Consider the following 91,023-nt stretch of genomic DNA (forward strand, 5'->3'; position numbering starts at 1 on the left):
CCCGCGCTGGCCGCCCTGACCGGCCTGGCCGCGCTGACCGCCGCCCTGCCGGTTGCCGCCGCCGCGCCGCTGGCCGCCGCCCTGGCGTCCCTCGGGACGGCCGCCGCCGCGCGGCTCGCGGTCGGCGCCGCGCGCCTCGTCGGTGAGGCGGAGCGTCAGCGAGATGCGCTTGCGGGGCAGATCGACGTCGAGGACCTTCACCCGGACGATGTCGCCGGGCTTGACGACCTCGCGCGGGTCCGCAACGTACTTGTCCGACATGGCGGAGATGTGGACGAGGCCGTCCTGGTGCACGCCCACGTCCACGAACGCACCGAACGCCGCCACGTTCGTGACGACGCCCTCCAGCAGCATGCCCTTCTCCAGGTCGCCGAGCTTGTCGACGCCCTCCTTGAACACCGCCGTCCGGAACGCCGGACGCGGGTCGCGTCCGGGCTTCTCCAGTTCCGCGATGATGTCGGTGACGGTCGGCAGGCCGAACGCGCCGTCGACGAACTCGGCCGGGCGCAGCCCGCGCAGCACGGCGGTGTTGCCGATGAGGCCGCGCACGTCCGACCCGGCCGCCGCGAGGATGCGGTGCACCACCGGATACGCCTCGGGGTGGACGCTGGACGAGTCGAGCGGGTCGTCGCCGCCCGGAATGCGCAGGAAGCCCGCGCACTGCTCGAACGCCTTCGGCCCGAGCCGCGCCACCTCCTTCAGCCCCGTGCGGGACCGGAACGGGCCGTGCGCGTCGCGGTGGGCGACGATGTTGTCCGCCAGTCCCCCGCTGATGCCCGACACGCGGGTCAGCAGCGGCGCCGACGCGGTGTTGACGTCCACGCCGACCGCGTTCACGCAGTCCTCGACGACGGCGTCCAGCGACCGCGACAGCTTCACCTCGGAGATGTCGTGCTGGTACTGGCCGACGCCGATCGACTTGGGGTCGATCTTGACCAGCTCGGCGAGCGGGTCCTGGAGGCGGCGGGCGATGGACACCGCGCCGCGCAGCGAGACGTCCAGCTCGGGCAGCTCGCGGCTGGCGAACTCCGACGCCGAGTACACCGACGCGCCCGCCTCCGACACCATGATCTTGGTGACGCCGGGGACGCGGGCGGCCAGCTCGGCGGCGAGCTTGTCGGTCTCGCGGGAGGCGGTGCCGTTGCCGATGGCGACCAGGTCGACCTTGTGCGCGCGGGCCAGCTTCTCCAGCGTCGCCAGGGACTCGTCCCAGCGGCGGCGCGGCTCGTGCGGGTAGATCGTGTCGGTGGCGACGACCTTGCCGGTGCCGTCCACGACGGCGACCTTCACGCCGGTGCGCAGGCCCGGGTCGAGACCCATGGTGGCGCGGGTTCCGGCGGGCGCGGCGAGCAGCAGGTCGCGCAGGTTGGCGGCGAAGACGCGGACGGCCTCGTCCTCGGCCTCCTGCCGCAGCCGGGTGCGCAGGTCGATGCCCAGGTGGACGAGGATGCGCGTGCGCCACGCCCAGCGGACGGCGTCGTTCAGCCAGCCGTCGGCCGGGCGGCCCTGGTCGGTGATGCCGAAGCGGCGGGCGATCTCGTCCTCGAAGGTGGTGCGGCGGGCGCCCTCGGGCAGTTCCTCCGGCTCCAGGTCGAGTTCGAGCACCTCTTCCTTCTCGCCCCGGAACAGGGCGAGGATGCGGTGCGAGGGCAGCTTGGTGAACGGCTCGGAGAACGCGAAGTAGTCGGCGAACTTGGCGCCCGCCTCCTCCTTGCCCTCGCGGACCTTGGCCGAGACGCGGCCGCGCGTCCACATGCGCTCGCGCAGCGACCCGATGAGGTCGGCGTCCTCGGCGAACCGCTCGACGAGGATCGCGCGGGCGCCCTCCAGCGCGGCGGTGGCGTCCGCGACGCCCTTCTCGGCGTCGACGTGGCCGGCGGCAGCGGACTGCGGGTCCTGGCCGGGGTCGCCGATCAGCAGGTCGGCCAGCGGCTCCAGCCCCGCCTCGCGGGCGATCTGCGCCTTGGTGCGCCGCTTGGGCTTGTACGGGAGGTAGATGTCCTCCAGCCGCGCCTTGGAGTCGGCCGCCATGATCTGCGCGCGCAGCTCGTCGGTGAGCTTGTCCTGGCCGTGGACCGATTCCAGGATCGCGTCCCGGCGCTCGTCCAGTTCGCGCAGGTAGCGCAGGCGCTCCTCCAGCGCGCGGAGCTGCGCGTCGTCGAGGGCGCCGGTGGCCTCCTTGCGGTAGCGGGCGATGAACGGGACGGTCGAGCCGCCGTCGAGCAGGTCGACCGCGACCCGCACCTGGTTCTCGCGGACGCCGAGTTCGGTGGCGATCCGCTCGGTGACCGGCGGCGGCGCCTGTCCGGCGTTCTGGCTGATGGTCGCTGTCACGATGTCGATTCGCTTTCTCCCCTGGATGTCGCCCGTGCATTGTTCCGCCTGCCGGGGCCGGTTGTCGCCTCGGCGCGGGAGGGGCGCCGTCCGGAAGTGGAGTTAGGCCCCCTGCGCGACCTGCGCGCGGCGTCCAGAATGGGACGCGGGAGGCAGAAAGGGCGTCATGATCGAATACTTCCGCCGCGGGGCGCGTGCCGGGCTCGTCGCGGTGCTGCGGGGCCTGGTGCAGGCGGTGCTGTCGCAGGCGGTGAACATCGCCCTGTTCGTCCTGGTGGTGGTGTCGCTGGCGCTGGTGCCGATCGGCGTGGGCGTGCTGCTGGCCCCGGCTCCGCTGCTGGCGATCCGGGCGCTGGCCGAGCGGCAGCGGGCCTGGGCGGCGGAGTGGTCCGGGGTGGAGATCCCGGCGCCTTACCGGGCGGCGCCGCGGAGCCGGTCGCCGCTGGCGCTGTTCGGCTGGCTCGTCCGCGATCCGGCGACGTGGCGCGACCTGCTGTGGACGTTCCTCAACATCCCGCTCGGCCTGCTGCTGGGACTGCTGCCCGGCGCCCTCGTCGTCTACGGGCTGGAGGGCGTGCTCGTGGCGTGGTGGGTCGGGCTGGTCACCGACTACGGGTGGGGTCCGTTCTGGATGCTCGGCGACTGGGGCGCGCTCGGCGTCGCCGGGCCGATCGTGCTGGGCGCGCTGCTGACCGTCGTCGCCCTGCCCGCCGCGCCGTCCCTGCTGTGGGCGCACGCGGTGTTCACCCGGTCGCTGCTGGCGCCGACGCGGGCGGCGCTGGCCGACCGCGTCCGGCACCTCACCGCGACCCGCGCCGAGACCGTGGACGCCTCGGCCGCCGAGCTGCGCCGGATCGAGCGGGACCTGCACGACGGCGCGCAGGCGCGGCTGGTGGCGCTGAGCATGAACATCGGGCTGGCCGAGGAGATGATCGGGCGCGACCCGCAGATGGCGGCCCGGCTGCTCGCCGAGGCGCGCTCGGCCAGCGGCACGGCGCTGACCGAGCTGCGCGACCTGGTGCGCGGCATCCACCCGCCGGTGCTGGCCGAACGCGGGCTGGACGGCGGCGTGCGGGCGCTGGCGATGGCGCTGCCCGTCCCGGTGGACGTGGTGGTGGACCTGCCGGGACGGGCGGCGGCGCCGGTGGAGTCGGCGGCGTACTTCGCGGTCGCGGAGATGCTGGCGAACGTCGTCAAGCACAGCGGGGCGGCGCGGGCGTGGGTGCAGGTCGAGCACGACGGGCGGCGGCTGCTGGTGATCGTCGGGGACGACGGGCGCGGCGGCGCCGATCCCGCCGCCGGGTCCGGCATGTCGGGCATCGAACGCCGGTTGGCGGCGTTCGATGGGACGATGGCCGTGACGAGCCCGCCCGGCGGGCCGACCGTCGTGACCCTGGAGCTGCCGTGCGCGTTGTCCTCGCCGAAGACCTCGCCCTCCTCCGGGACGGGCTGATCCGGCTGCTGGAGGCGTTCGGGTTCGAGATCGTCGCCGCCGTGGACAACGGCCCGTCGCTGCGGCGGGCGCTCTCCGAGCACCGTCCCGACGTCGCCGTGGTGGACGTCCGGCTCCCGCCGACGTTCACCGACGAGGGGCTGCGCGCCGCGCTGGACGCCCGCAGGGAGCACCCGGGGCTGCCGGTGCTGGTGCTGTCGCAGCACGTCGAGCAGCTCTACGCGCGCGAGCTGCTGTCGGACCGTTCCGGCGGCATCGGCTACCTCCTCAAGGACCGGGTGTCCGACGTCGCGCAGTTCGTCGACGCGGTGCAGCGCGTCGCGGCGGGCGGCACGGCGCTCGATCCCGACGTCGTCGCGCAGCTCCTCACCCGGCACGCGCGCGAGGAGCCGCTGCAACGGCTCACCGCGCGCGAGCGCGAGGTGCTGGGGCTGATGGCGGAGGGCCGGTCGAACGCCGCCATCGCGGCCCGGCTCTTCGTCACCGAGAAGGCGATCAGCAAGCACACCAACAGCATCTTCGGCAAGCTCGACCTGACCCGGTCCGAGGACGACAACCGCCGCGTCCTCGCCGTGCTGGCCTACCTCGGAGGATGACCGCGTGGCGCAGGTGAAGGTGTACGGGCGGCGGGACCGCTGGTCGGACCGGCGGCGGGAGGTCTCCGACGCCGTCCAGGACTGCCTGGTGCGGGCGTGGCGGCTGCCGCCGGACAAGCGGTTCCACCGGTTCCTGCTGCTGGACGCCGACGACTGGGTCTGCCCCGGCCGCTCGGACGACTACCTGATCCTGGAGATCGTCTGCTTCTCCGGCCGGGGCGACGACGCCAAGCGCGCCCTGATCCGCGCCCTCTACGAGCGCTTCGCGGCGCTCGGCCTGGCTCGGGACGACCTGGAGCTGACGATCGTCGAGTCGCCGCCGGTCAATTGGGGCATCCGGGGCGTGTCCGCCGACGAGCTGACCCTGTCGTATCCGGTCGTGCTGCCCTAGACGGCCCACGGCGGGACCAGACGCTCGCCCGGCTTGGGCGCGATGTCGCAGTCGTCGCGGGTCTCGGTGGCGTCGTAGACGCGGGTTCCGGCCGGGGCGGTGACGACGGCGGTGAAGCCGCCGGGACCGGCGGTGACGCGGCGCGGGACGTCGGCGGGCAGCACGGCGGTGTCGCCCGCGCCGGCCTCGGCGGGGACGCCGTCCAGGTCGACGACGGCGGAGCCGGTGAGGAACGTCCAGACCTGCTCGGTGTCGAAGGCGTGCCGGGGCCCGGCGGCGCGCGGTGGCATCTCGACGTGCCAGACGGCCCAGGCGGCGCCGCCCTGCGCGGGCGAGGCCAGCGTGGTCATGGTGCCGTTGTGAGTGGTGGTGCGGCGGGCGTCGGCGCGGCGGATGACGGTCACGGGTACTCCTCGTAGGATGGACAACCAGGTTGCCTAAATAGTCAACGAGGTTGTCTTTCATGTCAAGCGATCCGCCCGGCTTCGAGCTGCCGCTGCGCCTGTTCCTGGCGTTCCGCACCATCGTCGACGAGGTCCACGCCGAACTCGCCGCCGCCGGACACGACCGGCTGCGCCCCACGCACGGCTTCGTCTTCCAGGCGATCGGCCCGCACGGCGCCACCGCCGCCGACCTCGGCCGCCGCCTCGGCGTCTCCAAGCAGGCCGCCGGGAAGACGATCGACGCCCTGGTCCGCGACGGCTACCTCGAACGCGCCGCCGACCCCGCCGACGCGCGCCGCAAGACCGTCCGGCTGACCCCCCGCGCCCACGACGCCCTCGCCCGCTCCGAGGCCGGATTCGCCCGCGCCCGGGACCGCTGGACGACCGAACTCGGCACCGCCCGCGTCCGCGACCTGGAGGACGCCCTGCGCACGATGACGACCGAGGACCCCTGGCGCCTGGACCTCCCCGGCTGGTTCGGCGGCCCCTAGAATCGGCGGCGTGCTGAACGTGGACGCGGTGCTGTTCGACCTCGACGGAACGCTGCTCGACCACGCCCATTCGTCCACGGCGGCGATCGCCGCGACGCTCCCCGACGCCGACCCGGACGTCCTCGCACCACGCTGGGCCGCGCTCACCGACCAGGGCATGGACCGCTTCCTGTCCGGCGAATGGACGTTCCCGCAGCAGCGCCGCTGGCGCATCACGACCCTGCGCGCCGAACTCGGCCTGCCCCCGCTCGACGACACCGCCTACGACACGTGGCTCGCCGCCTACGTCCACGCCTACGAGGCCGCCTGGCGCGCCTTCCCCGACGTCACCCCCGCACTGGCCGCCCTGTCGGGCGCACGGCTCGGCGTCATCACCAACGGCGACACCTTCCAGCAACGCGCCAAGCTCGCCGCACTCGGCCTGACACCCGCCCTCCCCTACGTCCTGACCTCGCACGAGTTCGGCCGAGCCAAACCCGACCCCGCGATCTTCCACGCGGCCTGCGACGCACTCGCCCTCCCCCCGCACCGCGTCGCCTACGTCGGCGACCGCCTCGACACCGACGCCCGCGGCGCCACCGCAGCGGGCCTCCACGGCATCTGGCTGGACCGCCCCGCCCTCGGCCAGGAAGCCGACGACGTCCCCCGCATCACCGACCTCCGCGCCCTGCTCACCCTGCTCTCTGCAACGCCGCCTGAATCTCCAGCGTGACCTGCACCTTCTGACCGAGGAACAGACCCCCCGCCGGCCCCTTGGCGCTGTCACCGACGCCGAACTCCAACCGGTCCACCTCACCGGTCGCGGTGAACCCCGCGCGGGCGCCCTGCGACGGGTCGGGCAGGAACGCGTCGGGGCCGATGCCGTCCAGCTCCAGCCGGAGCGTCACCGGGCGGGTCACGTCGCGCACCGTCAGGTCGCCGTCGAGCGCGAACGCGTCGCCGTCGGCGCGCAGTCCGGTGGACGCGAACGTGATCGCCGGGTGGCGCGCGGCGTCGAAGAAGTCGGGACTGCGTAGATGCGCGTCCCGCTGCGCGGTGCCGGTGTCGACGGACGCCACGTCGATCGTCGCCGTCACCGACGACTCCAGCGGATCGGCAGCGGTGACGATCGTCCCGTCCACCGCCCCGAACCGCCCGCGCACCTTGCTGATCCCGAGGTGCCGGACGGTGAACCCGACGGTGCTGTGGGCCGGGTCGATGACCCACGTTCCCGCGACATAGCCGGGGATCTCGACAATTCCAGTCGTCATGGTGTCTCCTTTGAATTGCCACCATCCTGCGAGCACGCCGCAGGACCCGACAAGAAGGCACTTTCACCTGCCGTGGTGACCCGGAGGTAACCATGCACGCCGGCGCGTCCCCGCCTGCCGCGCACGCCTGCGACGCGCCCGCGGCCCGGAACGTCCGCCAGATCCTCGACCGCATCGCGGACAAGTGGTCGCTTCAGGTCATCGCGTGCCTGGCCGAAGGCCCGCTCCGCTTCGGCGAGCTCCGCCGCCGTGTCGAGGGCGTCAGCCAGCGCATGCTGACCGTCACCCTCCGGGCCCTGGAACGCGACGGCATCGCCACCCGCACCGTCCTCCCGACGGCCCCGCCGAGCGTCGAGTACGCCCTGACACCCCTGGGCACGACCCTCCTCGACCTGGCGGCCTCCTTCGTCACCTGGGCCGACACGCACTTCCCCGACGTCGAGGCCGCCCGCGCCGCCTACGACACCCGCGCGGCGGCCTCCGTCACGCGTTCGGGAGGATGACGGCGCGGCCGGTGACCCTTCCGGTGTGGAGGCGGTCGTAGGCTTCGAGGGCGGCGGACATGGGGTAGGTCTCGACGTGGACGTCGATGACGCCCGAGCGGGCCAGGTCGAGGACCTCGATGAGTTCGTCGCGGGAGCCCCAGTACGGGGCGCGGACGGAGGCGTCGTAGGCGAGGCGGCCGAAGCCGACCTCGGCGGCGCCGCCGCCGATGCCGACGATGGAGACGTGCGCCTCGACCGACGCGCACGCCGTCGCCGTCGCGACGGTCGGCGGGGCGCCGACGAAGTCGAACACGCCCTGCGCGCCGACACCGCCGGTGAGGTCGAGGATGTTCTTCGCCGCGTCCTCGTCGGACAGGACGGTCTCGTGGGCGCCGACCGTGCGGGCGAGGGCCAGCTTGTCCTCCGACACGTCGAGCGCGACGACGCGGGCGGGCGTCAGCTCGCGGAGGATCTGGATCGCGACGTGGCCCAGTCCGCCGGTGCCGATGACGACGGCAGTGGAACCCGGCACGAGCACCGGCAGCGCCGACTTGACCGCGTGGTACGGCGTGAGGCCCGCGTCGGTGAGCGGGACGGCGGCCACCGGGTCCAGGTCGCCGAGCGGGACGAGGTGGCGGGCGTCGTCCACGAGCATGTACTCGGCGATGGCGCCGGGGGCGCCCAGGCCGGGCGGGTGGATGCCGAGTTCGGTGGCGCGGCGGCAGTAGTTCTCGGCGCCGCGCGAGCACGGCAGGCAGCGTCCGCAGCCCCAGGGTCCGTAGACGGCGACGGACGCGCCGAGCTCGACGCCCTCGACGCCTTCGCCCACCGCCTCGATCGTGCCCGCGCCCTCGTGGCCGAGGGTGAGCGGCAGCGGGAAGGTGATCTCGTCGCGCGAGAAGCCCATGACGACGAAGTCGGAGTGGCACACCCCGGCGGCGGAGACTTTGAGCAGGACCTGACCGGGACCGGGCTCCGGCTCGGGAACGTCGACGATCTCGGGCTTGCCCCCGACCTCGCGGTACTGCACGGCCTTCATCGCACTCCCCTTCCGGACGCGTCCACCGCCGCCCTACCCGGCCGCCCGGGGAGTCAAGACGGGCGACCGTTTTCTTGACCTTGCCCCGGTACGTCCGTGGGCAGGTCAGGGGACATGGCCGACTGGTTCACCCGCGAGATCACCGACGCCGGACGCCTGCGGCTGTTCCTCTTCTTCGCCGCGTTCATCGTCACGTGGCTGTTCATCCGGTTCAGCGTCCGGATGATCCGCGCGCGGATCCGCTGGTGGCCGGGGAACGTCACCCCCGGCGGGCGGCATATCCACCATGTCGTGTTCGGCCTGGTGTTCATGTGCGTCGGCGGCGTCGGCGGGCTGGCCGTGGCGGACGAGACGTCCGGCTGGGCGGGCTTCTTCGCGGCGGTGCTGGGCGCGGGCACGGCGCTGGTGCTGGACGAGTTCGCCCTGGTGCTGAACCTCCAGGACGTCTACTGGTCGCCGCGCGGACGCCTGTCGGTGCAGGTCGTCTTCGTGGCGATCGCGATCGTCGGCCTGCTCCTGGTCGGGCTGCGCCCGCTCGGGCTGGACGAGCTGGGCGCCGGCGGCGAGGCCGTCGCGAACGTCACCGTCGTCCTGCTGGTCAACCTGACCCTGTCGGTGGTCACGCTGCTCAAGGGGAAGGTGTGGACGGGCCTGCTCGGCCTGTTCATCGGCCTCTTCTCGATCGTCGGCGCGATCCGCCTGGCCCGTCCCGGTTCGCCGTGGGCGCTGCGCCGTTATCCGGAGGACTCGCGCAAGCTCGCCCGCGCGCAGCGCCGCGAACGTCGCCTGCGCGGTCCGATCGGCCGCTTCGGCACCCACCTCGGTGACCTGATCGCGGGCCGTCCGACACCGGGCGAGTGATGCTCAGATGCCGAGGATCGCCTTCGCGGTGACGAAGTAGAGGATCAGTCCGGTGGCGTCCACGAGCGTCGTGACCATGGGCGCGGAGACGACGGCGGGGTCGATGCCGAGCCGTTTGGCGAGCAGCGGCATGGTGCCGCCGATCGTCGCCGCCCAGCCGCAGATGAGGACGAGCGTGATGCCGACGACGACGGCGATGCGGACGTCGGTGAACAGGCTGCCGACGATGACGCCGAGGACGGCCAGCAGCGAGCCCAGCACCAGACCGACCCGGCATTCCCGCCAGATCACCCGGAACAGGTCGCTGCCGCGCACCTCACCGACCGCCAGCGCGCGGACGCAGGCCGTCGCGGCCTGGGCGCCCGCGTTGCCGCCCGCGCCGATGAGCATCGGGATGAAGACCGCGAGCTGGGCGACCTGCTCCAGCGTGCCCTCGAAGACCTGCGTCACCGTCACCGTGAGCGTCGCCGCGACCAGCAACAGGCTCAGCCACAGCGCCCGGTAGCGGGCGAGCTGCCAGACCGTCGCCGCCATGTAGTGGCCCGCCCACGGCCGCGTTCCGGCCTGGCGGGCGGCGTCCTCGGTGTCGGCCGCCTCGATGATCTCCAGGGCGTCATCGCTGGTGAGGAGGCCGACGACACGGCGGTCGGCGTCCACGACGGGCAGGTTGACGTCGTTGGTCTCGCGCATGAGGCGGGCCGCGTGCTCGGCGGAGTCCGTCGCGTAGGCGTGCGCGGGGGCGCTGACGACGAGGTCGGTGACCGGCGCGTCCGGCGGGTTCAGGACGAGTTCGCGCAGCTCGACCACGCCGGTGAGGCGCCGGTCGCCGTCCACGACGGGCAGCGTGTAGACGGTCTCGGCGTCGGTGCCCTCGCGCCGGACGACGTCGAGCGCCTCCCCGACCGTGAGGTGCTGCCGCAGCGTCACGACCTCCGGCGACGCGAAGCGTCCGACCGAGCCCTCGGGCCAGGCGAGCAGCGCCGCCGTCATCCGCCGCTCGTCCGGGCTCAGCGCGGCCAGCACGCGTTCCACGACGGCGTCGGGCGCCTCGCGGAGCATGCGGGCGCGGTCGTCCGGGTCGAGGTCCTCGATGACGCGGTGGAACAGCGGTTCGCGCAGGCCGAGCAGCACGTCCCGCTGGTCGACGGGCTCCAGTTCCTCGAACACGGTGAGCGCGCGGTCGGGGTCGAGCAGGCGGAACGCGACGCGCGCGCCGGCGGCGTCCATCCGGGCCAGCTCGTCGGCGATCACGTGCGGCGCCCGCGCCTCCAGCCACTCCAGCGCGCCGACGGTGTCCCGGTCTCCGACCAGTTCCCCCAGCGTCCGCGCGTCTGCCTGCCCCATGCCGCGCAGGCTACCGTCAGGCGGGTCCGGCGAAGGGATCGTGCTCGGCCAGCAGCTTGTCCAGGCGGGCCTGGTCGACGCGGCGGCTGACGCTCTCGATCTCCTGACGGTCGCGCACGCACTTGGCGAGCGTGAAGGTCGACGTGACGACGTACAACATGCCGAGCGCCAGGAACGCCCGCACCCAGCCGCCGACCGGGAGGTAGGCGACGCCGAGGCCGACCGCGGCCGCCGACACCGCGAAGGAGATCGCGGCCTGGAGGAAGAACGCTGCGCTGGTACCGGCCTTTACCGAAGAACCACTCATGTCTCCGAGCGTGCCCCGGTCCGTCCGCCGTGTCCTGAGTACGACGACTCAGTTCGGGGTGCGCGACCGACCCGGTGTCAGGACGTGCCCAGGAGACGGCGCCGGGTGCGGGCCGGGGCCGTCGGGGGGATCTGGGTGAGGATGTCGGCGAGGGTGACGGCGGCGAGACTGTCCTGCCAGGCGCGGTGGGCGTCGGCCATCTTCACGGCGAGGACGCAGGTGCGGCGGCACTCGTCGGCGGGCAGTGCGCCCTTGCCCTGCTGGCGGATCTCGCGGCACTCGTACGGCGCGGAGGTGCCGTCCACGGCCTCGACGATCTCCAGCAGGGTGATCCCCGCCGGGGGCCGGGCGAGCCGGAAGCCGCCCCCCGGGCCCGGTGCGGCGGCGAGCAGACCGGCCCTGACCAGCGCCTTGAGCTGCTTGGCCAGGTAGGGCGCGGGGAGGTCGTAGTACTCCGCGAGCTGGGCCGTGGACGCCGACTCACCGGCGTCGAGCTGGGCCAGCGTCGTCGCGCAGTGCAGCATCCACTCGGTGCTTCCGGGCAGTTTCACCCGAGGATCATATCGCAGACATCATGGACCTATTTAGTCCATGATACGGTCGGCGCGTCCACCGAGAAGGAGAGACCACCATGCGGATCGCCGTTGCCGGTGCCACCGGGAACATCGGAACCCTCACCGTCGCCGCCCTCGAACGCGACGGCCACGACGTCGTGCGCATCAGCCGCTCGCACGGCGTGGACCTGCTCACGGGGAGCGGCCTGGACGACGCCCTCACCGGCGTCGACGCGGTCGTCGACGTCATCAGCAGCCCCGCCGCCGACCCGTCCGAGACGGTGCCCTTCTTCGGCACCTGCACCCGCAACCTGCTCGACGCCGAGCGGCGCGCGGGCGTCCGCCACCACGTCCTGCTCTCGATCGCGGGCGTCCACCGCGTCGAGGGCAACGCCCACTACGCCGGAAAGCGGGAACAGGAACGCCTCGTCATCAACGACACCGTCCCCTGGACTATCGTCCCGGCGACCCAGTTCCACGACTTCCCCGCCATGGTCACGAGCTGGACGGAGAAGAACGGCGCGGCCACCCTGGCCCCCCTCCTGATCCAGCCCATCGCCCCAGCAGACGTAGCCGACATCCTCGCCGAACTAGCCACAGGAACCCCCCAAGGCCGCTACACCGACATAGCGGGCCCAGACCCCGAGGACTTCGTAGACATGGCCCGCCGCCTGAACGAGGCCAGAGGCCACAAGCTCAAACTGATCCCCACCTGGTCCACCGCCTTCGGCCTGGAGATGTCCGGCAACACCATGCTCCCCTCCCCCAACGCCCGCCTGACCCCAACCACCTTCGACACCTGGCTCACCCAGCAGAAGAAGCCCTGACGACGACGCCCCACCTCCGAGCCAGGCCCGGCCACACGGCTACAGGCCCAGGGCGTACCCCTCGATGAAGTAGGACCTGCCAGCCTCCGGAGGCTGGCACCCCAGCACGGCGACGAGCGCCCCCCAGTGCTCGTCCGCGACCTCGTACGACCCCGCCGCGAACCACTCGTCATCACCGCGATCAAAGACGCAAAGCCCACGAATCATGACGATTTGCTCCCGACTGACCGGAAAGACTCCCCGAACCCGCTCGTCACCATCATCGAACGAAACAAGCCGCCACCCCATGTTCCGACCGCTGTCATAACGCGCCGAGCCCCCAGCCATGGCTCGATTCTGACAGCGCACCAACCGACGACACGACCCCACCGACACCGACCACGCCCCACCCGCGAACCTGAGCAGAGACAAGACCACCCCGAAAACAGCGAAGGCCCAGGCCAGAGAATGTCTCTGACCTGGGCCTTCGGGATGGTGGAGCGGGTGACGGGAATCGAACCCGCGTAGCCAGTTTGGAAGACTGGGGCTCTACCATTGAGCTACACCCGCGTGCGCGCGGTGGGGCGCGCGGTTCATAGGATAGCGCCTTGGTGGGGGTTCTGGTTCAGGCGCGCGTCTGCTCCCGGGGGCGGAGTTCGCCGGAGCCCGGGTTCGTGACCACGGGGAGCGGTCGGGCTGGCGGGATTTGAACCCACGACCCCCGGCACCCAAAGCCGGTGCGCTACCAAACTGCGCTACAGCCCGCACACCGACAGGCGGCGTAGCGAGCAGTGTAGTCCCGATCGTCGCGCCCCGCTGCGCCCACCGCTCGGTGGGGTGTGAACCGGTTGGCGTCCGTTTCTTCCCCTGCTCGGCCGTGTGCGGCTGGACAGCTTGTTTGTCCCTGGGGTCCTGGTCTTGGGGGGTGGGGGTGATGTGCCGGGGTCTTGGGGTTACGCGGGTTGGGGTGGGGAAATGCCATGATCATCAAAGGGGATGTGTCGTGGCATGTGCGACCCGGGGGTTGGTGCCGGTCGTCCGGGGGTTTCGCCTGTCATGGCCGGGGGCCGGCGGGTGGGGTGTGCGATGGTGCGCAGGGTTTCTGCCGTTGTTTCCGTGGTCGTCGCCGGGGTGGCGGTCGGGGCCGTGCCCGCGGGGGCGGCGGCCGTCAAGGCGCGGGTGAGCGCCGCGCCGGAGACGGTGCGGCTCGTGGCGGCGGCGACGGCGCCGCTCACGGTGCAGGCCGACTACGGGACGTGCATGGAGCACGCGCTGGTCGAGATCGAGTCGGCCGGGGGCGAGGGGTACGACTACCAGGATCTGCCGGGCAACGCCGAGGGGCGGTTCACCGCGACGTTCGCGCTGACCAACGACGAGGTGCGCGGCGTCTGGGACGTCACCGTGAGCGGGTCCGACTGCGCGACGGGGCGGCTCGTCACGCAGCGCAAGGCGGCGACGGTCCAGGTCAAGCGGGACACGAGGATCACGGGCTTCGACGCGTCGCCCGAGCCCGCCGCCAAGGGGACGCCGGTCGCGCTGAAGGGCGTCCTCACCCGCCTCGACCCGTGGGCGAACACCTACGTGCCGTACCAGAACGCGAAGGTGCGGTTCGAGTTCCGCGGCACCGGCGGCGCCTGGACGCCGATGGGGACGGCGGTCACCGCCAAGGACGGGACGTTCGCCGGCAGCGTCCCGGCGGAGGGCGCCGGTGTCTGGCGGGCCGTGTTCCCCGGCACCGCCGCGCACGCGCCCGCCACGGCCCCGGGCGACACCGTCGCGCTCGGCTGAGACGCGGGACGTCACGAGCAGCGCGGCGCGCAGAGACGGCGCGAGATCGTCGTGTGGACGATCTCGCGCATCTCGGCGGGGGTGCGGGCGACGACCGCCCGCCCCCGCACGACGGACGCGATCTCGCGCAGCTCCGCGATCTCGACGTCCGGCCCGATGCCGACCATGAGGAACTGGACGGGCCGCCGTTCGTCCACCTCCGCGCGCAGCGCCTCGACGGTCTCGGCGAGCGACGGCCCGCCGGGGTCCTCGTTGCGGCCGTCGGTCCAGAAGACGATCGTGTTGACGAAGTCGGGCTTGTAGGTGCGCTTCATCTCGCGGTAGGCGGCGAGGGCGGTGGCGAACAGGGCGGTGTCGCCGTCGCGCTCGGCCTTCAGCGCGCTCGTGCCCGACAGGATGAGCTGGCGGCGCGTCGCCGAGCCGAAGCGTTCGCCGAGCGGGCCGAGCGGCACCAGCTCCGTCCAGTCCTGCTTGCCGTCGAGGTCGGTGGAGAACGCCCACTGGCCGAGCTCGGAGTCGTCGGGGAGCAGCGTCATGCCGAGGTGGCCGCTGCGGACGGCGGCCTGCAACCGGGTCTGGCCGGGTTCGATCTCCTCGGCCATGGAGCCGGAGACGTCGACGACGCTGAGCAGCCGGATGCCGAGCGACAGCCGCGCCCACGACTGGAGGACGCGCGCGGCGGCGCCGGGGTCGGGGTCGGGGAGCGGCTGCGGCCGCTGCGGGCTGATGCCCATGATCGCGTCGAAGGTGTCGGGGGCGCGGCCGTCGGCGGTGCGGAAGCCCTGGCCGAGCGCGTCGGCGCGGGTGGCGGGACCGCCCAGGGCGCGGGCGAGGACGTCGGCGGACGGCCGGGCGGACGCGTCGGTGAGCAGCAGCGGATAGTCCAGCGACAGCGTGCCTTCGAGCGGTTGCAGCGCGACGACCGGCACGGCGGGCGCCTCCCGGTTGTGCGCGAAGACGGCCTGCTCGGGCGCCGCCGCGACGTGTCCGCCGCGCAGCGCCTCGGGGACCGAGCCGGTGACGCGTTCGCGCAGGCCCCGGGCGACGCCGGTGAACGCGGCCTGGGACGGGGCGAGCGCGGACGCGACGAGCAGCGCGGTGAGCCCGGCGCCGTCCCGGTCGGGGTCGGGGATGCGCAGGCGCGGTTCGGCGTCGCGCAGCAGGGCGTTCCAGGTGGGTTCGGACAGCAGGCCGCGTCCGGCGCTGCGTCCGGCGATCGGGCGGGGCAGCGCCGCGACGAGCGGGCTGGTGGCGAACCGGACGCCGCTGTCGCGGACGCCCGCGCCGGGCGGGACCGTCCCGGCCCACAGCCGGGTGTCGGGAATCCAGACGTGCGGACGGCGGGTGCCGGGCAGCGGGAGTTCGCGTCCGGCGAGGACGCCCGCGACGGCGGCGGGCCGGGCGGCGCGGACGTCCACGTGCAGGCACCGCCCGCCGATCCGGCGCCGCCGTTCGTTGACGCGTCCGGCCGCGCGGGTGACGACGGGTTCGATCTCGGGGGCGGCGGCGACGCGCAGGGTGGTGCGGTGGGCGGTCGAGCAGGCGAGGGTGGCGCGGATGTGGTGGACGCCGAGCCCGGCGGTGACGGTGAGGGCGGCGGCGAGCACGAGCGGCACGGCGAGGATGCGCGGGCGGCGCCGCGCGGTGGTCGGTCCTGGCACTGGCACCTCGCTTGGCAGGAGAAGGCCCCGGCGGATCGCCCCCTGCCGTCACACCGCCTCCGTAATGTAGGTGAAACCGTCCGGCCGGGCCGGAGAACCTCGAATTCGGCGGGCCGTATGCGCGCTTGCGGGCCGGTCGATTCGTCGGTGACGCAGCATTCCCCGGCGTCACTTCGTCCCCACGCGCATGGTTCAGGCGTACGCGAGCCCGGACAGCCGGGTGGCCAGACGGCGGGCACGCAGGCGCTCGGCTTCGTGCTCTGCCGCCATCTGCTCCGGATGCCGCCGGTCGCGGCGCTCTCCCCCGCCGAGGCCGTCGCCTGGCTCGCGCCGACGTTCCAGCGCTACCTGACGGGTGCTCAGTAGCGCAGGAACGTCACCCGGTCGGCGGTCTCGATCATCTGGCGGGCGAAGACGGCGGCGTCCACCGCCGTCGGGCCCACGCCGAGCGCCGTCGCCATCGCGGCCGCCAGGCTCCCCACCGGCACCGTCCCGGACGGGCCGAACGCCAGCGGCTCCAGCGCGGCGCCCGGCCCGCCGGAGGCGGTGCGGAGCGTCTTGCGGAAGCGTCCCGCGCCGGTCGGCTCGATGCCGAAGTGCTGCTCCTGCGGCGGCTGGCGCAGGTCCAGACGGCCGAGGACGCCCCGGAACAGGCACAGCAGCACCGTGGGCGACAGCGTCTCGCGGCGGAGCGGGTCCAGCGGTTCGGTGTCGCCGGTGGTGGCGTAGCCGTCCACGATCAGGTTCGGATAGCCGGGGACCAGGTCGGAGCGGATCAGCACGCCGGTCACCGGGGCGGTGTCGACGGGGACGGGACGCCGCCGGTCGCGGTCGGCGTCGGCGCGGGTGACGCGGCCGACGCTGGTGGCGCCGTCGAGCAGGTGCGCCGTCCACTGCGGGTCCAGGCGCAGGAACCGGACGGACTCGGGCGGCAGCAGCCGCTCGTCCGGGACCAGGTACCGGTACGGGACGCCGCGCAGCGCGGCGAGCCCGGCGAGGAAGTCGGCGACGTCGGCGGGCATCGCGGTGTCGAGGGCGGGGACGTCGAGCGGATGGCCGGCGGGGTCGTCGCGGCCCTCGTCCATGGCGCGCCGCCGCTTCCACGCGGCGACGCTCCGGGCGACGGTGGGGTGCTGGAGGGTGAGGAGGCGGCCGAGCTGCCAGGCCGCCGCGTACGACAGGTCGAGCATCCCGGCGGCCGGGTGGTAGCGCAGGAGTTCGTCGGCGGTGCGGACGCCGAAGCGCGCGTCGCTGCCGGTGGCGCCGGTGGCGAACGGCCCCCGGTACCAGGACGCGGTCGTGCCGCCCTGCCGCAGGAGGTGCGGGACGGCCACGTAGCCCTGCCGCAGGAACGCGTCGGCGGCGGGCTCGCCGCTGTCGGGCAGCGTGAACGGGCGGCCGTCGTGGGCGAGGGACCGCGCCAGGTAGGGGAACGTGTGCTCGGCCGACAGGCAGGAGAACCGCCAGCTCGCGAGCGTGACGAGACGGACGAGCGCGCCGGGGGCGTCGGGGCCGAGGCCGAAGCCGTCCGCGCCGTAGCGTCCCTCGACCGACACCAGGTGCGCGGTGGACGACACGCCGGGCGCGGGCGGCCGGGACGCGATGACGACCGCCGTGTCGTCGGCGCCGCGCCGGACGTGCGCGAGCCGGGCCAGGTCGGCGGCGGACGGCAGGATCGAGGCGAGCAGGGCGCGCGGCACGTCGATGACCTGGACGGGGTCGTCGGCGTGCTGGGCGCGTTCGGGGCCGGGCGCGGGGATGTGCGCGCCGCCGGTGGCGAGCGTGCCGACGGTGACGGTGGCGGGGCGCGGCTGCTCGTCGCCGCTGAACACCAGCAGCGCCAGCCACGGCGGCGCCCCCTCGCCGGGCGACGCGGCCCGCTCCCAGGGCAGCGTCGCCCGCGACAGCACCGCGTGCGGCAGCACGGCGGAGTGCTCGCCGAGGCCGCCGTCGGGCGGGAACACCGAGCGGACGGTGCCGGGCGGCAGCGTGAACCGGTCGGACGCGACGCTGAACGTCCGCGTCGCGGTGTACCGCGTGGCGGGGACGGCGGTGGCGGGCGCGACGCTCGAGAGGTCCTGCGCGACGGTCACGCTGTAGTCGCCGGTCGGCAGCGCGGGCCGCCGGTACGCGAGGAACGTCAGGTCGTCCATGCGCCTGCCTCCGGGGTGGCGAGGAAGTCGGCGGCGGTGAGGCCGGCGGGGTCGGGGTCGAGTCCGGGCAGCAGCTTGGCCGCGATGGCGTCGCGGGTCGCGGCTCCGGCGGCGGGGTCGAAGGGCCGTCCGGTCGCCGGGACGAACCGGGCGGGCGCCGTCCAGGAGAAGGCGGGTTCGCTGGACATGGCCTCGGCGGCCTTCAGCGCGGACAGCGGCAGCGTCTGGGCGGCGGCCGGTTCGGCGGGCGGCCGGGGGCGCACGACGTATCCGGTGTGCAGGTTCGCGCGCAGCGCCGGGGCGCCGAGCGACGGGCGCAGTTCCTCGCCCCACAGCGCGGCGGGCAGGTCTTTGCCGACCGGCTCGAAGCGGAACGCGGAGTTCACCACCTGGTCGCCGCGCCTGACGGTGACGGTGTGCACGGAGGTGAACGTGCCGGGCGCGGCGCCGACCGGCGCGATGCCGAAGGACGCGGCGCCGGTGCCCGCCGCCGACCCCGCCGTGGCGGGGACGATCGAGTCGGTCAGCAGTTCCAGGTCGGCCGCGTTGACGCTGCCGAGGTGGGCGCCGTCGGGGTTCTTGGGGGCGCCGCCGCGCAGCACGACGGTGACCGCGTCGCCGGGGGCGGGGAGCTGCGCGGCGGCGAACCGGTCCCACGGGACGGGCTTGGGGTCGGCGCCGCCGCCGGAGCCGAACGAGATCGTGAAGGAGATGACGTCGAGGTCGATGTGGGCGGTGCCGCCGAACTCCGGGCCCCAGAAGCGCACGTCGGTGCCGACGTGGACGGAGATGGTGTGCGTGCCGAAGAAGTCGAAGGTGTAGGAGGCGCCGACGCTGATCCGCAGCCCGGCCTCGTAGTGGTAGGGCTGCCAGGCGATGAGGAAGTCCATCGCGGCGTCGAACCAGGCGCGCAGCGACCCGTCTTCGTAGACGGCGCTGAGCGCGGCCCCGGCCATGAGCGCGCCGGGCGTCAGCGCGTAGTAGGCCGAGCCGGTGAGGCTGAGCTGGCGCGAGACCTGCCAGTCGAAGCCGAGCCGGGGCACCACCGGGTAGTGGCCGGGCCGGTCGAAGTGCGGGTGGTAGCCGCCGACGGTGAGGACGAAGTCGCCCGTGTGCTCGTCGCCGAACCAGGTGGTGAAGGCGAATCCGCCGCGCAGCCGGCAGGCGCGCGACAGCAGGTAGGAGTCGGCGGTGAGCTGGGCGGTGAGCGCGAAGTAGCCGTCGTCGGGCGCGAACGTGGCCTTGAGGGCGAGCTGGATCTCGGCGACGGGCGTGACGTTCGCCCGGTCGCGCACCGGGACGACGAGCGTGGACAGCCCGAGGACGTCCAGCTCGAACCGGTGCCCGGCCTGCACGGTCACCAGCAGGAACGAGTCGATCATCTTGAACGAGGTGAAGTGGACGCCCGCCGCGAAGAACAGGTCGCCGGGCGAGGGCGGCAGCACCTCCTCCAGCCGGGCCATCTCGTCCTGGAGCGTGGTGGCGGGCGCGACGGTGTGCAGGGCCTCTGCGACGAGCGGGAACGCGGCGATCCGGTCGACCGCCGGGGCGACGACGCGCCGGTTGTAGCCGAACCCGGCGGCGATCCCCTCGACGAAGAAGAACGCGGGCCCGCCGATCGGGTAGTCCAGGAACGCGTAGACGAACAGCGACGGCCCTTCGGGCAGCTCGGTGTAGGAGCCGAGCGCGCCGACGGTGAACGCGTCGGTGCCGATGACGGCCTTGCCGCTGTAGGCGGTGAGCTGCCGCCCGCCGTAGGTGACGTGCCCCTTGAGGAACGCCCCGGCGACGTGGACGGGCCCGCCGCTGTAGTCGACGCCGAGCCCGGCGAGGTCGAACGACGGGAGCGCGACGGGGTCGGCGAGCGACACGGCCGCCTCCAGCCCGTCGCACGACAGCGTCAGCCCGCCCACGGTGATCGAGGCGTCCACCAGCACGGCCAGCCGCGCGGGCCGGTTCGCGGGGTGCTGGTATGCGAGGCCGACGCGTTCGACGTGCAGCGGCCCGAAGTCGGCCTGCGCCCGGTACCAGACGACGTCGTCGGCGGTCTTGGCCTGGGCGGCGGCGGTCTGCGGCGGCGTGCCGACCGGCAGCGTGACAGGTTGGTCGAGCGGTCCGAGCCGCAGGTGCCCGCCGAAGGAGAAGCCCGCCGGGTACTCGGCGGCGTCCAGTCCGGTGAGGACGGGCAGCGCGGCCTTGAGCGCGGTGACCTGCTCGGCCGTCAGCGCTCCGGTGGCCGCGACGACGCGCAGCGGGTCGAACCCGACCGTCCCGTCCCCGCCGAGGTGGGGGCCGACGATGGGCAGCGACGTCAGGTCCACCGTCGCGGTCAGGTCCACCTCGAACACGTGGGTGTCGCCCTCGACGGCCAGCAGCGCGTCGTCGATGCCGACGACCAGGCTCGCCGGGATCGCCTCGGCGGCCGACGGCACCAGCGCGGCGACGAGTTCCCGCACGGTGGGGGCGGCGCCGCGCCGCACGTACGCCACGGCGTACCGGTTCCCGGCCGACGCGAACCGGACGGCGAAGTCCAGCTCCAGCCCCGGCCGGACGACGACGGCGACGGCGCCGCCGTACGTCCCGGCGCCGGTGTCGATCGCGACGGACAGGTCCACCTCGGTCGTGTCGACGGGGAACCGGACGGCGGCGGTGAACAGGAACCGCCCGTCGCCGGTGGAGAAGGCGACGTCGAGGTCGTGCACGGTCAGTCCGGCCAGCGGCGCGGGCAGCGCGGGCATCCCCCAGCGGGCCGCGAGCGACGCGGCCAGCTCCCCGGCGGGCAGCAGCGTGCCGGGCGGGGTGGAGCCCTCGAACGTCCAGCCGCGCGCGGTGCCGTAGGTGGCGCCGACGTGCACGGCGGCGGTGGCGACGAGCAGCGCGGCGTCGGCGGTGAACGTGACGTCGTCGGCGTAGGCGAACGCGAAGCGCAGGTCCTCCAGGACGACGCCGTCCAGCACGGGCCAGGTCCCCGCGGCCTCCAGCACGCCGGTCGCCTCGGGCGGCGCGCCGCCGGGCGGCAGCGCGACGGACAGGTCGAAGTGCCGTACCTCCACGTCGGGCAGGTGGGCGGTGGCGTCCTCGCCGGTGAAGCCCGTCCAGATCTCGCGGACGGTGAGCGGGGCGTGGTCGTGGCGGAGCCCGCCGCCGATGCCGGTCTCGTCGCCGAATCCGGCCGAGACCTCCAGGGTGGCGTGCTCGCCGAGGCCGACGAGCCCGTCGAGCGCCACGCTGACGGCGGGCGCGGACAGCGGCGTGTCCACCCGGACGGTCAGGTCCACGGCCTGCACGGTGAACAGCGGGGTGTCCCATTCGTGCGCGGTCTCCAGCGTCAGCGCGACGTACGAGACGGGTTCGGCCGCGCCGGGCTGGACGAGCGCCTTCAGGGTGCGCGGCACGACGGGCGCGGTGATCTCCAGGTCGAACGGCGCGTCGATGGAGTCCCGGCCGAGGAACGCGGCGATCTCGGCGAAGGCGGCCTCGCCCAGGTCGGACAGGTCGGCGGTGAACAGCGCGCTCTCGCCCCAGCCGACGATGTCGGCGCCGAGCAGGATCTCGCGGTCGGTCCCCCCGGCGGTGAACGGGATCGCGCCGGTCAGCTCCAGCCGGACGTCGGTGGTGAGGTCGCCGGTGGCGTAGTCGGCGCGGGGGTCGGCGAAGATCTCGTAGCGCAGGCCGGTGAGCCGGAACAGGCCGAGGTCGTACGACGCGCCCTCCGGACCGAACAGCAGGATGTCCGGGACGGGCGTGAGGTCCGCGTCCACGCCGGGGATGGCCCGCAGCATCCCGACCGTGCCGTGGACGGCGTGGTCGGTGCCGGGCATGAGCAGGTCGAGCAGCGCGTGCCGGGCCGTGATGACGGGTTCGCCGGTGAACGCGGCGGTCTGCGCGCCCGGTTCGAGGGTGAGCGCGGCGTCCTGGAACGTCAGGCTCTCCAGGACGGTGCCGCGCAGCACCGGGAACGGCGTGGCGAGCGACCACGGCCGCGCCGAGCGGCCGGTGATCGCGGCGGTGACGGCGGTGCCGTCGGTGGTGAACCGCGCGGTGACGTCCAGCCCGGTGAAGGGGGCGCTCGCGCCGGTTCCGGTGACGGTGAAGCCGGTCGCGTCCGGTACGGCGTCGTCCGCGCCGGTGAGCGCGAACGACGGGCCGAGCAGGTGCGCGAGCGGCGCGGAGCCGAGCGCGGCGACGTCCAGGGAGGCGTTCCCGCGCGTGTTGACGAGCGCCGCCCGCAGTTCGCCGGGCGTCATCCCTCGGTCCCGTTCTTGAAGAAGGTGCGCTGGACGGTGCCGCGCGACCCGGTGATGTAGATCGGCTTGCGCGTCACCCGGTAGGAGGCCAGGTAGCTGCCCATGCCGCCGGGCGCCCAGTAGTAGAGGGTGTGGTCGGGGATGTCGACGGCGGCGGGCATGGCCGCCAGGTAGCGGTCGATCACCGCCTGGGACGGCAGGTGGTGCATCGTGATCTCCTTCCCGGCGCTGATCACGAGCTGTTTCGGGTGGACGGCGGTGACGTAGGCGTCCAGCGACGAGGTGTTGACGCTGCCGTGGTGGCTGGCGCTGGCCAGGTCGACGCCGCCGATCCGCCCGGCGTGCCGGTCCACGACGTACCGCTCGGTGTTGAGGGTGGCGTCGCCCGACAGCAGCAGCCGTTTGCCGTGCACCTCGATGAGCACGACGATGCTCGACCGGTTGTTGGGCGTGCTGCTGTCGGGGAGCGTGCTCGTCTCGACGCCGCCCGCCAGCAGGGTGATCTTGCAGTCGGGTTCGGTGAGGACCCGGATGCCTCCCGCGCCGTCCAGGAACGCGTCGGCCTCGCCGCCGGTCGTCGCCGTGACGTCCTGGTCGTTGAGCCGGAACACCTGGACGCCGCCGTTGCGGTGGTTCTCGACCTGGCTGATGCGGCGGGAGCGCACCTCCTCGGTGCCGCCGACGACGTGGCCGAGGAGCCAGCTGCTCGTCTGGCCGATGGCGTACTCGCGCCGCGCCCGGCTGTGGTAGACGCGGTGGATCTGGGTGGTCGGCTTCAGGATCTGGGCGAGCTGGTTGTAGTGGTCGCCGTCGGGGTGGGTGAGGATCAGCAGGTCCACGACGTCGGTGCCGAGCATGAACTTGGAGTCGTTGTAGATGGTGTCGCGCACCCGCGCGGTGAACGCCAGCTGGTCGGCGGCGGTCGACGGGGCGTCCGGGGCGCGGCCGATGACCTCGCCGTAGGAGTCGGTACCGCAGTCGATCATGACGATGCGGCGGCCGGGCGTGCTGAAGATCGCGCAGTCGCCCATGCCCATCCGGATGAAGGCGGCGTGGAAGTGCTCGTCGCCGCGGTTGCCGTCCGGCGGGCGCGGAATGTTGCGCAGTTGCTCCGCGCGCGCGTCGGCGAGGGCCTGCGCCGCCTCTTCGTCCGCGAGGAGGCGGGCGGCGAGCGCGGCGTCGCGGCCCGGTTTGGTCTGGCTGCGGGTGGACCGCTTGGTGATCCCCGTCGGCCCCTTCAGCCGGTCGCGGGGCTCCTTCTCGACCTTCTCCTTCTTCACCATGGCCGCTCAGCTCGGGTCGGTGAGGCGCCAGCGGCCCTCGGCGACGCGGTTCCGGCGCCGCCACGTGTAGACGTAGCGGCGGTCGTTGTCGCGCGGCTCGTAGTTGGCGGCGTACATGTACTCCCCCTGGTAGGTGTTGAGGAGGTCGAACTCCAGTTGCCCGTCGGCGAGGCGCTGGAGGACGCGGGCCTCGCGCTGGCCGATGGTGACGCCGTCGATCACGACCTGGGTCGCGGTGACCTTGCGGGCGAACACGTCGATGAGCGTGTTGGACGGGATGTTGCCGTCCTTGAAGAAGAAGCCCTCGGGGCGGCCCTCGATGCGGTGCCAGAACTTGGACGCGTGGTGGAACCGCAGCGACGGGTAGGTGACCTCGCTGCCCGCCGTGTTCTCCTGGTACAGCTCCAGGTAGAGGATCTCGCCCGCCGCGCCGAACGCGGTGTCGCGGCGCAGTTGCAGGTGCCCGTCGCGCTCCCGGTAGCCGATGGTGACCTTGGCGCCGAGCGGGCCGGGCGTGCCGATGCCGACCCGGTCGACGCCGAGCGGGTTGATGAGCAGCGGTTTCGCGCCGCCGGACTGGATCCAGGAGTAGTCGCGGTGGTGCCCGAACCGGAGGTGGGCGCCGTCGGCGGGGCCGACCCACAGCGCGCCGCCGAGCGAGTCGGACTCGGTGCCGAGGACGTGCAGCTTCCCTTTCGGCGACGGCACCGGGCCGATGCCGACGTTCTCGGCGCGCGGGTTGACCAGCAGGGGCCCCGAGCCGGACTGGAGCCAGCCGTAGTCGCGGTGGTAGCCCGCCCGCAGGTGCGTCCGGCCGGTCGGGCCGAGGATGAGCGTGTTGCCGGTGGCGTCCTGCTGGTCGTTGAGGATGTGCAGGCGCCCCTCGGGCGCGGTGCCGCCGATCGCGACGTGGTTGCCCATCGGGTTGATCGCCAGCGGGCTCGACCCGTGCGACTGGATCCACGTGTAGGTCGTGTCGTAGCCGAGCCGCAGGTTCGGGGCGCTCTTGCGGCCGAGGACGAGCGCGTCGCCGTTGGCGTTCTGCGGCGTGTGGACGACCTGGAAGCGGGCCTCCAGCGCGGACGCGGCGATGCCGACCCCGGCCGACGACTGCGTGAACAGCAGCGGCGTCCGGTCCACCATGGCGGTCTGCGAGCCGTCGGCGTAGCCGGGGATGTTGACGTACTCCACCAGCACGGGCGCGTGCCCGGCGCGCGGCAGCGCCACGATGCCGGTGAGCGTCAGTTCGATGACCTCGCCGGGCGCCAGCACGGTGTCCGCCGCCGGGACGATCTCCCAGGTGCGGACCCGGTCGGACGCGCGGCGCGCCAGCCAGCGCGTCCCGGTCGCGTTGATCGCGACGCCTCCGGCCGCGCCGACCTTGGTCAGCGCCCACGGGGTCTTGTCGTCGGCGTCGGCCTCGGCGTCGAAGGAGACGCGGAACGTCGAGGCGACGGCGCCGGTCCGCAGCGGGATGCCCGCCCCGGTGCGCATCGTGTTGGCGATGTGCAGGACCAGCCGGTTGGGGGTGACGCCGTCGCTGAGGACGCGGTCGCCGTTGACGAACCGGATGTCGAGCGGGATGTCGTACCGGCCCCGGTGGTTGACGACGTCGAGGTACTGGACGCGGGAGCCCTCCAGCGGCGCGGACTGCCCCGCGTACCGGACGTTGCGGTGCTCCAGCTCCACCTGCGTGCCGTGGGTGCCCTCGGTGCCGTCGGCGTTGAGCCCGGCGAGGTCGATCGCGATGGCGGCGCCCGCCGGGAGGGGCTTCGGGTCCTTCCACTGGAGGTACAGCGCGGTGCCGTCGGGTGCGGCGGCGAGCGCCCATCCGGCGGTGGTGACGGTGGGGGTGAGCCCGGCGGCGAGCGTGCCGGGCCGCAGCCGCAGCGCGAAGTGGTAGGTGCTGGACGACACCCCGGTCAGCGGCACGGCCTCGACGGTGGCGCGCGAGCTGTTGGTGAGCCGGAGCGTCAGCGTCTGGGGGCGCAGGTCGTCGATGTACAGGACCGGCTGAGCGTCGACGTTGAGCAGCGCGAAGTCGAGCGGGTGGCTGCGGACGAACTGCTCCAGCGGCGGTTCGTCGTCGGCCATGTCGCGCTGGACCTCGGCCGGGGACAGCGCCCGGTCGTACACGCGGAACTGCGCGAGCAGCCCCTCGAAGTTCGAGCAGCCGTTGCCGCCCGCGGCCCAGAACTCCTCGGTGTCGGTGGCGTGGCCGCGCGCGGCCCGCTCGGCGACGACCTCGCCGTCGATCAGGATGCGGGCGCGCGACCCGTCGTGGGTGATCGCCAGGTGCCGCCACACGTCCGGGGCCAGGGCGCCGGTGCCGGTGGAGACGCTGTCCAGCTCGCCGGAGGCGCCGCGCCACAGGTGCTCCAGGCGGCCCGAGGGCTCCACCCGCAGCCGCAGGTTCGGCGACTGCTTGCCGAACACGCCGTAGGTGCCGTTGCCGCCCGGCCACCGCACCCACGCCGACACCGTGTAGGTGCCCAGCGCCAGCTTCGGGTGCCCGGCCGGGACGATGAGGTACTGCCGCCCGGTGAAGCGCAGGCAGGCGAACTTGGGGTCGGTGACGACGGCCGGGACGCCCCGGCAGGCGCCCTTGACGTCGTTCGGGCCGCTGTCGAGGATCGCGTCCTGCGGCGCGACGGCGTCCAGGGGCCAGTGCAGGACCAGCGCGTCGCTCATCCGTGGCGTTCCTCGGGCACGGAGCCGAGCACGCCGAGCTGGGTCTGCGCCTGGCTCTGGACGGCGGCGACCAGCTCGTAGACCTGCGCGTAGGGCAGCGTGCCGAGGGCGTCGAGGATCTGGTTGATCTCGGGCAGGGTCAGGGTGAGCGTGATCTTCTGTTGCATGGCGTTCCTCGGGGGGTCGGGATCAGGCGTCGTCGGGCAGGAGGGTCAGCCAGCCCTCGCGGGCGACGAGCCGGGCGGGGGCGCCGGCGTCGTCGTGGACGGGGTCGGGGGGACGGTCCGTCCACCCGGCCGGGTTGCGTTCGCGCCAGCTCCACCGGTGCCCGGCGACGTCCGGCAGCGGCAGCGCGAGGCTTTCGCCGTCCAGCAGGACGGGCGCGGTGAACGCGGTGACGCGCAGCGCGTCGAGCGCGGTGCGGTACTGGGCGGGCGGGACGCTCACGGCCTGGCCGGGCAGCACGCCGGAGGTGACGTGGATCGGCGCGCGCGGGTCGGCCAGGAGCGTGAGGACGACGGGCGGCAGGTCCGCCGCGACGGTGAGCGGCGGCGCGGTGGTGACGGGCCGGAACGCGCCCGTGGCGTCGTCCTCGCGCCAGTAGCCGGCCAGGCCGTCGCCGAGCCGGTCGGCGGCGCCGACGCGGACGGGCAGCGCGACGGCGGGGAAGCCGGTGGTGTCGCGGGTGCTGCGCCGCATGTCCTGCCGGAACACGTTCCAGTCCTGGTGGACGGCGGGCAGCCCCATCAGCTCCAGGTCGAGCCGGGCGCGCAGCACCGCCAGGGGCCGGACGGTGAACGCGCCGAGGTCGTGGTCCTCGGGTTCGACGCCGGCGGTGAGGTCGTCGAGGGCGGCGACGAACGCGGCGAGGGCGTCGGGGCCGCCCGCGCGGACGCGGGCGGCGACGGCGCGCAGGTGCGGGTTGGGGATGGCTTCGGCGGTGGGGACGCCGCCGCCGGGGGCGGGCCGCCAGCGGGCGAGCGCGGGGGCGTCCGGGTCGGGGACGGCGGTGAGCAGGCCGAGCGGGGTGCCGTCGTCGGCGTGGAAGGCGAGGCCGTCGTCCAGGTCGTCGGGGACGACCCAGCCGCAGACGGGCGAGGTGACGGGGACGTCGTTCATCTCCCGTTCGCCGTGGTCGGAGTCGAGCCAGCGGAACGTGAGCCGGGACGGCTGCGCCAGCCGGGGCGGCATGGCGGCCCAGCCGGGGCGGCCCTCGACGCGGGTGCGGGCGGTGGTGGCGACGTCGGAGGCGTCCAGGTCGCAGGCGACGCCGAAGTTGTCCACGATCCGCAGCCGGGTGAGCCGCATCGCACCCGCCCGCACCGGGTGGAAGCCGGAGAGGGGGTCGGGGGCGTGCCGGGTGTCGTCTCCGGTGGCGCGGGCGACGTCGCGGGCGAAGTCGCGGTAGTCGGGGAAGGCGTGCGGGTCCTGCACGGGGAGCTGGCGGACGAGGCGGCGCATGACCAGCGCGTCGTTGAACCCGCCGAGCACTTGGGCGAGGGTGGCGTTCTCGTGCTCGGCCAGGTGCCGGTAGAGGGCGACGAGCGTCCGCAGCCGGGCGTCGGCGCCGTGCTCGGCGTACCAGGTGAGCAGCGCGTCGGGGTCCTTCTGGACGTCGGCGGGGTCGAGGGCGGTGCCGGTCGCCTTCGTGTACTCGGGCGGCAGCGCGCCCGCCAGGTAGCGCAGGACGCGCGCGGCCAGCACCGGGCCGGCGCTCTGCGACAGGACGGTGGTGCCGGTGTAGACGCTGGCCGGGCGCGTCGGCGCCTCGTAGCCGGGGCGGGCGCGCAGGTCGGCGGCACCGGGCGGCAGCTCGTAGGCGTCGGTGACGAACGTGGGCGCGTAGGCGGCGTCGTCGTTGTCGCCGGGCCCGCCGAGGGCCAGGAACTCGGCCTCCCAGTGCAGCAGGACGGGGTGCCACGGGTTGTGCGCCCACACGTCCGGGGCGGGCGCTCCCGCCGTGACGGCGGTGCCGAGCGCCGCGGGGTCGCGGGGGTCGGCGGCGGTGACGACGCGGCAGGGCAGCAGCCCGTCCGGCCGCCCGGCGCCGTCGCGGCCGTGCCGGTCGGACGGGGTGGCCGGGTCGCCGGTGAGCAGGACGACCGGTTCGGCGGGCAGGTGGAACACCGGCGCCGGGACGGGCTGCACGACGAACGCGGCCCCGGCGGGCGCGGCGGCGTCCCGGTCGAACGCGGCGAGGGCGCTGTCGAGCGCGGCGCGGGCGGCGGTGACGGCGTCGTCCAGGCCGCGCAGCAGCCCGGCGCGGTCGTCGAGGTGGTCGATCTGCCATTCCAGGTAGGCGCGGACCTCGTCGGGATCGGGGTAGCTCTCGCGCAGCCCGGCGCCCGGGTGGGCGCTCTGCTGGTAGCGGTGCCAGTCGGCGAACAGCCGCTCGCGCAGGCTGACCGACTCCTCCCCGGCACGGTCCAGGGCCTCCTGGGCGACGTTGAGGCGGTTGAGCAGGTCACCGATCGAGCGGGGCAGCGTGAGGGCTTCGCGGAGCTGCCGGGTGGCGGGGTCGGCGCCGGGGCGGTCCTCGCGGCGGATCGTCCACGCCTGCCCGGACGGGACCGGGCGGAACCCGTCGGCGTGCCGTTCGGCGGCCAGGCGCACGGCGGCGTCGAGCGGCCTGGTCTCCAGCTCGTCGGCGTGCGCGAGGGCTTCCAGGAGGTTCTCGGCCTCGTCGGGTGAGACGCCGGGCAGGACCGCGCCGAGGTGCGCGGCCAGGGCCTCGGTCGCGGTGGCGCCGACGAAGACGCCCGCGTCGTCGGGGCGCAGCAGCGGGCTGACGGTGCGACCGTCGGGGCGGAACACGAGCGCGGCGTGGCAGACGGCCGAGCCGGGGCGGGCGCTGCCGTCCGGGACGCCCCAGCCCCGGCCGTCGGCGAGGGCGGCGCGCCAGCCGTCGCCGGTGGCGAGGCGGGCGAGGGCGTCGCGGTCGGGGTCGGTGAACCAGCCGACGATGTCGTAGCGGGTGCCGCTGGGCGGGCGCGCGGTGGCGTGGTCGGGGTCGTGCAGGCCGAAGACGCTGTGGCAGCCGGGGTAGAACGCGGCGAAGGCGGGGTCGCCGTGGCCGATGGCGGTGAGCGGGGCGAGCCGGTCGCCGGGGGCGTCGCGGCGCCACTGTTCCAGCGGCACGGCGCGGCCGAGCCTGCGGTAGGGGACGTCGCCGGGCACGGGGAACGCGACGCCGGTCGCGGCGGCGTCGCCGGGCGCGGCCAGGAAGTCGCTCTCCACGACCCAGGAACGTTCCGATCTGCCGTCCCGGCTGCGCGTCACGAGCCACCGGTCCGGCACGGCGGGGACGTCGGTGGCGCCGTCGCGCTGCGTCAGCCGGGTGAGCGCGTCGGGCAGCGACCAGTGCAGGTGGACGCCGGGCCGCAGCAGGAAGTCCTGGTCGGTGAACGCGTCCGGCAGGACCTGGTCGCTGAGGTAGGGCACGCCCGGCCGGACGTCGCGCCCGGTGACGGGGTCCACGTACGGGAGGCGGCTGAAGTCGACCGGCTCCACCACCCCGACCGCCGTGTCGAGGTGCAGCGCCGCCAGCCGTACCGGCACCACGAGTACTTCGGCCATCCGCGCTCCCTGCATCCGACCCGTCCGGCGCCGCAGATTACCGACGCGCGAAATATGTCGGATAGGCCGCGCAGAGGGCCGTTAGCACGGCCGGTGACTTCCTGCCCTCCCACCGAAGACTCATTTACCTATCCACCGAGCACTTCCGCCGCACACCCCGCTGACCTGCGAGAATCTGGACCGGTCGCCGCGCGGCGACCGTCCGGCCCGCCACCGCCGGAACGCCACGCGGCCAGGTGTGGACGCGAAAGGAGAACGCCCCCCGCCGCGTTTCCCCCGCCTTACTTCTCCCTTTACGCGAGGCAGGTCAGACCGAAACCGTCAGAGGTAGGCCGCGACGCGGGCGGCGAACTCTTCCGGGGTGACGATCTCGACGTCGAGGGACTCGGCCTTGGTGCGCTTGGAACCCGCTTTCTCACCCGCGACGAGCAGGGAGGTGCGGGCGGAGACCGAGGACGCGGCGCGGCCTCCCGCGCGTTCGACCAGTTCGTTGACCTCGTTGCGGGTGAGGGCCGCTAGAGGGCCCGTCATGGAGCCGGTGACGACGACGGACAGGCCCGCCAGCGGCAGGTCGGCGTCCGCTTCGGCGGGGGTCGCCTCGCCCGGTTCGGCGGCGGCTTCGGCGGCCTCGGCCTCGGCGGCCAGGCGGGCGGAGCGCGGGACGGTGCCCGGTTCGGTCATCGTCAGCCCCGCGGCGGCGAGCCTGCCGATGAGGGCGTCCAGGTCGGCGATCTCGGCGGTGAGGAGCGCGGCGCGCTCGGGGCCGACGCCCTCGACCTCCTGGAACGCGTCGGCGTCGGCGGCGCGGATCTCGTCCATGGTGCCGAAGTGGCGGGCGATGCGGCGGGACATGGACCGCCCGGTGCCCCGGATGCCGAGCGCGCAGAAGACCTTGTTCAGCGGCTTGCGGCGTGCGGCGTCGAAGGCGGCGAGAAGGTTGTCGGTGCTGGTCTCGCCCATGCGGTCGAGGGTGAGCAGGTCGTCGCGGGTGAGGGTGAACAGGTCGGCGAAGTCGGTGATGAGCCCGGCCGCGACGAGCTGGTCGATGATCTTCTCACCGAGGCCCTCGATGTCGAGCTGGTCGCGGCCGACCGCGTATCGGACGGACGCGACCGCGTGGCACCCGCGCCCGCGCACGCACCGCCACCGCTGCTGGGAGTCGTCGATGGCGTCGCCGCAGCGCGGGCAGCACTCCGGCGCGGGAATGGGCTGCTCGTCGCCGGTGCGCAGGTGCACGACGGGCGCCTCCACGCGCGGGATCACGTCGCCGGCCTTGTACACGGTGACGTGGTCGCCGACGCGCAGGTCGCGGCGGGCGATGTCGGCGGCGTTGTGCAGCGTGGCGTAGGTGATGACCGAGCCGTCGACCTCGACGGGCTCCAGCACGGCGCGCGGCGCGATGACGCCGGTGCGCCCGACGTTCCACTCCACCCCGACCAGCTTGGTGATCTTCTCGGTGGCGGGGAGCTTGTAGGCGACGGCCCAGCGCGGCGCGCGCGAGGACAGCCCGGCGTCGCGCTGGTCGGCGGAGTGGTCGGCCTTGACGACGATGCCGTCGATGCCGAACGCCAGCTCGGCGCGCAGCGCGGCGATCGCGTCGACGCGGGCCTGGATCTCCCGCACCGACGCGCAGGTGGTGCCCGCGACGGGCGTGGAGTCGGTGGTGGCGGCGCCGAGCGCGGCGACCCACGTCATGATCTCGCTGTGCGGGAGGTCGTGCGCGGGCAGCGCCTCGCCCAGCGGCAGCGCACCGTAGGCGAAGAACGTCATCTCGACCGCGTACGTGCGCTCGCGCGTGCGCAGCGACCCGGCCGCCGCGCTGCGCGGGTTGGCGAACGGGGTGCCGCCCGCCTCGGTGCGCGCGGTGGTGGCCGCCTCGAACTGCGCGTGCGTCATCAGCACCTCGCCGCGCAGCTCGACCGTGACGGGTTCGGTGAGCCGGTCGGGCAGGCCGCGCACGAGCCCGATGGCGTGCGAGACGTCCTCACCGGCGGTGCCGTCGCCGCGCGTGACGAGCTGGACGAGCCGCCCGCCCCGGTACCGCGCGGAGATCGCCAGCCCGTCGAGCTTGGGTTCGACGCTCCACCGCGCGACCGGCCGCCCGATCCGCCGTTCCAGGCCCGCCGCCCACGACACCAGGTCGTCGGGCGAGAACACGTTGTCGAGCGAGAGCATCGGCACCGTGTGCGGGACGTCCCCGACGACCGCTCCCCCGGCCACCTTCCCGACCGGCGACTCGGCCAGCACGTGCCCGGGGTGCGCCTCCTCGTAGGCGGCGATGCCCCGGACGAGCCGGTCGAAGGCGTCGTCGTCGAGGGTGGAGTCGCCCGCGCCGTAGTAGGCGGCGGACGCGGCGACGGCGGTCTGGACGGCGGCGGCGTACGCGGCCTGGTCGGCGATCTCGGCCGCGGCGGCGGGTGTCTCGGTCATGGCTCCATTCTCGCGCGAACCTCTGACATTCCCGCGCTCCGATGACCGGCCGGAAACCGTCCCATCACCGGCTTCGCACCTGACCCGCGCCATGACGGACGCCAGGTCACGGCACCAGTTCCTCGATGAGGTCGGCCGCGCGCCGGGTGCCGCCCTCCGCGCGCGTCTCCTCCCGGAGCGCGGCGAGCCGGGCGGCGACGGCCGGGTCGGCGGTGAGGTCGGTGAGCGCGGCGCGCAGCTCGTCCGGCGTGGCCGTCGCGGAGTCGAGCCGCCGCGCGACGCCCAGTTCCACGAGCCGGTCGGCGTTCATGAACTGGTCGACGGCCTGCGGCACCGCGATCATCGGGACGCCCGAGACCAGCCCCTCGTTGCAGCCGCCGCTGCCCGCGTGCGTGACGAACGCGTCGGCCTGGCGCAGGATGTCGCGCTGCGGCACCCAGCGGTGCACCTCGACGTTCGCCGGGATCGGCCCGAGCGCGGCCTCGTCCACGCGGCCGCCGATCTGGAGGACGACGTGCCATCCGGGCAGGTCGCCGTAGGCGGCCAGGCAGGCGCGGTAGAAGTCGGGCACGTCGGTGTAGGACGAACCGAGCGAGACGAGCAGGACGTTCCCGGCGTCGGCGGGCCGCGTCCACGTCTCGGTCTCGCGCACGGGCAGGCACGGCCCGACGAACGTGAACCGCCCGGTGTCGACGCGGTCGGCGTTGGGCTGCATGGCGCGCGGGATGAGGACCAGGCCCCGGTCGGGCAGGCCGCCGAACTCCAGGAAGTCGTCCATGACGATGCCGTTGTCGGCCAGCCAGCCGGTGAACTTGGCCTGGAACGCGTGGCCCTGCGGCGTCTCGTGCATGTCCTTGAGCGCGTCGGCCATGTCGTCGGCGTAGCCGTCCCAGGCGACGGCCGACGGGGAGAGCTGCACGGACGGCACGCCGAGGTTCAGCGCGAGGGCGCGGGCGGCGTAGCCGGTGATGTCGTAGAGGAAGACGTCGGGGCGGTCGTTCGCGTACAGCTCGCGCAGGCGCGGCAGCATCGCGATCGCGTCGGTGAGGAAGACGTCCATCGCGCCCACCGCGTCGTCGGGCCACTCCTCCTTGCCGAGGATCGTGGAGGGGACGGGGAGCGGTTCGGCGCCGGTGGCGGCGATGCGCTCGGCGTAGGCGGGGTCGTTGGCGTACGTCACCCGGTGTCCGCGCGCCGCCAGCTCGCGCACGACCTCCAGACCGGGGTTGACGTGCCCGGGGAACGGCGTGCTGACCATGGCGATGTGGGAGCGAGTCATGCGGCCCACCATAACGAGACGATCCGTCTCGTTCAACTCATTTTCGCGGGCATCGCTCCTCGACCGTTACATGTTGGTGGAGACTTCGCCAACGCGACACCCCCGGGCACTCGGTGCGGCTTACCCTCCTGATCATGCAGCTCAGAGCCGTAGTGATCGCCGGGGCGCTGGCGGCGGGTCTCGCCGCCGGAGCCGTCCCCGCCCAGGCGGCCCCCGCCGCGTGCGGCGACCCCGTCACGCACCAGATCGCCGACGTCCAGGGCGCCGGCGCCGCGACGCCGCTCGCCGGGCAGACCGTCCGCGTCGAGGGCGTCGTCACCGGCGACTTCCAGAACGCCGACCAGCTCAAGGGTTTCTTCGTCCAGGACCCGACCCCCGACCGCGACCCCGCCACCTCCGACGGGATCTTCGTCTACGGCACGCAGCCGGTCGCCCCCGGCGACCGCGTCCGCGTCACCGGCCGCGTGTCGGAGTACAGCGGCGCCACGCAGATCACGCCGACCGCCGTCGACGCGTGCGGGCGGGGCTCGATCCGGCCCGCGCCCGTCCGCCTGCCGCTGCCGCCCGGCGTGACGCTGGAGCGGTACGAGGGCGTCCTGACCACGTTCCTCCAGCCGCTCACCGCCACCGAGACCTACCAGCTCGGCCGCTACGGCGAAGTGACGCTCGCGGCGGGCGGACGGCTCTACCAGCCGACCGACGGCCGGCCGGGCGTGACGCAGGCCGCCAACAACGCGCGCCGGCTGCTGCTCGACGACGGCTCCACCGTGCAGAACCCCGCGTCCGTGCCGTTCACCGCGCCGCGCGCGGTGCGGATCGGGGACGTGACCGCCGGGGTCACCGGCGTCGTCAGCGAGGCGTTCGGCCTGCACCGGCTCCAGCCGACCCGCAAGGTCACGTTCGCCCCGCTGAACGCGCGTCCGGCCCGGCCCGCCGCCGTGCGCGGCAACGTGAAGGTCGCGAGCTTCAACACGCTCAACTGGTTCACGACGCTGCGCTCGCGCGGCGCGACGACCGAGGCCGAGCGCGACCGGCAGCTCGCCAAGCTCGTCGCGGCCCTGCGCGGGCTGGACGCCGACGTCGTCGGCCTCATGGAGGTCGAGAACAACGGCGACACGGCGATCGGCGCGCTGGTGGAGGCGCTGAACGCGGCGGTCGGCGCGGGCACGTACGCGTGGGTGCGGCACCCGTATCCGGGTGACGACCAGATCCACGTCGCGGCGATCTACAAGACCGCGAAGGTGCGCCCGCAGGGCGACGCGATCTCGTCGGACGACCCGGTGTACGACCGTCCGCCGCTGGTGCAGACGTTCGCGCCCGTCGCGGGCGGGACGCCGTTCACGCTGCTGGTCAACCACCTGAAGTCCAAGGGCTGCACGGACGCCACCGGCGGCGACGCCGACCAGGGCGACGGGCAGGGCTGCTACAACGCGCGCCGCGTCGCGCAGGCCACGGCGCTGCGCGACCTCGCGGCGTCGGTCCCGAACCCGCTGGTCCTCGGTGACCTCAACGCCTACGCCGCCGAGGACCCGGTGAAGATCCTCAAGGCGGCCGGGTTCGTCTCGCAGACCGAGCGGTACGTCCGTCCGGCCGACCGGTACAGCTACGTCTTCGACGGGCAGTCCGGCGAACTCGACCACGTCCTGGCGGGCGGCGGCCTCACCCGGAAGGTCTCCGGCGCGACGATCTGGCACATCAACGCCGACGAACCGCTGATCCTCGACTACAACACCGAGTACAACCCGCCGGGCCTCTACCGCCCCGACGCCTACCGCTCGTCCGACCACGACCCGGTCCTGGTGGGACTCGACCTGCGCTGATCCGGCCCTGGCCCGCCTCGCGCGAGGCGGGCCAGGGTGCGGTCGACGTCGTGGCGTTCCGCCGGGGGCAGCGGCGCCCCGGACGCGGCGCGGGCGCGGGCGGCGGCGGCCAGGAGGCGGCGGGCCTCTTCGGGATGGCCGGTGCGTGCGGCGACGGCGGCCAGACCCTCCCGGGCGAGCGCGACGGCGCGCGGGTTGCCGGTGGCGCGGGCGGTCGCCAGGCCCTCCCGGTGCAGGTCGCCCGCGCGGTCGGTGTCGCCGCGCTGTTCCGCGACGTAGCCGAGTTCCGCGAGCAGCAGGGCGAGGCCGTGGCGGCCGTCGATGGCGCGGCACCAGGGCAGCCAGCGGGTCAGGATCGTCTCGGCGGTGTCCAGGTCGCCGCGGCGGCGGGCGGCCAGGGCCAGGCCGACGTCTGCGAAGTGTTCGCGCCGGACGTCGCCGTGCGCGGCGGCCAGGGCGGCGGCGCGGCGGTGCAGGTCGTCGGCGCGGGCGCCGTCGCCGGTGAGCAGCGCGACGCGGCCGAGCCGGGCCAGCCGGTCGGCGCGCTCCAGCGGCAGGTCCAGGTCCCCGGCGATGGTCACGGCCTCCTCGTGGAGGCGGGCGGCGCGCGGGTAGTCGCCGGTCGTCTCGGCCAGGGCGGCCAGCGTCTCGGTCGCCTGCATGCGGCCCCAGCCGTCCCCGACGTCGGCGAACAGCGCCGCGCCCTGCTCCCCGTGCCGGGCGGCCTCGGCCAGTTCGCCGGACATGTGCGCCTGCGCGGCGAGCAGCGTGTGCGCGGCGGCCGTCCCCCATCGGTCGCCCGACGCGGTGAACGCCTCCAGCGCCCGCCCGGCGTCCTCGGCCACCGCGCCGGTGTCACCGTAGGCGCTGCGCACCGACGCCAGCAGCCACAGCGCCCACGCCCGGTCGGCGTCCGCGACCCCCGCCAGCGCCGCCGCGACCCGCCCCGCCCGACGTCCGGCCGCGCCCCCGCGCTCAACCCCCCGCCCCGGCGACGTCCGGTCGCCGTGCGCGTCCTCTGCGTCGGCGTCCAGGAGGGCGAAGGCCAGTGCCCAGACCACTTGGCGGGCGGTCTTCGGTTCGGTGAGGGCGGTGCGGGCCGCGCGGACGCGTCCGCGCAGGAACCAGTACCAGCAGAGCGGTTCCACGTCGCGCAGGGCCGCGAGGTTGCCCGCCTCGGCGTCGAGGCGGCGGAGCCAGCGGCCCTGGCCGGGGCCGCGCAGGCCCCGGTCGGCCTGTGCGGCGAGATCCGCGTAGTACGCGCGGTGGCGGGCGCGGGTGGCGTCCTCCTCGCCCGCCTCGCGCAGGCGCTCCAGCGCGTACGCGGCGACCGACTCCAGCAGCCGGTACCGCCCGTCGGCGTGCACGACGAGCGAGCGGTCCACGAGGCGCGCCAGAACGTCCGCCGTGGCGCCGCCGACCCGTTCGGCGGCGTCCAGCGTGCAGCCGCCCGCGTGCACGGCCAGCCGCCGCAGCGCCGCGCGTTCCGGCTCGGGCAGCGGCTCCCAGCTCCAGTCCAGGACGGCGCGCAGCGTGCGCTGCCGGGCGGGCGCGTCGCGGCGGCCCGCCGACAGCAGCGCGAACCGGTCGTCCAGGCGGGCCGCGAGATCCTCCGCCGACAGGCCCCGGACGCGCGACGCGGCGAGTTCGAGCGCGAGCGGCAGCCCGTCCAGGCGGCGGCAGATCAGCGCGACGACGCCGGGTTCGGCGTCGAAGCCCGGTGCCGCGGCGGCGGCGCGCTCGCGGAACAGCGCACCCGCGTCGTCCGGCGCGAGCGGCGGGACGGGACGCACCCGCTCGCCCTCGACGCCGAGCGGTTCCCGCGACGTGGCGAGCACGGTGACGCCGCCGCGCAGCAGCCCCGGGACGACCGCCGCGACGGCGTCGAGCACGTGCTCGCAGTTGTCCAGCACCAGGACCCGTCCGCGCAGCGCCGCCGCCACGGCGTCCCGCCCGGGTTCGTCACGCAGCCCGAGTGTGCGCGCGAGCAGCGTCCGCAGGTCCCCGCCCGAGGCGCCCGCCGACAGCGGCACGAGATCGGCCCAGTGCGCCCCCACCGCCCCGGCGACGGCCATCGCCACCCGCGTCTTGCCGACCCCGCCCGCCCCGGCGAGGGTCACCAGCGGTCCGGCGTCCACCATCGCGCGCACCTCGGCGACGAGCCCGTCCCGCCCCACCAGCGAGCTGACCGCCACCGGCGCTCCCCGTACGGCCGCCGCCTCGTCTTGGCGCAGGAGGGCGGCGTGCAGTGCCCGGAGCGGCGGGCTCGGGTCGACGCCCAGGGTGTCGCGCAGGTGGCGGCGCAGCGTCTCGTAGGCGGTGAGGGCGTCGGCGCGGCGGCCGGACGCGGCGAGGGCGCGGAGGTGCGCGGCGGCGAGGCTCTCGCGGAGCGGATGCGCGGCGACGAGCGGTGCCAGGTCCAGGGAGGGGTGCCGTTCGGCGGCGGTCAGGTACAGGTCGGTCAGACGGGCGCGCTCGGCGGCCGTGAAGGGCTCGTCGGCGAACTCCTCGTACGGTTCGCCGCGCCACAGCGCCAGCGCCTCGGCGTGCGCGCCGCGCGCGACCAGGTCGGTGAAGGCGGCGGCGTCGGTGCGGGCCGCGAGGGCGTAGCCGGGCGGGCGGGACGCGACGAGGGCGCGGGCGCCGGGCTCGGCGTCGTCCAGGGCGCGGCGGAGCTGGGAGACGCGGGCCTGGAGCGTCGCGGCGGGGTCGGCGGGGAGAGCGGCGCCCCACAGGTCGTCGATGAGGCGGGCGGCGGGGACGGTCGCGCCGCCGTGCGCGAGCAGGTCGGCCAGCAGCGCGCGGACCTTGCGGTCGCGGACGCGGACCGGCTTCCCGGCGTCCGTCCGGACCTCCAGCGGGCCGAGCACCCCGAAACGCATGGTCACACCGTAAGCGCACCCGAAGGAGACCCGAACCCCCGCGCCGCAGAGTGGGGGCACCGTCCACCGAAGGAGAACGATCATGACACCCGTCACCGTCATCGGCCTCGGCAACATGGGCGCGGCCCTCGCCGCCGCCCTCGTCCGCGCCGGACACCCCACGACCGTGTGGAACCGCTCGGACCGCCCCGTTCCGGACGGCGCGCACCGCGCCGCGACGGTCACCGAGGCCGTCACGGCGAGCCCGCTCGTGCTCATCTGCGTGTCGGTGTACGCGAACGTCGACGACGTCCTGGACGCGGCGGGCGACGCCCTCGCCGCCCGCACGGTCGTCAACCTCACCAACGGCACGCCGCGTCAGGCGCGGGCGATGGCCGACGCCGTCCGGGCGCGCGGCGCCGCCTACCTGGACGGCGGCATCATGGCCGTCCCGCCGATGATCGGCACCGAGGGCTCGCTGGTCCTCTACAGCGGCGCGCGGGAGGCGTTCGACGGGCACGCCGGCACGCTCGGCGTCCTCGGCGCCGCCCGGTACCTCGGCACCGACCCCGGCCGCGCGTCGCTGTACGACGTCGCCCTGCTCAGCGCGATGTACGGCATGTTCGGCGGCGTCTTCCAGGCGTTCGCGCTGCTGCGCACCGAGGGCGTCCCGGCCGCCGAGTCGGCGCCGCTCGTCCGGGACTGGCTGGCCGCGATGCTCGCCTCCGTGGACCAGGACGCCGCCGCGCTCGACCGGGACGAGCACGCCACCGACGTCTCCACCCTCGCCACCAACCTCGCCGCCCTGCCCAACCTGCTCGGCACCGCCCGCGACGCGGGGGTCTCCACCGCTCTCCTCGATCCCCACGCCGAGCTCCTGCGCCGCGCCGTCAAGGCGGGCCACGGCGGCGACGGCCTGTCCCGGCTGGTCGACTTCCTCTAACGAGCCAAGACGCGATACATCTTGACTTTACCGAGACGCGACATATCGTGTTCCCGGTAGGCTTTCCCTGACGGAGGTGGGTCGCGTGGGCCGATGGACGGTGGACGAACCGGGCAGTCTGGAGTTCGACGGCGTGGTGTCGCTACGGGTGACGCTCATCGCCGGGACCGTCTCGGTGCTCGTCGCCGACGGCGCGGCCGCGCCGTCCGTCGTCGTGCACGAGCTGAGCGGGCCGCCGCTGATCGTCACGCACGAGGCGGGCCTGCTCAGCGTGTCCCACGAGAAGATGATCGAGGGCGTGTTCGGCTGGCTGCGGCAGCAGAAGGTCCGCGCGGACGTCACCGTCACCGTGCCGCGCGAGTGCCCCGTCTCGCTCACCCTGGTGTCGGCCGAGGCCGTCGTCGCGGGGCTCGGCGCGCGCGCCTCGATCCGCACCGCGTCCGGCACGGTCACGCTCGACGGCATCGACGGCGACGTGGACGTCAACACCGTGTCCGGCGCGGTCGAGGCGCTGGCCGTCGACGGCGCCGTGTCGTTCACGTCCGTCTCGGGCGACCTGGCGCTCGCCGGGGGCACCGTGCAGCGGCTCGCGGCCCGCACCGTCAGCGGCCGCGTCGCCGCCGACGTCGACCTCGCCGGTCCGGCCGCCGTCGACGTCCACGCCGTCTCCGGCGAGATCGCGCTGCGCGTCCCGGAGAGCACCGGCGCGACCGTCGCGCTGAACTCGGCCGCCGGGTCGCTCAGCACCTCGTTCGCGGAACTGCACCGGCAGAACGTCGGCATGATGAAGAACATCAGCGGCACGATCGGCGACGGTTCCGGCCGGCTGTCGGTCACGACCGTGTCCGGCGCCGTCGCGCTGCTGGGCCGCCCCGACGAACCGCAGATCACCGTCCCCGGATCGGAGAGCCCCCGTTGAGTCCCGTCTTCGGCCACGGCCGCCTGCGCCTGTACCTGCTGAAGCTCCTGGAGGAGAGCCCCCGCCACGGCTACGAGGTGATCCGGCTCCTCCAGGACCGCTTCATGGGCGTCTACTCGCCCTCCCCCGGCACGATCTACCCCCGCCTGTCACGGCTGGAGTCCGAGGGCCTCGTCACGCACGAGATCGCGGCGGGCAAGAAGATCTACTCGATCACCGACGCGGGCCGCGCCGAACTCGCGCGCCGCGAGGAGGAGCTGGCCGACCTGGAGGACGAGCTGACGGCGTCGGCGCAGCAGATCGCCCGCGATGTCCAGCAGGACGTGCGGCAGACGGTGCGTTCGCTGCGGGAGGAGCTGTCGCAGGCGGCGCGGACCGTCCGCAAGCAGGGACGCGCGGCGTCGTCGGAGGCGTGGCGCGGGTCGAGCGAGTCGGCCAAGGGTGCCTGGAGCGACAGCACCGACGCCGGGAAGGACGCCTGGCAGGACGCCACCACCGCCGGGCGCGACGCCTGGCACGACACCGCCGAGGCCACCCGCGAGGCCCTGCGCGGCACCGCCCGCACCGGCCGCGAGGCGTTCCAGGACACCGCCGGGACCGCCAAGGACGCCTGGCGCGACGCCACCGACACCACCAAGGACGAGTTCCGCCGCCAGCGCGACCACTGGCGCGACCAGGCGTCGGTGTGGAAGGACGAGTGGCGCCGCAACTGGGACGAGGCGTGGCGCACCGCCACCGGCGCCCGTCCCGACCCCACCCGCCTCCACCTGGAACGCCTGCTGAGCACGTTCCTCGACGACGTCCGCACGACCGTCACCGACGCGGGCCTCACCGACGCCGCCCTGGCCCGCCTCGAACACCACCTCGACGAGACCCGCAGCCGCCTGCACGACGACCTGTCCCAGGGCGGCTGAGCCGTCAGGGCGTGAAGACGATCTTGCCGAACAGGTCGCCCTCCCGCATCGCCGCGAAACCCTCCCGGGCCTCGCGGAGCGGGAGGACGCGGTCGATCTGCGGCCGGACGCCCGTGGTGACCAGGAAGCGGGCGAGACGGTCGAGTTCGTCGCGGGTGCCCATCGTGGAGCCGATGACCGAGAGCTGGAGGAAGAACATCCGCTGGAGTTCGGCCGACGGCGCCTGACCGCTGGTCGAGCCGACGACGACCACGCGCCCGCCGGGGCGCAGCGACTTCAGCGAGTGCGACCAGGTCGCCTCACCGACCGTCTCGATGACGGCGTCCACCCGCTCGGGCAGGCGGGCGCCGGACTCCAGCGCGGCGTGCGCGCCGAGTTCGAGGGCGCGGTCGCGCTTGTCCTGGGAACGGCTGGTGGCGTAGACGCGCAGGCCCGCCGCCGCGCCGAGCGCGATGGCGGCGGTGGCGACGCCGCCGCCCGCGCCCTGCACGAGTACGGTCCCGCCCGGCGCCACGTCCGCCTTGGTGAACAGCATCCGGTAGGCGGTCAGCCACGCCGTCGGCAGGCAGGCGGCCTCCTCGAACGACAGCTCGGCGGGCTTTGGCACCAGGTTGCGGCGCGGCACCGCGACCTTCTCCGCGAGCGTGCCGTCGTGCTTCTCCGACAGCAGCGTGCGCTTGGGGTCGAGGGTCTCGTCGCCGAACCCGGCCCCGGGATCACCGATGACGGCGTGCACGATGACCTCGTTGCCGTCCTCGTCGACGCCCGCGGCGTCGCAGCCGAGGACCATCGGAAGCTGCTCCTCCCGCAGCCCCACGCCCTGGAGCGACCACAGGTCGTGGTGGTTGAGCGCGGCGGCCTTCACCGTGACGGTGGTCCACCCCTCGGGCGGGGCCGGGTCGGGCCGCTCGCCCAGCGTGAGACCGGACAGGGGGTCGGCTGCGTCGAATCGCGACGCCGTGACAGCGAACATGGGGCTACGGTCTCACAGCACCTTGGACAGGAAGCTCCGCGTGCGCTCGTGCTTCGGGTCCGCGATGACGTCGCGCGGGACGCCCTTCTCCACGACGACGCCGCCGTCCATGAAGACCAGCGAGTCACCGACCTCGCGGGCGAAGCCGATCTCGTGGGTGACGACGATCATCGTCATGCCGTCGAGCGCGAGCCGCTTCATGACGTCCAGCACCTCACCGACCAGCTCGGGGTCGAGCGCGGACGTCGGCTCGTCGAACAGCATCAGCGACGGCTCCATCGCCAGCGCGCGGGCGATGGCGACGCGCTGCTGCTGCCCGCCCGACAGCGCCGAGGGGTACGTGCGCACCTTGTCCCCGAGCCCGACGCTCTCCAGCAGCGCCCCGGCCCGCTCGCGCGCCCGCGCCTTCGGCGTCCGCTTGACCCGGACGGGCGCCTCCATGACGTTCTCCAGCGCCGTCATGTGCGGGAACAGGTTGAACCGCTGGAACACCATGCCGATCTCGCGGCGCTGCGCGGACACCTCGCGGTCCCGCAGCTCGTACAGCTTGTCGCCCTTCTGGCGGTAGCCGACGAGATGCCCGTTCACCCAGAGCCGCCCGGCGTCGATCTTCTCCAGGTGGTTGATGCACCGCAGGAACGTCGACTTGCCCGAACCGGACGGCCCGATCAGGCACATCACCTCGCCCTGCGCGACCTCCAGGTCGATGCCCTTCAGCACCTCCAGCCGCCCGAAGCTCTTGTGCACCTGCTCGGACCGCACCATCGGCCCCGCGGTCTCGCTCATCGCCCGCTCCCCGCCGTGAAGATCCTCGGCCGCGTCCGCCCGGAGACGGCGACGCCGCGTCCGAACCGCCGCTCCAGGAAGTACTGCCCCACCATGAGCACGCTGGTCAGCGCCAGGTACCACAGGCAGGCCGAGACGTACATCGGGAACACCTGGAACGTCCGCTTCCCGACCGCTTCTAGCTGGAAGAACAGCTCGACGCTGAGCGGGACGAACGCGACCAGCGCCGTGTCCTTGAGCAGCGCGATCGTCTCGTTGCCGGTCGGCGGGATGATGACCCGCATCGCCTGCGGCAGCACGACGCGGCGCATGATCTGCGTCCGCGACATGCCGAGCGCCTGCGCCGCCTCGGACTGGCCCGGATCGACGGACTGGATGCCCGCCCGCACGATCTCCGCCATGTACGCCGACTCCGACAGCGCCAGCCCGAGCAGCGCCGCGATGAACGGCGTCAGCAGCGACCGCGCCTCGACCTCCAGGAAGCGGCCGTCGAACGAGACGCCGAACAGGTCCGCGATCTGCTCGTCGAACGGGATTCCGAGCCCGTACGACTGGTACAGGATGCCGAGGTTCCCGAACAGGACCAGCAGCACGATGCGCGGCACGGCGCGGAAGAACCACGTGTACAGCCACGCCGTGCCGGACAGCACCGGGTTCGGCGACAGCCGCATGACCGCGACGACGACGCCCAGCGACACGCCGATGACCATGCCGAGGACCGTGAGCAGGATCGTGCCGCGCAGCAGCCCCTCGATGACCGGGGGCCGGAACATGTTGTCCACCATGAACGCCCAGCCGAACTTGTCGTTCGTGAGCAGCATGTGGACGAACATGGCCGCGAGCACGGCCAGGACCGCCACCGAGATCCAGCGGCCCGGGTGCCGGACCGGCACGGCCTTGATGGGTGCGGGCCGTGCCGGACCGGCGTCCGGCGTCTTGTCGGGTTCGGTCATCGGGTCAGGGGTTCACGGCCGGGTCGGTGATGGCGCCCGCCTGGACGTTCCACTTCTCCAGGACCTTCTTGTACGTGCCGTCGTCCAGGAGGGCCTTGGTCGCGCCCTGGACGGCCTCGGCGAACTTGGCCTGGTCCTTGCCGAGGATGAAGCCGTACGGGGCGGCGTCGTAGATCGAGCCGAGCGTCGCGAGCTGGTCGCCGGTCTCCTTGACGGCGTACGCGGTGATCGGGGAGTCGGCGAGCATCGCGTCCTCCTTGCCCGACACGACCGCGTTGGTCGCCTGGTCCTGGCCCTGGTACGGGGAGACCTTGATCTCGGGCTTGCCCGCGTCCTTGCACTTCTTCTGGCGGGCGGGCAGGTCCTCGTCGGCCTGCACGGTGCCCTTCTGCACGGCGATGCTCTTGCCGCAGGCGTCGTCGGGGTCGATCCCCGCCGGGTTGCCCTTCTTGGTCGCCCACTGGGTGCCGGCGTTGAAGTAGCTGATCATGGCGACGGCCTTCTTGCGGTCGTCGTTGATCGTGAAGGACGAGACGCCGACCTCGTACTTGCCGCTCTGCACGCCGGGGACGATGTCGTCGAACTTGCTCGGCACCCACTCGGTCTTGAGGCCGAGCTTGGCGGCGACCGCGTCGAACAGCTCGCGCTCCCAGCCGATGACGGTCTTGCCGTCGGTGTCGAGGAACTCGTTGGGCGCGTACGTCGCGTCGACGCCGATGACGATCTTGCCGTCGCTCTTGACGGCGTCCGGGACGAGCCCGGCCAGCCGCGCGTCGGGGCCGCCGGCGGGGGTGATCGCGTCACCCGCGCCCGATTCCTTCTCACCACAGGCCGACAGGGCGAGGGCGCCCGTCAGCACGAGCGCCGCGGCGGAGATGGCGCGGCGGCGCAGAGAACCAGTCAGCACAGGTCCCCCTCCAGATCGGTCCAAGGGATCGCGGGGATCGATCCTCACGTCCCGCCACATGATTCCGGCGTGTAGGTGCAACTCGGATTAAGGGTGCGAAACGATTCGGACACCAAACCAGCGCTTGACCGCGCCCGGCCACCTGCGCAATCCCGGTCCGCGAGACGGCCACGTGACCGCCGCCACCCCGGAGTTCCCCGGGACCTCCGGGCTCGCTGTGGCACAATCGGACAACGGGTGACCCCCGTACGTCGCGAGATGTCCACCCGGTGAGCAGGCACACCAGTCCTCCACCACGCGGCGGCATCGCCCGGAAACCATTTCACTGACAGGGGTCGCTGTGGCTGCTGAGCCCATTCCCACCGAACCGCACTCACTCGACGACGATCCGGCGTTCCGCCTGCACCGCGGCGGCAAGCTGGAGATGCGGTCGACCATCCCGGTCCGCAACGCCGACGACCTCTCCCTGGCCTACACGCCCGGGGTCGCCCGCGTCTGCACCGCGATCGCCGACCAGCCCGAGCTGGCCTACGACTACACCTGGACGTCCAAGGTCGTCGCCGTCGTGACCGACGGCACCGCCGTGCTCGGCCTCGGCGACATCGGCCCGGCCGCCTCCATGCCGGTCATGGAGGGCAAGTCGCTGCTCTTCAAGGAGTTCGCCGGCGTCGACTCGGTGCCGATCGCGCTCGCCACCACCGACACCGACGAGATCATCGAGACCGTCATCCGGCTGGCCCCGAGCTTCGGCGGCATCAACCTGGAGGACATCAGCGCCCCCCGTTGCTTCGAGATCGAGGACCGGCTCCGCGCCGCCCTCGACATCCCCGTCTTCCACGACGACCAGCACGGCACCGCCATCGTGGCGCTGGCCGCGCTGAAGAACGCCGCGCGGTTCGTCGGCAAGCCCCTGTCCGAGCTGCGCGCGGTCGTGGCGGGCGCGGGCGCGTCCGGCATCGCGGTCTCGCAGATCCTCATCGAGGCGGGCATCGGCGACATCGCTCTGTCCGACAGCAAGGGCCTCATCTACGAGGGCCGCGACGGCCTCAACCCCGTCAAGCAGCGCATCGCCGCGATCACCAACCGCTCGCTGCGCTCGGGCTCCACCGAGGAGGCGCTGCGCGGCGCCGACGTGTTCATCGGCCTGTCCGGCAGCACCGTCCACGAGGACTGCATCGCGACGATGAGCGAGAACGCCATCGTGTTCGCGCTGTCGAACCCGACGCCCGAGGTCCACCCCGAGGTGGCGCGGCGGCACGCCCGCGTCGTCGCGACGGGCCGCAGCGACTTCCCCAACCAGATCAACAACGTGCTGGCGTTCCCGGGCATCTTCCGGGGCGCGCTGGACGTCCGCGCCCACACGATCACCGAGGGCATGAAGCTCGCGGCGGCGACGGCGCTGGCCGACATCGTCGGCGACGACCTGTCCGCCGACTACGTCATCCCGAACCCGTTCGACGAGCGGGTCGCCCCGGCGGTCACCGCAGCGGTCGCCGCGCAGGCGCGGCGGGAGGGCGTGAGCCGGATCTGATCCCGGTGTGACTCGGCCCGCGTCCCGGTTCCCGGGACGCGGGCCTTTTTTCTCCCATTGCCGACAGAACCTCTAAATTGCCCGCGAAACCGATGTACGGCCGCATGATCTCCCGAGTGGGACTCCCAGGAAACGACGTTCTTGCGGCACAACAGGTGTCATACTCGCCACGGGGGAATGGGATGAGCGCAGACCGGGACGAACGGCGCGCCGAGACGAACTCGCGGGAGTGATCGTGGACCTCTCCTCCTACGCCGACCTCGCGCTGGGTCTCGTCAACACCGGCGCCGGCGGGCACGACGCCCTGCGCGACCTCGACGGGCTGCGCGCCGTCCTCGCGCTGCACCCGCACTTCGGCGGGCGCGTCCTGCAACGCGACCTCGGCACCATGCGCGAGCTGCGCGACCAGATCCGGGAGATCTTCGCCGCCGCCGCGCGCGGCGACGACGAACGCGCCGTCGACCGGCTCAACGCGATGCTCATCCAGCACCCCGTCCACCCGCAGATCAGCGGGCACGACGGGCAGAACTGGCACCTGCACCTCAACGAGAGCGGCTCGGCGCCCGACATGTACGCGGCGCGCGCCGCGATGGGCCTCGCCGTCAAGATCAACCAGACGGGTCTGCACTGCTTCGGCCTCTGCACCGCCGACGGCTGCGACCGCGCCTACTTCGGCACCGGCGACGACCACCGCCGTGACCACTGCCCGTCGCACGTCACGGTGGCGTGACGTCGGCGCGCAGCCGGAGCGGCCACACGACGCGCCCGACGACGCGGTCATCGGGGACGGCGCCGTAGTCCCACGAGTCGCGGCGGCCCGGGGCCGCCTGGTTGTCGCTCTCCAGCCACCAGCCGCCGCCGTCGCGGAACGCGGCCCGCTTCACGATCAGCAGCTCCGCCTCGCCCGGGGGCCGCGCGACGACGACGTCACCGGCCGCGACGCGCCCGCCGTACAGCACCAGCAGCCACGTCCCCGGCCGCAGCGCGGGCAGCATCGACTCCCCCCGCACCCGCGCCGGCCCGACGGCCCGGCGCGGCTTCGGCCAGTTCATCGCCCCACTCTCGCATGATCCGCGTCCCAGCGGTCACAGGAACCCCAGGGGCTTAGGACGGAAGACCGAGTGCCCTGGCCGGACCGGCCGGGGTTGATCAGAGTAGTGTCGGAGCCCTGAGCATGATCCGTGACAAGGGAAGGGATTCTCAGGTGTTCGTCAACCTTCTGCGCCGCGCGACCACGGTCTCCGCGCACTGCGACCTGCCGTGCGGCGTCTACGACCCGGCGCAGGCCCGGATCGAGGCCGAGTCGGTCAAGGCGATCCTGGAGAAGTACGCGGCCAACGACGATCCGGCCTTCCGCGAGAGGGCCATCGTCATCAAGGAGCAGCGCTCCGACCTGGTCAAGCACCACCTGTGGGTGCTCTGGACGGACTACTTCAAGCCGCCGCACTTCGAGAAGTACCCGCAGCTCCACCAGCTCTTCAACGAGGCCACCAAGCTCGCGGGCGGCGGAGGCGGCACCAAGTCCAGCCTCGACGTCAAGGTCGCCGACGACCTCCTGGCCAAGATCCAGGAGATCTCGGACATCTTCTGGGAGACCAAGAAGGCCGCCTGACCCATCGCGCCACCAGGCCCGTCCCGCACCAGGGGCGGGCTTTCGGCTCTCCGGGAGCGTTTAGCCTGGCGGGCATGATCCGTACCGCCGCCCCCGACGACGTTCCGACGATCCACCGGCTCATCCGTGACCTCGCCGCCTACGAGCGGGTGCCGCACGAGGTCGTCGCCACCGAGGACGACCTGCGCGCGCACCTGTTCGGGCCCGCGCCCGCGCTGTTCGGGCTCATCGCCGAGCAGGACGGCGAGACCGTCGGTTTCGCCCTCTGGTTCCTGACCTATTCGACGTGGCTGGGGCGGCACGGCATCCACCTGGAGGACCTGTACGTGCGGCCCGAGGCGCGCGGCGGCGGGCACGGCCGGGCGCTGCTGGCCGAGCTGGCGCGGATCGCCGACGAGCGCGGCTACGGGCGCGTCGAATGGGCCGTGCTGAACTGGAACGATCCCGCCATCGGCTTCTACGAGGCGCTCGGCGCCACCCGTCAGGACGAGTGGTCCGTCTACCGGCTGACCGGCGAGACGCTTCGGCGCGTCGCCAAGGAGGCGTGACGTTTTTCTCGTCTCACGGAGGTTTACGTCCGGACGATTCACCCCGTCGCGGACATCGCCCCGAAAGCCGTGCGCGCCGCAGGCTCGTTCGGGGCCCCGGGCGCGGTAGTTTCGATGGCAGCGGGACCATCCCACGAGGAGTGACGTGACCGAGGAAACCGCCGCCATGGCGGCCAGTACGAAGGTGTCCGTGCGTGACGTCGTGACGGTGAAGCTGCCGGCCGCCGGGGCGTACCTGTCGGTGCTGCGCACGGCGACGGCGGGGCTCGCCGCCCGGCTCGACTTCACGCTGGACGAGATCGAGGACCTGCGCATCGCCGTCGACGAGGCGTGCGCGATGCTGCTTCCCCAGGCCGTGCCCGGCACGGACCTCACCTGCGAGTTCGAACTGCACGACGAGGCGATGAGCATCGCCGTGTCTGTCCTCACGGTCGACGGCGGCGAGCCCAGCCGCGACACGTTCGCCTGGACCGTCCTGTCGTCGCTCGCCGGCGAGGTCGACGCCAAGGCAGGGCCGGACGACAGGGTGACCGTGACGCTGCAGAAGCGCCGCGGCGGCGCGGCGGGGGCCCCGTGACGGAGAAGACGACGGTGGCCGGCACCAGCACCGGCAGCGAGCGCAACGACAGCGCGGTCCCCGACCGCGCCCGGGCCCGAGGGCTGTTCGAGCGCCTCGCCGAACTGCCCGAGGGCGATCCCGAACGCCAGCGCATCCGCGACGAGCTCGTCGAGCTGCACCTGCCGCTCGTCGAGTACCTGGCGCGCCGGTTCCGCAACCGCGGCGAGTGGCTCGACGACCTCATCCAGGTCGCCACGATCGGGCTGATCAAGTCGATCGACCGGTTCGACCTCGGCCGCGGCGTGGAGTTCTCCACCTACGCCACGCCCACGATCGTCGGCGAGATCAAGCGGCACTTCCGCGACAAGGGCTGGGCGGTCCGCGTGCCGCGCCGCCTCCAGGAGCTGAAGCTGTCGCTCACCAAGGCGATCAGCGACCTCGCGCAGCGCGAGGGCCGGGCGCCCACGGTCAGCGAGCTGGCCAAGCACCTCCAGATGACCGAGGAGGAGGTGCTGGAGGGCCTGGAGTCCGCCAACGCCTACTCGACGGTCTCGCTGGACGCGCCCGACTCCGGCGACGAGGACGCGCCCGCCGTGGCCGACTCGCTCGGCATGATCGACGAGTCGCTGGAGGGCGTCGAGTACCGCGAGTCGCTGAAGCCGCTGCTGGAGAAGCTTCCGGCCCGCGAGAAGAAGATCCTGCTGCTGCGCTTCTTCGGCAACATGACGCAGTCGCAGATCGCCGCCGAGCTCGGCATCTCCCAGATGCACGTGTCCCGGCTACTGGCCCGCACGCTCGCGCAACTCCGCGACGGTCTCACCGCCGACGAGTAGACGACGCGACGGCCCCCCGGACGATCCCGGGGGGCCGTTTCGCGTGTGGGGTCAGGCGTCCTCGCGCTCGAAGTCGCGGGCGAGCCACGCCGTGCTGGGCGGGCTCAGCACCAGGACGAGCGCGGCGACCGCGACGACGCCGAGCGGCACGGCGATCAGCGGCTGCTCGCTCTGCCACAGCGACCACGCGACCGGCAGGCAGAAGAGCTGCGTGAGGACGGCGGGCGCGCGGCTGCGCGCGTCGCCGAGCAGCAGCCCGCGCGCGACCACGAGCATGCCGGCGCCGCCCGCGAGGGCCAGCACGGTGACGCCGATCGCGCTGACCGGGTCGACGGCGAGGCCGAGCGCGGTCTCGACGCCGACGAAGACCCCGCCGCCCACGGCGACGAGCCCCTGGAGCCCGACGAGCACGGCGGCGGCGAGCACGGTGGCGGGACGCTTGGACACGGTCCCGACCCTACTGCGTCGCCCCACCTGCCGTTCCCCGGCTCCCACCCCGGCATGGGGTTGGCCTGTCCAACGGTGGATACGCTGACGCCGTGCGCGCCATGCTGATCGCCAACCCCAAGGCGACCTCCACCTCCCGGCGGGCCCGGGACACGCTCGTCCGGGCCTTCGCGGGCGATCTCGACCTCGTGCTGGCCGAGACCGGGCACCGGGGGCACGCCACCGAGCTGGCGCGCGAGGCGGTGCGGCGCGGTTTCGACGTCGTCATCGCGCTGGGCGGCGACGGCACCGTCAACGAGGCCGTCAACGGGCTGCTCGCCGACGGCCCCGGGGACGGGCTGCCCGCGCTGGCGGTGCTCCCGTCGGGCAGCGCGAACGTGTTCGCGCGGGCGCTCGGCCTGCCCGGCGACGCGCTGGGCGCGACGCGGGCGGTGCTGGAGGCGCTGCGCGCGGGCCGGTACCGCACGGTGGGGCTCGGCACCGCGTCCCTTCCCGACGGCGGCGAACGGTACTTCACCTTCTGCGCGGGCGTCGGCGTGGACGCCGAAGTGGTGCGCGAGGTCGAACGGCGGCGGCGGGCCGGACTGCGCGCCGATCCGTCGCTCTATGTGCGCACGGCGCTGCGCCATTTGGCGACCGGAACGGATCGGCGCCGTCCGGCGCTCACGATCGAGACGCCGGGCCGTCCGCCGATTCCGGGAGTGTTCTTCGCTTTCGTCTCCAACACCACGCCGTGGACGTTCCTCGGTCCCCTTCCGCTGAATCCGAGCCCGCGCGCGTCGTTCACGCTCGGCCTCGACGTGTTCGGGATGCGGTCGATGGCACTGCGTCCGTTCGCGTTCGCGGCGGCGCAGATGCTCGCGCCGCGCGACCGGCCGGTGCGGGGATCGCGCGTGGTGGACGTGCACGACGCGGCGGAGGTCACGGTGCGTGCGGAACGGCCGATGGCGTTCCAGCTCGACGGCGACTACCTGGGCGAACAGTCCGCGATCACGTTCCGTTCGGTTCCGAAGGCGATACGCATCGTCATATGACGCACGTCACGGTATGTGTTTACGGGAAAGCAACACCCCGGACCCGCCACTGTGACACATGCGACACCCAACCCTTGAGAAACACTTCTCCGAGGTCTTGCGTCCCTCTCGGTGCCCCTGACAGGCTCAAAGAGCGTCGGCCGAACGGGATTCAACGCCGCTGTCCCGGGAACGGAACCGTCGCCGCCGAACAATCCACCTGACCAAATCTTTTGCGTCTCGGGGTGTTCGCGACATGTGAAACCGTTCACAAGTTGAGTGTCTTGCACCACCGCGACGAAGGAGTGGACCGCATGGACTGGCGCCACCGCGCTGCCTGCCGTGACGTGGACCCCGAGCTTTTCTTCCCCATCGGAAACACCGGGCCCGCGCTGTTGCAGATCGAAGAGGCCAAGCAGGTGTGCCGTCGCTGCACCGTCACCGACGCGTGCCTGCGCTGGGCGCTGGAGTCCGGCCAGGACTCGGGCGTCTGGGGCGGCATGGGCGAGGACGAGCGCCGCGCCGTCAAGCGCCGCGCCGCCCGCGCCCGCTCCCGGGCCGCCGCCGGGCTCTGACCGGCGGGGCACCGCCTCCGAACCTCCCCGGCCGGAGAGCACGCCCCGCCGCACCGTTCCGAGCGCCTCCCCCGCGGGAGGCGCTCGCGGCGTCTCCGGCTAGCGGAGCGGCGGGCGGTGATGGTCGAGGGGGACGTCCACCACGACCTCGGTGCCGCCGCCGTCACGGCGGCGGAACTCCAGGCGCCCGCCCAGCTCTCCGACGATGAGCGTGCGGACGATCTGGAGACCGAGACTGTCGCTGCTCTCGACGTCGAAGTCCTCCGGGAGGCCGACGCCGTCGTCCAGCACGACGACGACGAGACGGCGTTCGTCGGCCTCCGGGCCGGGATGCGGCGAGGCGTCCGCGCCGCCCGGCCAGTCGCCCCAGACCTGCACACCCCCGGCGATCCGGTCGGGCGGGCCCTCGCCGTAGCGGACGGCGACGACCTCCAGCGTCCCGTACCGGTCGGCCAGGCCGTGCTCCAGCGCGTTCTGCAACAGCTCCGTCAGCGCCATCGCCAGCGGCGTCGCGATCTCGGCGGGCAGCACCCCGAAACTGCCGGTGCGCTTCGGTTCCACCTGCGTCTCCGCCGCCGACACCTCCCCCGCCATCATGATCACCCGGTCGGCGATGTCGTCGAAGTCGATCAACTCGTCCGGGGTGTGCGACAGCGTCTCGTGCACGATCGCGATCGACCCGACGCGGCGGACGGCCTCGTCCAGCGCCGCCCGTCCCTCCGGGACCTGCAACCGCCGCGCCTGGAGCCGCAGCAGCGCCGCGACCGTCTGGAGATTGTTCTTGACGCGGTGGTGGATCTCGCGGATCGTCGCATCCTTGGTCATCAGCTCGCGGTCGCGCCAGCGCAGCTCGGTGACGTCCCGGCAGAGCACGATCGCGGCGATGCGGTTGCCGCCCACCACCAGCGGGATCGTGCGCAGTTGCAGGATCGTCCCGTGCGCCTCGACCTCCACCTCGCGCGGCGCCCGGCCGCTCAGCACGACGCTCAGCGCCTCCTCCTGCGGCTCCCCGGTGTCGGTGACCGCCGCCGTGATCTCGCCCAGCGGCTCCCCCACCAGGTCGGCGGCGAACCCCAGCCGCCGGTACGCCGACTGCGCGTTCGGGCTCGCGTAGGTGACGCGCCCGGCCCGGTCGAGCCGGACCAGGCCGTCACCGACGCGCGGCGACCGCACCAGGTTCGGTTCCTCGCCCGGCACCGGGAACCGGCCGTCGGAGATCATCTGCGCGAGGTCGCTCGCGCTCTGCAAGTACGTCAGCTCCAGGCGGCTCGGCGTGCGGGCCGAGCTGAGGTTCGTGCTGCGCTGGATGACGCCGAGCATCTTGCTGCCGCGCCGCACCGGGATCGACTCCTCCCGGACCGGGATGCCGCTGCCCCACTCCGGATCGCCCTCGCGCACGATGCGCTTCTCCCGCCACGCCACGTCGATGAGGCCCCGGCGGCCGGTGCGGACGACCCGTCCGACGAGATCCTTCGGATAGGCGGTCGGGCCCGTCGTCGGGCGCATCTGCGCGATCGCCACCCAGCCCGGCACCGCGCCCTTCGCCGGAGCGGGGCGGGGACGGCCGGGATCGTCGGGCGGCGCGCCGCCGGACGCCAGCGGCACCCACAGCAGCAGGTCGGCGAACGACAGGTCGGCCAGGAGCTGCCAGTCCGAGACGAGGGCGTGCAGCCACTCCAGGTCTTCGTCGGTCAGGTCGGTGTGGTCGCGGACCAGGTCGCTCAACGTCGGCACGACCCCATCATCACCCATGGCCGGGGCCGCCCCGCGCACCCGGGCCTGGCAGGATGCGCCCATGACCGCGCCGTCCTTCCCACCCGACCCCCTCGCCCGGCTCCGCACCGCCGCGTCCCGCCGGGAGGACGCCGGGCTGCGGCGGACGCTGCGGCCCCGCACCGCCGACCACGACGGCCTGCTCGACCTGGCGTCCAACGACTACCTCGGGCTGTCGCGCGACCCCCGGCTCGTCGCCGGGGCCGTCGCCGCCGCGCGGGCCTGGGGCGCGGGCTCGACCGGGTCGCGGCTCGTCACCGGGACGACCGCGCTGCACACCGAGCTGGACCGGCGTCTCGCCGCGTTCACCGGCAGCGCCGCCGGGCTCGTGTTCTCGTCCGGGTTCCTGGCCAACCTCGGCGCCGTCGCCGGGCTCGGCGGACCCGGCGTCCTCGTCGTGTCCGACCAGGTCAACCACGCCTCGATCGTGGACGCGTGCCGGTTGTCGCGCTCACGCGTCGTCGTCACGCCGCACCGCGACGTCGGCGCCGTCGCCGCCGCGCTCGCCGGACGGGACGAGGAGCACGCGATCGTCGTCACCGACGCCGTCTTCTCCGTCGACGGCGACGTCGCGCCGCTCGCCGCGCTGCACGCCGTCGTCCGCGCGCACGGCGCGCTGCTGGTGATCGACGAGGCGCACGCGCTCGGCGTCGTCGGCCCAGGTGGGAGGGGCGCCGCGCATGAGGCGGGGCTCGCGGGGCATCCTGACGTCGTGCTCACGCTCACGCTGTCCAAGTCGCTGGCCGCCCAGGGCGGCGCGGTGCTGGGCGCGCCGGAGGTGATCGAGCACCTGGTCGACACCGGGCGGGCGTTCATCTTCGACACCGGCCTCAACCCGGCCGCCGCCGGAGCCGCGCTCGCCGCACTGGACGTCCTCGACGCCGAACCCGACCTGCCCGGACGGGCGCGCGCGGCGGCGCGGCGCGTCCGCGACCTGGCGCGCGGCGTCGGACTGGAGACCGCCGACCCGGCGGCGGCCGTCGTCCCCGTCTACGTCGGCGAACCGCACGCCGCCGTCGCCGCGCAGCGCGTCTGCCGCGACCACGGCGCCCGCGTCGGCTGCTTCCGCCCGCCGTCGGTGCCCAAGGGCCGCGCCTGCCTGCGCATCACCGCCCGCGCCACCCTCGAAGAGTCGGAATTCACGGTATTGGCGGAGGCGCTGACCGCCGTGGCACGTTCTACGGAACGTAGTCTTGCGCCATAACATCGGGGAAACCGGTGATGAACGTGAGGAGAGACCGTGACGGAGGTCAGGGGCGGGCCCCGGCACGGGCGGGCCTACGAACGCGTCCCGCTCACCGAGCTGGGCAAACACCACTCCGCGCAGGCGCCGCGCATCCCCAAGTACTACAAGCTCAAGGAACTGCTGGTCGAACTGATCCAGTCGCTCCCCGCCGGCAGCCCGCTGCCGCCCGAGCGGGCGCTGGCCGAGAAGTACGAGACGTCCCGGACGACCGTCCGGCAGGCGCTCGCCGAACTCGTCGTCGAGGGCCGCCTGCAACGCATCCAGGGCAAGGGCACGTTCGTCGCCAAGCCGAAGGTCGCGCAGGAACTCCAGCTCGTCTCCTATACCGAGGACATGAAGCACCACGGCCTCCGCCCGGAGACCCGCATCCTCGACATCGGCTACGTCAGCGCCGACGAACGCCTCGCCGCCCTCCTCGGCATCCGCCCCGGCGGCCGCGTCCTGCGCATCCACCGCCTCCGCCTGGCCGACGGCGAGGCCATGTCCATCGACACCTCGCACCTGCCCGCCCGCCGCTTCCCCGGCCTGCGCCGCGAACTGCCCCGCCACCACTCCCTCTACGAGACCCTCGCCACGGCCTACGACGTCCACCTCACCGAGGCCGAGGAGACCATCGAGACCGTCCTCGCCACCCCCCACGACGCCCAGCTCCTCGGCGTCGACGTCGGCCTCCCCCTCCTCCTCCTCTCCCGCCACGCCCTGGACTCCACCGGCCAGCCCGTCGAATGGGCCCAGTCCCTCTACCGAGGCGACCGCTACAAATTCACCACCCGCCTCCGCCGCCACTAGAACCTCCCCGATTCTGGGTACGCTCCGACCACGTGTTCCCTACGATGACCGGAGCAGATCGTGAGGGAGGAGACACCCGACGTGACGACGACGGTGGAATGGTCGATGCCGCAGGAGCTGACGGACACCCCGTGGGCGCTGTGGACCGACGGCACGCTGGGCGACTCCCTCCAGGTCCCGGAAGGCTCTCGGGTCGAGGTCATCGGAGGCAAGGTCGTCGTGTCACCCCCGCCACTCCCGACGCACGGATTCATCGTGCACGAGGTATCCAAGGCGTTCGTGCGAGCGCAGAGCCGCGAGTTCCGCTGGGAGGCTCTACAGAACTCGAACGTGGCGCTCAGTGAGCGCGCCAACGGCTTCGTTCCCGACCTTGTGATCGTCGACCACGAGGTGTACCAGGCGACGAACGATCCGGCCGCCCGCCACTATCTGCCGGACGAGATCGAGATGGTCGTGGAGGTCACGTCGTACGGCAACGCCCGGAACGATCGCTGCCCTCCCAGGGACAAGCCGCGGACCAAGTGGAACGCCTACGCCGCCACGGAGATCCCCTTCTATCTCCTCGTCGACCGCGACCCGAAGATCTCCCGCACCTTCCTCTTCACGATCCCGGACGGCGCCACCGCCGCCTACCTTCACGAGGAGTCCTGGCCCTTCGGCGAGACCATCTCCCTCCCCGAGCCCTTCAACATCGAGATCGAGACCGAGTCCTGGCGCACCTGGTGATCCCGCCGACCGGCGACTCACGACCGGCGCGGAACTGAGAGCTACGGCCCTCCTCGTTCTGGGTACGCTCCGACCACGTGTTCCCTACGATGACCGGAGCAGATCGTGAGGGAGGAGACACCCGACGTGACCAACATCGTCGAAGACCCGGCCCATCCCGTGGTGCTGCCGCGTCCGCTGGAAGAGCTCTGGGCGGGCGGCGAGCTGCACGACTTCCTCCATCTGCCTCACGACGGCACGCGTGTCGAGGTCATTGGAGGACGGATCGTCGTGTCACCCCCGCCCATGTTCCGTCACAATCTGATGGTCAGCAACATCGCGGACGCCTTCGCTCAGGCGCGCGTCCACGACCCGGCGAACCCGTGGGTCACCGTGCAGGGGTCCGCGCTGCAATGGCTCGGCAGCGGAAGCGGGTGCATTCCCGACCTGATCGTGCTCGATCAGACCGCGTGCCTGGAGACCTACGACGCCGACGCCGCCATCGTCCTGCCGGAGAACATCGAGATCGTCGTGGAGATCACCTCCAAGAGCAACGCCGCCGACGACCGCCCCGCCGACCCGCCGCAGTCGCGCCGGACGAAGTGGTCCGAGTACGCCCACGCGGGCATCCCCTACTACCTGCTCGTCGACCGCTCCCCCAAGGCCGCCACGACGACCCTCTACTCCATCCCCGACGGCGGCTCCCGCGCCTACCTGAACAACGAATCCTGGCTCTTCGGCGAAACCATCCGCCTCCCCGACCCCTTCAACGTAGAAATCGACACCGCACCCTGGCGCACCTGGTGACGTGATGGGAAAGGCCGGGCCCGGGTGGGCCCGGCCTTTCGGGTGTCAGAGGGTCTTTGTCAGGGCCTTGATGGGCATCTGGAGTTCGGTGAGGAGGTCCAGGTCCTTTTCGGCGGGGCGGCCCAGGGTGGTGAGGTAGTTGCCGACGATGATGGCGTTGATGCCGCCGAGCATGCCTTCGCGGGTGCCGAGGTCACCGAGGGTGAGTTCGCGGCCGCCCGCGTAGCGGAGGATGGTGCGGGGCAGGGTGAGGCGGAAGGTCGCGATGGTCTTCAGGGCCTCGGCGCCCTCGACCAGGGGCAGGTCGGCGAACGGGGTGCCGGGGCGGGGGGCGAGGAAGTTCAGCGGGACCTCGTCGGGCTCCAGTTCGGCGAGCTGCGCCGCGAACTCGGCGCGCTGCTCCACCGACTCGCCCATGCCGATGATGCCGCCGCAGCACACCTCCATGCCGGCCTCCTTCACCATGCGGAGCGTGTCCCAGCGCTCCTCCCACGAGTGGGTGGTGACGACGCTGCCGAAGTGCGAGCGGGCCGTCTCCAGGTTGTGGTTGTAGCGGTGGACGCCCATCGCCGCCAGCTCGTCCACCTGCTCCTGGGTGAGCATGCCGAGCGAGCACGCGATGTTGATCTCGACGGCGGCGTTGATCGCCTCGACGCCCGCGCGGACCTGCTTCATCAGCCGCTCGTCCGGGCCGCGCACGGCCGCGACGATGCAGAACTCCGTCGCGCCCGTCTTGGCGGTCTCCTTGGCGGCCTCGACGAGGTCGGGGATGTTCAGCCACACCGACCGCACCGGTGACTCGAACGTGCCCGACTGGGAGCAGAAGTGGCAGTCCTCCGGGCAGCCGCCCGTCTTCAGCGAGACGATGCCCTCCACCTCGACCTCGGGGCCGCACCAGCGCATCCGCACGTCGTGGGCGAGGGCCAGCAGCTCCTCCAGCCGGGAGTCGGGCAGCGTCAGGCACTCCAGTGCCTGCGCGGTGGTCAGGCCCCGGCCCTCCTCCAGAACCTGGCGGCGGGCGACGTCGAGGATGTCGGTCACGGATGTTCTCCTTCAGGGCAGGCCGTGGACGGCACGGAACGCGGCCGGGTCGAAGACGCCGCCGAACGCGGGCGCGAGCCCCGCGCTGGCGACGGCGAGGAACTCGGCCGGGTCGAGGGCCGCGGCGCCCGCCGGGAGGACCCCGGCGAGCGGGCGGGCCGCGATCGTCTCCAGATCGCGCAGGTTGCTGCGCATGGCGAGGTCGGGTTCGGCGGGCCAGGAGCCGACGACGACGCCGGCGAGCTGGACGCCCCGGTGCGCCATGGCCTCCAGGGTGAGCGCGGTGTGGTTGAGCGTGCCGAGGTCGGGGCGGGTCACCACGACGACGGCGGCGCCGAGCCAGCGGGCGAGGTCGGCGACGGTGCCGCCCTCGTCGTCGTAGCGGACGAGGAGCCCGCCCGCGCCCTCCACCAGGACGAGCCCCCGCACGTCGGCGAGGGCGCGGACGCGGCCCGCCGCGTCCGCGAGCCGCACCGGCGGCAGCCCGGCGGCGCGGGCCGCGGCGGCGGGCGCCAGCGGGTCGGGGAACCGGGCGTACTCGTGCAGGTCGGTGACGCCGGCGAGCCGCGCGACCTCGTCGAGGTCGGCGGCCTCCCCCGGCGCGACGCCGGTCTGTCCCGGTTTGACGACGGCGACGCCGGTGCCGCGCGCCGCCGCCAGCGCCGCCAGCGCGGCGGTGACGACGGTCTTGCCGACGCCGGTACACGTCCCGGTCACCACGAGCACACTCACGTGCGGCACACTAGCGCGCGCCCCGCCCCCGGTTCTGCGCAGGAACCCACAGTCTTGACCGGACCCGGTTTGTACGACGGCCGCTCACCGCGACCGCCGGGCGGACGCCCCTGCTCGTGAGGGTCGGCCGGGACGTCCCGTCAGGGCCGGTCAGTGGATCGCCGGAGTGTCGAGATCGTCTGCGACCTGGTGGGTGACGGCGACGAGGTCGGGGGGCAGGGTGTCGAGGCGTGTGTCGAGGTCGTCGCGGAAGCGGAGGCGTTCCAGGGACGGGTCGGCGGGGCGCGCGTCGGGCGTCCAGGCGGCGTGGATGAGGTAGGGCAGGGTCGTGCCCGGCGCGGCGGCCAGGACGGCGACGGGGCCGCGGGTGACGGCGGCGGCGTCGAAGAGTTCGAGGCGGAAGCGGTCGTCGTTGTGGACGGCGACGAGCAGGTACCCGTCGTGGCCGCCGGGGTCGGTGTGCGCGCCGCGCGGGACGAAGACGGGCGCGGTCGGGTAGTCGTCGAGGGCGAACGTCCACTCCGAGAGGGGCCGCAGGTCCTCGCGGTCGTGGGTGACGAGCGTCGCGGGCGTCTCCTCGGCCGGGAACACCGCCGGGTCGACGCGCCCCGCGTAGTTCTTCAGCACCCGCCGGCTGATCGCCTCGGGGTGGAAGCCGAGGTAGATCAGGTGGTGGCGGGTCGGCCGGGCCAGGCCCGCGTCGCTCCAGTCCACGGCGGACAGTTCGGCCTGCCACCAGCGGCCGGGTTCGGTGGCGCGGGCGCGCTCGCGGACGGTGCCCTTCTCGGGGTCGAACACCAGGACGGTGGTGAGCGCGGGCGTCATCCCGTGGCAGTACATCCCGCGCAGCGCCGGATCGACCGGTTCGCCGCGCACGTCCATGTCGTCCTCGCGCAGGTACATGCCGATGTCGACGCCCTCGGAGTGTTCCAGGACGAGGTCGATCCCGTCGCGGTCGTCGTAGCGGGCGTAGAAGTGGTTGACCTCGGGTGCGATGCGGAACTCGCGGCACGGCACGCTCGCCCGCGCGGGGTGGAGGTCGTCCTTGCGGATGAGCAGGAACGGCCCGTCGGGGTTGTTGGCGACGGTCCGGTCCCCGCCGAAGATCTCGTCGGGGTCGAGCTTGTAGGCGGTGTCGGCGAGGATCAGCCAGTTCCGCGTCTGCGCGATGGTGTGGCTGGCCTGCGGCAGGACTGCGCCGTCGACGTCCCAGCGGTGCACGCGGGTGCCGGTGCCGTCGTAGCGGACGACGGCGACGGCGCCGGTCAGCGCGTCGCGGCTGATGCTCCACAGGCAGTCGCGCTCGGGGTCGATCACGGGGTGCGCGGTCGTGGCGACGAGCGGCAGGACGGGGTGGTCGAGCGCGGGCTTCCAGTCGTCGCGGTGCCCGACCTCGGCGAGGAAGCCGAGCGTGACGGGGTCCACCTCGACGGGGCGGCCCGCGTCCCAGGTGGCGAACAGGCGGTCGCCCCACGGCAGCGGCGCGGTGTTGGCGGCGTTGGAGAAGCCCCAGGGCGAGTCGGTGCCGACGGGGCCGGGGACGAACAGGTCGGGGCGGGCGCGGCGCAGCCGCACCGAGGGCGTGTCGAGGACGTGCGGGTGCCAGGTGAAGCGTCCGGCGGCGTCCGGGCGCAGGTCGAGGCGCGCGAGGACGCCGTCACCGAAGAAGGCGTGCCGGGGGCGGGTGCGCTGGTCGGAGGAGCTGACGACGTAGTGGCCGGAGAGGTCGCCGGGCCAGGTGCCGGCGACGACCGTGAGGGGGAGGTCGTGGAGGTCGCCGCGGCCGAGGAGGGTTCGGGGAATCGGCATGCCACATAATCAATCCCTTACTTGGTTAGTCGTCAAGACCCTGACGACTAACCGCTACGCCGGTCTTCGCCGGATATCGTGAAGCGCATGTCCCCGCCGACCACCGCCCCGCCGTCCGGCCTGACGGTCCGCACCGCCCGCCCCGACGAGTACGCCGCGGTCGGCGCGCTCACCGTCGACGTCTACGTCGGCGGCGGCTACATGAACCCGGAGTCGACGTACATCGCGACGCTGCGCGACACGGCGGCCCGCGCCGCGACGACGGAGATCCTCGTCGCAGAGCTCGGCGGCACGCTCGTCGGCGCCGTCGCCTACTGCCCGCCGGAGAGCCCGCTCGCAGAACTGGCCGGGCCGGACGACGGCGAGTTCCGGATGCTGGCCGTGCTGCCGTCCGCGCAGGGCCGCGGCGCGGGTTCGGCGCTCGTCCGCGCGTGCGTCGAACGCGCCCGCGCGGCGGGCCTGCGCGGCGTGCGCCTCTCGACGCAGCCGAACATGACGGCCGCGCACCGCCTCTACGAGCGCCTGGGGTTCCACCGGACGCCGGACGACGACTGGTCGCCCGTGCCGGGCCTGCTCCTCGTCACCTACGCGCTGGCGTTCTGACCGATCAGGCGGAGGTGAGGGTGCCGTGGCGGGAGCAGCGGGCCTCCCAGCCGACGGGCGTCACCTGCACGACCATGCGGCGGCGGCACTGGGCGCAGTAGCGCGGCGGCTCCATCGCGCGGGCGGCGCGGCAGGCGTCGTGGGCGCCGGACGCGGCGGGCTCGCCGCAGCGGTCGCAGTAGGTCTCCACGGGCGGCACCCTACCGTCACTCGATGACGGCGAGGAGATCGCCGGCCTGCACGACCTGGCCCTCGGTCACGGCGAGCGTGGCGACCGTGCCGCCGTCCTCGGCCAGGACGGGGATCTCCATCTTCATCGACTCCAGGATGACGAGCGTGTCACCCTCGGCGACCTCGGCGCCCTCCGCGACCGTGACCTGCCAGACGTTCGCGACCATCTCCGCACGGACCTCGGCCACGGCGGCTCCCTTCGAACGGTGTCGCCGGCCTCGCGCCGGCGAACGAGGAACGAGCGGTGCTCACGGGGTGCGCATGCGCTCCACGAGCCCCGTGTCGTAGCCGCCGCCGGTGAACTCGGGACGGTCGAGCAGCTCCCGGTGGAACGGGAGGTTGTTCTTCGGCCCCTCGATGCGGAACGCGTCGAGCGCGGCGCGCGCCTTGGCGAGCGCGGCGGGGCGGTCTTCGGCGTGCACGCACAGCTTGGCCATGAGCGGGTCGTAGAACGGCGTGACGGTGTTGCCTTCGGCATATCCGGCGTCGATGCGGATGCCGTCGCCGACGGGCTCCTCCCACACCTTGATCCGGCCGGGGCCGGGCAGGAAGCGGCGCGGTTCCTCGGCGTAGACGCGGAACTCGATCGCGTGCCCGCGCGGCCGGACGCCGGTGAACGACACCGGCTCGCCCGCCGCGATGCGGATCTGCTGCTCGACCAGGTCGATGCCGGTGACCATCTCGGTGACGGGGTGCTCGACCTGGAGCCGGGTGTTCATCTCCATGAAGAAGAACTCCTGCGCGTCGGGCGCGACGAGGCATTCGACGGTGCCCGCGCCCCGGTAGCCGACGGCCTCGCCGGCGCGGACGGCGGCGTCCATCATTCGCTGCCGCAGCTCGTCCCCGATGCCGGGCGAGGGCGTCTCCTCGACGAGCTTCTGGTGCCGGCGCTGCACCGAGCAGTCGCGGTCGCCGAGGGCCAGGACGGTGCCGTCCGCGAGGCCGAGGATCTGGATCTCGACGTGCCGGGCGCCCTCGACGAACCGTTCGAGCAGGATGTCGGACCCGGCGAAGAACCGGTCGGCGCGGCTGCGGGCGGTGCGGTAGGCGGCGCGCAGCGCCTCCTCGGCGCGGGCGGCGCCCATGCCGACCCCGCCGCCGCCCGCGGCGGCCTTGACCATGACGGGGTAGCCGATGCGCTCGGCCTCCTCGACGGCGGTCTCCTCGTCGGGGACGGGCTCCCAGACGCCGGGGCAGACGGGCACCCCGGCCTCTTTCATCAGGTTCCGAGCGTTGATCTTGTCGCCCATGCGGGCGATGGCGAGCGGCGACGGCCCGATCCAGACCAGGCCCCGGTCGAGGACGGCCTGGGCGAACTCGGCGTTCTCCGCCAGGAACCCGTAGCCGGGATGGATCGCCTGGGCGTTGGCGCGCCGGGCGGCCTCCAGGACGCGGGGGGCGTCCAGGTAGCTGCTGGCGGGTTCGGCGGGGCCGAGCAGGACGGCCTCGTCGGCCTCGGCGACGAACGGCAGGTCGGCGTCGGCCTCGGAGTAGACGGCGACGGCCTTCAGCCCCATGGCGCGGACGGTCGCGATGATCCGTCCGGCGATCTCGCCGCGGTTCGCCACGAGGACGGACTCGAACACCTGCCGACACCCCTTCGTACCGATGGCCTTGCCTTTGCGCCGACCCTAGCCCTCCGGCCACCGGCCGGGCGGCGGTCCGGACGACAAATACCCGCGCGTGGTTTTGTCGCTACCCGCGCTTCACCCGATCCCCGGTGCGAAGCCGTGCAAACCGGCCGCTCTCACAGCCGGGGCCGACGGTCGACGACCCGCGACAGCGCCTCCACGACGGCCGGGTCGTACTCGGCGGCCGAGTCGAGCCGGAGCCGTTCCAGGACGGCGGCGCCCCGGTCGCGGTCGGCCGAGTCACCGACGAGGTCGTCGTAGGCGTTGGCGACCTTGATGACGCGTCCGGCCAGCGGCGGCGGCACCGGCCGCCCGTCGCCGCCCGGTTCGTCATGGCCCGTCCGGTACGGGTGGGACGACTGGCGGACGATGTCCGCGACGCGGTCGAGGACGCCGGTCTCCCGGATGACCTCGGCGCCCAGGTCAGCGATGCGGCGCTGCTCGGCGGGCGAGGCCAGCACGGTCGCGCCGCCGGGGATCGGGTCACCGAGGGAGAGCTGCCCGATGTCGTGCATGAGCGCCGCGTACTCCAGTTCGAGCAGTTCCTCCTCGGGCATCCCGAGTTCGCGGCCCATCGCGACCGACAGCCGGGCGACGCGCCGCGAGTGCCCCGCCTCGACGTACCCGCCGACCTCGGTGACCTTCGACAGCGCGCGGACCGTCTGGAGGTAGGTGGCGCGGATGCCCGCGTAGCGGCGGAACGCGAACTGCGTGACGAGGATCGGCGCGGTGAACACCAGCAGCGCGGCGGGGCCGAGCAGCGTGGTCGCGACGGCGATGAGCATCGCGGTGGCGCTGGTCGCCGCGCACAGCGCGATCTTCGCGCGGATCTCGTCGCGGACGGCGATGCCGAACCGGACGGACTCGGCGCGGATCAGCGCGGCGACGAGCACGTCCAGGAAGCAGGACCCGACGACGACCGCGCCCATCACCAGCAGCAGCGGCAGCCAGCCGAGCCCGAGCGCCAGCACCGGCCGGAAGCACAGCGCGACGAGCGCGACCGTGAACAGCCGCCGGGCCAGCGCGTCCAGGCGGGGCGTGCGGCCGACCGCGATGTGCGGGAGCGTTCCGACGAGCATCCCCACGGCGGCCACGGCGATGACCTGGAACGGCGAGTGCTCGGCGGGCCGCACGTCCAGCACGGCGCCGGTGGCGCCGGGCCCGACGCCGACGAGCAGCGCGTAACCGAGGGCGCCCGCGGTGGCGACGGGCGCGACCTCCCGGTTGCCGGGCATGACCATGCGGAACAGCTCGCCGAGCGCGATGAGGACGCCGAAGAACACGGCGGGCTCGGTCTGCACGATCCCGACGGCGGCGACCTGGGTGACGGCGACGAGCACGATGAGCCCGGCCGAGGCGATGAGCAGCGCCTGCCCGGAGTCGACGGTCTGCCAGCCCGCGCGGCGCGGCTCGGCGCCGCTGCTCACCGCGCGGCCCCGTCGCGGGCGACGCGCAGCGGGGCGGCGGGGTCGTCGTGGTCCTGGGCGGTGGTCTGGGCGACGCCGTCGCCGGGGACGACGACGGGGCTCGGCGGCTCCCAGCCCTCGCGTTCGAGGGCGCGCAGGAACGCGTCGACGATGACGGGGTCGAAGTGCTCGCCCGCGCTGCGGCGCAGCTCGCGGACGGCCTCCTCCTTGCTGCGCGCGGCACGGTAGGAGCGGGTGGAGGTCATGGCGTCGAAGGCGTCGGCGACGGAGATGACGCGGGCGAACTCGGGGATCTCGTCGCCGGCGAGGCCCATCGGGTAGCCGCCGCCGTTCATCTTCTCGTGGTGGTGCATGATCCCGGCGAGGGCCTCGTCGAGGAAGCCGATCTCCTTGACGATCTGGAGGCCGCGCATCGGGTGGAGCTGGATGGCGGCGAACTCCTCCTCGGTCATCGGGCCCTCCTTCTGGAGGACGGTCGTCGGCACGCCGAGCTTGCCGACGTCGTGCAGCATGCCCGCGTAGCGGATGGCCTCGACGCGGTCGGCGCGCATGCCGATCTCCTGCGCGATGAGCACCGAGCCGCGCGACACCCGTTCGGAGTGGCCGCGGGTGTAGTAGTCCTTGGTCTCGACGGCCTGGCAGAGCGCGGCGAGGGTGGCGCTGTGCGCGCGCTTCTGGTCGTGGGCCTGCTCCAGCGCCCAGCGGGCGATGAACAGCGGCAGCAGCACCAGCACCGGCGCGAAGATCGTGATGCCGGGCCACAGCCCGGCGATGAGCAGCCCGAACATGCCGTAGCCGAGGCAGCCGAGCGCGAGCGGACCGCTCTCGCGCGCCATCGCCCGCAGCGTCGACTGCCGGGCGAGCACGAGGACGCCGGTGGTGAGCGCGAGGTTGACGGCGACGAACGTGACGGCGGCGGCGACGAACGGCACGATGACGTGCTCGACCCAGGCGGCCTCGCCGGGCGCGTAGTCGTAGCCGCCGAGGAGCGCGAACACGTGCGCGGCGATGAACCCGCCGAGCGCGAACTGGGCGCCGTTGAAGAGTCGCTTGACGGGCGCGAAGAACCGCTGTCCGGTGATGACGGCGGTGGCGCCGAGCACGGCGGCACCCGCCGGGCCGAGCAGCACGACCGAGGCGAGGCTGGCCGCGAAGCCGAGCGACACCCGGGCCCGTTCGACGGTGAGCTGGGCGGGCACCGAATCGCACACGAAGAACAGCACGGCCAGGACCGCGAGGGCCTTCCAGTCGAGCTCGGCGCGCGGAACGGTCACCAGGACGCCCGCCGCGAGCGCGATCACACCGGTGACGTAGATCCGCGCGGCAAGCGGTAGCTCGCGCATGTGCCGCCCCCTTCGGGACTGACGGCCCCGGTGCGTGCGCCGGGGGTTGCGGGGGTTCGTCCCGCATGGGCCGGAACCATGGAACCGTGCGACGGCCGCGGCGGCCGGGCGGACCACGTGCGGGATGCCGGGGTCCGCGCCGCTGGGGCGGCGCGGACCGGGGCTACACCCAGGAGACGCCCCGGCGCGCGGTGCGCGGCCGGTGTCCCTGCCCACTGTGGTCGATCATGATGCCGCTGTCTCCCCCACATGACCCCGGGGACGGCCCGCACCGGGCTGGCTGGATGCGGGCGGACGCTCCCCCCTCGGGCGCGTCCCGGTCGTCCCCGTCGCTGATTCCGGGAGTCAGCCTAACGCGATGGGCACGGCTCACACAGGCGTGCCACAAATCCTGGGCAAAGCGTGAACTTCGCTCCACGGTGCGTGAGGTGGACGGGCCTTTTCTCCACGCGCCGTACACGCACAACGCGCCTGCACAAGCCCGCTGCACGTGCATTCCGGGCGGCGTTCCGGACGGGGCCGGGAAAACGTTTTTCAGGAACGCGCGACGGCGCGTTCGCGCGCCCAGGCGACGGTCCGGGCGAGGCCCTCCGCGAGGTCGACCCGGGGCGTCCAGCCGAGGGCGTCCGCCGTCGCGGAGGGGTCGATCGCCATGGCGGGCAGGTCGCCGAGGCGGGCGGGCGCGAAGGCGGGGTCGTCGGGGGCCCCGGCGGCCTCCGCGACGAGGGTGTGCAGCGCGCGGTCGGTGGTCTGGCGGCCGGTGCCGACGTTGAAGCGGCCTCCCCCGCCGGCCTCGCCCGCCGCGCGGGCGAAGGCGTCCACGACGTCGGCGACGTACACGTAGTCGCGGGTCTGCCCGCCGTCGCCGTGCACCCGCGTCGGGGCGCCGGACAGCAGCGCGTCGGTGAAGATCGACACGACGCCGGCCTCGCCTTCGGGCGTCTGCCTCGGCCCGTAGACGTTCGCCAGCGTCAGCGTGGTGAAGTCGAGGCCGTGCAGGGCGCGGTACATGCCCGCGTAGACCTCGCCGGTGACCTTGGACGCGGCGTAGGGCGACGCGGGCCGCAGCGGCGCGTCCGCCGGGACGGGCAGCGCGTCCGGAACGCCGTAGACCGCGCAGCTCGACGTGAACACGACCTTGCGGGCGCCCGCGAGCCGCGCGGACTCCAGCACGTTCGCGGTGCCGAGCACGTTGACGCGGGCGTCGCCCGCCGGGTCTGCGACGCTGACGCGGACGCTCACCTGCGCGGCCAGGTGGCAGACGACGTCCGGCCGGAACGCGGCCATCCGCCCGGCGAGCGCCGGGTCTGCGACGTCCATCTCCCACAGCTCGACGCCGTCGCGGACGTGGACGCCGCCGGACAGGTCGTCCAGCCCGACGACGTCGTTCCCGTCGGCGAGCAGCCGATCGACGAGGTGGGAGCCGATGAACCCGGCCGAGCCGGTGACGATGACGCGCATGCCCGCACGATATCGGGCGGGCGGCGCGCTCAGGCGCGCTCGGCCGCCGGGCCCTGCTCGGCGTCCTTCAGCTCGCCGCAGATGCGGCTGATGCGCCCGAGGACCTTGGCGCGCAGGTCGGCCGGGACCGGCTCGCACCCGCACGACTTGTTCACGAGCTTCTTGACCGACTCCTCCAGGCCGTACTCGCGCAGGCACGGCCCGCACTCGTCCAGATGGACCTGGACCTCGCTGCATCCGCCCTGGTCGAGTTCACCGTCGAGATAGGTGTAGACCCGGGCCAGCACTTCGGTACAGGGGGTCTCATGGGCTTCGCCGCAGCTCATCCCCTACTCACCCTCTCCGCTCAGCGGGTGCCTGGGCCCGGGTCATCCCGCGATCCCGGGCGTAGTCCTCCAGCATGCCCCGCAACTGACGGCGGCCGCGGTGCAAACGCGACATCACGGTCCCGATGGGGGTGTTCATGATGTCGGCGATCTCCTTGTACGCGAAGCCCTCGACGTCCGCGAGGTACACCGCGATGCGGAAGTCCTCCGGGAGTTCCTGGAGGGCCCGCTTGACGTCGGAGTCGGGCAGGTGCTCCAGCGCCTCGGCCTCCGCGGACTTCAGCCCGCTGGAGGTGTGCGACTCGGCGCGGGCGATCTGCCAGTCCTCGATCTCCTCGGTGGCCGACTGCTGCGGCTGCCGCTGCTTCTTGCGGTAGGAGTTGATGAACGTGTTGGTCAGAATCCGGTACAGCCAAGCCTTGAGGTTCGTGCCCTGCTTGAACTGGTGAAAGGACCCGAACGCCTTGGCGAAGGTCTCCTGGACGAGATCCTCGGCGTCGGCCGGATTGCGCGTCATGCGGAGCGCGGCCGAGTAGAGCTGGTCCAGATACGGGAGCACATCGCGCTCGAACCGCTCCTGGCGCTCCTCGACGGTCTCCGTGGTCCCCGCGACCTGACCCACCCCCTCGCCTGAACCGACGCCGGCGGCGTCGTCCTGCACCGACGATAGCGGGCCGCGACGTCGCAACACGCCGTCGGGGGCGCGCAGTCGCCCGGCCGCGGCCGATGCGCGGCCCCGTGGGCGTTCTGCGACGACTGTGGACATGGACGCAACCTCCGGACCGATGAGAGCGCACTGTGGGTTGTGAGACTGTGCAACACCGGACTCCGCGTTCCGATTCCCCGACCGGGCGCGAAACGCGACCGCGGGCCCCGTGCGTCGAACCGACGCCACGGACCCGCCACCCGGGCGACCCCGTACACGGAGGGGTGGCCCGGGGCCCGATGGGGGAAGAAGTGACGTACACGGCGAGAACAGGAGCAAAGCGGTGCTACCGGTGCCGGCGCGACCTCCCGAGCCCACCCGTTCCACCGGACTTCGCGACGCCTCCGGCGACGCGGAGCCGCTGGCGCTCTACTGGGCGTTCTACTGGGCTGTCGCCGAGGCGCAGCTCGTCCGCTGGCTGCCCCGCCGGCCCGCCCGCCTGCTGGACGTCTCGGGCGACACCGGGCGTACCGCCGGGCAGGCCGCGGCGTGCGGGCACCGGGTCATCGAGGTGATCGAGGCGGCGCCCGAGGAGGGCCGCGCCGACGCCGAGCCGCCCCCCGGGCAGGACGGGCACGGCGGCCCGGACGGCGACGGCGCGCGCGACGGCGGCGCGTTCACCGGGGCGCGGCCGGGCGGGTCGGTGCGGCGGGTCGTGGCCGACTCGGGACGGCTGGACTTCCTCGCCGACGCGTCCGTGGACGCCGTCGTCGCCGAGAACCGCGCGCTGTCGCGCCATCTGGTGACCGAGGCGTCCGTCGCCGAGATCGCCCGCGTGCTGCGGCCCGGCGGGCGCGTGCTGCTGTCGGTCGACTCGCTCACGCTCGGCATGGCGCTGCTCGCCGAGCAGAACCGGTGGGCGCACCTGTCGGACGTGCCCGCCGCCGAGGTGCTGCTGGTGCCGTGGCCGGACGGGTCCATCACCCGCTGCTTCGGCATCGACCAGCTCCGCGAGCTGCTGACCGAGGCCGGGCTGGACGTGGAGTGGATCAGGCCGCGCACCGCGCTGTCGCCGTCCACGGTCGAGCACATGCTGTCGCGCTCCCCCGGCGCGCTCCAGGGCCTGGTGCGCACCGAGCTGGCCGCGCCGCCCGGGGACGACTCGCTCGGCGTGCACCTGCTGGCGTCGGCGCGGCGTCCGGCGGACTGACGCGGAGGCCGGTCAGGCGGGGTCGTCGTCCTCCCCGGCGGGGCGGAGCAACTGCGCGCCGTTGTTGCGGACGTTGTTGACCAGCGGCGACACCGGATAGGCGTCCATCTCGCCGGACATCGCGGGCACCAGCAGGCCGCGGACCTCGTCGGTGTCGGTCAGTTCCGGGTCGAGCCAGGCGTCCCACGCGTCCGGCCGGACGACCATCGGCATGCGGTCGTGGATGCGGCCGAGGTCGTCGGGGGCGTCGGTGGTGATGACCGTGCACGTCCAGACCCACGCGTCGTCGGGCGACTTCCACAGCTCGTAGAGCCCGGCCATGGCCAGCACGCCGCCGTCCTTGGGGTGGATGAAGAACGGCTGCTTGCGCTTCTTGCCCTTCTTCTGGCCCTCGGCCGGGTCGTCCTCCAGCGTGTACCACTCGTAGTAGCCGTCGGCGGGCAGCAGGCAGCGGCGGCGCTTGAACGCGCGGCGGTAGGCGGGCTTCTCGTGCACGGTCTCGGCCCGCGCGTTGATCATCCGGCTGCCGATGGACAGGTCCTTCGCCCACGACGGGACCAGACCCCACCGCAGCGTCCGCAGCTCACGGACGGGATCGCCGTTCTCCGGCGGCGCCGCGCCCGCCTCCTCGGCGTCCCGCGCGGCCTTGTCCGCCGGGCGGGTGAGGACGGCGGGGACCTGCTTGGTGGGGGCGACGTTGTAGTCGGGTTCCAGGTCGCCGCCGGAGTCGTCGAGGACGACGCCGAACTGGTCGAGGAGTTCCTGGCGGGCTCGGGCTGTGGCGTATCGACCGCACATGGCGTCCATACTGCCCGCCGCCGCCGACATTCCGTGTGCTTGACCGCGATCCGCGTGGGCATGTAGCCCGCATGCGACCCATCACCACGCTGGCCCGGCCGCTCGCGGCCGCCCCGTTCATCGTCACCGGACTGGAGACCCTGCGGAACCCGCGCGAGCGCGCCGAGCAGGTGGAACCGGTCCTCAAGCCCGTCGCCGACCGGCTCGACTGGCTCCCCACCAAGGACCCGGTGACGCTCGTCCGGGTCGAGGGGGCGGTCAGCCTCGGCACGGGCGTGCTGCTGCTCGCGGGCAAGGCGAGCCGCCTGACGTCGCTGCTGCTGGCGGCGCAGCTCGTCCCGAGCCTGGCCACCGAGCACCGCTACTGGACCGAGGACGACCCCGAGCGCCGCGCCAACGAGCGTTCGCACCTGCTGAAGAACGCGGGGCTGCTCGGGGCGCTGCTGCTCGTCGCGTCCGAGCCGCGCCGGTCCGCGCACATCGCGGCGCTGAAGACGCAGTTGCACGACGCCCGCGTCAAGGCCGGCGCCGAGACCCGCGTGCTGCGCGCGCAGACCCGCGCCGAGCTGAAGAACGCGCGCCGCGAGGCCGTCCGCCAGGTGCGCGAGGCCAAGCGGGCGGGCGGGCGCAAGGCAGCTAAGGCGGCGGGTGCCGGGAAGGCCACCCAGTCGATCGGCAAGGCCGCGGGCAAGTCGGCCAAGTCCACCCGCAAGGCGGCCAAGGCGGCCCGCGCCAAGGTCTCGCGCTGACGGCCTCCTCCGCCGCGCGGTCTCCGTCCTCGGCGGAGCCGCGCGGCGGCGTCGTGCGGCGGGGTTCCCCAAGCGCGCCTTAACGGAGGCTGAAGCCGATTGCGGACCGGCGCGGCAGGGGGCGTAATGCCAGGTGAAGCCCCTTTCCCGCCGCTCTGGGAGGCCGCGATGACCGTTCCCGCCGTGTCCAGGCCCGTGCCGTCCCGTCCCGCGGTGGACGCCGACGCCGTCGTCGCCGCCCTCTACCGCGACCACGGCGGGACGCTGCTGACGTTCGTGCTGCGGCTCACCGGCGGCGACCGGCCGTGGGCCGAGGACGTCGTGCAGGAGACGATGATCCGCGCCTGGCGCAGTGCCGCCCGGCTCGACCCCGCCGCGTCGCCGATGCCGTGGCTGGCGACCGTCGCGCGGCGGATCGTCATCGACGACCGGCGGCGCCGCGCCGTGCGTCCCGCCGAGTCCGGCGACACGCCGCTGGAGCAGTTCGCGGCCCGTGAGGCCGCCCAGGAGCTGGACGCGCTGCTCGGCCGCGTCGTCCTGGACGAGGCGCTGGCCTCGCTGTCGGCCGCGCACCGTTCTATCCTGACCGAGACCGTGGTGCGGGACCGGACCGTGAACCAGGCCGCGGCGGCGCTCGGCATCCCGGTGGGCACCGCCAAGTCCCGCGTCTACTACGCGCTGCGCGCCCTGCGCGCCGCGCTGGAGGACCGGGGCTGGAGATCGGCTGGATGAACCCACCCGTCGAGCACACCGACGTCGCCGCCTACGCGCTCGGCGTCCTGGAACCCGGCGACCGCGCCGCCTTCGAGACGCATCTCGCCTCCTGCGCGCGCTGCCGGGACGAACTCGCGGCCCTCGCCCCGGCCGCCGCCCGTCTCCGCGAGGAGCGCGACGCCCGCCAGGACACCACCTGAGCCGGGGTCTCCGCAGTGCGCGTGCGACGCGGTGGGGGCGGGCGAACCGATAATCTGGGGAGCATGACCTCTGGTGCCTCCTGGCTCGCGCCCACCGCCGACCGTCCGGTGGCCGCCCGGGTGGCGCTGCCCGGGTCCAAGTCGATGACGAACCGGGCGCTGATCCTCGCGGCGCTGGCCGACGGGCCGGTGACGATCGAGCGTCCGCTGCGCAGCCGCGACACCGACCTCATGGCCGCCGCGCTGCGCGCGCTCGGGATCGGCGTCGCCGAGACGTCCGGCGGCTGGGCCGTCACCCCCGCCGAACCGGCCGGGCCCGCGCGCATCGACGTCGGCCTCGCCGGAACCGTCATGCGGTTCGTGCCGCCGGTCGCGGCGCTCGCCGCGGGCACCGTCGAGATCGACGGCGACCCGCGCGCCCGGGAACGTCCCATGGGCCCGCTCATCGCCGCGCTGCGGGCCCTCGGCGCCGACCTCGACGACGGCGGGCGCGGGCTGCTGCCGCTCACGCTGCGCGGGCGCGGCGGGCTGGCGGGCGGGGCCGTCACGATCGACGCGTCCGGGTCGTCGCAGCTCGTGTCGGGGCTGCTGCTGGCCGCGCCCCGGTTCGGCAAGGGCGTCGAGGTCCGGCACGAGGGGCCGCCCGTGCCGTCCGCGCCGCACCTGGAGATGACCGTCGCGATGCTGCGCGCGGCGGGCGCCACCGTCGACACCGGGCCCGACCTGTGGCGGGTCGCCCCCGGCCCCGTCACCGCCCGCCGGTGGGAGATCGAACCCGACCTGTCCAACGCCGCGCAGTTCCTCGGCGCCGCGCTCGTCACCGGCGGCTCGGTCACCGTGCCCGGCTGGCCCGCCGCCACCACGCAGCCCGGCGACCGGCTCCGCGACCTGCTCGCCGCCATGGGCGCCGAGGTCACCTCGTCCCCGGACGGGCTCACCGTGCGCGGCACCGGCACGTTCACCGGGCTGGACGCCGACCTGCACGAGGTCGGTGAGCTGACGCCCGTCCTGGCCGCGCTCGCCGCGCTCGCCGGAACGCCGTCGCGGCTGACCGGCATCGCGCACCTGCGCGGGCACGAGACCGACCGGCTCGCCGCGCTCGCCGCCGAGATCAACGGGCTCGGCGGCGACGTCCGCGAACTCTCCGACGGGCTGGAGATCCGCCCGCGTCCCCTGCGCGGCGGCGTCTTCCACACCTACGACGACCACCGCATGGTCATGGCCGCGGCGGTGCTCGGCCTCGCCGTCCCCGGCGTCGAGGTGGAGAATCCCGGCACCGTCGGCAAGACGCTGCCGGGCTTCACCGGGCTGTGGGCGGACCTGCTCGCCGCCCGCCCGACGGGACAGGGGTAGGGCACTGGCTCGGCGCACGCGCGACTACGACGAGGACGACGTCCGGGTCCGGCCCGGCAAGCGCGGGTCGCGTCCGCGCACGCGCATCCGGCCCGCGCACGAGGACGCGGTGCCCGCGATGGTCCTCGCCGTCGATCGCGGCCGGTACCGGTGCCTCGTCGGCGCCGGGACGGCCGGTGAGCGGCCCGTCACGGCGATGCGGGCGCGGGAGCTGGGGCGCAAGGGCGTCGTCGTCGGTGACCGGGTCGCGCTCGTCGGTGACACCTCGGGCCTGCCGGACACGCTGGCGCGGATCGTCCGGGTGGAGCCGCGCACGTCGTCGCTGCGGCGCACCGCCGACGACACCGACTCGTTCGAGCGGATCATCGTCGCGAACGCCGGGCAGCTCGTCATCGTCACGGCCCTGGCCGACCCCGAGCCGCGACCGCGGCTGATCGACCGGACGCTCGTCGCCGCCTACGACGCGGGGATGGAACCGCTGCTCGCGCTCACCAAGGCCGACCTGGCCGACCCGGCGGCGCTCGTCGCGGAGTACGCGCCGCTCGGCGTCCCGTACGTGGTGACCGAGCGCGGCGGCGACCTCGCCCCGCTGCGGGAGCTGCTGTCGGGGCGGATGAGCGTCCTCGTCGGGCACTCCGGCGTCGGGAAGTCGACGCTGGTGAACGCGCTCGTCCCGGACGCCGAACGCGCCGTGAGCCACGTCAACGCGGTCACGGGGCGGGGGCGGCACACGTCGTCGTCGGCGCTCGCGCTGGAACTCCCCGGCCGCGACGGCTGGATCATCGACACCCCGGGCGTCCGCAGCTTCGGCCTCGCCCACGTCGAACCCGAGAACGTCATCAACGCCTTCGAGGACCTGGCCGAGGGCGCCGCCGAACGCTGCCCCCCGAACTGCGACCACCTCTCCCCCGACTGCGGCCTCGACGCCTGGGTGGCCGAAGGCCACGCCTCCGAGGCCCGCCTGACCTCCCTACGCCGCCTCCTCAAAGCCCGAGAAGAAGCCCCAGACTGACCCCAACGACCCAGCCCGACGACCGAGACGATCGTCGTGTGGGCGTGCACGTCGTTTGGGATGGCCGTTCGGGCATGTTCGGTTCGCGTGGGCTATTGACCCGGTTTCAGTGGATTCAGCCGGGGGCCTCTTCGAGGAAGGTCCGGGCGCGGGCCTCGGCGTCTTTGAGGGCGTCCACATGTTCGGAGGCGAGTTCTTCGACGCAGCGGGTCATCACGTCGGTGACCTGGCTGTAGGCGCTCTCCTCGGCGCCGCGCAGGGCCGCGCGGACCGTGGCGGAGCGGGCGCCGAGCGCCGACCACTCCAGCTCCAGGCGGCCGACGGCCTCGTCGAACGCCTGCGCCGTCTCGTCGGACGCGGTGCGCAGTTCGGCGGGGACCTCGCCGCCGCCCGAGCGGCGGGCGCGCAGCGACAGCGCGGAGATGCGGCTGGCCAGCGTCAGGCCCTCGCGGGCGAGCGGGAGGACGTCGTGGATGAGGTCGGTGACGGCCGTCGCCAGCTCCTCCACCCGCGTCAGGAGCGTCTGGGTCGCCTCCTCCAGCGCCGCCGACGCGTGCACCGTCACCTGCTCGGCGACGCCCCGCTGCCGACGGTTCAGCGCGGGCACCACCTCCGTGTCGAGCCTGCGCCGCAGCTCACGGGCGCGCGGGCCGGTGCGTTCGGCCGGCGCCGCCGACTGCTCCCACGCCGTCCACAGCCGCTCGATGCGGGCGTCCCCGGAGCCCGCGATCTCCGCGATGATCTCGTCGAGGGCGTCGCCCGCGCGTGCCTTCAACCGGTCCACCCGGCCGTACAGGGCCTCCCGGCGGAACGGGTCGTTCAGCTCGCTGAGCTGCGCCTGCAACCGCCGCGAGACGTCGATCGCGTGTTCGGCCAGGGGGACGAGCCGGTCCGCCAGTTCGTCGACGGTCGTGGCCCGGCGGGGGTCGGTCAGCTCGGCCACCCAGCCGGGAAGGTCGTGCGCCATGCGCTCATGTTCCCATCCGGACGGCCCGCGCGCCGGGTGCCACACCCGGCGTCGCCGCCCGAAAGCGGGCGGCGACGACGGGGCGCGGCCCCGTTCCGGTAGCCTGACCCGCCGTGGCGGGCTATTCCGATGACCTTCGTCTCGCGCATGTGCTGGCGGACGGGGCCGACGACATCACGACCAAGCGCTTCCGCGCGCTCGATCTCGACATCGAGACCAAGCCGGACCTGACGCCGGTCAGCGACGCCGACCGCAGCGTCGAGGAGCAGATCCGTGGAACGCTCAAGCGGGCCCGGCCGCGGGACGCCGTGCTCGGCGAGGAGTACGGCCGCACCGGTTACGGGCAGCGCTGCTGGATCATCGACCCGATCGACGCGACGAAGAACTTCGTGCGCGGCGTCCCGGTGTGGGCGACGCTGATCGCGCTGATGGAGAACGACGAGGTCGTCGTCGGGGTCGTGTCGGCGCCGGCGCTGAACCGCCGCTGGTGGGCGGCGCGCGGCAACGGCGCGTGGACGGGCCGCAGCCTCACCCGCGCGAGCCGCATCCAGGTGTCGTCGGTCACGGACCTGGCGAACGCGTCGCTGTCGTTCTCCAGCCTGTCCGGGTGGGAGGAGCAGGAGCGCCTCGACCGCTTCCTCGACCTGACGCGGTCGGTGTGGCGCACCCGCGCGTTCGGCGACTTCTGGTCGCACATGATGGTCGCCGAGGGCGTCGTGGACATCTCCGCCGAACCGGAGGTCTCCCTCTGGGACCTGGCCGCCCTCCAGGTCATCGTGGAGGAGGCCGGCGGCATGTTCACCGACCTCTCGGGCGTCCCCGGCCCCGACGGCGGCAGCGTCGTCGTCACCAACGGCCACCTCCACGCCGACGTCCTCCGCACCCTGGGCGGCGGCCAACTCTCCCTCCGCGTCTGACCCCACCCACCCAAAACCGACCCACAGCACCAACACAAGCCCCGACACAGCACCGCGACCCGCCGCGCCCCGCCCCCGCGCCATCGAGCAGCCATGCTCGCACCGTGGAAGGGAACACCCCGCCGTGGAGCGACGGCGCCCCGATGATGCGGCGCGTACGACGGGACACAGCCCATCGCGTAGCGGCAACATCCACTCCGTGGAGCAACAGCACCCCGCCGCAGAGCGATGACGCTGAGCCGTGCCGCAGCGGCACCCACGCGACGTCGAGGAGTGGCCCGCCCTTGACGGACGGCACCCGCGTCACAAAGCAGTGACGCCCGTCGCGGCGTGGTAGTGCCATGCCGTGGCGCAGCGGCGCCCCGCGCCGTCGAGGAGCGGCCCAGCCGTGATGGACGGCATCCGATTCGTGAAGCGGTGGCGCCCGTCGCGGAGCGCGGCGTCCGTTTTGGAACGGGTGGCGGCCGTTGTTGAGCGCGCGGCGCCCCGGCGTGGGGGCGGGGCGCCCCGGCGTGGAGCGGCGGTGGCCCGGCGTGGAGCGCGCGGCGCCCCGGCGTGGAGGGGGTGGCGCCCCGGCGTGGAGGGGGTGGCGCCCCGGCGTGGAGCGGCGGTGACCTCGGCGTGGGTGGCGGTTGCCGCGGCGCAGCGGGGCTCGTTTCGTGGAGGGGCAGCGGGCCTTGCCGTGCGACGGTGGTGTCCCGGGGACTCCGCTTGCCCAGCGTCACCGCCGCTTCCGGACGGTGCCGCTTCACGAACTCCGGCGCCCTTGGCGGGTGCCTGGGGTGACGTGGTGGCGTCTCGTGGTGTGGGGGTGGTGTGTGGGGCTCTCGTGGTGTCGGGGTGGGGGTGGCTGGCGTCGGTGGGACTCGCGACATATCGTGGTCGGAACGACGGCGGATGCTCGCTCGTTGTGCAGGTGGGCGGGAAATCGCGATGAAAGGTGGGTGCAGATGTCGACCCAGACCAAGGTCATCATCGGCGGTGTCGGCGTCGGGCTGCTGCTCTTCTGGCTGCTGCCCAATATCGTGGCCACGCTGATCATTCTCGGCCTGGTGGCCGTTCCCGTGGTCGGTTACCTGATGCTCGATCCCTCGCAGCGCCGCCGCCTGCGCGCTCAGGGTCGCAAGCGCATCGGAAGCTGACCGGCCACCGCCCGACCACGCGCCCCTCGCCGCCCACACCGGCGCCGAGGGGCGTAGCCACTCCCAAGCACACACCACGCGCACACCTCGGGCACGCACCACGGGCACGCACCTCGAACGTGCACCACGGGCACGCACCACGGGCACGCACCACGAGCGCGCACCACGAGCACGCACCACGGGCACCCACCACGAGCACGCACCACGAGCGCGCACCACGAGCACGCACCACGGGCACCCACCACGAGCACGCACCACGGGCACGCACCCTCGAACGTGCACCACGAGTACGCACCACGGGCACTAGCTGCTCGTACTTAGTCGGTGTCGTGTTGAAGGCGGCCGCATCGTGGGCTGCGTCGGGTCGCGGGCTTGGACTAGAGGTGCCGTGTCGTGGGCTGTTGCAGTCGGCGATGGCTGCTTGTCGGTTGTCCGGCTTTCGGGTCTATGTGCCTCGCTTTCGTTGTGAACGTGTGGTTGCGCGTGCAGGTTTCGGCTGTGGTTGCGCGCATCGTTTGGGTCGTCTTGCCGGGGCGTTCGGAGTGCGTCCGCCCGGCTGGGAGTCGTCCGCACGTCTGTGATGGCGTGCTGGGACGTCGGCTGTGGCCGTCGGCGTGTGATCGCTCGCTCTGCTTCGGCGGTCGGTGGTGGCGGAGTTCGTCCGAGGACTCCTATCGCTGGCCGTCTCGAACCGTGAGCTCGTGCTGGGGCCGCCCGCGTCGCAGGCCGTTGTGGTCGTGGTGGCCGCTCGACCGTTGGCCGTCCGCGTACCTCGTTTCTCGTCGTGCGCGCGTGAACGGGCGCGCAGGTTCGGTCTGTGCTCGTGCCGTCGTCTGGGTCGTCTTGCCGGAGTGTCCGGAGTGCGTCGGCCCGCGTAGTGCGCGTCCCTAGCTTGGGGCGTCGGGCGGTGGTGTCGGTGTGTGGCGGCGCGCTCCTCTTCGTTGCTTCGGCGGTCTGGTCGGTGTCGGGCTTTCGCCCGCAGGCGTCGCGGGCGGCGTGCGGCTGACCTCCCTGGGGACGGGGCGTCTCCGCCTTGGAACGCGGTCTGGTGGGTGTCGGCTCTCGCCCGTTGGCGTCCCGGGCGGGGTGTGGCGGGGCCGCTGACGTCCCTCGGCACGGGGTCTCTCTGCCTTGGAACGCGGGCTGGTGGGTGTCGGGTTTCTCGGTTGGCGTTCCGGGTGGCGTGCGGCATGTGCGTGTTGTCGGTTCTTCCGGGTGTGGGCGTCTTCGCCTTTGAGGCTTGGTGGTGCTCTGGGGGTCTTGTGTGGGTTGGGGCCTGTGGGTGGGTGGGGTGGTGGGTCGTAGGGTTCGGGGTTATGCGGGTTGGTGTGGTGGGGGCCGGGATTCTCGGGCTGGCGGTGGCTCGGCAGGTGGGGCTCGTGGTCGAGGGCGCGGAGGTGTGCGTTTTCGAGAAGGAAGGGCGGGTCGGGGCGCATCAGACCGGGCGGAACAGCGGTGTCGTGCACGCTGGGCTGTACTACGTGCCCGGGTCGTTGAAGGCGCGGCTGTGCCGGCGTGGGGCGGGGCTGCTCCGGGCGTACTGCCGGGAGCGGGGGCTCGCCTACGCGGAGGTCGGGAAGGTCGTCGTGGCGCGGGACGGGCGGGAGCTGGACGGGCTCGCCGCGATCGAGGAGCGGGCACGCGCGAACGGGGTGCCGGGGCTGCGCAGGCTCGACGCCGCCGCGCTGCGGGACGTGGAGCCCCATGCCGCCGGAGTCGCGGCGCTGCACTCCCCCGCCACCGCGATCGTCGACTTCGGCGCCGTCGCGCGGGCGTTCGCGGAGGACGTCGAGACGGCGGGCGGCACGATCCGGCTCGGGCAGGAGGTGACGGGCCTGCGCCGGGACGGGACGCGCGTCCGGGTGCTCACCCCGGGCGGCGAGCACACGTTCGACCGGGTCGTGGTGTGCGCGGGGCTCCAGTCGGACCGGGTCGCCCGGATGGCCGGGGACGCGGCCGAACCGGCGATCATCCCGTTCCGGGGCGAGTACTACCGGCTGACGCCCGCACGCACGGACCTGGTGCGCGGCCTCATCTACCCGGTGCCCGACCCCCGCTACCCGTTCCTCGGCGTGCACTTCACCCGGCGCGTGGACGGCGGCGTGGACGTGGGCCCGAACGCCGTCCTGGCGCTGGCCCGCGAGGGCTACCGGCGCCGCGACGTGCGTCCGGCCGACGTGCTGGAGACGCTGCGCTGGCCGGGGTTCGGCAGGCTCGCGGCCCGCCACTGGCGTACAGGGATCAGGGAGGTCTACGGCTCTGCGGTCAAGCGGGCGTTCGCCGCGCGGGCTCGCGCGTTCGTCCCGAGCCTGAAGGCGGCCGACCTGGTGCCGGCTCCGGCGGGCGTCCGCGCCCAGGCCGTCGATGCCGACGGGTCGCTGGTGGACGACTTCCGCGTCGGTCACCTCGGCCCGATCGTGACGGTCCGCAACGCGCCCTCCCCCGCCGCGACCTCCTCCCTGGCCATCGCGGAACACCTGACGACGCTGCTGCTGGACGGCGAACGCACCCACTGAATCCCCTCGGGTCACCGCCGCCCCGAGCGGAACGGCACGACTCCAGAGTGCACCCGTTCAGTGACACTGAGAGACCTCCCCGAGGAGGATTTCCGCCCCGCCAACTGCGACGGCCGGAGTAAGCCGCAGGTCGGGGAGGCCCCGGCGAGGCTCAGCCCCAGAGCTTGCGGTCCTCCCCGCCCGGGTCGGCGACGACGGCGTTGTCCGCGCCGTCGAACCGCCGCACGCGGCGGGTCCGGGGCTCGTACGGAGCCCAGCCCGGGTCGCCGTGCACGGCGAAGTCGAGCCAGGCGCGGTGCATGACGTCGGCGAGCGCCTGCGGCGGCGCGTCCCCGGCCAGGCCCACGGTGTCGCGGCTGTCCAGGTTGTCGAAGACGAACCCGATCTCCAGCCCGTGGCAGGCGCCGAGTCCGGGGACGGGCGACGGCCAGGCGAACTCGTACATCCAGGTGCGGTCGCCGTGCCGTTCGGCCGAGCGGTGCGCCGGGACGCGGAACAGGTGGTCGGTGATGAGCACCCCGAGCAGGTCCCCGGCGGACAGGTCCGCGTGCCGGTCGCGGTAGGCGGCGAGCACGTCGGCGGGGACGCCCATGCCGAGCGCGATGGGGCCGACGAAGTCGTCGGTGAGCAGCGCCGCGAGGCCCGTCGGCACGAGGAACAGCCGGAACTCGTCGGTGGTGTAGCCGATGAGGAGGTCGACGTCGCGTCCGGCTCCGGCGGCGAGCGCGTCCTCGGGCCGCCGGGTCAGGAGTTCGCCGTCCAGGATGGGGATGAACGCCATGGCGCAGGACGCGGTCGTGGCGCCCCACCGGCCGGGGTCGGGGAGGGCGGCGACCTCGGCCGACAGGGCGGTCTGGGCCGGGATGAGCCGCTCGGGCGCGAGGGCCGCGAACGCCTCGGCGGTCGGTTCGACGCCGAGCCGCGCGGCCAGTTCGCGCGTGACGCGCAGGGCGTCCTCGGGCGCCTGCGCGACGGCGCCGGCGCCGCTCTGCGCGATCGCCCGGTGGAACAGGCCGAGGTCGAGGGAGAGCAGCGTGGTGACGCTCATCCCGCCCGCGGACTCGCCGAAGACGGTGACGTTGCCGGGGTCGCCGCCGAATCCGGCGATGTTGTCGCGGACCCATTCCAGTGCGGCGATCTGGTCGAGCAGGCCGCGGTTGTCCGGGGCGCCGGGCAGGTGCGCGAAGCCCTCGACGCCGAGCCGGTAGTTGATCGTGACGCAGACCACGCCGTCGCGGGCGAAGCGGGTGCCGTCGTAGACGGGTACGGCACCGGAGCCGTTGCGGAAGGCGCCGCCGTGAATCCACACCAGGACGGGGAGTCCGGCCCTGCCGGGCTCGGGCGTCCAGATGTTGAGGTTGAGAATGTCCTCGCCCGGGATGTCGGGGTCGGGAAGCAGGACGTCGAACGGCCTGGCGTACGGCGGCTTGGGCGCGGTGGGGCCGTAGGCGTGGGCGTTGCGGACGCCGTCCCACGGCTCGGGCGGACGGGGCGCCGCGAACCGGTCCGGCCCGAAGGGCGGCGCCGCGTACGGCACGCCCAGGAAGGCGGTCACGCCGTCCCGTGTGGTGCCGCGCACGCTGCCGTACGCCGTCGTCACGACCTCAGCCGCCATTCCGCCTCCAAGCTCTCTAAAGCGGGCATATCACCCAACCACGCAGGTTATTGCCTGCGTCCAACTCGGGAACAGACGCGTCGGCAACACCTCCGCGCGGGACGTGCGCACCCGGCGTCAGTCGCGGATGCGGGTGTTGTAAGCCTGGCGGGCCGAGGGGTCGTAGTCGAGGAAGAGCGTGTCGAGACCGTAGCGGCGTGCGACGGCGCGCTTGAGGCGGTCGGGGAAGAGTGCGCCGAGGCGGACCTGCGCGGTCAGCTTGGCGGGGACGACGACCTGCGGGCGCGGGCGCGCGATCAGCGCGACGACCGCCGCCGCGACCTCGGCGGGGTCGTTGTTGCGCTGCCCCTTGGGCGAGCGCGTGCCCGCGACCAGCTCGGTATTCGTGAAAGACGGCAGGACCGCGCTGACGTGCACGCCGCTGTCGAGAACCTCCAGCCGGGTCGCCTCGGTGAACGCGACGACGGCGGCCTTGCTGGCGTTGTAGAGGGCGAGGCCGGGCGTGGGCAGGACGCCCGCCAGGGACGCGATGTTGACGACGTGCCCGCGCCCGCGCGGCAGCATCCGGTCCAGCGCGAGCTTGGTGCCGAGCATGACGCCGTGGACGTTGACGTCCAGGCAGCGCCGCGCGTCGGCGTCGCTCTCCGCGGTGACCGGGCCGATCGGCATGATCCCGGCGTTGTTCACCAGGACGTCGGGCGCGGCGGCGTCGAGGAACGCGGTGAACGACGCGCGGTCGGTGACGTCGAGCGGCAGCGCCTTGGCGCCCAGCTCGGCGCCCGCCGCCTCGGCCGCGGCGGCGTCCACGTCGCCGATGACCACGGTGGCGCCCCGGGCGCGCAGGGCGCGGGCGGTGGCCAGGCCGATGCCGCGCGCGGCGCCGGTGATCGCGACGGTGGTCATGGGCGCTCCAGGGGGACGAGGCGGACGGGCAGCCCGTCCTTGGGGGACGGAAGCGACGTGGTGTCCAGCGGCCAGGTGTACCGGCCGGGGACACTCCACCGGTACCGCAACAGCCACTGGTGCAGCACGCTCTTGACCTGCATCCCGGCGAAGTGCAGCCCGATGCACTTGTGCGCACCGCCGCCGAACGGCGACCACGCGTACCGGTGCGCCTTGTCCTCGCGGCGGTCGGGCGCGAACCGCTCGGGGTCGAACCGGGACGGGTCGGGCCACCAGTCCGCCATGTGGTGGTTGGTCAGCAGCGGCACCACGACGAGCGTGCCCGCGGGGATGTGGTGGCCGAGGATCTGCGTGTCCTTGACGACGAGGCGCGGCAGCGCGGGGACGGGCGCGACGAGCCGCAGCGACTCCTTCATCACCAGGTCGATGCCGGTGAGCGCGTCGAGGTCGGCGAAGTCGAGGGCGGGTTTGCCGAGCGCGCGCGACTCGTCCCGCAGCCGTTCCTGCCACTGGGGGTGTTTGGCCAGGTAGTAGGCCATGGTCGTGAGCGTGATCGTGGTGGTGTCGTGCGCGGCCATCAGCGCGAAGATCATGTGGTTGACGACGTCGTCGTCGGTGAAGCGGTGCCCGTCGTCGGTCTCGGCGGCGCACAGCGCGGCGAACAGGTCGTCGCCGCCGTCGCGGCGCTTGGCGGGCAGGTGGGTGCGGAAGAACTCCTCCAGGACGCGGCGGGCGCGCAGGCCGCGGTGCCAGCGCAGGCCGGGCACGGGGTAGCGCACGTAGGCGGTGCCGGCGCGGACGGCGTCGATGAACGCGCCGTTGATCCGGCACGCCTCGCCGGGGGTCAGCTCGACGCCCATGAAGACGTCGGTGGCGAGGTCGAGGGTGAGTTCCTTGACGTGGTCGTAGACGGCGAAGGCGGGGCCGGGCTGCCAGCCGTCCAGGCCGGTGCCGATGCCCGGCGCCATCGCGGCCATGTAGGAGCGGAGCCGATCGCGGGTGAACGCCTGCTGCATGATGCGGCGGTGGTGCAGGTGCTCGTCGAAGTCGAGCAGCATGATGCCGCGATGGAAGAACGGGCCGATGAAGTAGCCCCAGGACGGTCCGCTGGCGAACGCCTTGTCCCGGTTGACCAGGACGGTCTCGGCGGCCTCGGGTCCTTGCACGGTGACGGTCCGGCGGCCGAGCATCCAGCTCCAGCTCACGGGCCCGAACCGGTCGTAGCGGGCGGTGGCGACGTCGAAGGGGCGCCGCATGACCTGGAGCGTGTTGCCGACGTAGGGCAGGCCGGGGGCGCCGACGACGGGCTTGAGGTCGCTGCCCGGCGGTGGCGCGGCGAGGACGCGGGTCGTCATGGGGGCCTCCGTGCGAGCGGTGCGGCGGCGAGGAACCTGTCCGTCCGTTTGTAGCCCAACCGGGTGATGTAAGTCCAGACTTACCAAGCGCACGGCAAAGTTCCCGTTACCCGTCCGCGTTCCCCGCCCGGCCCGGACGGCCCCGCCCTAACCTCCCGGGCATGATTCTCGGCAACGCCGTGCTGGCGACCGGCCTGCTCGCCTCCCAGACCGACGTGCAGCGGCTCCAGCAGCGGCTGCGCGCCCTGCACTACGACCCGGGCGCGGCCGACGGACGGTTCCGCGTCTCCACGCTGCGGGCCGTCTGGGCGTTCCAGGCGGTGCACGGGCTCCGCCGGACGGGCGTCGTGGACCGGCCCCTGTGGTCCCGGCTGGCCGCGCCCGAGCCGCCGCGCGAGCTGAAGGCGAAGGGCCGCGCGGACCGGGTCGAGGTGGACCTGAAGCGGCACGTCATGGTCGTCTACCGCAAGAAGCGCGTCGCCCTCATCTCGCATATCTCGGGCGGAAGCGGCAAGCGGTACTGCGCGGGAGGACGCTGCACGATCGCCCGCACACCGACCGGCGACTTCCGGGTCATCCGGCGCATCGACGGCTGGCGCGAGGCCCGCCTCGGCCGCCTGTACAAGCCGCTGTACTTCCAGGGCGGCTACGCCGTGCACGGCGCGCGGAGCGTGCCGCGCGGGCACGCCTCGCACGGCTGCGTCCGCATCCCCATGTCCACGGCGAACCGGTTCGCCCGGATCGTGAAGAACGGCACACCCGTGCACATCCGGCGCTGAACCGGGACCTACCGCGCGGCCCGTCCCGACGACGCGTTCAGCAGCCTGCGGCGGGCCGTCTCGGTCAGCGGACGGTACCCGCCCGCCTTGTCGCGGAAGTACGTACGACCTTCCGCCACGGGCGGAATGCCCTCCTCGCCCAGCGGTCCGGTCAGCAGCCGGTGACCGGCCGAAACCGGGATCTCCGGCACGATCCGGACGATCGCCGGGCGCAGTTCCGGCTCGACCCGGAGCAGCGCCTCGGACAGGTCCACCGGACGCAGGTCGGCGCCCTCGCGCAGGCTCACGGCCGCCGCCGCCAGCTCCGCGTCGCCCACGCCGGGGATGCCGTAGACGGCGGCGGCGTCCACGGCGGGCAGGTCACCGAGCGCGTCGCGGATCGGGCCGGGCGGGACGATGCCCGCCGCCGTGCGGATCAGCTCGGCGTCGCGGCCGACCGGCCAGAAGTCGCCGTCGGCGTCGCGGCGGAACAGGTCGCCGGTGATCGTCCAGGCGTCCTCGGGGGCGAACACCCCGCGCACCAGCCGGGGCGCGGTGCCGAGCGCCGCCGGACGGACCCGCGCGAGCAGCATCCCGATCGCGCCGGGCTCGCAGTCGCTCGCGAACCCGTCCGCGCCCAGCACCAGTTCGCCGCGTTCCAGGTCGTAGCGGGCGAGCCGGACGGGCGCGCTGCCGGGCAGCGGACGACCGAGCGCGCCGGGCTTCTTGCCGCTGACGTTGGCCAGCACCGCCTCACCGCGCGTCGAGGCGTAGAACTCCAGGACACGCGCCGGAGCCCAGCGCTCCTCCACCCGGCGCCACAGCCCGCGCGGCATCCCCGACCCGATGAACAGCCGCACCGCGTGGTGCCGCTCCCCCGGATGCGGCGGCGCGTTGACCAGCTCGCGCAGCAGCGACCAGGTGTAGGACGCGACCGTGACGCCGTAGCGGCGCGCCTCGTCCCAGAACGTCTCGGGGTCGTAGTCGCTGGCCAGGGCGAGCCGCGCGCCGCTGGCCACGGCGCCGCCGAGGCTCATCAGCAGCGCCGACGGGTGCTGGAGCGGCGTGATCGAGAAGACGGTGTCGGCCGGGGTCAGCGACGCCGCCGACGCCGTTCCGTACGCCGACAAGGCCCACCGCCGGTTCGTGACGCGACTGGCGCGCACCTGGTCGCCGTCGCCGGTGAAGAGCACGAACGCGTCGTCACCGGCACGTCCCGGGTTGGGCCGGTACCAGCCGGGCAGCTCGACCTCGTCCGGGTCGATCAGCTCCATATCGGTCAGCCGGGGGTCGCGGTCGCGACCGCCGCCGAGCAGGTACGGCTCGACGTCCGGCAGGGCGAGCACCCGCGCGGCGTGGTGGGGATCGGTGATCACGCGGGTGAGGTGGCACAGCGCGGCCTCGCGGACGACGTCGCCGTCCGGCCGCAGCAGCACCGCCACGGCTCCGAGCCGGTTCAGCGCCGCCACCAGCGCCAGCGCCGACGGACGCGTGTGCATCAGCACGCCCACGGCGTCGCCCTGCCGCACCCCGATGTGGACGAGCCCGCGCACGACGGCGTCGATGCGCCGCTTGGCGGCCGTCTGCGTGTGGGCACGGCCCTGGTAGAGGAAGAAGACGTCCTCGGGGCGGCGCGCGGCGGCCTCGTCGAGCATGCGGCCGAGCGACACCCGCGTGGTGGAGTGGATGCGCTCCAGCCGGGCGAGCCGGGGCAGGTTCTGCGCGGCGTGCCGGGTGATCTGGCGGCTGCCGCGCACGGCCCGCGCCGTCGTGGCGGCCACCGAGCGGAGGGTGTTCCCGCCGATGCCCGCGGCGAGCTTGAGGCCGTAACCGGCGGTGCCGCCGGGCAGCGGCGGCGAGGTCGGCTCACCGTCCGACGACAGCGTGTGCGCGATGTCCGGGATGCCGCCGTTGATCCACTCAGCGACGGCGGGCCACGTCTGCTCCAGCGCCGCCGAACCGACGACGAGCCCGAAGTGCCCGGCCCGCAGCGACGCCTCGTAGACCTCGGCGCGCGGCGCCGCCCTGCGGATGCCGCGCACCATCGCCGGCGGCGCGATCTCGTCCACCTCACCGACGAAAGCCAGCACCGGCACCTTGATGTCAGCGAGCGTGACGAGCCGGTCTCCGATCACGAAACCGCCGGTCATCATTCTGTTGTGCTGGATGAACATTCTGATGAACTCCGCGAGCGCCGGGCCCGGCCACGACACCCAGCCCTCCCGCTCCAGGAACCGGCGCTGCCGCTCGCGCGGCGCCAGCCGCTCCCGGTCGTGCAGTTGCAGGACGAACTCCACCCGGCTGCGCACCGACTTGACCGGGCTGAGGAGCTGGAAGCCCGTGCGGGTCACCCAGCCGGGCACGTCGATGGCGCGCAGCAGCGCGTCCGGGATGCGCTCGGCGGCCTCGGCCGCGAACCGGGTCGGCACCCCGAACGGCAGCCCGACGCTGGTGTCGGCGGGGCTGCCGAACGTGATCAGCGAGGCGAGGCCCTTGCCGCGCCGGTACGCCGCCGTCTGGTAGACGAACATGCCGCCCTGCGAGTACCCGGCGAGGTGCACGTCGCGTCCGGTCGCCTCGCGGACGTGGTCCACCGCGTCGCTGACGGCGACGACGTGGTCGGTGACGGTGCGCTCCAGGCCCCCGGGCTCGCGCTCGGGGGCGCCGAAGTCGACGACCCAGCAGTCCACGCCGCGCCGGTGCAGCTCGCCCACCGCGCTGACGTGGGAGGCGATGTCGTACACCTCCGCCGTGATCATCAGCGGCGGGACGAGCAGCACCACCGGACGCCCGGACGACGCGTCCTCCGGGTGGTAGTGCCGCAGCCGGTACACGCGGTGCTCGGCCGCCACCTCGTAGGGCGTGGCGTCCTCGTCCGTGGCCAGCCCGCCGAAACGCGCCACTTCCAGGGCGTTCTGGGCGGTGGAGCCCACCCGGGACCCGAGGCGCAGGAGCGTTCTAGCAACAGGAGGCATCGTCGACCTTCCACAGAGTCAACGACATCGTGTCCGATGATCCACGCGGTTTTCAATACGTAGGTGACAAAGTCGGACACGGTCAGTCGATGACGCGAGCGCCTTCCATCTTCCCGGACTGGAGCCGCTCCCACATGTAGCGGCGGCGCGGCTTGCCGCTGGACGTGCGCTGGATCAGGCCGCCGCCGACGACGATCGTCACCTCCACATCCTCACCGACGCGGCGGCGCAGCAGTTCCCGGACGTCGGCGGCCCACGGCGCGTCCTGCGTCTCAGCGAACAGCGCCAGGCCGCGCGTCCCCGCGCCGGGAACGCCGACGACGACGATGCGGCCCTTGCCGAGCCGCGTCACCTCAGCGATCTTGGATTCGAGGTCCTCGACGTAGACGGACCGGCCGCGCACCTTGATGCTGTCGCCCATCCGGCCGAGGACGAAGAGCTGGCCCTCGTGGAAGAACCCGGCGTCGCCGGTGTACACCAGCCCGTTCTCGAACCGCGTCGACTTGCCCTCGGCACCGGCGTAGTAGCCGCGGCAGGCCGACGCGCCGCCGACGACGATCTCGCCGAGGCGCCCGGCGGGCAGCTCGTTGCCGTCGTCGTCTACGACGGAGACGGGCACGTCCTCCTCGGGCGTGCCGCAGCCGACGACCCAGCCCGCCTTGGCGCCGAGCGAGTTCGCGCCCAGCGTGTGCTGCTCCAGCACCCGGACGGGCTCGCCGAACGCCAGCGACTCGCTGTCGGGACGGATCGCCAGCGGGTCGCGGCGGACCTGGTCGAGCGTGACGAGCAGCGTCGTCTCGGCCATGCCGAACGCGGGCTTGAACGTCGCGCGGGAGAACCCGAACGGCTCCAGGAGCTGCGCGAACACCTCCAGCGAGTGCGGGTCGATCGGCTCGGCGCCGATCAGCGCGGTCTTCCAGCCGGACAGGTCGATGCCCTCCAACTGCTCGGGCTTCACGCGGCGCGCGACGTAGGCGTACGCGAACGGCGGCGCGGCCGTGTGCCGGGCCTCGTCGAAGCAGCGAATCCAGCGGGCGGGGTCGCGGATGAAGTGGTCGGGCCGCATGAGCCGCAGCGTGCCCTGGCGGGCGATCGGCGTGAGGAACGCGCCGATGAGGCCCATGTCGTGGTAGAGCGGCAGCCAGGACGCGACGATGTCGCCGTCCTGGTAGTCGGCGCCGCGCGCGATCAGCTCGCTGTTGGCCTCCAGGTTCTTCCAGGTGACCATGACGCCGCGCGGCGCGCCGCTCGACCCGGACGTGAACTGGAGCAGCGCGAGTTCCCCGGCGGGCTGCACGTCGGCCTCGGTGGCCGCCTGACGCGGTTCCCACGGCTCGCCGGGAACGCCCGCGCGGCGCATCGCCTCGCCCGCCTCGGCCGCCAGTCCGGCGGACGCGATCGTCAGCTTCGGCTCGGCCTGCTTGAAGATGGCCGCGACGTGGTTGACGTAGTCCTCGCCACTCTGGAACAGCGGCGGCGTGATGAGGCAGACGGTGGCGCCCGCGGCCCAGACCGCGAAGTAGGTCTCGATGCACGTGAAGTCGGTCGGCAGCACCACGCAGACGATGTCGCCCGGCTCGACGCCCTCCTCGATGAGGGCGGCGGCCGTCCGGCGCGCGGCGGACGCGATCGCACCGTAGTCGCGGTACTCCCAGCCGCCGTCGTCGGTCGCCAGGTGAACGCCGCGACCGGTGTTCGGCTTGTCCAGCCAATCCCGCAGCGCAGATGCCATCGTGTCCCCTTCAAGCGTGCTCACGGTCACACACGTGACCAATGGGTAACTTCACCAGCGACGCGACATTCACGTCAACCGGGACGGCCGAAAACGACCCCGCAGCGACCCGGCCACACTCCGCGAGTCTGTGAAGTTCGTTACAACCACGTCGTGAAAGATGTTCATCCAGACCACTGCCGCTCCGTTCACGCCGTTGTTACCTTCACGTCGCCGGGGACGAGGCGGCCGGGGCAACGGCCCTCCGCGCTCCTCCGGCCCCCGCCCCAGGCCCCGAGGAGCCGCCATGCAGTCCCGCCGTGCCTTCCTCCGCACAGCGACCGTCACGACGGGAGCCGCCACGATCGGCTCCACCCTCCTGACGGCCCCCGCCCACGCCGGCACGACCCGCGTGGTGGCCGTGAAGAAGCAGAACGAGCGGACCGTGGACCTGACCGTCCACTCGGGCGCGATGAACCGCGACCTGAAGGTCCGCCTCCTGCTGCCGCGCGGCTGGTCGGCCGACGCGGAGCGGACCTGGCCGCTCGTCTTCGGCTTCCACGGCGGCAATGAGAACTACTCCGCGTGGACGACCTACACGGACATCGCCGCTCGTTCCTACCGCCGCCAGGTGATCGTCGCGCTCCCCGAGGGCGGCTACGCGGGCGGTTACACCGACTGGTGGAACTACGGCTTCGGCGGCTCCTACGCGTGGGAGACCTTCCACCTGCGCGAACTGCTCCCGATCTTGGAGCAGGAGTACCGGGCGGGTCCGAAGCGGGCGGTCTTCGGCCAGTCCACCGGCGGCTACGGCGCCCTCATCTACGCGGCGAGGAACCCCGGGATGTTCCGCTACGCGGCGGCCTACAGCCCTTTCGCGTCGATCTTGACGCCGGGCGTGGACCGCGTCCTCCTGACGGGCTTGACGGGCCTGGGCTGGCTCACCGACAAATGGTCGATGTGGGGCGACCCGGTCCTGCAACGCCACATCTGGGAGGCCAACGACCCGGTCACGCAGGCGGAACGCCTACGCGGCACCAAGCTCTACGTGGCCGTGGCGAAGAACGGCCTCCCCGGCCCCCTGGACCCACCCGACGGCCACTTCGCCGACCCGGCCGAAGCCTTCTGCTACTACACGACGAAGCCCTTCCTGGACCGCCTGGAAGAACTCGACATCCCGGTGACCACCCACCTCTACGACCGAGGCACCCACACCTGGCGCTACTGGCAGGACGAACTGAACCGCTCCTGGCCCGCAATGATGCGCACCCTCCACGCCTAACGCACAAGAACCCGAAAGACCCCCCGCCACCCCACAAGCGTCAAGAACGTAAACAAGGAAGCAACAACAACAAACGCAAAAGCGACCCCCTCCCCAGAAAACCAACGCAAGCCCAGCCCAAGAAAAACAACAACCCCCCAAACCCCAACCCCCACAGGCCAAACACCAAGGGGATCACGCCAGACCCGAAGAACAACCCACCCAACGACCAACCCAACAAGAAAGGGCCAAAGAGTCCCAAGAACAGAAAAAACAGACCCAACCCCCTCATGCGTAGAACGCCCAACCACAACAAAACAAACCAAGAACACCAAATCAAAAACAGCCGCAAAGAAAATCCGCATAGCCCAAGCATAAAGACCAAACCAGGCAGGGGCCACCAACAGCACCACGCACGATGGGGGCGTGGGGGCGAAGAGCCCCCACCCCGGGGGGCTCCGGGGGGTCGTCCCCCCGGGCAAAATGCGAAAGGGCCGCCTGGGAGCAAACAACCGTTTGCGAACAGGCGACCCTCGGACCAGTAGCGGGGACAGGATTTGAACCTGCGACCTCTGGGTTATGAGCCCAGCGAGCTACCGAACTGCTCCACCCCGCGGTGATGTCTTAACTGTATGGGGTGG

Annotated in this window: 82 protein-coding genes and 3 tRNA genes (1 of these 85 cut by a window edge); 38 read left to right on the top strand and 47 right to left on the bottom strand. The window is 73.4% G+C overall.

The window, feature by feature from the left end:
• Positions 1-2,334 carry the 5' portion of a Tex family protein gene (locus C229_RS0127415; RefSeq protein WP_018658328.1) on the bottom strand. It extends 138 nt beyond the left edge of the window, so the window shows 2,334 of its 2,472 coding nt (coding positions 1-2,334); it begins with the start codon at positions 2,332-2,334; the stop codon falls past the left edge of the window.
• A 166-nt stretch (positions 2,335-2,500) separates the two neighbouring features.
• Between C229_RS0127415 and C229_RS35925 the strand changes: the two genes are divergently transcribed.
• The 3 genes from C229_RS35925 to C229_RS0127430 are packed head-to-tail and all read left to right on the top strand — an operon-like array spanning position 2,501 to position 4,774.
• Positions 2,501-3,787, top strand: a complete 1,287-nt coding sequence (locus tag C229_RS35925) for a sensor histidine kinase (protein WP_018658329.1) — start codon at positions 2,501-2,503, stop codon at positions 3,785-3,787.
• Positions 3,739-4,383, top strand: a complete 645-nt coding sequence (locus C229_RS0127425) for a response regulator (protein ID WP_018658330.1) — start codon at positions 3,739-3,741, stop codon at positions 4,381-4,383. The genes C229_RS35925 and C229_RS0127425 overlap by 49 nt, the downstream gene beginning before the upstream one ends.
• A gap of 4 nt (positions 4,384-4,387) precedes the next feature.
• Positions 4,388-4,774 carry a tautomerase family protein gene (locus C229_RS0127430; protein WP_018658331.1) on the top strand — a complete coding sequence of 129 codons (387 nt, stop codon included), beginning with the start codon at positions 4,388-4,390 and terminating at the stop codon, positions 4,772-4,774.
• Here the strand turns inward: C229_RS0127430 and C229_RS0127435 are convergent.
• Positions 4,771-5,178, bottom strand: a complete 408-nt coding sequence (locus C229_RS0127435; RefSeq protein WP_018658332.1) for a cupin domain-containing protein — start codon at positions 5,176-5,178, stop codon at positions 4,771-4,773. The two genes, C229_RS0127430 and C229_RS0127435, sit on opposite strands and share 4 nt — an antisense overlap.
• A 59-nt stretch (positions 5,179-5,237) precedes the next feature.
• Here C229_RS0127435 and C229_RS0127440 point away from each other — a divergent pair, with 59 nt between their 5' ends.
• Positions 5,238-5,708: a MarR family winged helix-turn-helix transcriptional regulator gene (locus C229_RS0127440; RefSeq protein WP_018658333.1), complete on the top strand. Its 471-nt coding sequence runs from the start codon at positions 5,238-5,240 to the stop codon at positions 5,706-5,708.
• A gap of 10 nt (positions 5,709-5,718) precedes the next feature.
• Entirely contained in the window at positions 5,719-6,420 is a 702-nt protein-coding gene (locus C229_RS0127445; RefSeq protein WP_018658334.1) for an HAD family hydrolase, read from the top strand.
• On the opposite strand, the gene C229_RS0127450 is transcribed toward C229_RS0127445, so the two are convergent.
• On the bottom strand, positions 6,380-6,958 hold the full coding sequence (locus tag C229_RS0127450; protein ID WP_018658335.1) for a YceI family protein: 579 nt from the start codon (positions 6,956-6,958) through the stop codon (positions 6,380-6,382). The two genes, C229_RS0127445 and C229_RS0127450, sit on opposite strands and share 41 nt — an antisense overlap.
• A gap of 92 nt (positions 6,959-7,050) precedes the next feature.
• Between C229_RS0127450 and C229_RS0127455 the strand changes: the two genes are divergently transcribed.
• A complete protein-coding gene (locus C229_RS0127455) occupies positions 7,051-7,461 on the top strand; it encodes a winged helix-turn-helix transcriptional regulator (protein WP_018658336.1) in 411 nt (136 codons plus the stop codon).
• Here C229_RS0127455 and C229_RS0127460 read toward each other — a convergent pair.
• The gene (locus tag C229_RS0127460) at positions 7,442-8,482 is read right to left on the bottom strand and encodes an NAD(P)-dependent alcohol dehydrogenase (RefSeq protein WP_018658337.1); all 1,041 of its coding nucleotides are present in this window, start codon (positions 8,480-8,482) and stop codon (positions 7,442-7,444) included. The two genes, C229_RS0127455 and C229_RS0127460, sit on opposite strands and share 20 nt — an antisense overlap.
• Positions 8,483-8,596: 114 nt before the next feature.
• On the opposite strand from C229_RS0127460, the gene C229_RS0127465 reads away from it, so the two are divergent.
• Positions 8,597-9,343 (top strand): hypothetical protein, encoded by a 747-nt coding sequence (locus C229_RS0127465; RefSeq protein ID WP_018658338.1) that lies wholly within the window; start codon positions 8,597-8,599, stop codon positions 9,341-9,343.
• Positions 9,344-9,346: 3 nt separating this feature from the next.
• On the opposite strand, the gene mgtE is transcribed toward C229_RS0127465, so the two are convergent.
• From mgtE to C229_RS0127480, 3 genes are all read right to left on the bottom strand, one after another.
• Positions 9,347-10,687 (bottom strand): magnesium transporter, encoded by a 1,341-nt coding sequence (gene mgtE / locus C229_RS0127470; protein WP_018658339.1) that lies wholly within the window; start codon positions 10,685-10,687, stop codon positions 9,347-9,349.
• A gap of 16 nt (positions 10,688-10,703) precedes the next feature.
• A complete protein-coding gene (locus C229_RS0127475; RefSeq protein WP_026314214.1) occupies positions 10,704-10,994 on the bottom strand; it encodes a YiaA/YiaB family inner membrane protein in 291 nt (96 codons plus the stop codon).
• A 77-nt stretch (positions 10,995-11,071) separates the two neighbouring features.
• Positions 11,072-11,545, bottom strand: coding sequence for an RrF2 family transcriptional regulator (locus tag C229_RS0127480; RefSeq protein ID WP_018658341.1), 474 nt, complete (start codon positions 11,543-11,545; stop codon positions 11,072-11,074).
• An 80-nt stretch (positions 11,546-11,625) separates the two neighbouring features.
• Here C229_RS0127480 and C229_RS0127485 point away from each other — a divergent pair, with 80 nt between their 5' ends.
• The gene (locus C229_RS0127485; RefSeq protein WP_018658342.1) at positions 11,626-12,375 is read left to right on the top strand and encodes an SDR family oxidoreductase; all 750 of its coding nucleotides are present in this window, start codon (positions 11,626-11,628) and stop codon (positions 12,373-12,375) included.
• Positions 12,376-12,414: 39 nt separating this feature from the next.
• Here the strand turns inward: C229_RS0127485 and C229_RS0127490 are convergent, their stop codons facing one another.
• The 3 genes from C229_RS0127490 to C229_RS0127500 all read right to left on the bottom strand — a co-directional run bounded on the left by C229_RS0127490 (position 12,415) and on the right by C229_RS0127500 (position 13,119).
• Positions 12,415-12,582 (bottom strand): hypothetical protein, encoded by a 168-nt coding sequence (locus tag C229_RS0127490; RefSeq protein WP_155885085.1) that lies wholly within the window; start codon positions 12,580-12,582, stop codon positions 12,415-12,417.
• Between the two features lie 268 nt (positions 12,583-12,850).
• Positions 12,851-12,924, bottom strand: a tRNA-Gly gene (locus tag C229_RS0127495).
• Between the two features lie 121 nt (positions 12,925-13,045).
• Positions 13,046-13,119: transfer RNA gene (locus C229_RS0127500), tRNA-Pro, on the bottom strand.
• Between the two features lie 351 nt (positions 13,120-13,470).
• On the opposite strand from C229_RS0127500, the gene C229_RS0127505 reads away from it, so the two are divergent.
• On the top strand, positions 13,471-14,142 hold the full coding sequence (locus C229_RS0127505; RefSeq protein WP_018658344.1) for a hypothetical protein: 672 nt from the start codon (positions 13,471-13,473) through the stop codon (positions 14,140-14,142).
• Positions 14,143-14,153: 11 nt separating this feature from the next.
• Here the strand turns inward: C229_RS0127505 and C229_RS33255 are convergent, their stop codons facing one another.
• Complete coding sequence (locus C229_RS33255) at positions 14,154-15,803, bottom strand: substrate-binding domain-containing protein (protein WP_018658345.1); 1,650 nt, start codon at positions 15,801-15,803, stop codon at positions 14,154-14,156.
• A gap of 147 nt (positions 15,804-15,950) precedes the next feature.
• On the opposite strand from C229_RS33255, the gene C229_RS32025 reads away from it, so the two are divergent.
• Positions 15,951-16,169 (top strand): TetR/AcrR family transcriptional regulator, encoded by a 219-nt coding sequence (locus C229_RS32025; protein WP_155885086.1) that lies wholly within the window; start codon positions 15,951-15,953, stop codon positions 16,167-16,169.
• Here C229_RS32025 and C229_RS32030 read toward each other — a convergent pair.
• From C229_RS32030 to C229_RS0127555, 8 genes are all read right to left on the bottom strand, one after another.
• On the bottom strand, positions 16,163-17,956 hold the full coding sequence (locus tag C229_RS32030) for a hypothetical protein (protein WP_018658347.1): 1,794 nt from the start codon (positions 17,954-17,956) through the stop codon (positions 16,163-16,165). The two genes, C229_RS32025 and C229_RS32030, sit on opposite strands and share 7 nt — an antisense overlap.
• Positions 17,944-22,203, bottom strand: a complete 4,260-nt coding sequence (locus tag C229_RS33260; protein ID WP_018658348.1) for a DUF6603 domain-containing protein — start codon at positions 22,201-22,203, stop codon at positions 17,944-17,946. Before C229_RS33260 ends, C229_RS32030 begins: the two co-directional genes overlap by 13 nt.
• Positions 22,200-23,486 carry a ComEC/Rec2 family competence protein gene (locus tag C229_RS0127530; protein WP_018658349.1) on the bottom strand — a complete coding sequence of 429 codons (1,287 nt, stop codon included), beginning with the start codon at positions 23,484-23,486 and terminating at the stop codon, positions 22,200-22,202. Before C229_RS0127530 ends, C229_RS33260 begins: the two co-directional genes overlap by 4 nt.
• 6 nt (positions 23,487-23,492) lie before the next feature.
• On the bottom strand, positions 23,493-26,177 hold the full coding sequence (locus C229_RS0127535; protein ID WP_018658350.1) for a LamG-like jellyroll fold domain-containing protein: 2,685 nt from the start codon (positions 26,175-26,177) through the stop codon (positions 23,493-23,495).
• Positions 26,174-26,344, bottom strand: a complete 171-nt coding sequence (locus C229_RS34780) for a hypothetical protein (RefSeq protein WP_018658351.1) — start codon at positions 26,342-26,344, stop codon at positions 26,174-26,176. The genes C229_RS0127535 and C229_RS34780 overlap by 4 nt, the downstream gene beginning before the upstream one ends.
• 22 nt (positions 26,345-26,366) lie before the next feature.
• Complete coding sequence (locus C229_RS0127545; RefSeq protein ID WP_018658352.1) at positions 26,367-29,753, bottom strand: hypothetical protein; 3,387 nt, start codon at positions 29,751-29,753, stop codon at positions 26,367-26,369.
• 321 nt (positions 29,754-30,074) lie between these two features.
• On the bottom strand, positions 30,075-32,183 hold the full coding sequence (gene ligA / locus C229_RS0127550) for an NAD-dependent DNA ligase LigA (RefSeq protein ID WP_018658353.1): 2,109 nt from the start codon (positions 32,181-32,183) through the stop codon (positions 30,075-30,077).
• A gap of 106 nt (positions 32,184-32,289) precedes the next feature.
• Positions 32,290-33,474 (bottom strand): macrolide family glycosyltransferase, encoded by a 1,185-nt coding sequence (locus C229_RS0127555; protein ID WP_018658354.1) that lies wholly within the window; start codon positions 33,472-33,474, stop codon positions 32,290-32,292.
• Between the two features lie 122 nt (positions 33,475-33,596).
• Between C229_RS0127555 and C229_RS0127560 the strand changes: the two genes are divergently transcribed.
• Entirely contained in the window at positions 33,597-35,282 is a 1,686-nt protein-coding gene (locus tag C229_RS0127560; protein ID WP_026314215.1) for an ExeM/NucH family extracellular endonuclease, read from the top strand.
• Here the strand turns inward: C229_RS0127560 and C229_RS0127565 are convergent.
• Positions 35,231-38,164 (bottom strand): AfsR/SARP family transcriptional regulator, encoded by a 2,934-nt coding sequence (locus tag C229_RS0127565; protein WP_018658356.1) that lies wholly within the window; start codon positions 38,162-38,164, stop codon positions 35,231-35,233. The two genes, C229_RS0127560 and C229_RS0127565, sit on opposite strands and share 52 nt — an antisense overlap.
• Positions 38,165-38,246: 82 nt before the next feature.
• On the opposite strand from C229_RS0127565, the gene C229_RS0127570 reads away from it, so the two are divergent.
• The 3 genes from C229_RS0127570 to C229_RS0127580 all read left to right on the top strand — a co-directional run bounded on the left by C229_RS0127570 (position 38,247) and on the right by C229_RS0127580 (position 40,919).
• Complete coding sequence (locus C229_RS0127570) at positions 38,247-39,086, top strand: NAD(P)-dependent oxidoreductase (protein ID WP_018658357.1); 840 nt, start codon at positions 38,247-38,249, stop codon at positions 39,084-39,086.
• A gap of 85 nt (positions 39,087-39,171) precedes the next feature.
• The gene (locus C229_RS0127575) at positions 39,172-40,005 is read left to right on the top strand and encodes a DUF4097 family beta strand repeat-containing protein (protein ID WP_026314216.1); all 834 of its coding nucleotides are present in this window, start codon (positions 39,172-39,174) and stop codon (positions 40,003-40,005) included.
• Entirely contained in the window at positions 40,002-40,919 is a 918-nt protein-coding gene (locus C229_RS0127580) for a PadR family transcriptional regulator (protein ID WP_018658359.1), read from the top strand. The genes C229_RS0127575 and C229_RS0127580 overlap by 4 nt, the downstream gene beginning before the upstream one ends.
• Positions 40,920-40,923: 4 nt before the next feature.
• Here the strand turns inward: C229_RS0127580 and C229_RS0127585 are convergent, their stop codons facing one another.
• The 4 genes from C229_RS0127585 to C229_RS0127600 are packed head-to-tail and all read right to left on the bottom strand — an operon-like array spanning position 40,924 to position 44,538.
• The gene (locus tag C229_RS0127585; RefSeq protein ID WP_018658360.1) at positions 40,924-41,892 is read right to left on the bottom strand and encodes a zinc-binding dehydrogenase; all 969 of its coding nucleotides are present in this window, start codon (positions 41,890-41,892) and stop codon (positions 40,924-40,926) included.
• Between the two features lie 12 nt (positions 41,893-41,904).
• Positions 41,905-42,678 (bottom strand): amino acid ABC transporter ATP-binding protein, encoded by a 774-nt coding sequence (locus C229_RS0127590; protein WP_018658361.1) that lies wholly within the window; start codon positions 42,676-42,678, stop codon positions 41,905-41,907.
• On the bottom strand, positions 42,675-43,631 hold the full coding sequence (locus C229_RS0127595) for an amino acid ABC transporter permease (RefSeq protein ID WP_018658362.1): 957 nt from the start codon (positions 43,629-43,631) through the stop codon (positions 42,675-42,677). Before C229_RS0127595 ends, C229_RS0127590 begins: the two co-directional genes overlap by 4 nt.
• Positions 43,632-43,635: 4 nt before the next feature.
• Positions 43,636-44,538 carry an ABC transporter substrate-binding protein gene (locus tag C229_RS0127600; protein WP_018658363.1) on the bottom strand — a complete coding sequence of 301 codons (903 nt, stop codon included), beginning with the start codon at positions 44,536-44,538 and terminating at the stop codon, positions 43,636-43,638.
• Between the two features lie 340 nt (positions 44,539-44,878).
• Between C229_RS0127600 and C229_RS0127605 the strand changes: the two genes are divergently transcribed.
• Positions 44,879-46,069: an NAD(P)-dependent malic enzyme gene (locus C229_RS0127605; protein WP_018658364.1), complete on the top strand. Its 1,191-nt coding sequence runs from the start codon at positions 44,879-44,881 to the stop codon at positions 46,067-46,069.
• 235 nt (positions 46,070-46,304) lie between these two features.
• Positions 46,305-46,799 (top strand): ABATE domain-containing protein, encoded by a 495-nt coding sequence (locus C229_RS0127610; RefSeq protein ID WP_155885088.1) that lies wholly within the window; start codon positions 46,305-46,307, stop codon positions 46,797-46,799.
• Here the strand turns inward: C229_RS0127610 and C229_RS0127615 are convergent.
• Positions 46,786-47,121, bottom strand: coding sequence for a S24 family peptidase (locus C229_RS0127615; protein ID WP_018658366.1), 336 nt, complete (start codon positions 47,119-47,121; stop codon positions 46,786-46,788). The genes C229_RS0127610 and C229_RS0127615 overlap by 14 nt on opposite strands.
• A 152-nt stretch (positions 47,122-47,273) precedes the next feature.
• Between C229_RS0127615 and sodN the strand changes: the two genes are divergently transcribed.
• The 4 genes from sodN to C229_RS0127635 all read left to right on the top strand — a co-directional run bounded on the left by sodN (position 47,274) and on the right by C229_RS0127635 (position 49,621).
• Positions 47,274-47,681 (top strand): superoxide dismutase, Ni, encoded by a 408-nt coding sequence (gene sodN / locus C229_RS0127620; protein ID WP_018658367.1) that lies wholly within the window; start codon positions 47,274-47,276, stop codon positions 47,679-47,681.
• 74 nt (positions 47,682-47,755) lie between these two features.
• On the top strand, positions 47,756-48,229 hold the full coding sequence (locus tag C229_RS0127625) for a GNAT family N-acetyltransferase (RefSeq protein WP_018658368.1): 474 nt from the start codon (positions 47,756-47,758) through the stop codon (positions 48,227-48,229).
• 145 nt (positions 48,230-48,374) lie between these two features.
• Positions 48,375-48,806 (top strand): ATP-binding protein, encoded by a 432-nt coding sequence (locus C229_RS0127630; RefSeq protein WP_018658369.1) that lies wholly within the window; start codon positions 48,375-48,377, stop codon positions 48,804-48,806.
• Complete coding sequence (locus C229_RS0127635; RefSeq protein ID WP_018658370.1) at positions 48,803-49,621, top strand: RNA polymerase sigma factor SigF; 819 nt, start codon at positions 48,803-48,805, stop codon at positions 49,619-49,621. The genes C229_RS0127630 and C229_RS0127635 overlap by 4 nt, the downstream gene beginning before the upstream one ends.
• A gap of 51 nt (positions 49,622-49,672) precedes the next feature.
• Here C229_RS0127635 and C229_RS0127640 read toward each other — a convergent pair whose 3' ends face one another.
• On the bottom strand, positions 49,673-50,068 hold the full coding sequence (locus C229_RS0127640; protein WP_018658371.1) for a hypothetical protein: 396 nt from the start codon (positions 50,066-50,068) through the stop codon (positions 49,673-49,675).
• Positions 50,069-50,160: 92 nt separating this feature from the next.
• Here C229_RS0127640 and C229_RS0127645 point away from each other — a divergent pair, with 92 nt between their 5' ends.
• On the top strand, positions 50,161-51,102 hold the full coding sequence (locus C229_RS0127645) for a diacylglycerol/lipid kinase family protein (RefSeq protein WP_018658372.1): 942 nt from the start codon (positions 50,161-50,163) through the stop codon (positions 51,100-51,102).
• Between the two features lie 293 nt (positions 51,103-51,395).
• Entirely contained in the window at positions 51,396-51,656 is a 261-nt protein-coding gene (locus C229_RS0127650) for a WhiB family transcriptional regulator (protein WP_018658373.1), read from the top strand.
• A 99-nt stretch (positions 51,657-51,755) separates the two neighbouring features.
• Here the strand turns inward: C229_RS0127650 and C229_RS0127655 are convergent, their stop codons facing one another.
• Positions 51,756-53,390, bottom strand: a complete 1,635-nt coding sequence (locus C229_RS0127655; RefSeq protein WP_018658374.1) for a sensor histidine kinase — start codon at positions 53,388-53,390, stop codon at positions 51,756-51,758.
• A 61-nt stretch (positions 53,391-53,451) separates the two neighbouring features.
• Here C229_RS0127655 and C229_RS0127660 point away from each other — a divergent pair, with 61 nt between their 5' ends.
• The 4 genes from C229_RS0127660 to C229_RS0127675 all read left to right on the top strand — a co-directional run bounded on the left by C229_RS0127660 (position 53,452) and on the right by C229_RS0127675 (position 56,976).
• Positions 53,452-54,633, top strand: a complete 1,182-nt coding sequence (locus C229_RS0127660) for an 8-amino-7-oxononanoate synthase (RefSeq protein WP_018658375.1) — start codon at positions 53,452-53,454, stop codon at positions 54,631-54,633.
• A gap of 36 nt (positions 54,634-54,669) precedes the next feature.
• Entirely contained in the window at positions 54,670-55,464 is a 795-nt protein-coding gene (locus C229_RS0127665; protein ID WP_018658376.1) for a GntR family transcriptional regulator, read from the top strand.
• 81 nt (positions 55,465-55,545) lie between these two features.
• Positions 55,546-56,190: a Uma2 family endonuclease gene (locus C229_RS32040; protein ID WP_018658377.1), complete on the top strand. Its 645-nt coding sequence runs from the start codon at positions 55,546-55,548 to the stop codon at positions 56,188-56,190.
• A 126-nt stretch (positions 56,191-56,316) separates the two neighbouring features.
• Positions 56,317-56,976 (top strand): Uma2 family endonuclease, encoded by a 660-nt coding sequence (locus C229_RS0127675; RefSeq protein WP_018658378.1) that lies wholly within the window; start codon positions 56,317-56,319, stop codon positions 56,974-56,976.
• A 45-nt stretch (positions 56,977-57,021) separates the two neighbouring features.
• Here the strand turns inward: C229_RS0127675 and bioB are convergent, their stop codons facing one another.
• From bioB to C229_RS0127690, 3 genes are all read right to left on the bottom strand, one after another.
• Positions 57,022-58,017, bottom strand: coding sequence for a biotin synthase BioB (bioB, locus tag C229_RS0127680; protein ID WP_018658379.1), 996 nt, complete (start codon positions 58,015-58,017; stop codon positions 57,022-57,024).
• A 12-nt stretch (positions 58,018-58,029) separates the two neighbouring features.
• Entirely contained in the window at positions 58,030-58,749 is a 720-nt protein-coding gene (gene bioD, locus C229_RS0127685; RefSeq protein ID WP_026314220.1) for a dethiobiotin synthase, read from the bottom strand.
• 150 nt (positions 58,750-58,899) lie between these two features.
• Complete coding sequence (locus C229_RS0127690; protein ID WP_018658381.1) at positions 58,900-60,558, bottom strand: carotenoid oxygenase family protein; 1,659 nt, start codon at positions 60,556-60,558, stop codon at positions 58,900-58,902.
• Positions 60,559-60,645: 87 nt separating this feature from the next.
• Here C229_RS0127690 and C229_RS0127695 point away from each other — a divergent pair, with 87 nt between their 5' ends.
• Positions 60,646-61,161 carry a GNAT family N-acetyltransferase gene (locus C229_RS0127695; protein WP_018658382.1) on the top strand — a complete coding sequence of 172 codons (516 nt, stop codon included), beginning with the start codon at positions 60,646-60,648 and terminating at the stop codon, positions 61,159-61,161.
• 4 nt (positions 61,162-61,165) lie between these two features.
• Here the strand turns inward: C229_RS0127695 and bsaP are convergent, their stop codons facing one another.
• The 8 genes from bsaP to C229_RS32045 form a co-directional block, all read right to left on the bottom strand.
• A complete protein-coding gene (gene bsaP / locus C229_RS0127700) occupies positions 61,166-61,351 on the bottom strand; it encodes a biotin synthase auxiliary protein BsaP (protein ID WP_018658383.1) in 186 nt (61 codons plus the stop codon).
• Positions 61,352-61,367: 16 nt separating this feature from the next.
• On the bottom strand, positions 61,368-61,580 hold the full coding sequence (locus C229_RS35645) for a biotin/lipoyl-binding carrier protein (RefSeq protein ID WP_018658384.1): 213 nt from the start codon (positions 61,578-61,580) through the stop codon (positions 61,368-61,370).
• A gap of 60 nt (positions 61,581-61,640) precedes the next feature.
• Positions 61,641-62,978 (bottom strand): acetyl-CoA carboxylase biotin carboxylase subunit, encoded by a 1,338-nt coding sequence (locus C229_RS0127715; protein WP_018658385.1) that lies wholly within the window; start codon positions 62,976-62,978, stop codon positions 61,641-61,643.
• A gap of 161 nt (positions 62,979-63,139) precedes the next feature.
• Positions 63,140-64,450, bottom strand: coding sequence for an HD-GYP domain-containing protein (locus C229_RS0127720; protein WP_018658386.1), 1,311 nt, complete (start codon positions 64,448-64,450; stop codon positions 63,140-63,142).
• On the bottom strand, positions 64,447-65,793 hold the full coding sequence (locus C229_RS0127725) for an HD-GYP domain-containing protein (RefSeq protein ID WP_018658387.1): 1,347 nt from the start codon (positions 65,791-65,793) through the stop codon (positions 64,447-64,449). The genes C229_RS0127720 and C229_RS0127725 overlap by 4 nt, the downstream gene beginning before the upstream one ends.
• 534 nt (positions 65,794-66,327) lie before the next feature.
• Positions 66,328-67,254, bottom strand: coding sequence for an NAD-dependent epimerase/dehydratase family protein (locus C229_RS0127730; RefSeq protein ID WP_018658388.1), 927 nt, complete (start codon positions 67,252-67,254; stop codon positions 66,328-66,330).
• Positions 67,255-67,283: 29 nt separating this feature from the next.
• A complete protein-coding gene (rsrA, locus tag C229_RS0127735) occupies positions 67,284-67,580 on the bottom strand; it encodes a mycothiol system anti-sigma-R factor (RefSeq protein ID WP_026314221.1) in 297 nt (98 codons plus the stop codon).
• Between the two features lie 7 nt (positions 67,581-67,587).
• Positions 67,588-68,241, bottom strand: coding sequence for a sigma-70 family RNA polymerase sigma factor (locus C229_RS32045; RefSeq protein ID WP_018658390.1), 654 nt, complete (start codon positions 68,239-68,241; stop codon positions 67,588-67,590).
• A 337-nt stretch (positions 68,242-68,578) separates the two neighbouring features.
• Here C229_RS32045 and C229_RS0127745 point away from each other — a divergent pair, with 337 nt between their 5' ends.
• Positions 68,579-69,436 carry a class I SAM-dependent methyltransferase gene (locus C229_RS0127745; protein ID WP_018658391.1) on the top strand — a complete coding sequence of 286 codons (858 nt, stop codon included), beginning with the start codon at positions 68,579-68,581 and terminating at the stop codon, positions 69,434-69,436.
• Between the two features lie 12 nt (positions 69,437-69,448).
• On the opposite strand, the gene C229_RS0127750 is transcribed toward C229_RS0127745, so the two are convergent.
• A complete protein-coding gene (locus tag C229_RS0127750) occupies positions 69,449-70,234 on the bottom strand; it encodes an SOS response-associated peptidase (protein ID WP_033424875.1) in 786 nt (261 codons plus the stop codon).
• 71 nt (positions 70,235-70,305) lie between these two features.
• On the opposite strand from C229_RS0127750, the gene C229_RS32050 reads away from it, so the two are divergent.
• The 5 genes from C229_RS32050 to rsgA all read left to right on the top strand — a co-directional run bounded on the left by C229_RS32050 (position 70,306) and on the right by rsgA (position 74,262).
• Entirely contained in the window at positions 70,306-70,983 is a 678-nt protein-coding gene (locus C229_RS32050) for a DoxX family protein (RefSeq protein ID WP_018658393.1), read from the top strand.
• A gap of 168 nt (positions 70,984-71,151) precedes the next feature.
• The gene (locus tag C229_RS0127760) at positions 71,152-71,715 is read left to right on the top strand and encodes a sigma-70 family RNA polymerase sigma factor (RefSeq protein WP_018658394.1); all 564 of its coding nucleotides are present in this window, start codon (positions 71,152-71,154) and stop codon (positions 71,713-71,715) included.
• Positions 71,712-71,897: a zf-HC2 domain-containing protein gene (locus C229_RS0127765; protein WP_018658395.1), complete on the top strand. Its 186-nt coding sequence runs from the start codon at positions 71,712-71,714 to the stop codon at positions 71,895-71,897. The genes C229_RS0127760 and C229_RS0127765 overlap by 4 nt, the downstream gene beginning before the upstream one ends.
• A gap of 63 nt (positions 71,898-71,960) precedes the next feature.
• The gene (aroA, locus tag C229_RS0127770) at positions 71,961-73,250 is read left to right on the top strand and encodes a 3-phosphoshikimate 1-carboxyvinyltransferase (RefSeq protein ID WP_026314223.1); all 1,290 of its coding nucleotides are present in this window, start codon (positions 71,961-71,963) and stop codon (positions 73,248-73,250) included.
• A 109-nt stretch (positions 73,251-73,359) separates the two neighbouring features.
• On the top strand, positions 73,360-74,262 hold the full coding sequence (gene rsgA, locus C229_RS0127775) for a ribosome small subunit-dependent GTPase A (protein WP_018658397.1): 903 nt from the start codon (positions 73,360-73,362) through the stop codon (positions 74,260-74,262).
• A 115-nt stretch (positions 74,263-74,377) separates the two neighbouring features.
• On the opposite strand, the gene C229_RS0127780 is transcribed toward rsgA, so the two are convergent.
• Positions 74,378-75,229, bottom strand: a complete 852-nt coding sequence (locus C229_RS0127780; protein WP_018658398.1) for a hypothetical protein — start codon at positions 75,227-75,229, stop codon at positions 74,378-74,380.
• 113 nt (positions 75,230-75,342) lie between these two features.
• Between C229_RS0127780 and hisN the strand changes: the two genes are divergently transcribed.
• The 3 genes from hisN (at position 75,343) to lhgO (ending at position 79,804) form a co-directional block, all read left to right on the top strand.
• Complete coding sequence (gene hisN / locus C229_RS0127785; protein WP_026314225.1) at positions 75,343-76,146, top strand: histidinol-phosphatase; 804 nt, start codon at positions 75,343-75,345, stop codon at positions 76,144-76,146.
• Between the two features lie 950 nt (positions 76,147-77,096).
• Positions 77,097-77,288 (top strand): hypothetical protein, encoded by a 192-nt coding sequence (locus C229_RS0127790; RefSeq protein WP_018658400.1) that lies wholly within the window; start codon positions 77,097-77,099, stop codon positions 77,286-77,288.
• 1,316 nt (positions 77,289-78,604) lie between these two features.
• The gene (gene lhgO / locus C229_RS0127795) at positions 78,605-79,804 is read left to right on the top strand and encodes an L-2-hydroxyglutarate oxidase (RefSeq protein WP_026314226.1); all 1,200 of its coding nucleotides are present in this window, start codon (positions 78,605-78,607) and stop codon (positions 79,802-79,804) included.
• A gap of 151 nt (positions 79,805-79,955) precedes the next feature.
• On the opposite strand, the gene C229_RS0127800 is transcribed toward lhgO, so the two are convergent.
• From C229_RS0127800 to C229_RS0127810, 3 genes are all read right to left on the bottom strand, one after another.
• Positions 79,956-81,419, bottom strand: coding sequence for a carboxylesterase/lipase family protein (locus C229_RS0127800; protein ID WP_018658402.1), 1,464 nt, complete (start codon positions 81,417-81,419; stop codon positions 79,956-79,958).
• Between the two features lie 117 nt (positions 81,420-81,536).
• Entirely contained in the window at positions 81,537-82,322 is a 786-nt protein-coding gene (locus C229_RS0127805) for an SDR family oxidoreductase (RefSeq protein WP_018658403.1), read from the bottom strand.
• Entirely contained in the window at positions 82,319-83,677 is a 1,359-nt protein-coding gene (locus C229_RS0127810) for a cytochrome P450 (RefSeq protein ID WP_018658404.1), read from the bottom strand. Before C229_RS0127810 ends, C229_RS0127805 begins: the two co-directional genes overlap by 4 nt.
• A 161-nt stretch (positions 83,678-83,838) precedes the next feature.
• Between C229_RS0127810 and C229_RS0127815 the strand changes: the two genes are divergently transcribed.
• Positions 83,839-84,456: a L,D-transpeptidase family protein gene (locus tag C229_RS0127815; RefSeq protein ID WP_018658405.1), complete on the top strand. Its 618-nt coding sequence runs from the start codon at positions 83,839-83,841 to the stop codon at positions 84,454-84,456.
• 8 nt (positions 84,457-84,464) lie between these two features.
• Here the strand turns inward: C229_RS0127815 and C229_RS0127820 are convergent, their stop codons facing one another.
• Both C229_RS0127820 and C229_RS0127825 read right to left on the bottom strand, forming a co-directional pair.
• Entirely contained in the window at positions 84,465-87,368 is a 2,904-nt protein-coding gene (locus C229_RS0127820) for an AMP-binding protein (RefSeq protein ID WP_018658406.1), read from the bottom strand.
• A gap of 124 nt (positions 87,369-87,492) precedes the next feature.
• On the bottom strand, positions 87,493-89,142 hold the full coding sequence (locus tag C229_RS0127825) for an AMP-binding protein (protein WP_018658407.1): 1,650 nt from the start codon (positions 89,140-89,142) through the stop codon (positions 87,493-87,495).
• A 286-nt stretch (positions 89,143-89,428) separates the two neighbouring features.
• Here C229_RS0127825 and C229_RS0127830 point away from each other — a divergent pair, with 286 nt between their 5' ends.
• Positions 89,429-90,403, top strand: a complete 975-nt coding sequence (locus C229_RS0127830) for an alpha/beta hydrolase (RefSeq protein WP_018658408.1) — start codon at positions 89,429-89,431, stop codon at positions 90,401-90,403.
• Here the strand turns inward: C229_RS0127830 and C229_RS36125 are convergent.
• Together C229_RS36125 and C229_RS0127840 are read right to left on the bottom strand one after the other, a co-directional pair.
• Complete coding sequence (locus tag C229_RS36125; RefSeq protein ID WP_081640054.1) at positions 90,400-90,747, bottom strand: DUF3054 domain-containing protein; 348 nt, start codon at positions 90,745-90,747, stop codon at positions 90,400-90,402. The two genes, C229_RS0127830 and C229_RS36125, sit on opposite strands and share 4 nt — an antisense overlap.
• 177 nt (positions 90,748-90,924) lie before the next feature.
• Positions 90,925-90,998, bottom strand: a tRNA-Met gene (locus tag C229_RS0127840).
• Positions 90,999-91,023 lie beyond the last annotated feature (25 nt).

This window comes from Actinomadura flavalba DSM 45200, assembly GCF_000374305.1.
Taxonomy (GTDB): domain Bacteria; phylum Actinomycetota; class Actinomycetes; order Streptosporangiales; family Streptosporangiaceae; genus Spirillospora; species Spirillospora flavalba.

Bases quoted from the DNA above. Each gene is read 5' to 3' on its own strand.
- C229_RS35925 (WP_018658329.1), top strand. From the start codon at position 2,501: ATGATCGAATACTTCCGCCGCGGGGCGCGTGCCGGGCTCGTCGCGGTG.
- C229_RS0127440 (WP_018658333.1), top strand. From the start codon at position 5,238: ATGTCAAGCGATCCGCCCGGCTTCGAGCTGCCGCTGCGCCTGTTCCTG.
- C229_RS0127450 (WP_018658335.1), bottom strand. From the start codon at position 6,958: ATGACGACTGGAATTGTCGAGATCCCCGGCTATGTCGCGGGAACGTGG.
- C229_RS0127455 (WP_018658336.1), top strand. From the start codon at position 7,051: ATGCACGCCGGCGCGTCCCCGCCTGCCGCGCACGCCTGCGACGCGCCC.
- C229_RS0127460 (WP_018658337.1), bottom strand. From the start codon at position 8,482: ATGAAGGCCGTGCAGTACCGCGAGGTCGGGGGCAAGCCCGAGATCGTC.
- C229_RS0127465 (WP_018658338.1), top strand. From the start codon at position 8,597: ATGGCCGACTGGTTCACCCGCGAGATCACCGACGCCGGACGCCTGCGG.
- mgtE (WP_018658339.1), bottom strand. From the start codon at position 10,687: ATGGGGCAGGCAGACGCGCGGACGCTGGGGGAACTGGTCGGAGACCGG.
- C229_RS0127475 (WP_026314214.1), bottom strand. From the start codon at position 10,994: ATGAGTGGTTCTTCGGTAAAGGCCGGTACCAGCGCAGCGTTCTTCCTC.
- C229_RS0127485 (WP_018658342.1), top strand. From the start codon at position 11,626: ATGCGGATCGCCGTTGCCGGTGCCACCGGGAACATCGGAACCCTCACC.
- C229_RS0127490 (WP_155885085.1), bottom strand. From the start codon at position 12,582: ATGATTCGTGGGCTTTGCGTCTTTGATCGCGGTGATGACGAGTGGTTC.
- C229_RS32030 (WP_018658347.1), bottom strand. From the start codon at position 17,956: ATGGACGACCTGACGTTCCTCGCGTACCGGCGGCCCGCGCTGCCGACC.
- C229_RS33260 (WP_018658348.1), bottom strand. From the start codon at position 22,203: ATGACGCCCGGCGAACTGCGGGCGGCGCTCGTCAACACGCGCGGGAAC.
- C229_RS0127530 (WP_018658349.1), bottom strand. From the start codon at position 23,486: ATGGTGAAGAAGGAGAAGGTCGAGAAGGAGCCCCGCGACCGGCTGAAG.
- C229_RS0127535 (WP_018658350.1), bottom strand. From the start codon at position 26,177: ATGAGCGACGCGCTGGTCCTGCACTGGCCCCTGGACGCCGTCGCGCCG.
- C229_RS34780 (WP_018658351.1), bottom strand. From the start codon at position 26,344: ATGCAACAGAAGATCACGCTCACCCTGACCCTGCCCGAGATCAACCAG.
- C229_RS0127545 (WP_018658352.1), bottom strand. From the start codon at position 29,753: ATGGCCGAAGTACTCGTGGTGCCGGTACGGCTGGCGGCGCTGCACCTC.
- ligA (WP_018658353.1), bottom strand. From the start codon at position 32,183: ATGACCGAGACACCCGCCGCCGCGGCCGAGATCGCCGACCAGGCCGCG.
- C229_RS0127555 (WP_018658354.1), bottom strand. From the start codon at position 33,474: ATGGTGGGCCGCATGACTCGCTCCCACATCGCCATGGTCAGCACGCCG.
- C229_RS0127560 (WP_026314215.1), top strand. From the start codon at position 33,597: ATGCAGCTCAGAGCCGTAGTGATCGCCGGGGCGCTGGCGGCGGGTCTC.
- C229_RS0127565 (WP_018658356.1), bottom strand. From the start codon at position 38,164: ATGCGTTTCGGGGTGCTCGGCCCGCTGGAGGTCCGGACGGACGCCGGG.
- C229_RS0127570 (WP_018658357.1), top strand. From the start codon at position 38,247: ATGACACCCGTCACCGTCATCGGCCTCGGCAACATGGGCGCGGCCCTC.
- C229_RS0127585 (WP_018658360.1), bottom strand. From the start codon at position 41,892: ATGTTCGCTGTCACGGCGTCGCGATTCGACGCAGCCGACCCCCTGTCC.
- C229_RS0127590 (WP_018658361.1), bottom strand. From the start codon at position 42,678: ATGAGCGAGACCGCGGGGCCGATGGTGCGGTCCGAGCAGGTGCACAAG.
- C229_RS0127595 (WP_018658362.1), bottom strand. From the start codon at position 43,631: ATGACCGAACCCGACAAGACGCCGGACGCCGGTCCGGCACGGCCCGCA.
- C229_RS0127615 (WP_018658366.1), bottom strand. From the start codon at position 47,121: ATGAACTGGCCGAAGCCGCGCCGGGCCGTCGGGCCGGCGCGGGTGCGG.
- C229_RS0127625 (WP_018658368.1), top strand. From the start codon at position 47,756: ATGATCCGTACCGCCGCCCCCGACGACGTTCCGACGATCCACCGGCTC.
- C229_RS0127650 (WP_018658373.1), top strand. From the start codon at position 51,396: ATGGACTGGCGCCACCGCGCTGCCTGCCGTGACGTGGACCCCGAGCTT.
- C229_RS0127660 (WP_018658375.1), top strand. From the start codon at position 53,452: ATGACCGCGCCGTCCTTCCCACCCGACCCCCTCGCCCGGCTCCGCACC.
- C229_RS0127690 (WP_018658381.1), bottom strand. From the start codon at position 60,558: ATGCCGATTCCCCGAACCCTCCTCGGCCGCGGCGACCTCCACGACCTC.
- C229_RS0127695 (WP_018658382.1), top strand. From the start codon at position 60,646: ATGTCCCCGCCGACCACCGCCCCGCCGTCCGGCCTGACGGTCCGCACC.
- C229_RS0127725 (WP_018658387.1), bottom strand. From the start codon at position 65,793: ATGCGCGAGCTACCGCTTGCCGCGCGGATCTACGTCACCGGTGTGATC.
- C229_RS0127730 (WP_018658388.1), bottom strand. From the start codon at position 67,254: ATGCGCGTCATCGTCACCGGCTCGGCCGGGTTCATCGGCTCCCACCTC.
- rsrA (WP_026314221.1), bottom strand. From the start codon at position 67,580: ATGAGCTGCGGCGAAGCCCATGAGACCCCCTGTACCGAAGTGCTGGCC.
- C229_RS0127750 (WP_033424875.1), bottom strand. From the start codon at position 70,234: ATGTGCGGTCGATACGCCACAGCCCGAGCCCGCCAGGAACTCCTCGAC.
- C229_RS32050 (WP_018658393.1), top strand. From the start codon at position 70,306: ATGCGACCCATCACCACGCTGGCCCGGCCGCTCGCGGCCGCCCCGTTC.
- C229_RS0127760 (WP_018658394.1), top strand. From the start codon at position 71,152: ATGACCGTTCCCGCCGTGTCCAGGCCCGTGCCGTCCCGTCCCGCGGTG.
- C229_RS0127765 (WP_018658395.1), top strand. From the start codon at position 71,712: ATGAACCCACCCGTCGAGCACACCGACGTCGCCGCCTACGCGCTCGGC.
- aroA (WP_026314223.1), top strand. From the start codon at position 71,961: ATGACCTCTGGTGCCTCCTGGCTCGCGCCCACCGCCGACCGTCCGGTG.
- C229_RS0127780 (WP_018658398.1), bottom strand. From the start codon at position 75,229: ATGGCGCACGACCTTCCCGGCTGGGTGGCCGAGCTGACCGACCCCCGC.
- C229_RS0127790 (WP_018658400.1), top strand. From the start codon at position 77,097: ATGTCGACCCAGACCAAGGTCATCATCGGCGGTGTCGGCGTCGGGCTG.
- lhgO (WP_026314226.1), top strand. From the start codon at position 78,605: ATGCGGGTTGGTGTGGTGGGGGCCGGGATTCTCGGGCTGGCGGTGGCT.
- C229_RS0127800 (WP_018658402.1), bottom strand. From the start codon at position 81,419: ATGGCGGCTGAGGTCGTGACGACGGCGTACGGCAGCGTGCGCGGCACC.
- C229_RS0127805 (WP_018658403.1), bottom strand. From the start codon at position 82,322: ATGACCACCGTCGCGATCACCGGCGCCGCGCGCGGCATCGGCCTGGCC.
- C229_RS0127810 (WP_018658404.1), bottom strand. From the start codon at position 83,677: ATGACGACCCGCGTCCTCGCCGCGCCACCGCCGGGCAGCGACCTCAAG.
- C229_RS0127815 (WP_018658405.1), top strand. From the start codon at position 83,839: ATGATTCTCGGCAACGCCGTGCTGGCGACCGGCCTGCTCGCCTCCCAG.
- C229_RS0127825 (WP_018658407.1), bottom strand. From the start codon at position 89,142: ATGGCATCTGCGCTGCGGGATTGGCTGGACAAGCCGAACACCGGTCGC.
- C229_RS0127830 (WP_018658408.1), top strand. From the start codon at position 89,429: ATGCAGTCCCGCCGTGCCTTCCTCCGCACAGCGACCGTCACGACGGGA.
- C229_RS36125 (WP_081640054.1), bottom strand. From the start codon at position 90,747: ATGCGGATTTTCTTTGCGGCTGTTTTTGATTTGGTGTTCTTGGTTTGT.